General features: G+C 44.0%; 106 protein-coding genes, 5 tRNA genes and 3 pseudogenes (1 of these 114 running past the window's edge). 57 read left to right on the top strand and 57 right to left on the bottom strand.

Going from position 1 to position 115343, the window contains the following annotated elements:
* Together BUC01_RS14045 and BUC01_RS14040 are read left to right on the top strand one after the other, a co-directional pair.
* On the top strand, positions 1 to 2607 hold the 3' portion of the coding sequence (locus BUC01_RS14045; protein ID WP_073314009.1) for an outer membrane beta-barrel protein. The gene continues 141 nt to the left of window position 1, outside the view; only the last 2607 of its 2748 coding nucleotides appear in the window; the start codon falls outside the window, past its left edge; its stop codon occupies positions 2605 to 2607.
* A 77-nt stretch (positions 2608 to 2684) separates the two neighbouring features.
* Positions 2685 to 4259 (top strand): ClC family H(+)/Cl(-) exchange transporter, encoded by a 1575-nt coding sequence (locus BUC01_RS14040; protein WP_025831954.1) that lies wholly within the window; start codon positions 2685 to 2687, stop codon positions 4257 to 4259.
* 12 nt (positions 4260 to 4271) lie between these two features.
* On the opposite strand, the gene BUC01_RS14035 is transcribed toward BUC01_RS14040, so the two are convergent.
* The gene (locus BUC01_RS14035) at positions 4272 to 5639 is read right to left on the bottom strand and encodes a TrpB-like pyridoxal phosphate-dependent enzyme (protein WP_025831956.1); all 1368 of its coding nucleotides are present in this window, start codon (positions 5637 to 5639) and stop codon (positions 4272 to 4274) included.
* 134 nt (positions 5640 to 5773) lie between these two features.
* On the opposite strand from BUC01_RS14035, the gene BUC01_RS14030 reads away from it, so the two are divergent.
* Positions 5774 to 7603 (top strand): TrkH family potassium uptake protein, encoded by a 1830-nt coding sequence (locus tag BUC01_RS14030; RefSeq protein ID WP_025831957.1) that lies wholly within the window; start codon positions 5774 to 5776, stop codon positions 7601 to 7603.
* 70 nt (positions 7604 to 7673) lie between these two features.
* Positions 7674 to 8360, top strand: coding sequence for a potassium channel family protein (locus BUC01_RS14025; protein ID WP_025831958.1), 687 nt, complete (start codon positions 7674 to 7676; stop codon positions 8358 to 8360).
* 124 nt (positions 8361 to 8484) lie between these two features.
* Here the strand turns inward: BUC01_RS14025 and BUC01_RS14020 are convergent, their stop codons facing one another.
* From BUC01_RS14020 to BUC01_RS14000, 5 genes are all read right to left on the bottom strand, one after another.
* Complete coding sequence (locus tag BUC01_RS14020; protein WP_025831959.1) at positions 8485 to 8868, bottom strand: winged helix-turn-helix transcriptional regulator; 384 nt, start codon at positions 8866 to 8868, stop codon at positions 8485 to 8487.
* Between the two features lie 116 nt (positions 8869 to 8984).
* The gene (locus tag BUC01_RS14015) at positions 8985 to 9605 is read right to left on the bottom strand and encodes an energy transducer TonB (protein ID WP_051568778.1); all 621 of its coding nucleotides are present in this window, start codon (positions 9603 to 9605) and stop codon (positions 8985 to 8987) included.
* A 69-nt stretch (positions 9606 to 9674) separates the two neighbouring features.
* Entirely contained in the window at positions 9675 to 10112 is a 438-nt protein-coding gene (locus BUC01_RS14010; protein WP_025831963.1) for a LytR/AlgR family response regulator transcription factor, read from the bottom strand.
* 127 nt (positions 10113 to 10239) lie between these two features.
* The gene (locus tag BUC01_RS14005; RefSeq protein WP_073314007.1) at positions 10240 to 11001 is read right to left on the bottom strand and encodes a LytR/AlgR family response regulator transcription factor; all 762 of its coding nucleotides are present in this window, start codon (positions 10999 to 11001) and stop codon (positions 10240 to 10242) included.
* Complete coding sequence (locus BUC01_RS14000) at positions 10982 to 12202, bottom strand: sensor histidine kinase (protein ID WP_025831965.1); 1221 nt, start codon at positions 12200 to 12202, stop codon at positions 10982 to 10984. Before BUC01_RS14000 ends, BUC01_RS14005 begins: the two co-directional genes overlap by 20 nt.
* 387 nt (positions 12203 to 12589) lie before the next feature.
* Between BUC01_RS14000 and BUC01_RS13995 the strand changes: the two genes are divergently transcribed.
* Both BUC01_RS13995 and BUC01_RS13990 read left to right on the top strand, forming a co-directional pair.
* Entirely contained in the window at positions 12590 to 12907 is a 318-nt protein-coding gene (locus BUC01_RS13995) for a nucleotidyltransferase family protein (protein ID WP_394363908.1), read from the top strand.
* A complete protein-coding gene (locus tag BUC01_RS13990; protein WP_025831968.1) occupies positions 12900 to 13250 on the top strand; it encodes a HepT-like ribonuclease domain-containing protein in 351 nt (116 codons plus the stop codon). Before BUC01_RS13995 ends, BUC01_RS13990 begins: the two co-directional genes overlap by 8 nt.
* Before the next feature lie 85 nt (positions 13251 to 13335).
* On the opposite strand, the gene BUC01_RS13985 is transcribed toward BUC01_RS13990, so the two are convergent.
* A complete protein-coding gene (locus BUC01_RS13985) occupies positions 13336 to 14178 on the bottom strand; it encodes an aldo/keto reductase (protein WP_025831970.1) in 843 nt (280 codons plus the stop codon).
* Positions 14179 to 14245: 67 nt separating this feature from the next.
* Positions 14246 to 14809 carry a flavodoxin gene (locus tag BUC01_RS13980; RefSeq protein WP_034524299.1) on the bottom strand — a complete coding sequence of 188 codons (564 nt, stop codon included), beginning with the start codon at positions 14807 to 14809 and terminating at the stop codon, positions 14246 to 14248.
* 279 nt (positions 14810 to 15088) lie between these two features.
* On the opposite strand from BUC01_RS13980, the gene BUC01_RS13975 reads away from it, so the two are divergent.
* Positions 15089 to 15979: a helix-turn-helix domain-containing protein gene (locus BUC01_RS13975; RefSeq protein WP_025831973.1), complete on the top strand. Its 891-nt coding sequence runs from the start codon at positions 15089 to 15091 to the stop codon at positions 15977 to 15979.
* 25 nt (positions 15980 to 16004) lie between these two features.
* Here the strand turns inward: BUC01_RS13975 and BUC01_RS13970 are convergent, their stop codons facing one another.
* Both BUC01_RS13970 and BUC01_RS13965 read right to left on the bottom strand, forming a co-directional pair.
* Positions 16005 to 16550: a Crp/Fnr family transcriptional regulator gene (locus tag BUC01_RS13970; RefSeq protein WP_025831976.1), complete on the bottom strand. Its 546-nt coding sequence runs from the start codon at positions 16548 to 16550 to the stop codon at positions 16005 to 16007.
* A gap of 19 nt (positions 16551 to 16569) precedes the next feature.
* Positions 16570 to 17907 carry an MATE family efflux transporter gene (locus BUC01_RS13965; protein WP_025831977.1) on the bottom strand — a complete coding sequence of 446 codons (1338 nt, stop codon included), beginning with the start codon at positions 17905 to 17907 and terminating at the stop codon, positions 16570 to 16572.
* An 894-nt stretch (positions 17908 to 18801) separates the two neighbouring features.
* On the opposite strand from BUC01_RS13965, the gene BUC01_RS13960 reads away from it, so the two are divergent.
* The 18 genes and pseudogenes from BUC01_RS13960 (at position 18802) to BUC01_RS13870 (ending at position 35922) form a co-directional block, all read left to right on the top strand.
* Positions 18802 to 19158 (top strand): type II toxin-antitoxin system RelE/ParE family toxin, encoded by a 357-nt coding sequence (locus BUC01_RS13960; protein WP_025831978.1) that lies wholly within the window; start codon positions 18802 to 18804, stop codon positions 19156 to 19158.
* Positions 19155 to 19472 carry a helix-turn-helix domain-containing protein gene (locus tag BUC01_RS13955; protein WP_073314005.1) on the top strand — a complete coding sequence of 106 codons (318 nt, stop codon included), beginning with the start codon at positions 19155 to 19157 and terminating at the stop codon, positions 19470 to 19472. The genes BUC01_RS13960 and BUC01_RS13955 overlap by 4 nt, the downstream gene beginning before the upstream one ends.
* Positions 19473 to 19717: 245 nt before the next feature.
* Positions 19718 to 20734 (top strand): sensor histidine kinase, encoded by a 1017-nt coding sequence (locus BUC01_RS13950; RefSeq protein ID WP_025831980.1) that lies wholly within the window; start codon positions 19718 to 19720, stop codon positions 20732 to 20734.
* A 35-nt stretch (positions 20735 to 20769) separates the two neighbouring features.
* Positions 20770 to 21528 (top strand): LytR/AlgR family response regulator transcription factor, encoded by a 759-nt coding sequence (locus BUC01_RS13945; RefSeq protein WP_073314003.1) that lies wholly within the window; start codon positions 20770 to 20772, stop codon positions 21526 to 21528.
* 123 nt (positions 21529 to 21651) lie between these two features.
* On the top strand, positions 21652 to 23562 hold the full coding sequence (locus BUC01_RS13940) for a TonB-dependent receptor plug domain-containing protein (RefSeq protein WP_025831982.1): 1911 nt from the start codon (positions 21652 to 21654) through the stop codon (positions 23560 to 23562).
* A gap of 14 nt (positions 23563 to 23576) precedes the next feature.
* Positions 23577 to 24089 (top strand): hypothetical protein, encoded by a 513-nt coding sequence (locus tag BUC01_RS13935; protein ID WP_025831984.1) that lies wholly within the window; start codon positions 23577 to 23579, stop codon positions 24087 to 24089.
* A 19-nt stretch (positions 24090 to 24108) separates the two neighbouring features.
* Positions 24109 to 25614, top strand: coding sequence for a 4Fe-4S binding protein (locus BUC01_RS13930; protein WP_073314001.1), 1506 nt, complete (start codon positions 24109 to 24111; stop codon positions 25612 to 25614).
* A gap of 31 nt (positions 25615 to 25645) precedes the next feature.
* Positions 25646 to 27034, top strand: a complete 1389-nt coding sequence (locus BUC01_RS13925) for an aldo/keto reductase (protein ID WP_025831987.1) — start codon at positions 25646 to 25648, stop codon at positions 27032 to 27034.
* 18 nt (positions 27035 to 27052) lie between these two features.
* Positions 27053 to 28129 (top strand): MBL fold metallo-hydrolase, encoded by a 1077-nt coding sequence (locus BUC01_RS13920; RefSeq protein WP_034524301.1) that lies wholly within the window; start codon positions 27053 to 27055, stop codon positions 28127 to 28129.
* A 258-nt stretch (positions 28130 to 28387) separates the two neighbouring features.
* A pseudogene (locus tag BUC01_RS13915) lies at positions 28388 to 29326 on the top strand (EFR1 family ferrodoxin).
* Between the two features lie 85 nt (positions 29327 to 29411).
* Positions 29412 to 30005, top strand: a complete 594-nt coding sequence (locus tag BUC01_RS13910; RefSeq protein ID WP_025831991.1) for a type 1 glutamine amidotransferase family protein — start codon at positions 29412 to 29414, stop codon at positions 30003 to 30005.
* Positions 30006 to 30222: 217 nt separating this feature from the next.
* Positions 30223 to 30348, top strand: coding sequence for a hypothetical protein (locus tag BUC01_RS26100; RefSeq protein ID WP_262484421.1), 126 nt, complete (start codon positions 30223 to 30225; stop codon positions 30346 to 30348).
* Between the two features lie 608 nt (positions 30349 to 30956).
* Complete coding sequence (locus tag BUC01_RS13900; protein ID WP_073313999.1) at positions 30957 to 32042, top strand: metallophosphoesterase; 1086 nt, start codon at positions 30957 to 30959, stop codon at positions 32040 to 32042.
* 259 nt (positions 32043 to 32301) lie between these two features.
* On the top strand, positions 32302 to 32853 hold the full coding sequence (locus tag BUC01_RS13890; RefSeq protein ID WP_025831995.1) for a DUF4738 domain-containing protein: 552 nt from the start codon (positions 32302 to 32304) through the stop codon (positions 32851 to 32853).
* Positions 32854 to 32907: 54 nt separating this feature from the next.
* Complete coding sequence (locus tag BUC01_RS13885) at positions 32908 to 33585, top strand: response regulator transcription factor (RefSeq protein ID WP_025831997.1); 678 nt, start codon at positions 32908 to 32910, stop codon at positions 33583 to 33585.
* Positions 33582 to 34871 (top strand): sensor histidine kinase, encoded by a 1290-nt coding sequence (locus tag BUC01_RS13880; protein WP_025831999.1) that lies wholly within the window; start codon positions 33582 to 33584, stop codon positions 34869 to 34871. The genes BUC01_RS13885 and BUC01_RS13880 overlap by 4 nt, the downstream gene beginning before the upstream one ends.
* Positions 34872 to 34969: 98 nt before the next feature.
* A complete protein-coding gene (locus BUC01_RS13875; RefSeq protein WP_025832001.1) occupies positions 34970 to 35407 on the top strand; it encodes a PepSY-like domain-containing protein in 438 nt (145 codons plus the stop codon).
* An 11-nt stretch (positions 35408 to 35418) separates the two neighbouring features.
* Entirely contained in the window at positions 35419 to 35922 is a 504-nt protein-coding gene (locus BUC01_RS13870) for a PepSY-like domain-containing protein (protein WP_073314018.1), read from the top strand.
* A gap of 80 nt (positions 35923 to 36002) precedes the next feature.
* Here the strand turns inward: BUC01_RS13870 and BUC01_RS13865 are convergent, their stop codons facing one another.
* Positions 36003 to 37220 (bottom strand): L-serine ammonia-lyase, encoded by a 1218-nt coding sequence (locus tag BUC01_RS13865; RefSeq protein WP_025832003.1) that lies wholly within the window; start codon positions 37218 to 37220, stop codon positions 36003 to 36005.
* Between the two features lie 11 nt (positions 37221 to 37231).
* Positions 37232 to 39757 carry an endonuclease MutS2 gene (locus BUC01_RS13860; protein WP_073313997.1) on the bottom strand — a complete coding sequence of 842 codons (2526 nt, stop codon included), beginning with the start codon at positions 39755 to 39757 and terminating at the stop codon, positions 37232 to 37234.
* Positions 39758 to 39871: 114 nt separating this feature from the next.
* Here BUC01_RS13860 and BUC01_RS13855 point away from each other — a divergent pair.
* Positions 39872 to 39956 (top strand) — tRNA-Ser (locus BUC01_RS13855).
* Between the two features lie 81 nt (positions 39957 to 40037).
* Here the strand turns inward: BUC01_RS13855 and BUC01_RS13850 are convergent.
* Positions 40038 to 41099: a winged helix DNA-binding domain-containing protein gene (locus tag BUC01_RS13850; RefSeq protein ID WP_073313994.1), complete on the bottom strand. Its 1062-nt coding sequence runs from the start codon at positions 41097 to 41099 to the stop codon at positions 40038 to 40040.
* 196 nt (positions 41100 to 41295) lie between these two features.
* Here BUC01_RS13850 and BUC01_RS13845 point away from each other — a divergent pair.
* Positions 41296 to 41383, top strand: a tRNA-Ser gene (locus BUC01_RS13845).
* Between the two features lie 225 nt (positions 41384 to 41608).
* On the opposite strand, the gene BUC01_RS13840 is transcribed toward BUC01_RS13845, so the two are convergent.
* Positions 41609 to 42310, bottom strand: coding sequence for a NigD1/NigD2 family lipoprotein (locus BUC01_RS13840; RefSeq protein ID WP_025834419.1), 702 nt, complete (start codon positions 42308 to 42310; stop codon positions 41609 to 41611).
* Positions 42311 to 42486: 176 nt separating this feature from the next.
* Between BUC01_RS13840 and BUC01_RS13835 the strand changes: the two genes are divergently transcribed.
* Together BUC01_RS13835 and BUC01_RS13830 are read left to right on the top strand one after the other, a co-directional pair.
* Positions 42487 to 43035 carry an RNA polymerase sigma factor gene (locus BUC01_RS13835; protein ID WP_025834418.1) on the top strand — a complete coding sequence of 183 codons (549 nt, stop codon included), beginning with the start codon at positions 42487 to 42489 and terminating at the stop codon, positions 43033 to 43035.
* Positions 43036 to 43047: 12 nt separating this feature from the next.
* Positions 43048 to 44385: an outer membrane beta-barrel protein gene (locus tag BUC01_RS13830; RefSeq protein WP_025834416.1), complete on the top strand. Its 1338-nt coding sequence runs from the start codon at positions 43048 to 43050 to the stop codon at positions 44383 to 44385.
* Between the two features lie 115 nt (positions 44386 to 44500).
* On the opposite strand, the gene pflA is transcribed toward BUC01_RS13830, so the two are convergent.
* Both pflA and pflB read right to left on the bottom strand, forming a co-directional pair.
* A complete protein-coding gene (pflA, locus tag BUC01_RS13825) occupies positions 44501 to 45226 on the bottom strand; it encodes a pyruvate formate-lyase-activating protein (RefSeq protein WP_025834414.1) in 726 nt (241 codons plus the stop codon).
* 1 nt (position 45227) lies between these two features.
* The gene (pflB, locus tag BUC01_RS13820) at positions 45228 to 47456 is read right to left on the bottom strand and encodes a formate C-acetyltransferase (RefSeq protein WP_073314017.1); all 2229 of its coding nucleotides are present in this window, start codon (positions 47454 to 47456) and stop codon (positions 45228 to 45230) included.
* A 418-nt stretch (positions 47457 to 47874) separates the two neighbouring features.
* Here pflB and BUC01_RS13815 point away from each other — a divergent pair, with 418 nt between their 5' ends.
* Positions 47875 to 48312, top strand: coding sequence for a DUF6078 family protein (locus tag BUC01_RS13815; protein ID WP_073313992.1), 438 nt, complete (start codon positions 47875 to 47877; stop codon positions 48310 to 48312).
* A 465-nt stretch (positions 48313 to 48777) separates the two neighbouring features.
* Positions 48778 to 48862: transfer RNA gene (locus tag BUC01_RS13810), tRNA-Ser, on the top strand.
* Positions 48863 to 49138: 276 nt separating this feature from the next.
* Here the strand turns inward: BUC01_RS13810 and BUC01_RS13805 are convergent.
* On the bottom strand, positions 49139 to 49768 hold the full coding sequence (locus BUC01_RS13805) for a nitroreductase family protein (protein WP_025834412.1): 630 nt from the start codon (positions 49766 to 49768) through the stop codon (positions 49139 to 49141).
* 128 nt (positions 49769 to 49896) lie between these two features.
* Here BUC01_RS13805 and BUC01_RS13800 point away from each other — a divergent pair, with 128 nt between their 5' ends.
* Positions 49897 to 50751: an AraC family transcriptional regulator gene (locus BUC01_RS13800; RefSeq protein ID WP_025834410.1), complete on the top strand. Its 855-nt coding sequence runs from the start codon at positions 49897 to 49899 to the stop codon at positions 50749 to 50751.
* 292 nt (positions 50752 to 51043) lie between these two features.
* Here the strand turns inward: BUC01_RS13800 and arsM are convergent, their stop codons facing one another.
* The 3 genes from arsM to BUC01_RS13785 form a co-directional block, all read right to left on the bottom strand.
* Positions 51044 to 51853 (bottom strand): arsenite methyltransferase, encoded by an 810-nt coding sequence (arsM, locus tag BUC01_RS13795; protein WP_073313990.1) that lies wholly within the window; start codon positions 51851 to 51853, stop codon positions 51044 to 51046.
* A gap of 76 nt (positions 51854 to 51929) precedes the next feature.
* Positions 51930 to 52256 (bottom strand): ArsR/SmtB family transcription factor, encoded by a 327-nt coding sequence (locus tag BUC01_RS13790; protein WP_025834408.1) that lies wholly within the window; start codon positions 52254 to 52256, stop codon positions 51930 to 51932.
* A gap of 90 nt (positions 52257 to 52346) precedes the next feature.
* Complete coding sequence (locus BUC01_RS13785) at positions 52347 to 52826, bottom strand: GNAT family N-acetyltransferase (protein ID WP_025834406.1); 480 nt, start codon at positions 52824 to 52826, stop codon at positions 52347 to 52349.
* Between the two features lie 129 nt (positions 52827 to 52955).
* Here BUC01_RS13785 and BUC01_RS13780 point away from each other — a divergent pair, with 129 nt between their 5' ends.
* Positions 52956 to 54008, top strand: a complete 1053-nt coding sequence (locus BUC01_RS13780) for a class I fructose-bisphosphate aldolase (protein ID WP_025834404.1) — start codon at positions 52956 to 52958, stop codon at positions 54006 to 54008.
* 94 nt (positions 54009 to 54102) lie between these two features.
* Here BUC01_RS13780 and BUC01_RS13775 read toward each other — a convergent pair whose 3' ends face one another.
* Complete coding sequence (locus BUC01_RS13775) at positions 54103 to 54750, bottom strand: CatB-related O-acetyltransferase (RefSeq protein ID WP_025834403.1); 648 nt, start codon at positions 54748 to 54750, stop codon at positions 54103 to 54105.
* A 188-nt stretch (positions 54751 to 54938) separates the two neighbouring features.
* Between BUC01_RS13775 and BUC01_RS13770 the strand changes: the two genes are divergently transcribed.
* Together BUC01_RS13770 and BUC01_RS13765 are read left to right on the top strand one after the other, a co-directional pair.
* Positions 54939 to 55586 (top strand): flavin reductase family protein, encoded by a 648-nt coding sequence (locus BUC01_RS13770; RefSeq protein WP_025834402.1) that lies wholly within the window; start codon positions 54939 to 54941, stop codon positions 55584 to 55586.
* 162 nt (positions 55587 to 55748) lie between these two features.
* Positions 55749 to 56792: a beta-ketoacyl-ACP synthase III gene (locus tag BUC01_RS13765; protein WP_025834401.1), complete on the top strand. Its 1044-nt coding sequence runs from the start codon at positions 55749 to 55751 to the stop codon at positions 56790 to 56792.
* On the opposite strand, the gene BUC01_RS13760 is transcribed toward BUC01_RS13765, so the two are convergent.
* Entirely contained in the window at positions 56722 to 57000 is a 279-nt protein-coding gene (locus BUC01_RS13760; protein WP_073313988.1) for a DUF202 domain-containing protein, read from the bottom strand. The two genes, BUC01_RS13765 and BUC01_RS13760, sit on opposite strands and share 71 nt — an antisense overlap.
* A gap of 148 nt (positions 57001 to 57148) precedes the next feature.
* Between BUC01_RS13760 and BUC01_RS13755 the strand changes: the two genes are divergently transcribed.
* Positions 57149 to 58651 carry a glutamine synthetase family protein gene (locus tag BUC01_RS13755; RefSeq protein ID WP_025834400.1) on the top strand — a complete coding sequence of 501 codons (1503 nt, stop codon included), beginning with the start codon at positions 57149 to 57151 and terminating at the stop codon, positions 58649 to 58651.
* A 74-nt stretch (positions 58652 to 58725) separates the two neighbouring features.
* On the opposite strand, the gene BUC01_RS13750 is transcribed toward BUC01_RS13755, so the two are convergent.
* Complete coding sequence (locus tag BUC01_RS13750; protein WP_073313986.1) at positions 58726 to 60339, bottom strand: serine hydrolase; 1614 nt, start codon at positions 60337 to 60339, stop codon at positions 58726 to 58728.
* 323 nt (positions 60340 to 60662) lie between these two features.
* Between BUC01_RS13750 and BUC01_RS13745 the strand changes: the two genes are divergently transcribed.
* Together BUC01_RS13745 and BUC01_RS13740 are read left to right on the top strand one after the other, a co-directional pair.
* Entirely contained in the window at positions 60663 to 61106 is a 444-nt protein-coding gene (locus BUC01_RS13745; RefSeq protein WP_025834399.1) for a VOC family protein, read from the top strand.
* A gap of 137 nt (positions 61107 to 61243) precedes the next feature.
* The gene (locus BUC01_RS13740; RefSeq protein WP_025834398.1) at positions 61244 to 62770 is read left to right on the top strand and encodes a MutS-related protein; all 1527 of its coding nucleotides are present in this window, start codon (positions 61244 to 61246) and stop codon (positions 62768 to 62770) included.
* Here BUC01_RS13740 and BUC01_RS13735 read toward each other — a convergent pair.
* From BUC01_RS13735 to BUC01_RS13715, 5 genes are all read right to left on the bottom strand, one after another.
* Positions 62725 to 64479, bottom strand: coding sequence for an ATP-binding protein (locus BUC01_RS13735; RefSeq protein WP_073313984.1), 1755 nt, complete (start codon positions 64477 to 64479; stop codon positions 62725 to 62727). The genes BUC01_RS13740 and BUC01_RS13735 overlap by 46 nt on opposite strands.
* 155 nt (positions 64480 to 64634) lie before the next feature.
* Complete coding sequence (locus tag BUC01_RS13730; protein WP_025834397.1) at positions 64635 to 64931, bottom strand: YtxH domain-containing protein; 297 nt, start codon at positions 64929 to 64931, stop codon at positions 64635 to 64637.
* A 246-nt stretch (positions 64932 to 65177) separates the two neighbouring features.
* Positions 65178 to 66077 carry an arginase family protein gene (locus BUC01_RS13725; RefSeq protein WP_394363909.1) on the bottom strand — a complete coding sequence of 300 codons (900 nt, stop codon included), beginning with the start codon at positions 66075 to 66077 and terminating at the stop codon, positions 65178 to 65180.
* A 251-nt stretch (positions 66078 to 66328) separates the two neighbouring features.
* A complete protein-coding gene (locus BUC01_RS13720; RefSeq protein ID WP_025834395.1) occupies positions 66329 to 66742 on the bottom strand; it encodes a type II toxin-antitoxin system VapC family toxin in 414 nt (137 codons plus the stop codon).
* Complete coding sequence (locus BUC01_RS13715; protein WP_025834394.1) at positions 66742 to 67005, bottom strand: hypothetical protein; 264 nt, start codon at positions 67003 to 67005, stop codon at positions 66742 to 66744. The genes BUC01_RS13720 and BUC01_RS13715 overlap by 1 nt, the downstream gene beginning before the upstream one ends.
* 209 nt (positions 67006 to 67214) lie before the next feature.
* Here BUC01_RS13715 and BUC01_RS13710 point away from each other — a divergent pair, with 209 nt between their 5' ends.
* Positions 67215 to 67565 (top strand): winged helix-turn-helix transcriptional regulator, encoded by a 351-nt coding sequence (locus tag BUC01_RS13710; protein ID WP_025834393.1) that lies wholly within the window; start codon positions 67215 to 67217, stop codon positions 67563 to 67565.
* 32 nt (positions 67566 to 67597) lie between these two features.
* Here the strand turns inward: BUC01_RS13710 and BUC01_RS13705 are convergent, their stop codons facing one another.
* The 4 genes from BUC01_RS13705 to BUC01_RS13690 all read right to left on the bottom strand — a co-directional run bounded on the left by BUC01_RS13705 (position 67598) and on the right by BUC01_RS13690 (position 70335).
* Entirely contained in the window at positions 67598 to 68224 is a 627-nt protein-coding gene (locus BUC01_RS13705; RefSeq protein ID WP_025834392.1) for an NUDIX hydrolase N-terminal domain-containing protein, read from the bottom strand.
* The gene (bla, locus tag BUC01_RS13700; RefSeq protein ID WP_025834390.1) at positions 68221 to 69129 is read right to left on the bottom strand and encodes a class A beta-lactamase, subclass A2; all 909 of its coding nucleotides are present in this window, start codon (positions 69127 to 69129) and stop codon (positions 68221 to 68223) included. The genes BUC01_RS13705 and bla overlap by 4 nt, the downstream gene beginning before the upstream one ends.
* Positions 69130 to 69143: 14 nt before the next feature.
* The gene (locus BUC01_RS13695; RefSeq protein ID WP_025834388.1) at positions 69144 to 69482 is read right to left on the bottom strand and encodes a DsrE family protein; all 339 of its coding nucleotides are present in this window, start codon (positions 69480 to 69482) and stop codon (positions 69144 to 69146) included.
* Between the two features lie 94 nt (positions 69483 to 69576).
* Complete coding sequence (locus BUC01_RS13690) at positions 69577 to 70335, bottom strand: response regulator transcription factor (protein ID WP_025834386.1); 759 nt, start codon at positions 70333 to 70335, stop codon at positions 69577 to 69579.
* A 114-nt stretch (positions 70336 to 70449) separates the two neighbouring features.
* On the opposite strand from BUC01_RS13690, the gene BUC01_RS13685 reads away from it, so the two are divergent.
* Together BUC01_RS13685 and BUC01_RS13680 are read left to right on the top strand one after the other, a co-directional pair.
* The gene (locus BUC01_RS13685) at positions 70450 to 71040 is read left to right on the top strand and encodes a sugar O-acetyltransferase (protein WP_025834385.1); all 591 of its coding nucleotides are present in this window, start codon (positions 70450 to 70452) and stop codon (positions 71038 to 71040) included.
* A gap of 34 nt (positions 71041 to 71074) precedes the next feature.
* Positions 71075 to 71725, top strand: coding sequence for a DUF1349 domain-containing protein (locus BUC01_RS13680; RefSeq protein WP_025834384.1), 651 nt, complete (start codon positions 71075 to 71077; stop codon positions 71723 to 71725).
* Between the two features lie 61 nt (positions 71726 to 71786).
* Here the strand turns inward: BUC01_RS13680 and BUC01_RS13675 are convergent, their stop codons facing one another.
* Together BUC01_RS13675 and BUC01_RS13670 are read right to left on the bottom strand one after the other, a co-directional pair.
* Positions 71787 to 72212, bottom strand: coding sequence for a DUF3795 domain-containing protein (locus BUC01_RS13675; RefSeq protein ID WP_025834382.1), 426 nt, complete (start codon positions 72210 to 72212; stop codon positions 71787 to 71789).
* Between the two features lie 107 nt (positions 72213 to 72319).
* Entirely contained in the window at positions 72320 to 72970 is a 651-nt protein-coding gene (locus BUC01_RS13670) for an NAD(P)-dependent oxidoreductase (protein WP_025834380.1), read from the bottom strand.
* Between the two features lie 230 nt (positions 72971 to 73200).
* Between BUC01_RS13670 and BUC01_RS13665 the strand changes: the two genes are divergently transcribed.
* The 6 genes from BUC01_RS13665 (at position 73201) to BUC01_RS13640 (ending at position 81060) form a co-directional block, all read left to right on the top strand.
* Positions 73201 to 73719 (top strand): methylated-DNA--[protein]-cysteine S-methyltransferase, encoded by a 519-nt coding sequence (locus BUC01_RS13665; protein WP_025834378.1) that lies wholly within the window; start codon positions 73201 to 73203, stop codon positions 73717 to 73719.
* 41 nt (positions 73720 to 73760) lie between these two features.
* Positions 73761 to 74609 (top strand): methylated-DNA--[protein]-cysteine S-methyltransferase, encoded by an 849-nt coding sequence (locus BUC01_RS13660; RefSeq protein WP_073313981.1) that lies wholly within the window; start codon positions 73761 to 73763, stop codon positions 74607 to 74609.
* A gap of 566 nt (positions 74610 to 75175) precedes the next feature.
* Positions 75176 to 77125 carry a heavy metal translocating P-type ATPase gene (locus BUC01_RS13655; protein WP_073313979.1) on the top strand — a complete coding sequence of 650 codons (1950 nt, stop codon included), beginning with the start codon at positions 75176 to 75178 and terminating at the stop codon, positions 77123 to 77125.
* 5 nt (positions 77126 to 77130) lie between these two features.
* Positions 77131 to 77568, top strand: a complete 438-nt coding sequence (locus tag BUC01_RS13650) for a Fur family transcriptional regulator (protein WP_025835936.1) — start codon at positions 77131 to 77133, stop codon at positions 77566 to 77568.
* Positions 77569 to 77572: 4 nt separating this feature from the next.
* On the top strand, positions 77573 to 79309 hold the full coding sequence (locus tag BUC01_RS13645; RefSeq protein ID WP_073313977.1) for a helix-turn-helix domain-containing protein: 1737 nt from the start codon (positions 77573 to 77575) through the stop codon (positions 79307 to 79309).
* Between the two features lie 254 nt (positions 79310 to 79563).
* The gene (locus BUC01_RS13640; protein ID WP_025835934.1) at positions 79564 to 81060 is read left to right on the top strand and encodes a PAS domain-containing sensor histidine kinase; all 1497 of its coding nucleotides are present in this window, start codon (positions 79564 to 79566) and stop codon (positions 81058 to 81060) included.
* Here the strand turns inward: BUC01_RS13640 and BUC01_RS13635 are convergent.
* Together BUC01_RS13635 and BUC01_RS13630 are read right to left on the bottom strand one after the other, a co-directional pair.
* Complete coding sequence (locus tag BUC01_RS13635; protein ID WP_025835932.1) at positions 81037 to 81594, bottom strand: pentapeptide repeat-containing protein; 558 nt, start codon at positions 81592 to 81594, stop codon at positions 81037 to 81039. The genes BUC01_RS13640 and BUC01_RS13635 overlap by 24 nt on opposite strands.
* Before the next feature lie 44 nt (positions 81595 to 81638).
* On the bottom strand, positions 81639 to 82055 hold the full coding sequence (locus BUC01_RS13630) for an HU family DNA-binding protein (protein ID WP_025835930.1): 417 nt from the start codon (positions 82053 to 82055) through the stop codon (positions 81639 to 81641).
* A gap of 399 nt (positions 82056 to 82454) precedes the next feature.
* On the opposite strand from BUC01_RS13630, the gene BUC01_RS13625 reads away from it, so the two are divergent.
* Positions 82455 to 83321 carry an Rpn family recombination-promoting nuclease/putative transposase gene (locus BUC01_RS13625; protein WP_025834448.1) on the top strand — a complete coding sequence of 289 codons (867 nt, stop codon included), beginning with the start codon at positions 82455 to 82457 and terminating at the stop codon, positions 83319 to 83321.
* Between the two features lie 34 nt (positions 83322 to 83355).
* Here the strand turns inward: BUC01_RS13625 and BUC01_RS13620 are convergent, their stop codons facing one another.
* Both BUC01_RS13620 and BUC01_RS13615 read right to left on the bottom strand, forming a co-directional pair.
* Positions 83356 to 84993: a B12-binding domain-containing radical SAM protein gene (locus BUC01_RS13620; protein ID WP_073313967.1), complete on the bottom strand. Its 1638-nt coding sequence runs from the start codon at positions 84991 to 84993 to the stop codon at positions 83356 to 83358.
* A gap of 113 nt (positions 84994 to 85106) precedes the next feature.
* A complete protein-coding gene (locus BUC01_RS13615) occupies positions 85107 to 85403 on the bottom strand; it encodes a hypothetical protein (protein ID WP_243462670.1) in 297 nt (98 codons plus the stop codon).
* 369 nt (positions 85404 to 85772) lie between these two features.
* Between BUC01_RS13615 and BUC01_RS13610 the strand changes: the two genes are divergently transcribed.
* From BUC01_RS13610 to BUC01_RS13595, 4 genes are read left to right on the top strand one after another with little or no spacing between them, the layout of a single operon-like run.
* Complete coding sequence (locus tag BUC01_RS13610; RefSeq protein WP_025834453.1) at positions 85773 to 87098, top strand: TolC family protein; 1326 nt, start codon at positions 85773 to 85775, stop codon at positions 87096 to 87098.
* A 24-nt stretch (positions 87099 to 87122) separates the two neighbouring features.
* Entirely contained in the window at positions 87123 to 88214 is a 1092-nt protein-coding gene (locus tag BUC01_RS13605; protein WP_025834455.1) for an HlyD family secretion protein, read from the top strand.
* A 4-nt stretch (positions 88215 to 88218) separates the two neighbouring features.
* Positions 88219 to 89859, top strand: coding sequence for an MFS transporter (locus BUC01_RS13600; protein WP_073313965.1), 1641 nt, complete (start codon positions 88219 to 88221; stop codon positions 89857 to 89859).
* A 29-nt stretch (positions 89860 to 89888) separates the two neighbouring features.
* Complete coding sequence (locus BUC01_RS13595) at positions 89889 to 90758, top strand: helix-turn-helix domain-containing protein (protein WP_025834457.1); 870 nt, start codon at positions 89889 to 89891, stop codon at positions 90756 to 90758.
* A gap of 71 nt (positions 90759 to 90829) precedes the next feature.
* On the opposite strand, the gene BUC01_RS13590 is transcribed toward BUC01_RS13595, so the two are convergent.
* The 8 genes and pseudogenes from BUC01_RS13590 to rho form a co-directional block, all read right to left on the bottom strand.
* A tRNA-His gene (locus BUC01_RS13590) sits at positions 90830 to 90903 on the bottom strand.
* Positions 90904 to 90995: 92 nt separating this feature from the next.
* Entirely contained in the window at positions 90996 to 92132 is a 1137-nt protein-coding gene (locus tag BUC01_RS13585; RefSeq protein ID WP_073314016.1) for a CapA family protein, read from the bottom strand.
* Between the two features lie 72 nt (positions 92133 to 92204).
* Positions 92205 to 93086 carry a bifunctional methylenetetrahydrofolate dehydrogenase/methenyltetrahydrofolate cyclohydrolase FolD gene (gene folD / locus BUC01_RS13580; protein ID WP_025834459.1) on the bottom strand — a complete coding sequence of 294 codons (882 nt, stop codon included), beginning with the start codon at positions 93084 to 93086 and terminating at the stop codon, positions 92205 to 92207.
* A 174-nt stretch (positions 93087 to 93260) separates the two neighbouring features.
* Positions 93261 to 94580: a signal recognition particle protein gene (gene ffh / locus BUC01_RS13575; protein WP_025834460.1), complete on the bottom strand. Its 1320-nt coding sequence runs from the start codon at positions 94578 to 94580 to the stop codon at positions 93261 to 93263.
* A gap of 95 nt (positions 94581 to 94675) precedes the next feature.
* The gene (locus tag BUC01_RS13570) at positions 94676 to 96631 is read right to left on the bottom strand and encodes an ATP-binding protein (RefSeq protein WP_025834462.1); all 1956 of its coding nucleotides are present in this window, start codon (positions 96629 to 96631) and stop codon (positions 94676 to 94678) included.
* Positions 96628 to 98439, bottom strand: coding sequence for a tetratricopeptide repeat-containing sensor histidine kinase (locus BUC01_RS13565; protein WP_073313963.1), 1812 nt, complete (start codon positions 98437 to 98439; stop codon positions 96628 to 96630). Before BUC01_RS13565 ends, BUC01_RS13570 begins: the two co-directional genes overlap by 4 nt.
* Before the next feature lie 133 nt (positions 98440 to 98572).
* Positions 98573 to 98873, bottom strand: a pseudogene (locus BUC01_RS25870) (sulfatase family protein); the annotation flags it as partial.
* 86 nt (positions 98874 to 98959) lie between these two features.
* Positions 98960 to 101008 (bottom strand): transcription termination factor Rho, encoded by a 2049-nt coding sequence (gene rho, locus BUC01_RS13560; RefSeq protein ID WP_073313961.1) that lies wholly within the window; start codon positions 101006 to 101008, stop codon positions 98960 to 98962.
* A gap of 291 nt (positions 101009 to 101299) precedes the next feature.
* On the opposite strand from rho, the gene BUC01_RS13555 reads away from it, so the two are divergent.
* On the top strand, positions 101300 to 102130 hold the full coding sequence (locus BUC01_RS13555) for a 4Fe-4S binding protein (protein WP_025834464.1): 831 nt from the start codon (positions 101300 to 101302) through the stop codon (positions 102128 to 102130).
* Positions 102131 to 102267: 137 nt separating this feature from the next.
* Here BUC01_RS13555 and tilS read toward each other — a convergent pair whose 3' ends face one another.
* The gene (gene tilS, locus BUC01_RS13550) at positions 102268 to 103575 is read right to left on the bottom strand and encodes a tRNA lysidine(34) synthetase TilS (protein ID WP_025834466.1); all 1308 of its coding nucleotides are present in this window, start codon (positions 103573 to 103575) and stop codon (positions 102268 to 102270) included.
* A 152-nt stretch (positions 103576 to 103727) separates the two neighbouring features.
* Here tilS and feoB point away from each other — a divergent pair, with 152 nt between their 5' ends.
* The 3 genes from feoB to BUC01_RS13535 all read left to right on the top strand — a co-directional run bounded on the left by feoB (position 103728) and on the right by BUC01_RS13535 (position 106534).
* Complete coding sequence (feoB, locus tag BUC01_RS13545; protein ID WP_073314015.1) at positions 103728 to 106199, top strand: ferrous iron transport protein B; 2472 nt, start codon at positions 103728 to 103730, stop codon at positions 106197 to 106199.
* Positions 106196 to 106411 carry a hypothetical protein gene (locus BUC01_RS25865; protein WP_073313959.1) on the top strand — a complete coding sequence of 72 codons (216 nt, stop codon included), beginning with the start codon at positions 106196 to 106198 and terminating at the stop codon, positions 106409 to 106411. The genes feoB and BUC01_RS25865 overlap by 4 nt, the downstream gene beginning before the upstream one ends.
* Before the next feature lie 51 nt (positions 106412 to 106462).
* Positions 106463 to 106534: transfer RNA gene (locus BUC01_RS13535), tRNA-Cys, on the top strand.
* A 298-nt stretch (positions 106535 to 106832) separates the two neighbouring features.
* On the opposite strand, the gene BUC01_RS13530 is transcribed toward BUC01_RS13535, so the two are convergent.
* From BUC01_RS13530 to BUC01_RS13510, 5 genes and pseudogenes are all read right to left on the bottom strand, one after another.
* Positions 106833 to 107150 carry a hypothetical protein gene (locus tag BUC01_RS13530; protein WP_025834468.1) on the bottom strand — a complete coding sequence of 106 codons (318 nt, stop codon included), beginning with the start codon at positions 107148 to 107150 and terminating at the stop codon, positions 106833 to 106835.
* Positions 107151 to 107169: 19 nt separating this feature from the next.
* Positions 107170 to 107982, bottom strand: a pseudogene (locus BUC01_RS13525) (DnaB-like helicase C-terminal domain-containing protein); the annotation flags it as partial.
* Positions 107983 to 108192: 210 nt separating this feature from the next.
* The gene (locus BUC01_RS13520) at positions 108193 to 109701 is read right to left on the bottom strand and encodes a toxin-antitoxin system YwqK family antitoxin (protein WP_073313957.1); all 1509 of its coding nucleotides are present in this window, start codon (positions 109699 to 109701) and stop codon (positions 108193 to 108195) included.
* A 40-nt stretch (positions 109702 to 109741) separates the two neighbouring features.
* A complete protein-coding gene (locus tag BUC01_RS13515) occupies positions 109742 to 111016 on the bottom strand; it encodes a hypothetical protein (protein WP_022011110.1) in 1275 nt (424 codons plus the stop codon).
* Positions 111017 to 111020: 4 nt separating this feature from the next.
* The gene (locus BUC01_RS13510; RefSeq protein WP_016267068.1) at positions 111021 to 111662 is read right to left on the bottom strand and encodes a DUF1643 domain-containing protein; all 642 of its coding nucleotides are present in this window, start codon (positions 111660 to 111662) and stop codon (positions 111021 to 111023) included.
* An 85-nt stretch (positions 111663 to 111747) separates the two neighbouring features.
* Here BUC01_RS13510 and BUC01_RS13505 point away from each other — a divergent pair, with 85 nt between their 5' ends.
* A complete protein-coding gene (locus BUC01_RS13505; protein ID WP_016267069.1) occupies positions 111748 to 111981 on the top strand; it encodes a helix-turn-helix domain-containing protein in 234 nt (77 codons plus the stop codon).
* 139 nt (positions 111982 to 112120) lie between these two features.
* On the opposite strand, the gene BUC01_RS13500 is transcribed toward BUC01_RS13505, so the two are convergent.
* From BUC01_RS13500 to BUC01_RS13480, 5 genes are all read right to left on the bottom strand, one after another.
* Positions 112121 to 112816: a metallophosphoesterase gene (locus BUC01_RS13500; RefSeq protein WP_025834478.1), complete on the bottom strand. Its 696-nt coding sequence runs from the start codon at positions 112814 to 112816 to the stop codon at positions 112121 to 112123.
* Positions 112817 to 112821: 5 nt separating this feature from the next.
* Positions 112822 to 113631 carry a helix-turn-helix transcriptional regulator gene (locus BUC01_RS13495; protein WP_229091449.1) on the bottom strand — a complete coding sequence of 270 codons (810 nt, stop codon included), beginning with the start codon at positions 113629 to 113631 and terminating at the stop codon, positions 112822 to 112824.
* Positions 113632 to 113780: 149 nt separating this feature from the next.
* Positions 113781 to 114341: a metallophosphoesterase family protein gene (locus BUC01_RS13490; RefSeq protein WP_073313955.1), complete on the bottom strand. Its 561-nt coding sequence runs from the start codon at positions 114339 to 114341 to the stop codon at positions 113781 to 113783.
* A gap of 147 nt (positions 114342 to 114488) precedes the next feature.
* Positions 114489 to 114800: an HU family DNA-binding protein gene (locus tag BUC01_RS13485; RefSeq protein ID WP_021936435.1), complete on the bottom strand. Its 312-nt coding sequence runs from the start codon at positions 114798 to 114800 to the stop codon at positions 114489 to 114491.
* A 48-nt stretch (positions 114801 to 114848) separates the two neighbouring features.
* On the bottom strand, positions 114849 to 115148 hold the full coding sequence (locus tag BUC01_RS13480; RefSeq protein WP_025834480.1) for a DUF4406 domain-containing protein: 300 nt from the start codon (positions 115146 to 115148) through the stop codon (positions 114849 to 114851).
* Positions 115149 to 115343 lie beyond the last annotated feature (195 nt).

Genomic DNA, 115343 nt, shown 5'->3' with positions numbered 1-115343 from the left:
CCGGTAGGGTATGCGGCAGTGCGTTTACTGACTTTGCCGGACAGTGTTTTCGTTGCAGGCGTAGCGACAACGGATGATGGCAAATTTAAGATACCGGTTGTCTGGCCGAAAGATAAGAAACTGTTGTTGGAGATTTCTTTCATCGGTTACACTACTTTTTCAAAACCTATTCCTTCTTCATTCAGAGGTACTTCACAGAATCTGGGGGATATTGCACTATTTTCCGATGGCTTCTTATTGAGTGAGACGGTAGTGGTGGGTAAAGCCCCCTTGGCAGTCACAGAACAGGATACGACGGTCTTTAATGCTTCGGCCTATCGTACCCCCGAAGGCTCTATGCTGGAAGATCTTGTGAAACAGTTGCCCGGTGGTGAGATTGACGGAGATGGCAAACTGCTGATTCATGGCAAAGAAGTCAGAAAAATACTGGTAGATGGCAAAGAGTTTTTCTCTGATGACCCGAAAGCCGCTTTGAAAAATCTCCCTGTGGAAATGGTGGAAAAACTGAAGGCTTATGAACGTAAGTCCGATTTGGCACGTTTGACGGGAATTGACGACGGGGACGAAGAAATGATACTTGACCTGTCGGTAAAAAAGGATATGAAAACAGGGTGGATGAATAACTTTATGGCGGGTGCAGGCAGCAAAGAACGCTACGAACTTGCCAACACTTTGAACCGTTTCCGGGATAATTCCCAACTTACCATTATCGGCAATCTGAATAATACCAACAATCAAGGGTTCTCGGAGTTGCAACGGGAGTCGTCTGCTGCCAGTGGAAATATTCTGAATAGAGTGGGGCTGGTTACCTCACGTTCTTTGGGCATGAATTTGAGCCATGACTGGGATAGAGTGAAACTTCGCTCGAATATACAATATACGGGTATAGACCGTTCGGAGGATAGCCGTGCTACGGTGGATAACTTCTTGAAACAGGATAAATCGATTACCCGCAGTTCCAACAATAATCGTACGAAAAACCACAATCTGACGGCCAATGCTTACCTGGAGTGGAAGATAGATTCGGTGACCAATCTGGTATTCCGCCCGCAATACCGTTATAGTGCGAGTGACAGAAAGAACGGTGGATATCAGCAAAGTTGGTCGGACGAGACGTTGCTGAATGAGAGGACTGCTTCCAATCTTTACGATAATTCTCAGTATAATCTGACATTTATGTTGCAGGTTAACCGTAAGTTCAGCCGGAAGGGAAGAAACCTGGCTCTGAAGGTGGATTATGGAACAAACGCCTCTTCTGCTGACAGGAAAAACTTTTCCACTACCCATTACTTCAAAAATGATACCGAGAAAGTTGTGAATCAGCGGATGGATGATGAAGGAGACGGTTATAATTACCGTTTGCAACTGGTGTATGTAGAACCTTTGCCTAACCGTTATTTCCTCCAGTTCCGCTACAGCTATCAGTATCGGGTGACCGGCTCTGACCGTTTTGTCTATAACTGGGACGCTGGCATGGATGATTTTGTCGCTGATTATGATACATTGGCAAGCAATAGTTTTGAGAGCCAATACAGTACGCATCTCTTCAATATGGCTATCCGTTCTTCCCGAAAGAAGTATAACTATAATGTGGGTGTCGATTTGGAGCCTCAGAAGCTGGACAGCCGCTCTTTTCTGGATGAGGTAGCCAAGCACCGGATGAGAAAAACCGTCCTTAACTTTTCGCCGACGCTGAACTTCCGTTATAAGTTTTCTAAACGCACGCAGTTGCAGGCCATATACAGGGGAAGGGGACGTCAACCCGGTGTCCGTGATTTGCAACCGGTGGCTGACAGGTCCAATCCGTTGAATGTCCGCATTGGTAACCCTGCTTTGAAACCTTCATATACAAATACGTTTACGCTGAATTATAATTCGTATAATGCGAAACGTCAGCGCAATATGGTTGTGTCGCTTTATGTGGAGAATGTGCTCAACAGTGTGACGAATCAGGTCACTTACGACAGTGAAACGGGAGGCAGAACTACGATGCCCGTTAATATGAATGGGAATTGGAGGGCATCGGGGGCTTTTTCATTGAACGGACCTTTTAAGAATCCCAACTGGCTGTTCCGTACTTATTCTTATTTACAATTCAGAAATCAGAACGGATATACCACCCAGAATAAGGAAGAGCCCATGAAAAGTTCCGTGCAACACCTGACCGCGCGTGAACGTCTGCAACTGACTTTCCGCACCCGGCAGCTTGAATTGAGCGCACGGGGTGAAGTACTGTATAATAACTCGTACAATAATGTGAAAGATATGCGAACGGAGACATTCGATTATCAGCTTGGAGGAGACTTGCAGTATTATCTCCCCTGGGGATTTGAGTACAGTAGTGATATCACTTATTTTCTTCGTACGGGATATGGATATGACAGTAACAGCCGGAAGAATCTGATATGGAATTGTCAGTTGTCGAAGTCTTTCTTGAAAAAGAAACAATTACTGCTCCGTTTTAAACTTTATGATATCCTCCATCAGGAAATTTCTATGGTGCGTACCATCTCAGCCACTGCTATACGTGATACGGACTATAACGTGTTGGGCCGTTATTTTATGGTGCATGCTATTCTACGATTGAATATGATGGGGAAAAAGTAAAAAACGTAAAGCCTCAAAACTTCAACAGGGTTAAATTGTTGTAGATACCTGAATTGATAAAAAGAAAACCCTGGGGAATGTTTCAAAGGCTCAAAGACTTGAAAAAACTAAGGACATGGTATGTCGTCAAACTGAAATTGGTTGACGCACGCCTGTACTTCGTCAGTATCTTCGTAGGACTGCTGACGGGGCTTGTCGCCGTTCCTTACCATTATTGCCTATACTATTTCTTTCATCTCCGCAGTGAGTTTTTTTCTTCCCGTCCGGCGTGGTACTGGCATATTCCGCTTTTCTTATTGTTTTGGGGCATATTGATATTCGTATCATGGCTGGTGATGAAGATGCCTCTTATCACGGGTGGAGGTATTCCTCAAACACGTGCTGCCATAAACGGACGTATCTCTTATAAACACCCCTTCATAGAGATGATATCCAAATTCACAGGCGGCATCCTCTCTTTTGCCGCAGGCTTGTCGCTGGGACGTGAAGGGCCTTCTGTGCAGATCGGTTCGTATGTGGGTTGCCTCGTTGCCCGTTGGACACGCATTCTGCGGGGTGAAAGAAAGCAATTGCTTGCTGCCGGTGCAGGTGCCGGACTTGCCGCCGCATTTGCCGCACCGCTTGCGTCTTCGCTCCTTGTTATAGAATCTATCGAGCGTTTTGATGCTCCGAAAACCGCAATCACTACATTACTGGCCGGTGTGGTGGCGGGAGCCGTGGCAAGCATGGTTTTTCCGATCAATTCATACCATCTGATACAAGTGACGGAACCTGTCTTTTCATTTCTGATTCAGATAAAGTATTTCTTATTGCTGGCTGTGGTCATATCCGTTTGTGGAAAGATTTATTCTCTGATAATGGTTTCTTTTAAGCGGGTATATGCCACGGTGAAGTCTCCTGTGTACGTTAAGATGTCCTATCTGTTATTGGTCGCTTACATCATTTCCTTTATGCAGGTGGATCTGACGGGTGGGGGAGAGAACTTCCTTCTGCAACAGGCACAGTCCGGTGCCCATTCGCAAATCATGTGGATAGTGGCGATGATGTTGTTGCACTTCGGCTTTACGGTTATTTCTGTTTCATCCGGTCTGCCGGGCGGAAACTTCATTCCTACTTTGGTGACCGGTGGTTTGCTGGGGCAGATTGTTGGTCTGTTGGGGGTGAGATATGGTGTCATTGCTCCGGAAAATATCAGCTATGTGATGCTGATCTCCATGTCTTCTTTCCTGGTGGCGGTGATTCGTACACCACTGACTGCTATTGTATTGATTACTGAGATAACGGGACATTTCGAAGTGTTCTATCCGTCGGTAGTGGTGGGCGGATTGACTTATTATTTCACAGAACTTCTTCAGATGAAGCCTTTCAATGTGACCCTTTATGAGGATATGATTAATACCCCCGCTTTTCAGGAACAGAAGCGTTATAAACTTTCGGTGGAAGTAATGACGGGTTCGTATATGGATGGCAAGGTGGTGGATGAACTGTTATTGCCGGAGAATTGCGCTATCATCAATGTACACCGGGATGGTAAAGACAACAAGCCCCCCGGAATGCGATTGATTCCGGGGGACCAGGTTGATATTGAAATGGATGCACAAGACATAGAAAAACTCTATGAACCGCTGGTCAGTATGGCAAATATATACTGATGCGGCGATGACTTATGCCAGATTGCCTATTTCATCCAGATTCTTCTGAATGTCCTGGTCAGTCAGTTCGTAGTTCACCAGGTCGCCTGAGAGATACTTGTCGTAAGAAGCCATATCAATCAGTCCATGACCGGAAAGGTTGAACAGGATGACCTTCTCTTCGCCTGTCTCCTTGCATTTGTTTGCCTCGCGAATGGCGGCGGCAATAGCGTGGCAAGATTCCGGAGCGGGAATGATACCTTCTGCCTGGGCAAATAAACATCCGGCTTCGAATGATTCCAATTGCTTGATGTCCACAGCTTCCATCAGACCGTCCTTCAGCAGTTGGGAAACGATGACACCTGCACCGTGATAGCGCAAACCGCCCGCATGGATGTTGGCAGGAGCAAAGTTATGTCCCAGTGTGTACATCGGCAGTAACGGAGTGTAACCGGCCTCGTCACCGAAGTCGTATTGGAACTTACCGCGCGTCAGTTTGGGACAGGAAGCCGGTTCGGCAGCAATGAAACGGGTTTGCTTGCCTTCCAGAATCTTATGGCGCATGAAGGGGAATGCGATACCGCCGAAATTGGAACCGCCGCCGAAGCAGGCGATAACCATGTCGGGATATTCTCCGGCCATTTCCATCTGCTTTTCAGCTTCAAGACCGATAACCGTCTGGTGCAGGGCCACGTGGCTCAGTACAGAGCCTAGTGTGTACTTGCAATTCGGGGTGGTCTGTGCCAGTTCTATGGCTTCGGAAATGGCTGTGCCCAGTGAACCTTGATAATTGGGGTGCGCTGTCAGAATATCTTTTCCTGCACGGGTGGACATGGATGGAGACGGGGTGACTTGTGCGCCGAACGTCTGCATGATGCTGCGGCGGTAAGGCTTTTGTTCGTAGCTGATTTTCACTTGGTAAACGGCAGCTTCCAGGCCAAACAGGCGGGCTGCGTAAGCCAGTGAAGCGCCCCATTGTCCGGCACCGGTTTCGGTAGTAACGTTGGTTACTCCTTCCTTTTTACAATAATATGCCTGGGGAATGGCAGAGTTCAGTTTGTGAGAACCCATCGGGCTGACACTTTCATTTTTGAAATAAATATGTGCCGGAGTGCCCAATGCCTTTTCCAGTCCGTAAGCGCGAACCAGCGGAGTACTGCGGTAGTATTTGTACATTTCCCGTACTTCTTCAGGGATTTCAATCCATTTGTCGGTCTGGTTAAGTTCCTGCTTGCACAGTTCTTGTGCGAAGATGGGATATAAATCTTCTGCTTTCAGCGGTTGTTTAGTGCCCGGGTGAAGAGGCGGCATAGGTTTGTTTACCATATCTGCCTGTATATTATACCAGTAATGTGGAATTTCTTCTTCCGGAAGGAAGAATCTTTTTGTCTTGTTGCTCATGGTGGTTACTTGAATTTAAATTTTTACGAGGCCAAATGTAACTATTATTTTTAAAACAATTTCTTTTTTCTTTTGTTTTTTGTCTATAAGCATTGTTTTGCTTATGTTTGCCCGATTTTTAAATTGATGTCTCCATGAAGATTTATCACAAATTCTTTTTGTATCAGAATAAATGGATTCATCCGTACATCCGGATTTTTCTTGCAGGGATGACTTACATAGCCTACCTGGCTTCTATTCTGCTGATTGTGGGAGTGGTATATGAACACGGCTTTACTATTTCCGAACACGAGTCTCAACAATTGCAGCACTTGTATCAGTTGGTATGGGGCGTTTTTCTGACGGAAATCACTCTGCGCATCCTGCTGGAATATCAGGATACGAAGCGTAAGTTCAACAGGCTGACGTGGGTACTGACCATATTGCTCTATCTGACTCTTATTCCCGTCATTTTCCATCGGCCGGAAGAAGAAGGGGCTATCCTGCATTTCTGGGAGTTTCTGGACGGAAAGCTTTATCACATAGTACTTCTGCTGATATTTTCGTTCCTCAATCTTTCCAATGGCCTGGTCCGGCTGTTGGGGCGTCGTACGAACCCTTCATTGATTCTGGCTGTCAGCTTTCTGATTATCATTCTCATAGGAACAGGGTTGTTGATGCTGCCGCGATGCACCATGAACGGTATTTCGTGGGTAGATTCACTGTTCATCTCCACCAGTGCGGTGTGTGTCACGGGATTGACTTCGGTGGATGTGGCGTCCACATTCACCACGTCCGGTTTTGTAGTGATTATCCTGCTGATACAGATTGGAGGTTTGGGGGTAATGACACTGACCAGTTTCTTTGCTATGTTCTTCATGGGTAATACTTCGTTCTACAATCAGTTGGTGGTTCGTGATATGGTCAGTTCTAATTCATTGAACTCGCTGCTTTCCACTTTGCTGTATATATTGGGCTTTACGTTGGCCATCGAGGGGGCGGGGATGCTTGCCATCTGGAGCGACATTCACGGCACGATGGGGATGACATTTGAAGAAGAAGTGGCTTTTTCGGCTTTCCATGCTATCTCGGCGTTCTGTAATGCAGGGTTCTCCACACTGCCGGGCAATCTGGGTAATCCGCTGGTGATGACAGGGCATAATCCATTCCTTATCTATATATCGCTGCTGATTATCCTGGGTGGTATCGGTTTTCCGATATTGGTGAACTTGAAAGACATTGTGCTTCATCATTTGCGTCGGATATGGAGATTTCTGCATACGTGGGAGTGGGACAGGCATCGTTTTTATCATCTGTATAATCTCAATACGAGGATTGTGCTTATTATGACTTTCCTGTTGTTGGTGCTTGGCACGGTACTCATTGCCCTCTTTGAGTGGAATGGCGCTTTTGCCGGAATGTCCGTGGCTGATAAATGGACACAAGCATTCTTCAATGCAACCTGTCCCCGTACAGCTGGATTTACCAGTGTGGATCTGACTTCGTTGGGAGTGCAGAGCGTTCTTATTTATATTTTCCTGATGTGGGTTGGTGGTGCGGCACAATCCACGGCGGGCGGTATCAAGGTGAATGCATTTGCGGTTGTGGTGTTGAATCTGGTTGCTGTACTTCGCGGTACGGAGAAAGTAGAGGTCTTCGGACGCGAGTTGTCTTACGATTCAATCCGTCGTTCCAATGCAACGGTAGTGATGTCTATCGGTGTTTTGTTTGTATTTGTTTTTACGTTGACGATATGGGAACCCCAGGCATCTGTCATGGCACTTCTGTTTGAATGTGTATCGGCGTTGAGCACGGTAGGTTCCAGTTTGAATCTTACACCTACATTGGGTGATAACAGTAAATTGCTTGTTGCCTTTCTGATGTTCATCGGTCGTGTAGGATTGATAACGCTGATGCTGGGTATCATCAAGCAAAAGAAGCATACGAAATATCAATATCCGAGCGGGCAGATTATTATTAATTAGAGTAGTAAGTAGTTAGTAGTAAGTAGGAGATACTCATTTTTCAATTTTCAACTTTCAATTTTCAATTTATATGAAATATATCATTATTGGTTTAGGAAATTACGGGCACATGCTTGCCGAAGAACTTTCGGCATTGGGACACGAGGTGATTGGTGCGGATGTCAGTGCAGGCCGTGTAGATAGTATAAAAGAGAAAATCGCTACGGCTTTTGTGCTGGACGCAACGGACGAGCAGGCACTTTCTGTCCTGCCTCTGAATGGGGTGGATGTAGTGATAGTGGCTATCGGTGAGAACTTTGGTGCTTCTATCCGTGTAGTGGCTTTGCTGAAACAACAGAAGGTGAAACATATCTATGCAAGGGCTATTGATGGTGTTCATCGCTCCGTGCTCGAAGCCTTTGAACTGGAACGGATACTGACTCCTGAAGAGGATGCTGCCCGTGGACTGGTGCATCTTTTGGAATTCGGTTCCAATATGGAAACGTTCCGGGTAGATACGGATTATTATGTGGTAAAGTTCACCGTGCCGGAAAAAATGGTAGGATATTATGCCAATGAACTGAATCTGGACAAGGAATTCGGATTAAAACTGTTGGCATTGAAACGTGCCAAGACGCTGAAAAATTGTTTGGGCATTTCTTTTACAGAGCATGACGTGATGAATGAATTGCCTGAAAATGACCAGGTACAGGCTGGCGACGAGTTGGTTTGCTACGGACGGTATAAGGACTTTCAGAAGTTCTGGAAAGCGATATAAAGGAAGTTATATATCGGACATATGAATTTGTAGGAATTTCATTGTGTATCTTGGGCGAATGATTATTCGCCCTTACATGCATTATGGCGATACTTGTAGGGGCAAATAATCATTCACCCGACTTTTATGTAGCACTCTTGACATTTTGATTGCGTATTTTCCTGTCATTGATAATATCATTCATGTTTTCTTGTGCCCATGAAATCAGAGAGTTAATATGTGGCAACAGAGACATTGCCCTGTTTGTCAATGAATACTCCACTTTAGGCGGTACTTGTGCATAGATTTGTCTTTTTACAAGTCCGTCCTCTTCTAATGTGCGAAGCGTAACGGTCAGCATCTTTTGTGAAATATCCGGTATTGTTTTCTGTAACTCATTAAACCGCATTACGGGTGCTTGCGTCAAGGTAAACAGAGTCAGTATAGACCATTTATCACTGATGCGCGCCAGTATCATCCGTATAGGGCAATCGGCATAAGAGCCATTTTGTATATCTGTTCTATTCATATATTGCTTTGATTTCTAAAACACTCTACAAAAGTAACTAATATGCCGATTGTATGCAAATAATCTTTTAAATTGTTGGACAGTTAGCTTCTTAAATCAGTTTAGGTGTTCTTATCTCATTCATCGCTAACCGTTGTAATCACCGTTTTCGTTAGAATTGTATCATCTTTTACAGATGAATCGTAAGTAGCTATAGTAGCATTGTTTACTCCATCCTTTTTTTCGCCTCTCATCAGAGTCATCTTCAGATCTTCCGTTTCCACTTCCACAATCGATACGTCAGGTTCTGTGAGTGATGTATCGTCTGGCAAAGCAAACTTTATGGTGATTTTATAATCCATGTCGACTTTTTGCCCTTTCTTTTCCACAAATTCCGATGCAGGCATTCTTTTTACAGTTTCAAGTACCTCTATGTCTAAAGCAGGGTAGAGCTTCTTGGTTATTCTACTATTTGTTATAGCGCCTTCTTTAGTCACTGTGAAACCTACTGTCACATCTCCCTGCATTTTCGCTTCAATTGCTTTTGAAGGATATCCAATATTTTCCCTGAGAAAAGCAAACATAGCCCGCATGCCATTGTGAGAATCGGTAGCGCTGCATATATGGGAAGTAGAAACCTTTATTTTGTTATTGGAACCTTGTGCTCTGACAGAAGTTGCAGTTTCACAGATTAAGGTAAGAGTTGAGAGCACTAACAATGCTAATCTGCTCATTTTAAAATTCTTTTTGTCAATCATGATAATTCTTTTTTAGAATGTGATACATTAAAAATATTTATAATTTGTGCTATAGCCGGTAGAGTCAACTTATATTTGCATGTGCAGTTTGCTCATTAATATAGGCATATAAGAATCACTGATCGGAATGGTGGCTCCTTCAATGCGGATTCTTTTATGCTCGATGTAATTGATATGGGATAGTGAAACGATATAAGAGCGGTGCACGCGACAAAAAACTCCTTCAAGGCATTCTTCGAAGTGTTTTAAAGTTAATTGCGAAAGTATAGGCTTTCCTTCTGTGCGATGTACTTTGACGTAATCTCCATATCCTTCCAAATATAGAATATCTTCCTGATTGATGCGCACAATTCGATTTCCGTCACGGAGGAAAATAGACTGATTGCTAAACTTATTGGCGGTAAACAGTGAATTTACTTCCGTTAGGGAGCGGTTAACCTTTTCCAGATATTCCATCAGTTCATTGAGAGTGGCAATATCCCCGTCGAGAATTATACATTTCAGCATAATGTTTCGTTTAATTTATTCTCATCATTTGCTGCAAATTAAAGGAAAATATCAGCTAACAAAAGTTAAGTACCGGCAAACGGGGATTCTTTGCAGGTGAAGCAAACAACAGAGCGGGGTAATGTTTTTAATCCTCTTCCTGCATAATCCATTTTTTGAATATCGGAGTTTTCACCTTACTTATAACAATGCGTTCGGGAACGGGTATAAACAAGTTGACGGAAAGCCGGTTACCTGACCAGAGGTCTACGTCTTTGACAGACTTCCGTGAAATAATGAATTGACGGTTGGCGCGAAAGAAATTCTGTTGGTTCAATTGCTCATAAAGTGTGTCGAGCGTGCGGTCTACCGGATGTTTTTTGCCGTCAAAAGTATGGGCCGTAACTTTTTCCCGGGCAGTATAGAAATAGCAGATATCATCTACCGGGAGCGGATAAAACTTATCAGCAAGCATAACCAACAGTTTTTTCACTTCTTTCCGGTTCTCAATCATGGCATTGGTTCGTAGGATATGTTCTCTTCGTTCCGTTGGATTGAAAAGAAGGAATTTGTTCAATGCATGCTCCAATGAATTCAGCGTGATAGGTTTCAGGAGATAGTCAATGCTACTCACTTGAAAAGCCTGTAAAGCATACTCATCATAAGCGGTAGTAAACACTACGGGAGCTGCAACTTCTACCTGTTCGAAAATAGTAAAAGCCAAACCGTCTGCCAGATGAATATCCATGAAAATGATATCCGGTGGTGATGAACTTTGAAACCATTCAATACTGTCTTCGATGCTTTCTAATTCGGCAACCACTTCAATGTCGGCCACTGAATTTTGCTGTAAAATAGCTTTCAGGCTGTTTACTGCTGCTGTTTCATCTTCAATGATTATTGCTTTCATACATTTCCAATATATCAGACAATGGAAGAGATACTACAAAATATCCGTTGGAATTGTTTATCCGTATGCTTTTTCCGGTCAGCATTTGATAGCGCCCCTGAAGATTCTTTAGTCCTATCTTGTTGCAGACGCACTCTTCCATTTTGGGGCGGATAGGATTGGATACGGCTAATAAATCTTCGGATGTTGTATAAACCTCAACCTGCAGGGGGTGTTGCATGCTGATGATGTTGTGTTTCACGGCATTCTCAATAAGCGGGAGCAGACTAAGAATAGGCAGCCTCTTCTGTCGGCAGCTTTCTGCAATCCGGATTGAGAAGAACAGCTTGTTTTCATAACGTACACTGAGCAGATAAGTATAGGCTCTTGCAAACTGTAGTTCTTCATCAAGGGGAACTAATGTTTTGTGATTGCTTTGCAAGATATAGCGGAAAACATTGGATAATTCTTCCAGGTATTCAAGTGTCTTGTTTTGTTCGTTCATGCGGATTAACGAATTGAGTCCGTTTAATGAGTTGAAGAAGAAATGCGGGTTAATTTGTCCCATCAGTGCATTGTATGAGTTTTGTAGTTTTTCGACTTTTATTTTTTCATATTCCAGTGTCATTTCTTGCTTTTTATCAAGCAGATGGAGCAAAAGCATGCTTAGCATGATAGTCAGTAGGACAAAAATATGCTCTACCAGCAGAGGGTATGAATTGGTGCTTGAAAAAACGGCACTTACTCCCATCTGTGCCTTATTGGGGGAGGTTATGGAATCTGGAGCCACGTCTAATGTTTTTTTTGAGACTTCCGTTATAAAAACTGCGTGTTCCGTGAAATTATAGGAGGTAATGGCATCATGTTTCTTTTCCATGATGATTATCTTCTTCAATGCAGGATGTGCCTGATATAGCCCGAAAGCCACGAATATAATAATTCCCATTGCAAACCCTATTGTTTTCACTTCCTTGCGCCGGAATATTATGTTTCCCCATTTATACATCCACCTGTAGAGGATAAATAAAATGAAAGAAAAGAGCCAGAACCATACTATGGAAAACCAGAAATCATATTTCTCTATTTCCCAAGTGATGCCGGCTCCTTTTGAGTCCATTATTAAATCATAGCGTCGCATTAACAATGCAAAATTGGCAAAAAGAGTCAGAATCACAGATATGGTGAGTCCAATCAATAATTCATTCTTTGTCAAATGCCATATAATAAAATCACTGTCAGTTTTATTACTCCGTTTTTGGGGGAATGTAATATTCATGAGACGCTGCGTTATTTGCGGGACAAAAATAATCAATCCATCCGTTTTATTTCAAATAAGACGGTGAAACGGACAAAATAGGCTGTGAATCGTCTCTACAATACTGCATTTTTCAGTATTGAGATATCATGTATTCAGATAGAGTAATCGGCATAAAAGTCGTTTTGTATACCTGTTCAATTTCTAAAACACTCTATAAAAGTATAGATTGTATGCAAATTATCTTTTAATGGGGAGGAAAATATCACTTTCAGGTATATCGTCGTTTAAAGGATTGTCACTCACTTTAAAAAATAGCTTGTTGTTTCCGTTTCTCCGATTAATCATTTATCTTTGCATCAGCTAAAGAAGATGATTATGAATAAAATAACGGTGCTTCGTAAGTTATCGCAATTAAAATCTGAATTATCCAAGTATGGGGTAATTAAGTTGGGGCTGTTTGGTTCTACGGTAAGGGGAGAGAATACGAAACATAGCGATATTGATATCTTAATTGATTTTCAACCGGAAAAAGAAACTTATCAGAATTTTATGTCTGTTTGTGATAAATTGGAAAGTGTATTTAAACAGTGTAAATTGGATATTGTGACTTTTAAAGGGCTTAGTCCATACATTGGAAATCACATTCTTAATGAGGTAGAATATGTGTAAGTCTTACATTCCATATTTGCAACATATATTGCAAGAATGTAATTATATACGTTCGGTTGTGCCGGATAATGCTGTTATGCATCAATTTCTCTCTGATGAAACATTGAAGCGTGCTGTGACACGTAGCCTTGAGATTATAGGCGAAGCTACCAAAAAGATTCCTGCAGATATAAAATATCAGTGGCAGGGAATTTCGTGGCGTGAAATGGCAGGGATGAGGGATAAATTGATTCATGACTATATGGGAGTAAACTATCTGATTGTTTGGGATGTTGCTAAGAATATAATTCCAACATTGATTCCTCAAATAGAGATGATTATTGCAAGGAGTAAGACTGAATGAAGAGTATTTGAGAATAGTTAAAACTAAAGAGGACTGCTTTGATTTTTGAAATAGCCCTCTTTAGTTTTATGAGTTTTTTTTATTATCAGTGCAATCCGCCCAACCATTCCACCATCTTCGGGTCACGGTGGGAGAAGAAGCAACTTGTCTTGGTATCCAATGCGGCTATTCTTTCCATATCTTCCTTTGCCAGTTCAAAATCGAATACATTGAAATTCTCAACAATGCGTTCTTTGCGGATGGACTTCGGAATAACCACTACATTTCTCTGTATCAGCCAGCGTAACACAACTTGGGCGATAGATTTGTGATACTTGCCTGCAATTGCCGCCAGCGTTTCATTCCGGAATAAATCGTTCTTTCCTTCGGCAAACGGTGCCCACGATTCAATCTGAATACCTTTTTCTTTCATGAATGCTTCTGCTTCAATCTGTTGATAGAATGGATTAGTCTCCACCTGATTGACGGCAGGAACGATTTCATTGAAGAGAATCAGATCCGCAAGACGGTCAGGCATGAAGTTGCTGACGCCGATGGCGCGGATGCGCCCTTCTTTATACAATTCTTCCATTGCACGCCATGAACCGTAATAGTCATTGAATGGCTGGTGAATGAGGTATAAATCCAGGTAATCGAGTTGCAGGCGCTTCATGGATGCTTCAAAGGCTTTCTTAGCTTTGTCATAACCAGCATCCGATATCCAGAGTTTGGTAGTGATAAACAAATCTTCACGGGGAACTCCGCTACGTTTGATAGCCCTTCCCACAGCCTCTTCGTTGTAATAGGCGGCGGCTGTATCTATGGAGCGGTAGCCGGCCTCGATGGCATCATATACACATTGTTCGCAGAGGGCTTGGTCTTCAATCTGATAGACGCCAAAGCCCAGAATAGGCATTTCTATGCCATTATTTAATTTTACAGTTTGCATACTATATCTTTTTATTGGTTTATTATAAAAACAATTGATAGGGCTGTTAATCCTCGGACATTGCAGATTATTGTATTAATTTAAGTCCTTTCAACCAGCTTTCTACTTGCGGACGGGCGGATGAGGCTTGTCCACCACCGATAAGGAAGCCTTGCTTGCTGTCTGCCTTGCCGATGTGCTTCACGAAATCCTTGAAACAGTTTTGTTCGCCGCCTCCGCCATGTGTGCAAAAGGGGATTACTACTTTTCCGTTAAGGTCATAGCTTTCCAGGAAGGTGAGGATGGGCATTGGCATCGTTCCCCACCAGTTGGGATAACCGACAAAGATGACGTCATAGGATGTCATGTTCTCAACCTTGGTTTTGAGGGCTGGTCTTGCATTGTCCTCTTTTTCTTTCTTGGCTACTTCCGTGCAGGCATGGTATTCCTCCGGATACGGCTTGGCCACCTGAATTTCGAACATATCTCCTCCGGTGAGGCTTTTGATGTGGTCGGCTACCGCGCGTGTGTTTCCCGAACGGGAAAAATAGGCTACCAATACTTTCTTGTCCGTAGAGGAGCTCTGTGCTTGTACATTCATACCTAATGTTGTCATTGCAATTACGATTAGTGAAATAATTCTTGTTCTCATACTATGCTAATTTTAAAGTTTGACTCTATCAAGAGATAGGGGATTATTCTTTATGTTTTTGATGTTGCAAAGGTAGGCCGTGGGACAGTGTTTGTAAATAGACAGATTACTGCTTTGCAAACCATAATTACGGTTTCAGAATCTTTCTTGAATGCTTGAAAATGAGGTGCATGCACAGATTACAGTTTCTCATACCAATATTACAGATTTAATGATGCGGATGTTTGGAAGCTAAGAGAAAACCTTTATTTTTGTCATTGGATAAAATCAAAGAAGAATATGGGAGCAATCGTAAAGTTGAATACAATTCATGAGTATAATATGGCGGTGGGAGTGGAGACATTACATCCGCTCGTCAGTGTGGTCGACTTTTCAACGCTGAAATCATTAAAGCACGGGCGCAAGAATTTCGGCTTTTATTGTATCTTCCTGAAACAGCTTAAATGTGGTGAGTTGTCTTATGGACGCAGCACCTACGATTATCAGGAAGGTACGCTGGTTTTTGTCGCTCCGGGACAGGTGGCGGGTGTCGATGACGACAAAGAAACATTGAACCCGCAAGGATGGGCGTTACTATTCCATCCTGATTTATTGCGGGGCACATCATTGGGACGCAAGATGAAGGACTACAGTTTCTTCTCTTATGAAGCAAATGAAGCTTTGCACATGTCCGAGCGTGAGCGTCAGATTATCCTTAACTGTTATCTGGAGATACAGGAAGAACTGGAACGGGCCATAGATAAGCATAGTAAAAGCATTATCGCTTCTACCATTGAACTTTTGCTGAACCATTGCCAGCGTTTCTATGACCGCCAATTCATTACGCGTGAAAGCCTGAATAAAGATATCCTGGTTCGCTTTGAGAATCTGCTCAGTGACTACTTTGAATCAGACCAGCCGCAAACTGTCGGTTTGCCGTCTGTGCAATATGCCGCGGACAAACTGCATCTTTCTGCCAATTATTTTGGTGATTTGATTAAGAAAGAAACCGGAAAGTCTGCTCAGGAGTCCATTCAGCTCTTTGTGATAGAGAAAGCAAAGGAACGGCTCTATGATGAGAATAAAACCGTCAGCGAAGTTGCCTATGAACTGGGCTTCAAGTATCCGCACCATCTGAGCCGTTTGTTTAAGAAGGTAGTAGGAGTAAGCCCGAATGAGTATCGGGCATAACTCCTAAAAGTAGGGAAAATGCATATCAGTATCTTCCTGCCACATATCCCAGACTGGTGACTTCCGTTCCTAAATAAGAAGTGATATACTCTAAAGGAACCCTGTGCAGGATGTCGGGGATGTGGGTAAACAGTGACAAGTATCTCTCTTTCACCGTCTGCTTATGCGCATTTACATACATCTCCTCTCTGAAGTGGAGCTGATGCTCTGTCAGTTGGCGGATTAAATTGGCGAACGACGTTGAGGCTGCGCATAACTCTTCAACTTCGTCTCCACCGATATAGTAGACTATGCTTTTGGTCAGGGATTTTACGGAACACTCGTCTGTGTGATAACAAAACAAAGTGTCTCCCGCCGACAAGAACTCAATCGTCTTGTCCACTCCTTCACATGAGGTGAATGCATGGAGAATGCCGGAGGCAATGATATACAGACCCGATTCATCGGCTGCTTCCGGAGCCAGCATTGTTCCTTTGTCCAAATGCATCATTTTCATGCGAGCCAACAACTTTTTCATTTCCTGTTCGGTAACCTGGTTTTCCGAACAGAGCTTTTTCAAATAAGCTTCCATAACAACTTGATTTTTGGGGTTAATGTACGTTCGTTTTTTTTCTGCTATATCTCAAATACCAAATACATATCAGCAACGAAACCACTGTCGAGATGGGCGGAGCGAACCCCATAATGAACAGTGATGAACTGTCTATCTGGCTGAACCAGTACGACAACGGAATACGGAACAAGAAAGTCGCTATCAGACTGTGAATCATCGGGAACAGTGAATTTCCCTGTCCGCTGAAGTAGGAATTTATACAGAACACGAAACTGACAATGACGCAGTCGATGCTGTATCCCCGCAGATATTCCGCCGCCATAGCCACCACAGCCGGGTCTTTAGTGAAAAAAGCCGTAAGCGTTTCGGGCAGGAATTGCGAATAGAGGCAAACCGACAATCCGAAAACGAGAGCAAACCCTATTCCGGAAAGTAGGCACTTGTTCATCCGCTGTATCAATCCTGCACCATAATTCTGTGCTGTCATGGTTGCCACGGCCGATGATATGGCCATCGGAGGCAACATGGCGAATACGATGATTTTCTCCACTACACCCAGTGAAGCCGATGCAATCACTCCCATCTGGTTCACGATAACGGTGATTATCAGAAACGAGACATTAATCAGTGCATCCTGCAAGGCTATGGGAGCGCCCAGTGTCAGCACTCTTTTGGACAGAACTCTGTTCAGCCGGATGTCCCGCTTCGTGAACTCAAAGTGAAATCCTCGCCGATGCAGAAACCAAAGCGCTATCGCAAAACTGACACTCTGTGCTGTAACCGTGGCAATGGCGGCCCCGATAGGCCCGAGATGAATATATCCCACCAATACGAAATCGAGAACGATATTGATCACGCAGGCCAGTCCCACAAAATAGAGGGGAGTTTTCGAGTCACCCAGCCCACGCAGGATGCCGCACACCACGTTGTAGCCCACAATAAATAGGATACCCACGGAACACACCAGGATATAACTCTTCGTATCTGCCATAGCCTCTTCCGGAGTATGCATCAGGCTGGCAATCCGGCTATGGAAAAGAACCATCACCAGCGTAAGCACCACGCCGATAATTGAAAACAACCACACGGACGAACCGATTGTGGAAGCCACCTGTCGGTCGTTTTTGGCTCCGGTTGCAATGGCAATCAATACGGTGGTTCCCGTGGTAATTCCGAGAATGATACCCGTAATGGTCTGCATCACCTGGCTGCCGATGGCAACGGCTGCCACGCTTGCAGAATCATCATATTGCCCCACAACAAAGAGGTCGGCACCCCCGTAGAATGCCTGAAGTGCATTCGCTATCAGGAAGGGTACTGCAAACTGCAACAGTACTTTCGGAACGCTGCCTTGTGTCAAATCTAACTCTTTCATTGAACTTGTTCTTTCGTCAATTTGGCTAAAGCTGTTATTATTAGTATAAAAAAAAGTGCCGGACAGGATGAATGATTTGCACCATTCATCTTATCCGGCATCCTAATTATTGATTATTATGCCCTCCGATGAGGATTTTAATTTCCTGTCTTCGTTTTCGGGGTGCAAATGTGGGCAATGTTTTTATAACCACCAAATTATATCCGGAATTTATATAAAAAGAAATTTCAAAGACATATCTTTGCTGTGTTGTCATAACAAAAAGATAGGTCTTTCTCTACATAGGTATGAAAAGATAAACTAATCACCGATTTCCCTTACAATGCTGTTTTACAAAAAGGAAGAAATAGAAATGGTAATCCGCTTAATATGCATATATATACTATTTCTTTATGCGTCAAGCCCTGCTTATACAGATTTTATACGTTGGATATCTATATCGGACACGTTGCATCTATACTTCTGACGCGTCACATCTATAGTTCCGACGGCTGACATCTATAGTTCCGACGCCTAACATCTATAGTTCCGGCATCCAACACTTGTACAACCGTCACCTCGCACTGCCGTATCCGTCATTTCAGCCCCTATTTCCTGCTATTTTAAATGTATATATTTATGTATCTTGCTGCTTGTCTTGTTCTTACATCTTTTTACTGCTGTGTTTTCATTCACACAGGCATCCGGACAAAAACAACGCATTCTCAGCCGTTCAAATATGCAAAGTGTCAATTAGCCAGTTGTATCGGCACACGATAAATCAGGTGAAAGTGCTATTCCCGCTTATTTATTCTGAGATGGAGAGGGAATGGAAGAATAAGATGATGTTAAATGTGCAGGAATGGATTGCGTAAGTTAATTATATAGTTAACTTTGCGGTAAAATAAAACAGTAATGGAATATAAAAGAGAAATAATCGTGCATGGGGATTATTTTGCAGAGTTTTATGATAAACAAGTATCTTCTGTGAGACAAAAAATAAATTATGTACTCAATCTCCTGCGTGTAGAAGAACATATTCCTTCCAGATTCTTTCGAAATATAGAGAATGTCAGAGGACTATTTGAGATAAGAATAGAAATGGAAAGCAATATCTTTCGCATATTCTGTTGCTTTGATGAAGGAAAACTGGTTGTGCTCTTTAATGGTTTTCAAAAGAAAACACAAAAGACACCTCTAAAAGAAATAGAAAAGGCAACCTCAATTATGAAAGAATATTTTGATTTAAAGAAGAAAGGAAATAGACTATGAGTGAAACAAATGCTAAAGCAAAATCAGTCAAAGGATGCCATACCTTTGATGAAATATTGGATGTGGAATACGGGCAGAAAGGCACACCGGAACGCAATGAATTTGAACGGGGTGCAGAAGCCTTTATTCTTGCAGAACGTCTGAAAGAAGAACGTCTGAAAGCCGGTCTTACCCAAGAGCAGCTTGCCGCGAAAATAGGTACAAAGAAAACCTATATCTCACGTATCGAAAATGGAAAAGCAGATGTACAACTTTCCACTCTCTTCCGCATTTTCGAAGGGTTGGGGAAAAGGGTCAGTCTGACTATTCTTTAAAGAAAGTCTTTTTAACCACAGATTTCACAGATTTCCACAGATTATCTATTTTGATAATCAATTTTTTAATTTTAATCTGTGTCAATCCGTGTAATCTGTGGTGAGTTCTGCCTCTTTCATCTTTAATGCACTCTCTTTCCTTTTAAGTTAAATTCGCTTTTACCCCCTGTTTTTTCGTTTTGCCTCTTTTGCCGCTACCGCGTCTCGATAATTTTGTTTTTCTTTGCAGAAAAGAAGAAAACCGTATGTCCTCATTCGATACCTACATAAGCCGTAAACTGCCGCTGGTCAGCCTGATTAGTGCGGTTTTCATTATATATCCCAACATAGCCTGCCTCCCCTGGGATATACAATTCTGGGGAGTTTGCGCAGGGTTTTATTGGTATTTCGCCTACCGTTTCTTTTTCTTCTGGGCACTGATTAGCCTGTTGATACGCTATAATCTGCGCCGGCTACCGGATGCACAGTTTAAGGAACGCTTTGCCCGCAACTTCGGCTATTCGTTGCTTGCCTACGCGGGGTTTGCATCCGTTTCCTACTGGATTGCCTCGTATGGCATCCGCACCGACTTTCTGGGCAGCACCTTGCTTTCCCAATTCTTCATCCTGTGTTCCCTCTGCACGCTTATCGGTCACATCTCCATGCTCTACTCCAAACAACGGGAGAAGGAACACGAGATTGAGCGCCTGCGCATAGAGAACTTGCAAAGCCGTTGCGATGCATTGGCCAACCAGATAAACCCGCATTTCTTTTTTAACTCACTGAACGGAGTGCAATCGCTCATCCGCAAGAAGGATGACGAGAAAACACTGATGTACGTGCATGAGTTGTCCGACATCTTCCGCTACATTCTTCAGAGTGACAAGAAGGGGCTCGTCACGCTGAGGGAGGAACTGGAATTCATCCAGTCTTTCCGCTACGTGATGGAGGTGCGCTTTGCCAATAAGCTGGTGTTCTCCATCCGGGTAGACGAGGCTGTGCAGGATGAACTGACATTGCCGGTGCTTTCATTGCTCCCACTAGTGGAGAACGTGACCGTTCATAATATGATAGACAGTGAACATAAGATGGAAATCTCCATCCGGCTGAACGAGCGGAACGAGTTGGTGGTGTCCAATCCTGTTTACCCCAAACTCTCTCCGCCCGATACCAACGGAACCGGATTGAAGAATCTGGAAAGCCGTTTCGCTTTGCTGATGAACAAGCAAATCCGGGTGGAGTGCGATGAAGAAACATTCCGGGTGTATCTCCCTTTAAAATAAAAATAGAATCAATATCAAAACAAAAGAGTAGCGATATGAGAGTGCTTATTGTAGAAGACGAGACTGCCGCTTATGAGAATCTGGTAGATATTCTTAAGGAAGTCTCCTATGATATTCAGATTTCCGGTAATACGGAAAGTGTGACCCAGACTATCCATTGGCTGCAATCCAATCCGGCTCCGGATTTGATATTCATGGATATACATTTGTCGGACGGCTCGGCATTTACCATCTTCGACAAGATGGAACTGGAAACCCCCATTGTTTTTACGACGGCATACGACCGTTATGCGATAGAAGCCTTTAAGGTGAACAGCGTGGACTACCTGCTGAAACCGGTGAAGGTGGAGGATGTGAAGCATGCACTGGATAAGTATAGCAAGCTGACCCGTCAGGATATTCTGCAATACTTGTCTCAGTTGAACCTGTTGGCACCGGCGCCCAGATATAAAGACAAGCTATTGATTCCCTATAAAGATAAATTGCTGCCTGTCAGTCTGAGGGATGTTTCGTGTTTTTATACGGCGGATAAGAATACGTGTGTGTATCTGAAAGACGGGACCCTGTATCCGTACTCCAAGACGTTGGAACAGATAATGTCCTCTCTGAATCCCGCCGACTTTATCCGGGCGAATAAGCAATTCATCATAGCCAGGAACAGCGTGACGGATATAACCATCTGGTTCGATAGCCGCCTGTTGGTGACGCTCGATGTGGAGGTTCCCGAACGTGTCTATATCAGTAAGAATAAAGCGTCTGAGTTCAAGTCGTGGCTGGTGAGTAATAACGGTTAGGTTACAGGACGTTAATCAGTAATTTAGGTATATACTACTGTAATTTGTCTACGGTTTCTGTTGACAACAGTCCCTATATTTGCAATCGAAAACTATTATAGAATAAAAAGAGTGTTTTTAAAGATGAAAAAAGAGAGAACGATACTTGCATTATGTACAGGCTGCTTGATAAGTGCGGCAAGCCTGCAAGCACAAACCGGCAAGGACAGCACACAGGTAGCGAGAAGCTACGCTATTAATGAAGTGGTGGTGACGGGCACACGCAGCGAAACGGATGTACGCCATCTGCCCATGACCGTATCAGTGGTGGGACGTCCGCAACTTGAAGCGAGCCAACAGGCTTCCGTACTTCCGGTGCTGAACTCCCAGGTGCCCGGTTTCTTCTCCACTTCACGCGGTGTGATGGGGTATGGTGTGGCCACAGGTGCATCAGGACAGATGTCGCTGCGTGGAATCGGAGGTCCTGCACAGGCGGGGTTACCCACTACCGGACTGTTGGTTTTGATTGACGGACATCCTCAATATATGGGTTTGATGGGACATCCCATCGCCGATGCTTACCAAACGATGATGGCGGAGCGAGTGGAAGTGCTTCGTGGTCCGGCATCGGTGCTTTACGGTTCCAATGCCATGGGTGGCGTCATCAACATCGTCACCCGCAAGATGCAGGAAGACGGTGTGAATACAAGCATCAACATCGGTGCCGGTTCTTATGGAACCTTGCAGACCGAAGCTACCAACCGCATCCGGAAAGGACGTTTCAGCAGTACGGTGACGGCTTCTTATAATCGTACGGACGGGCATCGGGCCGATATGGGCTTTGAACAATACGGCGGTTATGCCAAGTTGGGTTATGACTTCACGGACAACTGGAAGCTGTGGGGAGATGTGAATATCACCCGTTTCAATGCCACCAATCCGGGGTCGGTAAGTCGCCCTTATATCGACAACGACCAGCGCATCACTCGCGGTATGACCTCTTTTGCTCTGGAGAATCATTACGAAAAGACCTCGGGAGCATTGAGTTTCTTCTATAACTGGGGAGACCACTGGATAAACGACGGCTACCAGCCCGGCGGAAAACCGCTTGACTACCGCTTCAACTCCAACGACCAGATGCTCGGTGTATCATGGTATCAGAGCTTGCAACTTTTCAAAGGGAACCGGGTGACTGTAGGAGCCGATTATTTTCATTTCGGCGGTGAAGCATGGAACAAATTCTCTGACGGACATCGTGAAACTTCGGCGGATAAATCCCTGAATGAAGTAGCCGGATATGTAGACTTCCGGCAGGACATCGTCACCTGGCTCACACTGAATGCCGGTGCACGCGTAGACCATCATTCGCAGACAGGGACGGAGTTTATTCCACAAGTCGGTCTGGCCTTCCACCTCCCGAAAGATGCGGAAATCAAGGCAATGGCAAGTAAGGGATTTCGCAATCCCACCATTCGCGAAATGTATATGTTCCCTCCGCAAAATCCTGATTTGAAGCCCGAGAAACTGTGGAATTATGAACTTTCCTTCTCGCAGCGCCTTATGGAAAACCGTTTGTCATACGGCGTAAATGTGTTCTATATCAATGGTGAAAACCTGATTCTGCGTCTTCCCAACCCGGCCGGAAGCGGTATGCTGAACCAGAACTCCGGTGAGATTGAGAACTGGGGAGCGGAAGCCAACATAGGATACCGGTTCAATTCAACATGGGGTGTCACGGCAAATTATAGCTGGCTTCATATGGAGAATCCTGTGCTGGCATCTCCCGAACATAAACTTTACGGAGGTGTGAACTTCAGGAAAGGACGTTGGAGCGCATCTACGGGCATCCAATATGTGAAAGGACTTTATACCGACCTGGATGCGGAAACCAAGGAGAACTTTGTGCTGTGGGATATGCAGGGGAGCTTCAAAGCGACCCATTACCTGTCGTTCTATGTGCGTGGCGAGAACCTGCTGGCACAACGTTACGAAATAATAGCCGGCTATCCGATGCCGAAAGCTACTTTTATGGGTGGAGTAAACATCAATTTTTAATAAGTATATAGATTATGAAAACAACAACTATCAGACTGTATTCTCTGGATTACGGCAATGTGAAAACGTATTTTGCCGCTGCTCTTTTCATTCTGGGCAACCTGGCTCTGCCTCAGCTTTGCCATCTTATCCCGCAAGGCGGCCTCACGCTGCTTCCCATTTATTTCTTTACGCTTATCGCAGCTTATAAATATGGTTGGAAAGTAGGGTTACTGACTGCTGTCTTTTCTCCGGTTTTGAATCATCTGCTTTTCGGTATGCCTGCTGCGGGCATGCTTCCGGCTATACTACTGAAATCGGCCTTGCTGGCTATGGCTGCCGGAACTGTTGCCAACCGCTTCAAGCGTGTTTCTGTCCCGATGCTGGCATTGGTGGTTCTGGCTTATCAGCTTGCGGGCACACTGGGCGAGTGGGCCATGCTGGGTAACTTCACTCTTGCCTTTCAGGATTTCCGTATCGGTATTCCGGGAATGGTATTGCAGGTGCTGGGTGGCTATCTGTTCATTAAGTATTTGGTTTATAAATGATATTCCATAAAATAGAAGTATGTTACGAAAAATCAGACTAACGGTTGCCATTTTCTTCTTTGTGCTGATTACGCTGCTGTTCCTCGACTTCACGGGGACACTGCATGGTTGGTTCGACTGGATGGCTAAAATTCAATTCTTGCCTGCGTTGTTAGCCTTGAATGTAGGGGTTGTGATAGCCCTGATTGTGCTGACGTTGCTTTTGGGACGTGTGTATTGTTCGGTAATATGTCCGCTGGGTGTCTTTCAGGACGTGGTTTCATGGCTGGGCAAAAAGCGGAAGAAGAACCGCTACTCTTATTCGCCTGCACTCAATTGGTTGCGCTATGGAGTATTGGGCGTGTTTATATTGGCTTTGATAGGGGGCGTCGGCTCTCTGGTGGCGCTGCTTGCACCTTACAGTTCGTATGGTCGGATTGCCTCCAATCTCTTTGCCCCGGTATATCAGTGGGGAAATAACCTGCTTGCCTATCTGGCGGAACGTGCGGACAGCTATATGTTTTATTCCGTGGACGTGTGGATGAAGGCTGTGGGGACTTTTGCGATAGCTGCCCTGACGTTTGTCATTCTGGCTGTGCTGGCTTGGCGCAACGGACGTACATATTGTAATACGATTTGTCCGGTGGGCACGGTGCTGGGATTCCTGTCACGTTTTTCTTTGCTGAAACCGGTGATTGATACCAGTAAATGCAATGGCTGTGGACTGTGTGCACGCAACTGTAAAGCGGCCTGCATCGACCCGAAAGCCCATAAAATAGATTATAGCCGTTGTGTGGCTTGCATGGATTGCATTGGAAAATGCAAGAAGGGAGCCATCCGCTATGAACGTCCGCGTAAAGAAACACTGCAACCGGTGGCTGCCGGAAAGGTGAATAGCGTGTCACCGGAACAGGTGGATAATGCACGCCGTGCCTTCTTCTCTGCCGGAGCCATATTTGCCACAAGCACCTTGCTGAAAGCGCAAGAGAAAAAGGTGGATGGCGGACTGGCGGTTATCGAAGATAAAAAGATTCCCAAGCGCACGACGCCTATTTTCCCGGCAGGTTCATTGGGAGCGCGCAACTTTACGGAGCATTGTACGGCTTGCCAGCTTTGTGTGTCGGTGTGTCCTAATCAGGTATTGCGTCCTTCCGGCAATCTGATGACATTGATGCAGCCGGAGATGTCTTATGAACGTGGTTATTGCCGTCCGGAATGTGCCAAGTGTGCCGAGGTGTGTCCCACGGATGCTATTCATCTCACCAGTCTGGCCGATAAATCGTCTATTCAGATAGGCCACGCCGTGTGGATTAAGAAGAACTGCGTGCCCCTGACGGACGGGGTGAATTGTGGAAACTGTGCCCGTCATTGTCCGGCTGCTGCCATTACGATGGTGCCTTCTGATGCGAATGATGACAAGTCCCCGAAAATCCCGGCCGTCAACGTGGAGCGTTGCATCGGTTGCGGAGCCTGTGAGAATCTTTGTCCGGCACGTCCGTTCAGTGCTATTTATGTGGAAGGGCATGAGAGACATAGGGTGATATAAGATGATAATGTGATAAATGTTAGAAACATATATGGAAGAACATAATAAAAATATAAACCGCAGGGATTTCCTGAAAATAGTGGGTATCAGTGCTGCCACTACTACGGCTGCCGCCACTCTTTATAGCTGCAAGCAAAAAGACGGGGTGACGCCCGGAGGTACTGCATCTACGCCGGTGCCTACGGATAAAATGACTTACCGCACCTCTGTGGCTCAGAAAGATCGTGTTTCACTTCTCGGCTATGGCTGTATGCGCTGGCCTACTGTTCCTTCACCGGACGGGAAAGGGGATATGATTGACCAGGATGCCGTAAACGAATTGGTGGATTATGCCATCGCACACGGGGTGAATTATTTCGATACATCCCCGGTTTATGTGCAGGGATGGTCGGAGAAGTCAACAGGCATTGCGCTGAAACGTCATCCGCGTGAGAAACTGTTCATTGCTACCAAACTCTCTAATTTCAGTAATTATAGCCGTGAGAATTCCATTGCCATGTATCGCAAGTCGTTCGAGGATTTGCAGACGGATTATATCGATTATTATCTGCTCCACTCCATCGGTGGTGGCGGAACGGAGGCTTTCAAGGCACGGTATATTGATAACGGAATGATGGAATTTCTGTTGAAAGAGCGGGAGGCGGGGCGTATCCGCAATCTGGGATTCTCTTTTCATGGTTCGGTAGATACATATGATTATGCGCTCTCCCTGCACGATGAAGTGAAATGGGATTTTGTGCAGATACAGCTTAATTATGTGGATTGGAAACATGCTTCGGGACGCAATGTGAATGCGGATTATCTGTATGATGAATTGGTGAAGCGCAATATTCCGGCGGTCATTATGGAACCGCTGTTGGGAGGACGCCTCTCCAATGTGCCCACTCATATCATGACGCGTCTTAAACAACGTCGCCCGGAAGATAGTGTGGCGTCGTGGGCATTCCGCTTTGCCGGTTCCCCGGAACTGGTGTTGACGGTGTTGAGTGGTATGACGTATATGGAGCATCTGCAAGATAATATCCGTACATACTCCCCGCTGATTCCTCTGACCGAGGATGATAAGGAGTTTCTGGAAGAAACGGCGCAGTTGATGCTGAAATATCCTACGGTGCCTTGCAATGACTGCAAATATTGCATGCCTTGCCCGTATGGTATTGATATTCCTGCTGTGCTTATCCATTATAATAAATGTGTGAATGAAGGCAATGTGCCGAAGAGCCAGCAGGATGAGAATTACAGGCAGGCGCGTCGTGCTTTCCTTGTAGGATACGACCGCAGTGTGCCACGCCTGCGCCAGGCAAGCCATTGCATCGGTTGCGACCAATGCTCGCCCCACTGTCCGCAGAGTATCAATATTCCTAAGGAACTGAGACGCATTGATGCGTTTGTGGAACAGTTGAAACAGGAAACGTTGTAGCTCGTAAACTAATTTAGAATGAGAAAAACAAAAGTACGTATGTGGTTTGGAATACTAATAGCGGTCATAGCAGTAATATGCATTTCCGTATTCGCTTTTATCAATCAGCCGAGCTTCGGCAGGTTGCCCCAAGGTGAGCGCTTGGAGAGAATCAAACGTTCGCCCCATTACCGTGACGGTCAGTTCAGCAATCTGCACCAGACACCGGTGATGGCGTCGGATAAGGGGCGTTTTGGAGCGATGCTTTCCTTCCTGTTCCGCAAGCCGGAAGGATTGAGACCGGAGAATGCAGTTCCGACCATTAAAACGGACTTGCATAAATTGGAGCGTGATAAAGATGTACTCATCTGGTTCGGGCATTCCTCTTACTTTATCCAGATAGACGGAAAACGTATTCTGGTTGACCCTGTATTCTGCATGGCTTCCCCTGTGTCCTTTGTCAATAAACCATTCAAGGGAACCGATATTTATAAGCCGGAGGATATGCCGGACATTGATTATCTGGTAATCAGCCACGATCATTGGGACCACTTGGACTATCGCACTGTGAAAAGTCTGAAAGACCGGGTGGGCAAGGTGATTTGCGGATTGGGTGTCGGCGAACATCTGGAACATTGGGGATACAGAAAAGAACAGCTTGTGGAATTGGATTGGCAGGAAAATGCCGCACTGGATAACGGCTTTACCGCTTATTGTCTCCCGACACGGCATTTCTCCGGGCGTGGTCTGAAAGCCAACCAGACCTTGTGGGCGTCCTTCCTGTTGGAAACTCCGTCTCAGAAGCTATATATGGCAGGAGACGGTGGATATGATTCTCATTTTGAAGAAATCGGAAAACGCTTTCCCGATATAGACCTTGCCATTCTGGAGAACGGCCAATATAATGAAGACTGGAAGTACATCCATCTGATGCCTTCGGATATGGGAAAGGCTGCCAGAGAACTGAAAGCGAAAAGAATATTGACGGTACATCATTCCAAATATGCTCTGGCAAGGCATCCTTGGGATGAACCTCTGATGAACGAAAAGAATATGCAGAAACAAGATTCGCTGAATATGCTGGTTCCCGTGATTGGGGAGGTCGTACCTTTATAGAAAACTTTCATCTCTGTAATAAATAGTGGATCACGCTGATATTGTTGTCATATAAAGACAATGATATCAGCGTTTTTTATAGTGCTCACCTCATTGTTTTTATTCAGTTGTAAGGTGGTTGCTTTCATATACAGTAAGATTGGTGCTTGAAACTGTAATACGTCTATGGATGCGCCCTTATTTATCGTGTAACTTTGCATTATTGAAAGTGAGTTTTGTCAATAACGAAAGTATAAATACCTCAAATTAGAATCTGATATGGGAACAGATAAAGGAATCAGCCGTAGAGAAGCTTTGGCGAGAATCGGTATGATTGTCGCAGGAGTAGCCACCTCGTCAATAGGATTATCAGTTTTGACTTCTTGTGCAGAAAAAACACAGAAGAAGCGTATTGTTTTGTATTTCACTGCTACGGGAAACTGTTTGTATGTCGCCCGCCAATTGGCAGGGGAGGAAGGACAGCTATTGAGTATTCCGCAAATGGTGAAACAAAACCAGTACGAGTTCGAGGCGGATGAAATAGGTATTGTCTATCCGATATATGGCCATATGCCGCCCAATATGGTGCGGAACTTCATCAGGAAAGCTAAGCTGAAAGCAGGATATAAGTTCGCAGTTCTCACTTATGGAGCGAGAAAATGCGACGCGATAGAGATATGAGATGGTATATCGCGCGAGGCGGGTAACCCATTTGATTATATTGCCACGCTCATCATGGTGGATAATTGGTTGCCGAACTTCGACATGAACGAACAGATTAAAATAGAGAAGCATATTCCGGAGAACTTGCAGCGAATCACCGGGGACATCTCCCGCAGGCGAGAGTGGCACGAACCGGTAAGTGAAGAGGAGCGGCAGATGCATGCAGGATTCATGACGCTTTCGGGACTTGATCCTGAAGTAGGTTTTCTCAAGAAAAGTGAACGGTATTTTGTCGTTACGGAGAATTGCATCGGTTGCGGAGCCTGCACGGAGGTCTGTCCGCGTGGAAACTATGAATTTACTTCAAATGGGATTACCATGCAGGGAGATTGCGATTTCTGTTTCGCCTGCATTCAAAACTGTCCGCAGAAAGCCATTCAGTTCAAAAAGAATGATGAAGATCCTTTATTGGCAAGAGGCGAACGAAATCCGAATGCCCGATACCGGAATGAAAACATTTCACTGATGGATATCAAGAGGGCCAACAGACAATAAGTTAAGTAGACTGCGCTGTATTTTTGTTTCTAGCATATTAGTGTATCTTTGCAGATCGATTATGAAACTCTAAAAACTGAAAACAATGAAACAGGAAGTCTTATTTCTCCTATTGAATGATTATGCCGATTGGGAAGGCGCGTTCCTCGCTATTTCTTTAAATGCCGGGGTGATACCGGGTAGCGAAGTGAAATATACACCAAAGACAGTTGCTCCGACACTGGATGAAGTCCGTTCCATAGGCGGATTCCGTACAGTGCCGGATTATAGTTTTCAGACTATGCCTGCCGATTATGCAGCATTGATTCTGATAGGCGGCATGCAGTGGCAATCACCCGAATCGGAATTGGTGGTGCCTATCGTGCAAGATGCCTTGCGACGTGGCAAAATAGTAGGAGCTATCTGCAATGCGTCCGCATTTATGGGTGCACATGGCTTTCTGAACGATGTGAAGCATACCAGTAACACGCTTCCATATCTGAAACAGTTTGCCGGTGAACGATATACCAATGAAGCCGGATATCAGGAAAAACAAGCTGTCAGTGATAAGAATATTGTGACCGCTAATGGTACGGGGCATTTGGAGTTCACTCGCGAACTGCTGTTGCTTTTAAAGGCTGATACTCCGGAAAATATAGAATCTTCTTATGATTTCTATAAGAATGGTTTCTTGAAATAAGATAAACTCGCGGCTTTTGAGATTCTTTGAGAAGACGAAGGATTTTTGATGACATGGTTTCGCAGAGCAATAGGAGAATTTAGTACCTTTGCCTGCGAATACTAATGCGTTCCACCATAGAGAACACTACTAAAACAATTTGCATTGGCAGTTGTATGTCTCTTTTGATGAAGATGCAGGCAGAAAAACCGGAAATGCGGCACAAAACGTTTCACTTATGAATAAAATAGCACTGATGGTTATTAAGAAAAATGAAAGAAAAGGAAGCATAAAAGGGAAAAGAAAGGCAGTAGGATGGGATAATAAACTACTTTGTGAACTTTTATCCATGAAATATTTTTAATGCGTCAGCCCTGAGTTGTGAAGTACGTGATTCACAGCTGTAAACACTGCAAAAATATTGCTTATCAACACAAGAAACATAGGCAACCAACGGAAGAAACATAGGAGATTAACATAACCAATCCCTACTCTGGACATCACAGAAATGGGCGGGAATGCGAAAAAGTAAAAGAACGAATGACAAAAATACTGCTATCCGACATATTCGGCGTCTTAGTGACGAAGGAAAGCTGAAAAGTAGAGGGTTGTAGAAACTAACGATTTATGTGCTGAAAAGACATAATCCTAAGATTATGAATGGGATATGCTTAAATGTATGAGGTGTAGGTAAAATTGCCTACACCTCATACATCTTTGCTTACACCACGCTGTATTGCCGATGAATAAAGAGATGCAGAGCGAGGGTGTAAGTGTGTAGGTAAAAGTGATGATAAACTCTGTGTAGAGCTTGGACGCTGAACTTGGGTTCTTGAGTCGTCCGGATAAACCTTGAAACTTAAATAGTCAGGTATGTTATTAAATCATAATTAAGAATAAAGCCAACTGAGCCAATGGAGCTTAGTTGGCTTTTTGACGATATTTTTGCGGCTATATAAACTGATAAAAATTATGCGGATGTTTTTCCTGATATTTATACTTGGCTATATAGGTGGCAATGTTTACGTATTTATTCGTGCATTGCAGATGCTGTCCGGTGCATCGTTGCCTCTGAGGATTCTGCTGTCTGTCTTTTTCTGGCTGGCGGCGTTCTCGTTGGTAATTGCTCTGTTGACCCGCCACATGGAGATACCTGCCACCTTGTCGAAAACAATGTTTAATGTCGGTTCGGCATGGCTGGTGCTTACGTTATATATGGTAATGGCTCTGTTGCTGACGGATGTGACAAGACTGTTTGTACCGACAATGAAATATGGTTTTTGTTATGCTTTAGGTTTCACCTGCTGCCTGCTTCTGTATGGTTACTATAACTATCTTCATCCGCAGATAAACAATATTAATATTCCGATTGATAAGCCTATAGATGGCAAGGGGATGAAGATTGTAGCCGTAAGTGACCTGCATTTAGGAAATGGGACAGGAAAAGCTATGTTGAAACGCTATGTGGATATGATAAACGCCCAAAGTCCCGATTTGATACTTATCGGCGGCGATCTGATAGACAACAGCCTTATACCGTTGTATAAAGAGAATATGGCGGAAGAACTGGCGGAACTGAAAGCTCCGATGGGTATTTATATGGTTCCGGGCAATCACGAATATATCAGCGGCATTGATGACTGTGTGAGTTTCTTAAAGACTACTCCGATACAGTTGTTACGTGATTCCGTGGTGACATTACCCAATGGAGTGCAGCTGATAGGGCGTGACGACCGTTCCAACCGTTCGCGCCGTTCTTTGCCTGAACTATTGAAACGAACTGAAAATAGCAAGCCTATGATTGTTCTGGATCATCAGCCCTATAATCTGAAGAAAACAGATTCTTTAGGAATAGACCTGCAATTCAGCGGACATACACACCACGGGCAGGTATGGCCTATCAGTTGGCTGACAGACAGACTGTATGAGCAAAGCCATGGCTATCGTAAATGGAGTAAAGCACACATCTATGTGTCCAGCGGGTTATCCCTTTGGGGGCCTCCTTTCCGAATCGGAACAAATAGTGATATGGCGGTATTGAATTTGTCAGGTATGTGATTGATTGATAGCGGGGAAAAAGAATATAAATGTCTTTAAATCTTGTTTTTTGTTAAAGCGAAGAGTGTGATTAAACTTTTCGCTTTTTTGTTTGTCCTATAAATATTGTAATTCAATAGGTATGATAAAATATAAGCAGGTATTAGTTTAGAACGGGCGGATGATGAATTCGCCCGTTTTTCATTTATTTTGCCTTTCCCTTGTATTTTTGCCTCTCTTTTTGTTCCTTTGTTCCCGTTAATTGTAAACAAATGGTAGAATGAAAAACGTATTTTATTTCTGTATATGTATAGCGGTGTGGCTGTTATCAGCTTGTTCTTCACAGAAAAAGGGAGATGGGGTTGACATACAGGTGTTGATGAAAGACAGTGTGGATGCCAGCGGTTTGCAACGTATGCAGGTGTCTGATATTAAGACGACATTTACTTATAAGGGTAAGGATTATCAGTCGAACGTGGTTCGCCGACCCGATGACAGCCTGCCGATTGTGATAAATGAGCAGGGAGAAAAATTCGTGGACAATCGCATCACGTTACGTATAACTTCCGGTGGTAAATCCGTTGTGGATAAGGTGTTCACAAAGGAGAATTTTGCTTCGCTGGTGGACGCAAAATTCCTGAAACACTCCATCCTCGAAGGACTCGTGTATGATAAAACCACCCCGAAAGGTATTGTATATGCGGCAAGCATCTGCTATCCGCAGACTGACCTCTATATTCCGTTGTCGCTGACGGTTACGCCCGACGGAAAAATATCCATGGCGAAAGAAGAATTGCTGGAAGATTTGTATCAAACGGACAGCATTAGGTAAGTTGAGATTGAGAATTCCAGAAAGTTTCCTGATTTATGAGTTTTCTTTGCCGGTATGAAAATCCTGATTGTAGAAGATGAACCGGATTTGCGGGAAACGATCCGCATCTCCCTTTTGAAAGAGAACTTCGTGGTAGAAACTGCAGCCGACTATTATTCGGCATTGGAGAAAGTGAACGACTACGATTATGACTGTATCTTGCTGGACATCATGTTGCCCGGTGGGAGTGGTCTGGATTTGTTGCGTGAACTCAAACGTCTGCGTCGTAGCGACAGTGTGCTGATCATCTCAGCCAAGGACTCACTGGATGATAAAGTGGAGGGATTGGAACTGGGTGCCGACGATTATCTGACGAAACCTTTTCATCTGGCGGAACTCAACGCACGGGTGAAGTCTGTAATCCGCCGTCGGCAAGCTAAAGGAGATGTATCCGTCACAGTGGGAAATCTGCTGCTATATCCTGATAAGCGCCAGGTGGAGGTTGGGGGAGTCCCTTTACAACTCAATCGTAAAGAGTTTGATTTGCTCTATTATTTCGTAGTCAATCCCAACCGTGTCATCAATAAGATGAGTCTTGCGGAGTCTGTTTGGGGGGATAATATCGACCAGGCGGATTCATTGGATTTCATTTACTCGCAAGTGAAAAATCTTCGCCGGAAACTGAAACAGGCCGAAGCCACCGTGGAGTTGAAAGCGGTGTATGGTTTTGGTTATAAACTCTCTGAGGTATGAAACTGCTTCACTATACTTACGGAAAGCTTTCGCTGCTGCTGTTTTTGTTGATGGCGGTATGGGGTATGCTGTTTTATTATGCCATTGTCGATGAAGTGGTGGATGAAACGGATGACACACTTGAAAACTATGGTAAGATATTGATTAGTAACGCTCTTATGGATCCTTCCATTCTTGACACGGAAGGTTCGCTGATGTCTTTTTATAAATTCCGCCCTATCTCTGAAGAAGAGGCGGAAGATTATGATGAAGTGTATTATGACTCTACCGTCTATATAGAGAGTGAAGACGAGGACGAGCCGGTGCGGGTGATGAAAACCGCTTTCCGTATGCCGGACGGTCAATATTATGAGTTGGAACTGATGATTTCCATTCTGGAGCGTGACGATATGGTGGAAGCGATGCTCTGGTATTTGGGGGCGTTATTCCTGTTGTTTTTGATTTGTACGTCCATCGGAACACGTCTGATATTGCAAAGTGTGTTTCGTCCGTTGCATCATTTGTTGGAGTGGTTGAAGCAAATTCAACCGGGAAAAGAGGTTCCGGTACTTGATAATCCTACGAAAATCCGGGAATTCCGCCAGTTGGGTGATGCGGCTGTGGATATGGGAAACCGTAGCTATAAGGCGTATGAAGAGCAGAAACAGTTCATCGAGAATGCTTCGCATGAGTTGCAGACACCGCTTGCCATTGTGCGCGGTAAGGTGGAATTGCTTGCCGAGAATGAGGCGATGACGGAAGAGCAGTTGAAAGAGTTGGATGAGATATATGCTACGTTGGGCAGGGCGGTGCGACTGAATAAATCCTTGCTACTGCTGTCTCGTATTGAGAACGGGCAATATACCGAGACGGAGGATGTTTCTGTAGATGACGTGCTGGATGAACTGTTGCCCGACCTGATGGATATATATGAAGGAAAACATATTCATCTGATGCGTACCAAAGGGGAGACGCCTTTCGTAATCCGTTGCAATCTTTCTCTGGCGCAGATTCTGGTTTCCAACCTGGTGAAGAACTCTTTACTGCATAATCAGGAAGGTGGTGAATTGCACATCGTTACTACATCTTCGTCGCTAAGTATCAAAAACAGCGGTGAACATCCCCTGGATGGAGAAAAATTGTTCCGGCGTTTCTATCGCAGCATTGATGGTAAGAAGGATTCTACCGGACTGGGACTTGCCATTGCCCGTTCCATCGCTACTTCCGCTTCCCTCCGTCTGACTTATAAATGGGAGGAAGGAATGCATGTATTCTTGCTCGTTAAAGAACCTAAAAAGAAAAGCTAAAGGCGGGTATTCCCAAATCTTTCCCAGTTCTGTGTCGTTATTTGCAGTGTGAACAAAAACAGGAAATAAATTAGTAACACTTAAAAAGAATAACGATTATGAAGAAGATTTTATCTATTCTCGTATTGGCTATCGTAGCCGTTCAGTTCGCTTTTGCAGGTGATGTCATTACCAAAGACGCAAAGGAACTCCCATTGACTGCGCGTAACTTTATCAATCAGTATTTCAGTAAACCGCAGATTTCATACATCAAGATAGACAGTGAACTCTTATCCAAGAAGTATGAAGTGCTGCTGACTGACCGTACGGAGATCGAGTTCGACAAGAAAGGTAACTGGACTGAAATAGACTGTAAGAAGAATGCTGTGCCTGCCGCCCTTATCCCGGTTTCCATTAAGGATTATGTAAAGGCTAATTTCCCCAATGAGATTATTACTAAGATAGAGCGTAAGGGAGTAGGCATAGAAGTGGAACTTGCGAATGATTTCTCTTTGAAGTTTAATAAGAAAGGACAGTTTGTCAGTATGGATGACTAATGGGGGAAAAAATGATGAAAACAAGATTTTTGATGTTAGCGATGATGATGTGCATAGCTGCTATGACCTTCAGCGCATGTAGTGATGATGACAATGATGATAAAGGCATTAATGTGCCGGAATCTGTGGCACAGGCTCTGAAACAGAGATATCCGAGTGCGACAGGGATAGAGTGGAAACAGAAGAAATCGTATTACGTTGCCGACTGTTGGCTGGATGGAAAAGAATCGAATATATGGTTTGACGCCAGCGCCAATTGGCAGATGACGGAATCGGAATTGTATTGGAATGACGTTCCGGCTGCCGTACAAACTGCATTTGCTAATGGTGAATACGCCAACTGGGTGCAAGATGATTATTATTTCTTGTTCTATCCGTTGCAGCCTATGCAGTATGTGATTGAAGTGGAGCAGGGAAAACTGAAATATCAGTTGTTCTACTCTGAAGATGGAGGATTGATGAATACGGTGGATGTGTCAGGTAAGGATGATACGATTTATCCGCCGGAGGTGTAAGATAGTGACGGGCTACGGGCGCAAGTTACAAGTTGCTGCGCTGTAGCCCGTCACTTAAATTAGTACTATGTGCTAAATTATCACTCTCCCATAGGGCGATAATCTTTAGCCAGCCCGCCTTCACTGGTTTCTTTGTAAAGCGACGGCAGGTCATTTCCGGTTTCTTTCATCACTTCCACTACTTTGTCGAAAGATACACGATGCATACCATCAGTAAAGGAAGAATAAAGATTGGCATCCAGAGCACGGGCGGCAGCATACGCATTTCGTTCGATACAAGGAATCTGTACTAATCCGCAAACCGGGTCACACGTCATGCCCAAATGATGTTCCAATCCCATTTCAGCAGCATATTCTATCTGCGCCGGACTGCCGCCGAACAATTGATTGGCAGCGGCTGAAGCCATAGAACAAGCTACGCCGACTTCTGCCTGGCATCCTGCTTCAGCTCCTGAAATAGAAGCGTTGGTTTTCACGATATTTCCTACAAGACCTGCCGTGGCAAGAGCACGCAGAATACGGATATCACTGAAATCCCGACTCTTGGCAAGGTGATAAAGCACTGCCGGCATCACACCGCAGGAGCCACAGGTGGGTGCGGTAACTATGGTTCCGCCCGAAGCATTCTCTTCACTTACGGCCAGAGCGTAGGCAAATACTAGTCCGCGTGATTGCAGGGATTGTTTGTATCCGCTGGCACGTATATAATAGGTGGAGGCTTTGCGGCGCAGATTCAACGGACCGGGTAATACCCCTTCCTGTTCCAGTCCGCGGCGGACAGCTGCCTGCATGGTTTTCCACACTTCGTTCAGATAATCCCAGATATCCTCTTCCTCACATTCCTTGACGTACTCCCAATAACTTCTTCCGGTTTTCTCGCACCATTGCAGAATTTCGGTCATGTGGTTCATGGTGTAGATATCCGATGTGTTGACCGAAGATGCACCATTGTTTTCTTCGGCCAGAGCGCCTCCTCCGACACTGAAGACCGTCCAGGAATCCGTTTCTTTACCTTCTGCATCCAAAGACACGAATTTCATACCGTTGGGGTGGAAGGGGAGGAATATTTTCGGTTCCCATACTATCTCTACCGGAGCGGCAGGTTGCAGCGTCTCGGTAATGGCTATATTGGTCATATGCCCTTTACCTGTAGCGGCAAGGCTACCGTATAAGGTCACTTTAAAAGAGGAAGCTTCCGGATGTTTCTCCAGAAAAAGCTCGGCAGCCTTGCGTGGTCCCATTGTATGGCTGCTTGAGGGACCTGTACCGATACGGTAGAGTTCTTTGATTGATTTCATGGTTATATTGTTTATAGGTCAACGACTGTGATTCCTGCGCCGCCGAATTGCACATGCTCGTCAGCAAAGTGCCTGATGCCGGGAACTGTCTGCAGATATTGGCGGATAAGTGTGCGCAAAATGCCTGTACCTGTTCCGTGAAGAATACGTACACGCGCCATGCCGACAAGGATGGCATCATCAATGAAGTAGGTCACTGCCTGTAGGGCTTCATCACCACGCATACCTCGTACATCAATATCTTGTTTGAAGTTCAGTTTCTTCTCATACATGCTGTCCTGCGTCTGATTGCTGACAAATGTACTTTTGGTAGAACTGTCCACCTTTTGCGGAACAGTGTTGGTACGTTCCAAGCGTTCCACTTTCACGGTGGTCTTTATACTGCCGAAAGCGATGACGGCATTCTTTCCGTTCACTTCCATTACTTCGCCCACCGAACTCTGCCCTTTTATCTTCACCATAGCACCGGGGACGATACTTGCCAGGCGTTCTGCCTCTTGTTTGGCTTTTAGTGCCTCCTGTTCCTGTGCTGAAAGTCCGTTTCCTGCATCTTTGGCTTTTTTATCTTTCTTCCGGTTTTGCCTTTCCTGCAATTTCTGCATCTTGCGGGCTATCTTTTCCTCTTGTTCTTTGGAGGCGAGAGCTTCCATTGATTCGCGGAATTCAGTCAGCTCTTGACGTGCCTGGCGGGTCTTTTCTTTTTCCGCCTGCGCTTCTTTGATGGTACGGATGGTATTCTCAATCCGGGCGTTGGCTTCCTGTACCAGCTGTTCGGCTTCTTCTTTGGCTTTTCGGATAATCTCTTTGCGGGATTTCTGCAAGTCTTCCATTTCGGCCTGGTAGCGGGAGATAGTTTCTTCCATGTGCTTCTCGCGTTGGCGGATGGTCTGGCGTTTTCCTTCCCAATAACGCTTGTCGCGTACAATGTCCTGCAAATATTTATCGGCATTGATGTATTCACTGCCTACAATTTCGGATGCATCGGCAATGACATCTTCCGGAAGACCGATCTTCCGGGCTATTTCTACGGCAAACGAACTTCCGGGATTACCTATCTGGAGTTGGAAGAGTGCCTGCATCAAGTGGCGGTCGTACAACATAGCTCCGTTCACTACACCTTCATGGTCTTCGGCAAAATGCTTCAGATTCTGGTAGTGTGTAGTGATAACACCGAACGTTAGTTTTTGGTTGAAGCGTTTCAGTACGGCTTCGGCTATGGCTCCACCAATCTGCGGTTCCGTGCCGCCACCGAATTCATCGATGAGGATGAGGCTGCGCTCATTGCAATTCTTCATCATCATTTTCATGTTGGTCAGATGTGAAGAGTAGGTACTCAGGTCATCTTCGATGGACTGTTCATCACCTATATCTATGAAGATGCTGCTGAAAATGCCCGCATGACTACGTTCGTGCATGGGGATGGGCATACCGCATTGCAACATATATTGCAATAAACCTACGGTTTTGAGGCAGACGGATTTACCGCCGGCATTCGGACCGGAGATGATAAGAATGCGTTGCTGTTTGTTCAACTCGATTTCCAGGGGGACTACCTTCTTGCCGTGTTTGGCAAGGGAGAGTTGGAGTAACGGATGTACAGCCATAGTCCAGTCCAGTATCTGCGTATTTTCCAATGCGGGTTTTATGCCTGATATTTGCAGGGCAAACAGGCTTTTGGCACGGATGAAGTCTATTTCGGCAAGGAATTCGTAGGACTGCAACACATCGGGGATGGAGGGACGCAGCAGATTGGAGAATTCTACCAGGATGCGGATTATCTCTCTGCGTTCGTCTGCTTCGAGTTCGCGGATGCGGTTGTTGGCTTCCACCACTTCGGCGGGTTCAATGAAGACTGTCTTTCCACTTGCCGACTCGTCATGTACGATACCTTTGATTTTACGTTTCAGTCCCGGTGCTACGGGAATTACCAGACGACCGTCGCGCATGGTGGGGGTGACGTCTTTATCTACCACACCTTCCGATTGGGCATTGCGCAGGATGCTGTTCAGCGAACGGGAAATACTGTTCATGGTATTTGCCAGTTCACGGCGGATACGTGCCAGTTCGGAGGAGGCATTATCCTTTATTTTCCCGTAAGGTGACAATATGTTGTTTATCTTCTGGATAAGCTGTGGAAATGCCAGGATGTCTTTGGCGAGATGCCGCAGGCAAGGGTAGGGGGAATCTCCCTCTTCCGTATCGTCCTTTTCGAGGAATCGCACGATGTCGCGTATTGTTTCCAGCGAGCGGCGCAGGTCGAACAGCTCCTGCTCGTCCAGGTACATTCCTTCTACACGTATTCGTTTTAGCGACGGGCGTACGTCGAAAAAGTATTGGGCGGGGAAATTATCTTCCTCTTCTATAATACGGATAAATTCGGTGACGAGGTTCAGACGTTCTTCCACTTCTTCATAGTGGTCAGAGAATGCCATGTCCGTCACCCGTTCTACGCCTAATGTACTAAGGCATTTTTCGCTTAGCAATTGGCGTATCTGGTCGAAACCTATCTTATGTTCAAAGTTCTGTGGGTATATCATGATGCAAAAGTAGTATTTATTCGCGAAAAAAATGGCAGGAAGTTTGTAGAATTAAAAATGATTTGTACCTTTGCACCGCTTTAAGAGAAAAGCACTTCTTGAAAGAGGAGTTTTGGAGAGGTGGCAGAGTGGTCGATTGCGGCGGTCTTGAAAACCGTTGTACTGCGAGGTACCCGGGGTTCGAATCCCTGTCTCTCCGCTGGATAAGCTAATAAAAGCCTGCAAGTCAATAACTTGCAGGCTTTTTTGTTGCGTATGATTTTCTTTCTGAATATATCTGTTATGGAGTACACAGTGTAAACTGCATATATTTCCGTTTGGCTTGACTCAGAACTTCTTCGTCAACGCAAGCACCGTTCCGGAAAAATGAATGTTCCGGGTAACTTCCTTTTTTCTTTATTGTTCTGTCCCAATTGCCTATGATTTGTCCGTCATGAGCGATCACAGGGTAGAACAATCCGTTATTAGTGAAAGCTTTTGAGTAATATTCTTTAGGCAGAGCGTCCGTGCGGTCTTTGTATCCGATAAGATATTCATCATACGGAGGAAGCAGTAACAGACTGCCGGATGTCTTTCCACGGGTACGGCAAGTATTATGGATATACCAGGTCTGATCCCTCCATTGTTCAGAGGTCATTTCAGACTTTATCAGATAAATGGCTTGTCGGGCTTCTGTTATCGGGAGACCGGACCACCAGATGAAATCCTGCAAAGTGGCGGGGGCATGGCTGCGAAAATAGCTTCTTGCCAAGCGTGCCAAAGCTTCATCCTTTGTAGGGTCGGGCATCGGCGGAACCCGTTCCTCCAGAAGTGCATAGGTGTGTTGTCTGCCTCTGCATTCGCCGCTACACAGAATGCCCTCTGTCTCTGCGCGTGCCATAAACCGGCTTATGTGATAATTGGTGGCGGGAAGTCCTGAATGTCCGAACTGTTCGGCAATCTCCTGTTTTGTCATACTTTTCTTTCCGCAAAGAATATTTTCGAGCAGCCGGTTGCTCTTCGTGAAAGTACTTTCCGTTATTTCCAACTCATGCCCTTTGGCAAATGAATCGTTGGCCGATTTAATACGTTGGGCAGACAACTTCAGCATCCAGCGAATATCCTCTGCCGCTACAAGATGCCATGTAGGGCGCATCACGTGAATTCTTAGAATTTCTCCCTGATGCAGCGCTTCCTCTACCATCCGGAGAGAGGGTGACTTCAAACGCATTCCTACAGCCCATCTGACCATCGTGTAATCTTGCGCCTGTATAGCTCCCATCCAGGATACTAATTCTTTGGGCTGACGAAACTGCGGAGCCGATAATTGTTGGTTCAGTAGGCGGATGTTGGGGACTTTCATATTGATAATATTGTTTTTGGAGTTAATTTCACAAAGATAGAAAAAAGAAGGAACCTTGCATATATCTTATATGAAATCATAGAATATATTTATGAATAGAAAGACCGTATCAAGTAGCAGAACTGTAATCTTTAAATAAAGTTGGTTTGAAATTTTGTTATTCCGAAAACTTCCCCTATCTTCGCGCCCCGAACAAGGAGAGGTGCTCGAGTGGTTGAAGAGGCACGCCTGGAAAGCGTGTATACCCCTAAAGGGTATCCGGGGTTCGAATCCCCGTCTCTCCGCAAAGTGTATATGTAATAATAGATGAAGTCTCGCAAATTATTGAGTTTGCGAGACTTTTATGTTTTTCTAGCTTTCCGAGACCTTTCTTTTCCTGATTGCTTTTTGTTTATCTATAATAGATGATCGGTAGCGATAAGTAGCAAGATCAGTTTTGCAGAAAAGGAAAAGAGGATGCATTCACTTAGCGGAATGCACCCTCTTTTTTCAATCGGTCAGTTTAGGTTTTATTTCTTCTTGTTTACTTCTACAGTATAAGTACGTTTCCCGTCATAGATACTGTTGACGAGTATTTTCAATCCTTTTTTTCCTTCCAGTTGCTTTTCTATTTCATCCAGTTTGAATGATACTACCCCCCAACCCGGTTTGCGCTGCTCATCATTGTAAGCATTGTGGCGGAACTCCAGATTGATGTAATCCTCGTCCGGCTCCGGTGCTTCGGAGGTTTGGTTAATTACCAGGTTCAGCATATGTTTCTTGTCCGGATTATCGCTGTGAAAGAACTGGTGCTCGATATTTAGATAGTTTCCCGTAATCCAAAGTTCGGCGACATTGATGCGGTCGTTACCGATACTGTCGGCAGTCTCTTCGGTGAGAGGAATGATATCTTTCGTCAGTATATTTTCAAGTTGTATCAGCTTCACATTATATTCATAGCCCGGTTTGTCTTCTTCCAGCGGAAGAAAATGGATGAAAACACGTTGTCCGTTCACCAATTCGTAATTATGTATATAGGCCGTATCACTGGGATACATCTTATCACCGTCATCCAGATTAAAAAAATAATCTTTGCCGTCAATTATCTCCAGGGTACCGATCGTGAAAAGGGTATTGCGATAATCGTTATCATCATCCAGGCAAGACTGTAACATTGGCATTGTTAAAACCGTAAGTATAACTGCTACCAAATAAAATCTTAACTTCTTCATCAATTGTGGGGTTTTGGTGTTAATCTAAAAAAATCCGTTTGCTTAGAAAATACAATAGACCGGGAAATACTGCATAAGTGAGTGTTAAAGAAACAAAAGAACTATTTTCTTGTCCGCTCCGCGCAGTATTTCTATCTTTGCTGCATTTATAAGATAAACGCGTGTCAAAAGAAGGAATGGAAGAACAGGAACTGGCAGGACGGTGCAGGCAAGGAGACAATCTTGCCAGAAAGGAGCTGTACGAGCGCTATGCAGGGCGGATGCTCAGCGTATGCCTCCGTTATACGGGCGACCGTGAAACAGCAGAAGACCTGATGCACGATGGCTTCCTGAAACTCTTCGATTCTTTTGATAAATTCACTTGGCGGGGTGATGGTTCCTTGCGGGCGTGGATGGAGCGTGTTATGGTGAATACGGCGTTGCAATACTTGCGCAAGAATGATGTAATCAACCAGTCGGAGGCACTGGACAACATACCCGAAACGTATGAAGAGCCAGATGTTTCGACAGTGGAAACTATTCCTCAGAAGGTGCTGATGCAATTCATCAGTGAATTGCCTGCCGGTTATCGCACCGTATTCAACTTATATATATTTGAAGAAAAATCTCATAGGGAGATTGCCCAGATGCTGGGTATCAATGAGAAGTCATCAGCTTCGCAGCTGACACGTGCCAAGGCTGCTTTGGCTACGAAAGTGAAGGAGTGGATGAGAAACAATGCTTAAAGGAAAGGACGTATGATGAAAGATGATGAATTGTGGTTGAAAAAGATAAAGGAACGGTTGGACGATTATTCCGAACCGTTGCCTGATACCGGCTGGGAACGGCTGGAGAAGGCTTTGCCGGCTTCTCCGTCCATGTCGGTCGGGACGAAAAAGAATATTCTGTTCCGGCGTTGGGCGATGACGGCTGCGGCTGTCGTACTGGTAGCGGTGTCATCGGTCAGCCTGTGGCTGATGCAAAGTCCGGTGATGGACGATGTGCGCCGCTCGGCAGGGCCGGCTCTGGCAATAATACCCGATGCTCTGCCGGAACAGGCGAAACCGGCTACTCAGGGAGAACAACCGGAACCTGTAATCAGACGGGTGGTGGAACAAGGAAGTGATTCTCACCATCAATCTCTTGTTGCACAACGTCTGGAGACGGAAGGAACTAACGTGAGGACAGGTGAAGAACTGCCGGGTGAGGGTGCAGGCACACGTATGACTGAAGTTAACGAAGGACTTCCGGTTTCAGAAGGAACGGAGAAGGTGGCGGAAGAAAACGTGACTTCTGGACAGGCAATGGAAAATACATCTTCGAAACAGGAGAAAGATGACCGGAGAGTGTACCGTCCTTCAGGGAAGGATAAGTTGCATTTGCCTTCTGAAAAGAAATCATCCAGAGAAGAAAAAGGCTGGGCGGTAGGCTTGTCTGTAGGAAATACGGGTGGTCTTGTTTCACTGGATAATGCCGGTGATATGCAGACTCCTCAGAACAGCGGCCCGTTGTTTAGTGATAAACTGGATTTGACGAATGTCTCTAATGGCATCCTGAGCATTCCTGAAGGGCAGGAACTGGTGTTTGACGGCGGAGTACCTTATTTGCGGAAGAGTACGCGTGTTGTCCGGGACATCAAACATAAGCAACCTATCAGCTTTGGCGTTTCTGTAAGAAAGTCATTACCTAAAAACTTCTCTGTGGAGACCGGAGTGACTTATACAATGCTGGCATCCGAAATAACGTATGAAGGAAGTTCGGAGAAGATAGACCAGAAGTTGCATTACATCGGTATTCCGGTGCGTGCAAACTGGAACTTTATAAATAACAAGAACTTTACGATGTATGTATCTGCCGGTGGTGCGGTAGAAAAGTGCGTTTACGGTAAGGTAGGAGGTGAAAAGGAAACGGTGAAGCCCGTGCAGCTTTCGGTAATGGGAGCGGTGGGCGCTCAGTATAATATAAGTAATAGAGTAGGTATCTATGTAGAGCCGGGTGTTTCTTACTTCTTTGATGACGGTTCTGCGATAGAGACGATACGTAAAGAAAATCCAACCAACTTTACGTTGCAGGCAGGTATCCGTCTGACTTACTAAGAGAATATCTGTTTCCCGGCAAGGGAAATGCTTGTATATGCAACGGGTGATAACAATGTATGTAATGAAACGTTACATACATTGTTATCACCCGTCCCTTTTTTCCTTCTTGTATTTAGTTGACTATGACAGTCTCAAAGTATTGTTTGAACAGTCTTTCAGCACGTTCCAGTTGTTCGGGAGTATTCTCCTTTACTTCTTTCAGTTTGTATTCCCATCCCATAGCTTCGTACTTGTGCACGCCCAGTCGGTGATAGGGGAGAATTTCTACCCGCTGTATACCTTTATATTTTCCGAGATATTCACCCAGACCGCGGATGTCTTCTTCAAAATCACTGTATCCCGGAACTAACACGTAGCGCAACCAGAAAGGACGTTCGTGTTCGTCCAGCCAGGCGGCTGTCTGCAAGGTCTTGATATTATTACATCCGGTCAGACTCTTATGGCGCTCGGGATTAAATTCTTTGATATCCAGTAATACTAAATCCGTCAGGCTTAAGAGTTCTTCCACTTTTTCATTCCAAATACCTCCGTTAGTATCCAGGCATATATGGATACCGTTAGCTTTCAGTTCCTTGAATAAAGGGATAAGAGCTTCTGCCTGCAACGTTGGTTCGCCACCGGAAAAAGTGATACCTCCTTTCTTCCCGAAGAATGCTTTCTGGCTGATTGCCATTTGCAGGATTTCTTCTGGTGGGGTAGGTGTACCCCCTTTTGCATCTATTGTATCCGGGTTGGCACAATACAAACAACGGAACGGACAACCTTGCAGGAAAACGACGAGCCGGAGACCCGGCCCGTCGAATGTTCCCATACTTTCGTAGGAGTGTACGTTTATCATATTACATTCTTTCGTGGAAGCTGCGGCTGATAACCTCTAACTGATGTTCGCGGCTCAGCTTCACAAAGTTCACAGCATAGCCCGAAACACGGATTGTCAGTTGCGGATACTTCTCCGGATGCTCCATGGCATCTTCCAGCATTTCACGGTTCAGTACATTTACGTTCAGGTGGTGTGCACCTTTGGTAAAGTAACCGTCCATCATTGTTACCAGGTTTTCAACACGGTCTTCCGCAGTCGGGCCGAGAGATTTCGGAACAATTGAGAACGTATTGCTGATACCGTCCTGTGAGTCACGATAACGCAACTTGGCTACGGAACTCAACGATGCGATGGCACCGTTCTTGTCGCGTCCGTGCATCGGGTTGGCACCCGGAGCGAAAGCCACACCTTTGGCACGTCCGTCGGGAGTGGCACCCGTCTTCTTACCGTACATCACATTAGAAGTGATGGTCAGCAATGAAAGGGTAGGACGGGCATTCTTGTAAACGGGCAACTTCTTCAGTTCTTCGCTGAAGTAGTACACCAAGTCCACACCGAGGTGGTCCACGCGGTCATCATTATTACCAAAGCAAGGAAATGCTCCTTCAATATCGAAACCTTCCGTCAGGCCGATTTCATTGCGGCGTGCCGTAACCTTTGCGTTCTTGATGGCGGACAGTGAGTCGATGGCAATGGAAAGACCTGCTACGCCATAAGCCAGATTAATGCGCGGATTTGTATCGATAAACGCCATCTGCGCTTTTTCATAATAATACTTATCGTGCATGTAGTGGATAATGTTCATCGCTTCGTTGTAAACGCGGGCAATTTCCGTCAGCACCTTTTTATAATTCGCCATCACTTCCTCGAATTTCAACACATCACTGGTTAGTACGGGGATGCCTTTTACCATAACCGTACCCGTGTTTTCGCAACGGCCGCCATTGATGGCAAGCAACAAGGCTTTTGCCAGGTTGGCACGTGCGCCGAAGAACTGGATTTGCTTACCGATAGCCTGATAAGATACGCAGCACGCAATACCGTAATCATCGCAGTTGCGCACTTCGCGCATCAGATTATCGTTTTCATATTGGATAGAGCTGGTATCTACTGATACTTTTGCGCAGAATTCCTTGAAACCTTCGGGCAGCTCAGGTCCCCACAATATCGTCAGATTCGGTTCGGGAGAAGGGCCAAGATTGTACAGCGTTTGCAGGAAGCGGAAAGAAGTCTTTGTCACTTTCACACGTCCGTCGTTGAAGCGTCCGCCGATGGCTTCGGTCACCCAAGTCGGGTCACCCGCAAAGATATCGTTGTACGACTGCATACGCAGATGGCGCACCATGCGGAGTTTGATTACGAACTGGTCAATCAGTTCCTGAGCAAACGTTTCGTTGATGTTTCCATGTGCCAGGTCGTACTCGATAAAGATATCGAGGAACGAGGAAACATTACCCAGTGACATGGCAGCACCGTCTTGTTCCTTCACAGCAGCCAGATAAGCCATGTACACCCATTGCACAGCTTCCTGTGCCGAAGTTGCCGGGCGACTGAGGTCGAGACCATAGTATTCGCCCATTACTTTAATATCCTTCAAAGCCTTGATTTGCTCTGCCACTTCTTCGCGCAAGCGGATGCGGTCGTCAGTCATCGGGCCGGTCAGATTGTGCAAATCTTCTTGTTTGGCTTCGATGAGGCGGTCGATGCCGTAGAGTGCCAGACGGCGGTAATCGCCGATGATACGTCCGCGGGCATAGTTATCGGGCAGTCCGGTGAGGAAGCCCAGTGAGCGGAATGAGCGGATCTCTTCGGTATATACGTCGAACACCCCGTCGTTGTGCGTCTTGCGGTAGTGGGTGAAGATTTCTTTTACTTTATCATCTATTTCCACGCCATTTTCACGGCAAGCCTTCATCACTACGTTGATGCCGCCGAAGGGTTTGATGGCACGTTTCAGCAATTCATCCGTTTGTAAGCCGACGATAAGCTCGCTTTCCTTATCTATATAGCCTGCCTGGTGTGAAGTAATGGTAGATACGGTATGGGGATCGAGAGAGCGGACGCCGTTGTTGGCTCTTTCCTCTTCGAGTGCTTTCAGACAAAGTTCCCAGATTTTTTTCGTGCGCTCGGTAGGTCCTTGCAGGAAGGATGCGTCTCCAGTGTAAGGCGCGATGTTTTTACTAACGAAATCACTGACATTGATTTCTTTGCTCCAAAGCCCGTCAATAAAGGTTTTGTTCAATTCCATAATATTCATTTTGTTAGTGGGTAAATGTAATGTTATCCTTTTGGGGCTGCAAAATTACGGAAATATTTCCGTAATAGTATGGATATATATGCCTTTTTTATGTTGAACAGCATAAAATAACTATTGTTAGGTATGCCACTTTCATCACTCACTGGAAAGTTTGTTTTTATGGCGGTTGTCGTCACTTTCATATTATCTTGTTGATAGATAGGATGTTATTAGTGTAGACAAAATGTTTTACCGTCACTCGTGTGGTGTATCTGCTTGATTATTAGCTATGTTCTTAGTGCTGACAAAAGTGACGGCAAATCACTTGCCGTCACTATCACCTTTTGTTCCTCTTAAATCTTTTCAATCTTTTCCTCTTTTTCCCGATTTATTCTGTTTACCTTTGCCGTCAATTATTAATAAACACGATATGGAAACATTCGATTACTCGCAGGTGCCTTATGGTTTTGGCTTATGTGCATCTGCCGATTGCCCTAAGGCTTCTACTTGTCTGCGCCACATAGCTTTGGAGCATGCTCCCGTAAAATATCCGTTCCTGCCCACCCTGACTCCTCAAAAACTGCAAGCCATGAAGGGAAAATGCGAATATTATCGTCCGAACAAGACAGTGCGTTATGCTAAAGGATTCACGCAGTTACTGAATTCCCTGACGGTCAGTGTTTCCGATACTTTCAGGTGCCGGCTTATTTCACACTTCGGACGCAAGAACTACTATCTTGCCCGTAAAGGCGACTGGTTGATAAAGCCTGCTGACCAGCAGTATATCATTCGTTTGGCCAAAGAGTGCGGACTCCAGTTGGATGACTACTTTGACGATTATGTGGATAGATATAATTGGGGAGACTAAAGGGCTCATTTCTGATTTCGTATAAGAACGACAGTTTCCTCTAATGGAAACTGCAGTTTCTCCTAATGGGAACTGTCGTTTCCCTTAATGGGAACTATCGTTTCTCTTCGTGGGAACGCTCGTTTCTCTTCATGGGAACGAGTGTGCCCTTGCATTGTCCTGATAATGGTCTGACTTATACTAAAATGGTTGTCACTATCAGTTGTTAGTTACTAAATGAGTTGTCACATACTATTGTTCTTTCCTGCTTTAGTTTACATTCTATTGAAACTATTCCTACTTTGCTTTACAGTGATTTTGTTTACTTGTGATGCTATAGGATTCGTAGCATCGGCTAATCTTCTTGTATGTATATTATTTTAGGTATAGAAGCTGTTTTTTTGCGCAGAAATGTTTGCGTTATCAAAAAAGAATAGTAACTTTGCACCGCTTTAAGAGAAAAGCACTTCTTGAAAGAGAAGTTTTGGAGAGGTGGCAGAGTGGTCGATTGCGGCGGTCTTGAAAACCGTTGTACTGCGAGGTACCCGGGGTTCGAATCCCTGTCTCTCCGCTGAATTAACCGGACAAAGCCGGATAATGAATAGTAAAGTCCCACAAATTCAATGATTTGTGGGACTTTTTTATCCCCTTATGTCTGCCCTACCGGACATCATTTAGCCTTTAAAAGACAAAGTTAGTAACCTAACTCGTACCCCCGACAACAGAAAGCGTAAAAGGGGTACACTTAGTCTGAAATTGGCGAACTTCTGGTACTATTGGGCACTAATTTTTGATTTCGTTTTTTCATTTCTTGCTCTGTGTAACTAAGAACCTTTCATTTTTGAGATTACCAAATATTACGATGTATTCTATCCTCTATCCAAATTTCTTTCTGTTTGCAGATATGTGCATTTTCCGCTGCATAGCCGATGGCAAGAAAACAAGTAAACTCGTATTCTTCGGGAGCATTAACGAGGTGTCTTACATATTCCGGTTCGTTACCGATGGGAATACGGAACGCACACGCCAGTCCCTCTGCGGTTGCTGCCAGTAAGATATTTTCTACTGCCGCCCATGCCGAAGCGAAATAATTGAGTGAACTTTGGTCTGTCGGGTGACACAGAGGACAATCCTTTTGTCGGAAAAACGGTAGAACAAGGCAATTACTCTGCATTAGCATACGTTGTTGTTTGGGTAACGCATCAACAAACATGGCATATCCGTCTTTGTCCATTACATCTGCGGCGGCTTCAAGTCCGGTCTGTTGAATGTTTTTGGTGTTTTCTGCCACTGGCGATATAAGTCGGGCAATGTTTTCTTGCCCTCTCACCACAATGAACTCAAACTGTCGCAAATGGTCGTTGGTCGGAGCTTTAAAGGCTGCCGATAATACTTTTTCCAGCACTTTATCCGTTACTTCCTTATCGGAAAAGTCGCGGATGGTTCTTCTTTTCTCTAATACTTGATAGAAATCCATAACAATACATTTTAATAGTTATACTTATTGTTTTCGGCAGCAAAGTTACGGCTGTTTATTGTTGCATATTTGTGGTATTGTTTTGTATAATTGTCGTATATTTGCATAGAACTAATTTATATGCAATTATGGAAGAAGTAATTATCCCTTATGAATTGCCCGAAGTGGAAAATCATTCGTTCTTCTTTATAGACCAACGAGTTGATACTCATATAGAAGCCAAATTGCATCAGCATGATGCATGGGAGTTATATTATGTGTTACATGGATATGGAACTCGGATGGCAGGTGATACGTTACAATCTTTTTCGGCAGGAGATGTGGCATTGATACCACCATCCATGCATCATTATTGGGAATATATACCTTCATCGGCAGACAGTGACGGGTGTATTCACTACTTGATGGTTGCTTTCAGTCACTCTTTTGTAACGAGGTGCATGGAGGTATTTCCCGAATTGCGAAATCGTTTAGCAAGTCTTACATTTCCTGTTAATGCATTAAAGTTTGGACTGGAAAGTTCTCGTATCATTCGCAAAATATTATCTCAGATGAACGAAATGGACGAATTAGGTCGATTGTGCGAAATGTTCCGCTTACTACCTATTATTTTCAATACTTCCGACCATATTTTTGCAGGTAAACCTATGAACATTGAACGTGATGTAAGACGTATGCAACAAATTTGTACTTATGTGATGGCTCATTATGTTCATACTATCTCTTTAGATGAAATTGCCGCCGAAGTGGGCATGAACCGTTCTGCGTTTTGCTCTTATTTCAAGCGATGCAAAGGGATGACATTCTCACAATTTGTTACCCAGTATCGCTTGAATACTGCTTGTGAACTTCTGAAACACTCACAAAAACAAGTTTCGGAAATCTGTTTTGCGGTAGGCTTTAATGATGTTCCACATTTTAACAGAGTTTTCAAAGAATTGAAAGGAGTATCACCAAAGGACTATAGGAAGGTAAATACCTAAATGCTAAATGTTTATATTCAAAGACTTACATAAATCGGAACAGTGTTGTGTCATTGAGCCATGAAACCTGTATCTACCTAAAGGGTACTTGCCAATAGTAAGTAAAACAATGTCATTTTTATAATTTTCATGTTTTGCACTGTTGCTATCAATGGCTAAGCAGAGAACGCTGTAAGCGTTAGTCTGCTTCGTTAGTAACTTCGTTATTCCGCAAGTTCAAACTTTCTCAGCGACTGACATATCAGATTTGTATAGGAAATAGATTTTACACGCTATACCTTATTTATATCATTTATGGTTTCCAGCCTGTTACTGTTATTGAGTAAATCCCGACATTGCCTGATTTATACTTCCGAATTGTGTCTTCATCCAAATGTTCATATAGTACTTCATCAGGAATAAGAACTGTTTTGGTTCTTTCAACGCGAATATCCATGAAATCAGCTTTTTCTATTTCTTTCAGATAATCTTCCCTTTGAATGGCACTTGCGATACATCCCGCATACATGGCAGCATTATCTGTAAACTCTTTGGGGAATATTCCGTTAAGTACGACATCTGATATGCAGAAATGTCCTCCCGGTTTTAGTACGCGGTAAATCTCCTTGAAGATCATATTTTTCTGGGGAAGTAGGTTTAGCACGCAGTTGCTTACAATCACATCTGCAGTATTGTCATGCAGAGGCATCTCTTCTATGTCTCCTTCCAGGAACTCCACATTAGTATATCCCCGCTTGAGTGCATTCTTGCGAGCCTTTAATATCATTTTGGGGGAGAAATCAATGCCAATGACTCTGCCACTCTCACCCACTTCTGCACGGGCAATAAAGCAATCATTTCCTGCCCCGGAACCTAAATCAACAACTGTATCACCTTTATTTATGTCAGCATATTGAGTCGGCAGTCCGCATCCCACTCCTAAATCCGCATCGGGTTCATACCCTTTTAAGTTTGTATAATCTTCACTCATGATAGTGAATACTTTCTTGGATGGGCTTGCCGGGTTTCTGCCACAGCAGCATCCTTTGGGTTCATCGGCATTTAAAGCAAGTTCACTATAGCGTTGCTTCACTAATTCTTTCAGATTCTGATTATTTTCCATTTCTAGCCTGTATTAAAGTTTATACTATAATCGTAATTCGTAGAACAGCGAACGTTCTTTTCAAAAAAAAGTGCTGTTATCCACAGCACGATGTTTCCGTACATTGGTAGTCACCAAAGAATGTGGCAAATAATTTGCGGGCGAGTTCCCAATTTTGTCGGTTGATACAATACCGGACTTTGGGAGTTTCTATTTCTCCCTGAATTAAACCAGCTTCTTTCAACTCTTTCAAATGCTGCGAAACGGTTGCTTTAGCAATAGGTAATTCTTCGTGGATATCACCGAAGAAGCAGCTTTCCTGGTTTGCCAAAAAAGCAAGAATAGCCATCCGTGCCGGATGTCCCATTGCTTTGGCAAAGCGAGCAATTTGTTCCTGTTCTGCTGTATACTGTTTCTCTTTCACTTCAGCTCTTCTATTTGTTTGTTCGCAAAACTACGAACAATATTTTGAATGGCAAAATAAAACAGTTTTTTTCGGTTAAGTGCAAGACGGTTACAGTTCTTTTTTCATCCAATAATTTGTGAGAAACAATACATTTGCTTTTCGTTTTTGTTCACGCATTACCTTATAACCTTTACTTTCAAAGAAGGGTTTTGCCGTGATGCAGACTTCAGAGGTTATTATGGGGATTTGTCGTTCTATTGCATATTCTTCGGCCATTGATAAAAGAAAACTTGCAACTCCTCTGCCTTGATAGTCCTTATGCACAAACATGGATTGCAAATAACCATCTTGTTGTATAGATGTAAATCCGATAATCTGGTTTTCTTCATTCAGTGCAACAATGAAATATAGATTGGTGATTAAATCGGTCAGGTGTTGTATATCATCCCCACATGAAGCCCAATCCTCTATTTCTTCTGGCGTATAGTCAGCTTTGTTGATAGCGCGTAAAGTTGCTTTGTACATCTCCTTTAGCTCCGGGATATCAGCGAGAGTTGCTTTCCTGAATCGGTAGTTTCTATTTTCCATAATAAATCTGTTTTCCGCAAAAATACGAAAAGTTTTCATAAAGAGAAGCAATCATTTATTCTATGAAACAGCGAAACAATAAACAAAGGAAAACTGTTTCTTATCATATAACTTAAAACGGATATAATTATGAATAAAACAGTTGATTTGTTGGGACAACAGGCAGAATATTACCTGAACCATACATGTAAGACAATAGATAAGAAATTAATTCATGTTCCGGGGCCTGATATGATTGATAAAGTCTGGATGGACTCTGACAGGAATGTCCGTACGCTTAATAGTTTGCAAACCTTGTACGGGCATGGACGCCTTGCAAATACCGGGTATGTATCTATTTTGCCGGTCGACCAGGATATAGAACATACAGCCGGAGCGTCATTTGCTCCGAATCCAATCTATTTTGATCCTGAAAATATAGTAAAATTGGCTATTGAAGGAGGGTGTAACGCAGTTGCATCTACATTCGGCATATTGGGAGCCGTGGCTCGCAAATATGCACACAAAATACCTTTTGTTGTGAAACTGAACCATAATGAATTGCTGACTTACCCGAACTCTTACGACCAGGTAATGTTTGGAACAGTAAAAGAGGCCTGGAATATGGGTGCGGTGGCAGTTGGTGCCACTATTTATTTCGGGTCGGAACAGAGTCGTCGCCAGATTGTTGAAATATCGCAGGCTTTCGAGTATGCGCATGAATTAGGTATGGCTACTATTTTATGGTGCTATCTGAGAAATAATGATTTTAAGAAAGAGGGTACGGATTATCATGCGGCAGCCGACCTAACCGGACAAGCTAACCACATCGGAGTGACCATTAAGGCTGATATCGTAAAACAAAAACTTCCTTCCAATAACGGAGGATTCACAGCCATCCATTTTGGTAAAACAGATGAAAGAATGTACTCTGAACTTGCAACTTCACATCCTATCGACCTGTGCCGTTATCAGGTTGCTAACGGCTATATGGGCCGTGTAGGTCTGATTAATTCGGGTGGTGAATCTCATGGAGAATCGGATTTGCGCGATGCTGTTGTTACGGCGGTTATCAATAAACGTGCCGGTGGAATGGGATTGATTAGCGGAAGAAAGGCATTTCAGAAACCGATAGGAGAGGGTGTTCAGTTGTTGAATGCGATTCAGGATGTTTATCTGGATTCTTCGATAACTATTGCATAAATTAGTAAAGTTTATCATGGGGCGGAAAAATGCTATCTCGAATATGAACGTTTCCGGGAAATCCGCCTCATGTATAACCCTTGAATGGTTGTCACTAAGACCGATTTCCTGTGAAAGAGGAATATTTGAGTTTATCAATCTCTCCATTCATTATTAACGGTAAATTACTGCGTATTTTTTCAATAGGCCAGTTCCACCATTGTAATTCTTGTAATCGGGCAATCGTGTCCGCATCAAAGCGCAATCGTATTTCTTTAGCCGGGGTTCCACCTACTATAGTGTAGGGAGGAACATCTTTAGTTACTACTGCCCGTGACGCTATAATTGCCCCATCGCCTATATGTACTCCACTCATAATTACAGCCTCATAACCTATCCATACATCATTACCAATAGTAATATCACCTTTGTTGTCCCATGCTGAGGCTACATCTTTTTTATCTAACCCCCATTCTTCGAAGAATAATGGAAATGTATAATTTGCCAAGGACTTCAGAGTATGATTTGCGCTATTGAAAAGAAATTTGGAACCGCAGGCGATAGAGCAGAACTTCCCGATTATCAGCCGGTCTTTATTGATGGGATAATGATATAATACATTGTTCTTTTCAAACAGTGTGGGGTCGTTTACAAAATCATTGTATATCGTGTAGTCACCTACAATAATATTGGGGTTTTTAATAACTGTATTCAGGTAAATAGTCTGAAAATCATTTGTACGGGGATATGTTTGAGCATTCATGATGATTAATCTTTTTTGATTGCAATCGGTTTTGGGTTGTTGCAATATGCAAATATAGAAAGATATTATTTCTAAAACCGTAGTGTAGGCCTCATTTTTATTTCTCTTTCTCATTAACATCGGAGTTATGAGCAATTTGATTATCTTTGGGCACTGTTAAATGATCAATCAATTATTATCCTATAGCCATGAAGACAAAGATTTTATTACCGGTAATCAGTTTTTTCTTATTAGTTGCATCTTGTACAAACAGTAGTGATAAAAAAGCAGGTAATCAAGATACTAAAAGTAATGTCACTTCTACTGATTGGCAATCCCGCTATGATAAGATTGAGGCATCTGATCTGCCTGATAATGTAATTCAACTTATCGGTAAAGAATGGATGCTTGTTACGGCAGGAAATAAAGGCTCCTACAATACGATGACCGCCAGTTGGGGAGGTGTCGGATATATTTGGGAGCGTCCCTCTACTTTTATCTTCATTCGCGATACCCGCTATACCTATCAATTCTTGCAACAGGAGGAAAGTTTCACCCTCAGTTTCTTTGACGAGAAATACCGCAATGCCCTGCGTATATGCGGAACAAGGTCGGGAAGAGATACAAACAAGATAGAGGAAGCCGGACTTACTCCTTTGGAAACACCATCCGGGTTAATGAGCTTTGGAGAAGCCAGAATGATTATTGAATGTAAGAAGATGTTTGTTCAGGAATTGGACTATGCCAATCTGACTGAGCCCTACAAAACTAAGGTCATGGAAGAATCATATAAAAACGAATCCTCCAAGCATCAAATGTTTATTTCCGAAATAACCAATATTTGGGTTAAGAAATAATTTTCAACTAAAATTTGGTCAAAATTTCCTTTTCATTGGTAAAAGGACAACTGTTTTTCGGTCAATTCTTGGAATTCATCCTCTTTTCTGTATATTTGCGCCCGCATTTTACCAGTGCCACTATTAACCACCTAATTCAGAATGTACTAAACTATAACACTAATGGAGCAAATAAATGCGGTGATTACAGGAGTCGGGGGATATGTACCCGACTATATCCTGACCAATGATGAAATTTCTAAAATGGTCGATACCTCTGACGAATGGATCATGGGACGTATCGGTATAAAGGAAAGACGTATTCTGAATGAAGAGGGGCGCGGCACTTCATATATGGCTCGTAAAGCTGCAAAACAATTGATGCAACGCACAAAATCCAATCCGGAAGATATTGACCTGGTGATTGTAGCCACTACTACTCCTGATTATCGTTTACCTTCAACTGCTTCCATCCTCTGCGAAAGACTGGGCTTAACGCGTGCTTTCGCTTTTGATATGCAAGCTGTTTGCAGTGGCTTTCTGTATGCGCTGGAGACAGGAGCGAATTTCATCCGCTCAGGAAACTATAAGAAGATTATCGTGGTGGGAGCCGATAAAATGTCATCAATAATAGATTATACCGACCGTGCCACCTGTCCGATTTTTGGCGATGGGGCGGCAGCTTTCATGCTGGAGCCTACCACGGAAGATTATGGTGTGATGGATGCCGTTTTGAGAACGGATGGTAAGGGATTGCCTTTCCTGCATATCAAAGCCGGTGGTTCTGTATGCGCCCCTTCCTATTATACAATGGATAATCACATGCACTATATTTATCAGGAGGGCCGCACGGTATTCAAGTATGCTGTAGCCAATATGTCGTCGGCTTGCGAATCTATTATTGAGAGAAATCACTTGAGCAAAGACGAACTTGCCTGGGTGATACCTCATCAGGCTAACCAGCGCATAATCAGTGCTGTAACACAACGCTTGGAAGTGCCGTCTGAAAAAGTGATGGTTAACATCGAGCGTTATGGCAACACAAGCGCCGCCACGCTTCCGCTTTGTATCTGGGATTTTGAAAGCAAGTTGAAGAAAGGCGATAAACTGATTTTCACAGCCTTTGGGGCAGGGTTTGCCTGGGGAGCTGTTTACGTCAAGTGGGGATATGATTCAGATACTTCTTCATCCGCCAAAAGCGGACAAAGCCCCCCAAAAACAGAATAACTCCGGAGACTATGCATATCCATGCAAGTCTGTCCAGACGTGAAATACTATCAATCTGTAATATTCCAATCCCTGCGGTTAGGAGGTAAAGCGACGTACGGATATACGAAAACAATGTTCTTTCGTTAGCAAGTTTGGTACGTTCGAGCGCCAGATGGTCACGGAGTATCAATTCATTGTTTTCGGGTTTGTCGGTAGTTTTTTGCATAACCTTGTTTTTTTAATGTAACTCTTCTTATTATAAACAGTGCGAAAACGCAAATAGTTTATTAGATATATATTATCTTTGTGGGGAATCATTACATGACAATATTTTGTTGACCGTAACAATAAACTTAAAAAACAACCAACGTATTATGAATCAAGAACTATCAATGAGCGCCAATCAACTGGTGGCCGCTCTTCAAAAGCCAGCTTCCGAATTTACGAAAGCCGACATCATTTCTTATATCAAAGAAAACGATATCCGCATGGTGAACTTCATGTATCCTGCTGCAGACGGGCGACTGAAAACACTGAATTTTGTTATTAACGATGCTGCCTATCTCGATGCAATACTTACTTGCGGAGAACGTGTAGACGGATCGAGCCTGTTCTCATTCATCGAGGCGGGTAGCAGTGACTTATATGTGGTGCCTCGTTTCAGTACCGCTTTCATTGATCCTTTTGCTGAGACAACTACGCTTTCCATGCTTTGCTCTTACTTCAATAAAGACGGCGAACTGTTGGAAAGCTCTCCGGAATACACGTTGCGGAAAGCCTGCCAGGCATTTACCGATGTGACGGGGATGGAATTTCAGGCTATGGGCGAATTGGAATACTATGTAATAGCAGAGGATGACGGACTTTTTCCGGCTACCGACCAGCGTGGTTATCATGAATCGGCTCCTTATGCCAAGTTCAATGATTTCCGCACGGACTGCATGTTGCATATCGCGCGAGCCGGTGGACAAATCAAGTACGGTCATTCCGAAGTGGGTAACTTCACGCTCGATGGCAAAGTCTATGAGCAAAATGAAATCGAATTCCTGCCGGTACGTGCCGACCGTGCTGCCGACCAACTGATGATAGCTAAATGGGTTATCCGTAACCTGGCTTATCAGTACGGATACGACATAACCTTCGCACCCAAAATCACAACAGGAAAAGCTGGCTCCGGTCTGCATATTCATATGCGTATTATGAAGGACGGACAGAATCAGATGTTGAAAGACGGTATACTTTCTGAGACAGCCCGCAAAGCTATTGCAGGAATGATGGAGCTGGCACCCTCTATTACTGCTTTCGGCAATACCAATCCTACTTCTTATTTCCGTCTTGTTCCGCACCAGGAGGCACCGACGAATATTTGTTGGGGCGACCGCAACCGTTCTGTATTGGTACGTGTACCGTTGGGCTGGTCGGCAAAGACGGATATGTGTATGTTGGCCAATCCGCTGGAAGCCCCGAGTCACTATGACACTACGCAAAAGCAGACTGTAGAAATGCGCTCTCCCGACGGTTCGGCAGATTTATATCAGTTGATAGCCGGGCTGGCGGTGGCTTGTCGTCATGGCTTTGAGATGGAAAATGCTTTGGATATTGCAGAAAAGACGTATGTAAACGTGAATATCCATAAGAAAGAGAATGAAGACAAGTTGAAGCAACTGGCGCAACTGCCCGATAGCTGTGTCGCTTCTGCTGATTGTCTGGAAAAGCAACGTGCTTCTTTTGAACAGTACGGAGTGTTCAGCCCTGCAATGATTGACGGAATTATCAGTAAACTGCGCTCTTATGATGACAAGACATTGCGTAGTGATATACAGAACAATCCGGATGCAATGTTGGCATTGGTGAGGAAGTACTTCCATTGCGGATAAAGGATTGGGTTGAGATAAACAAGGAGGGTAAAAATCTTTTTTACCCTCCTTATCTTGATTTTTGTGTTTCTGTCTTAATATACACTTGCCGATTGAATAACTATCTTTTCTAACAACTCCTGCATCTTTCCAATTACCGGCTCTCCTGTAAGCCCATATTCTGCTGCCATCACTTTCATTTGCGGGAATGTGGCCCATACGCTTCCGTTCTTATCTTCCCATACCGATATCTTTAACGGTAATTCAATGGAAATACTTGGATTATCCTGCATCAGTTTGGTTCCTACTTTGGGTGAACCGAAAACAATCACCTGGTTCGGACGGAGTTCAAGACCTACCTCTTCGGCATTCTTTCCGTGGTCGAATATGGCAAATACAGGGATACCCATTGTTTTCAATGTCTGCTCGATGCGTGTCACGGTTTCGGCTACACAGAACTGGCTTTCGTAAGTATAAAGCAGATTGTCATTGGCTCCTGTGCCCATTTTACTGCTATCAAAGGCAGCAGCAATCTTGCGTCCCAGATTGGTCATGTCTACGCCTTCCTTATTGGCAAGAAGGGTGACGCATACCAACTCCGAAGCATCTGTAAAGCGGCTCAGGAAAGCTGAATGTCCTGATACGTTTCCCTTGATATCCATCAGTCCTTTGTGATTGTAGAACTGCCATCCGGCTATGGCGGGAATCATTTTTCCATTGGCAAGCCTGGTAGGTTTATAGATGATGTCCCGGTTTTCCGGTTTGGCAATCAGCACACCTCCGGCAAGGCCGATATCCCAATGGCTGATGTTTTCGGCTGATGCCCATATATCGGAAAAACCTTTCATGGCCGTCGGGCTAACAGTAGGGGCGGCTACCAACTTGCCATCCTTTTCTATATACCCCGTGGTCGTCTCCGATGGATTGATATAATCTTTATCTTTCTTGAAAGTCTGGTGCACATTGGCGGTAGTGATTACGTCTTCCTGCTTTACTTTCGCAAGGTCTTCTCCAAAGTAAGTCTGTTGAAGTCCGAGATAGTCTATCTGATACTTCTTTACGAAATCGTGGTAGGACATTTTACTAACCTTTTCAATCACAGACGTCAGCAGAAGGAAGTTAGTGGCACTTTGCTTCACATCCGTACCTGGTTCAAAAGCCAACGGAATAGCCTTTACGGTTTCTATCAGTTGCACGGGCTGATAATCGGCGGATACGTCGAAGCCCTTTTGTGAACGATAATCGGCAATGCCCGAACTATGTTGCATCAGTTGGAGTATGCTGATGTTCTGCCAGCTTTCCGGGATATCTTTGAGATACTTTCCGACAGGCTCGTTCAGATCCAATTTCCCTTTTTCGTATAATTGCATGATTGCTACGGCCGCAAATCCCTGAGAGATAGGTCCGACAGGCCAGAGGGTTTTAGCTGCCGCCAGATTTCCTTTTTCAAAATCCGTGACTCCGTAGCCTACGACACGGGGGATGTAGGGAGCCTGCACGATGGCGAGCGTCATGCCCGGTATTCCCTGTTCTTCCATGAATTCATAAATCATTTGGTCGATAGCTTTTCCCTGATAAGCTACGTGCACATTTCCCCTGCCTTCCTGTGGCAATTGATTTTCATACTTCTTCATAATTGTTCCTCCGTCTTGTGCCAAAATCGTTCCCGATATCAGCAAACCTGCTAATGTTAATAATTTCTTTTTCATACTATTTTTATCAGAGTTTTATTGTTGATTTCCGATGTTGCAAAGGTAGGCGGTTTGGGGCTGCGAGAAAATGACGATACAACATATAAACTATGCAATTGTTCCCGATTGCAGTAAAAAGGGCTTCCGCTATACTAATTGTTTATGTAATGTATAGGATTTATATATTAATAAGGTAAGTACTGATATGCGTGTCTCATAACAAGTAGGTTATGAATCATTTTTGAGGTAAATACGGATTTTTGAAATTCCATCCAATAGAATGATTATATTTGCATCTTAACTATTTAAGAAACAAATTATAAACCCTTAATCTGTAAGCAATGAGATTTAACAACGTAAGATTATTAGTAAAAGACTTCGCTAAATGCTTTAAATTCTACACCGAACAACTCGGATTAGAACCAGCCTGGGGAGATGAAAACAGCGGATACGCCAGTTTTAAAGTGGCCGACGGAATAGAAGGCTTCACCCTTTTTGTATCCGACTGGATGGCACCTTCAGTGGGCAATGCAGATAAACAGCAGCCCGTTGCGATGCGTGAAAAGTTAATGGTCTCATTCAGTGTAGATAATTTAGACGAAACCTTTGCCGCTCTGAAAGCAAAAGGCGTGATGTTTATCAATGAACCTACGGATATGCCCGATTGGGGGATGCGTTGCCTGTACCTGCGCGATCCCGAAGAAAATCTTATAGAACTCTTTACCCCTCTGTCGCCGGAGCAATTTAGTCAGGAACTCCTCGAAGAAGATAAGAAATTTCAATAAGAGTTGGATTATGATTGCTTTTTCACTTGATTTTCATAGATTTTCAGAACCTCAAGAACTATGATTGACCCGGCAGGACATCCTTTCTGTCTTGATACGGAAGAAGCCGAATAAAATTCTATCAAAAGCTATTGTTTATGTCAGAAATCGCTAATTATTTCCTTTATAGAACCGAAGAGAGTGAAACGGGACTGCCCGCTAATTGTGTTGCTGATTTAAATCTGGATGATCTATTTGCAGAAATAGATTATTGCAATTCATCCATCGGTCGGCAATACCTGTATTACCTCTTGTTGTCGGACAAAGTTTCGGGCGTTGGAAAGCAGGAGGCTTTGCTCGGTTCACTGTCTGCAAATACGGAATTGCGCGATTTCTTGTCTAAGACCTTGAAGGAACTGAATAAGCCGGACGCTTACTCCATTGTATCCATCATTGAGGGGAACAATGTGGAGATTTCCCGTAAGGAGATGAAGATTATCAGCATTTGCCGTTTCCTGCCGTTCCTGTTTCTTGCTTTGACTTTGATTGCCCATTCAGGATATTTCCTGGCTCTGTTTGTCGTTGCTTTCATCACTAACGTCGTGTTGCACTATCGCTGCAAGCCGAAGATACAGGGATACTTTTTCTCAATTCCCCAATTGTTTAAAATGATAAGGCAGGCTGAACGGTTGGCGCAGAAGCGGGAGTTTGCGTCTGTGATCCCAGGTATATCTGATGATTTGAAGGAGGTGGAAGGGCTGAAAAAGTATATTTCCTACTTCCGTTTCAATATGACGCTGGATAATGATATGGCTATTCTGTTCTATATTGTAGCCGAACTTGCCCGGATATTCTTTCTTCATGAAGCTTATGCAGTGGGGAAAACTTTCAAACTATTCAAAGAGAAGTCTGCTGCCATTCATGGCATCTACCAGTTTATTGGCTTTTTAGATACCCTCTTTTCAGTCTCCATATTGAGGGAGAATTTACCTTATTATTGTCTGCCGGGAGAGAACAAGGCGGGTGAGAGGCTGCGTATCCGGTCTGTTTATCATCCTCTGATAGAGAATTGTGTTTCGAACGACCTTGTCCTGCACGGAAAGTCGGCACTGATAACCGGTTCGAATATGGCAGGAAAAACCTGTTTCATGCGGACAATAGGAGTGAACCTGTTGGCTGCAAAAGCACTCCATACCTGTTTTGCAGAGACTTTTGAAGCGGACCTGCAAATGTCATTGCTGTCTTCCATCCATCAGGGAGATAACCTGATGGAAAATAAGAGCTATTTTATGCAGGAAGTGACGACCATCAAAGAATTCATAGATAAAAGCGACAATGGTAACCATTTGTTCCTGCTCGATGAACTTTTTCGTGGAACAAACACTAAAGAGCGGATAGCCATAGCCAAGTCTGTACTGTCATGGCTGGTGAAAAACGGTAATTTAGTCTTTGTCTCCACACACGACCTTGAACTGGCGGATATGCTGGAACAGGAGTATGAATTGTATTATTTCAGCGAGTCTGTGAAAGAGGGTGTCTTGTCCTTCGACTATAAATTGAAGAAAGGCATAGCGACCGAACATAATGCGATTAAGATATTGGAACTTTGTGAGTATCCTGCCGGACTGATTCGGGAGGCTCACTCACTAATCTCCTCACATACCTCCATCTTCATTCCCCGATAAACGACTACTATTTTGTGCAGGGTCGTCGTACCTATTGCTTTTTGTACCGTTTCACTGGCAGCATAGCGTTCGGCTTGTGTGATAGCTTCCCGACGGAGTTGCTCCACTTTTTCATTGCTATCCTTCCCTTTGGCATATTTCAGTTCGATGATATAGGAATGAAGCATGTCTTTGTAGATTTCCAGCAAAGGGAACATGAAGATGTCGGCATACCCCTCTTGATTGTCCTGCTCGGAAATGGGGCGGTAGAAGCGGTTTTGTGCGGTCATGGCGAGGGTGAATCCATGCACGTATGCTTCCCCCTTTTGCCTGTCTCGCTGAGAAGAGTAGCGGTGCAGGCATTCGGCGATATAGTCGAAATAGGCTTTCCAGTCGCCACGATAGGCCATTGCGGAAGCGAGTTTTCCTTTCTCCCAGTTGTCAAAACGAAGATTGGCTTCATTGTAGGTATCGAGCAGGTAGCTGTACAGTTGTTCACGCACTACTTGATTCGGAATAGTCAGCAGTGTCTCTCCTTGTTTAGTTCCGCTGATGGTCAACATGCCAAAATAGAACAGCAGGCTGACGAAGTTGTCCGGTTCTGCAATCGCTTCGGCTGGGAAGCCTGTTTTCAGCTCACCAGTGACGTATCCTTGTTGTACCAATGTCTGGATGGTAGAGGCATCGTGGGCAAATTCTTTGTCTTTACGGATAAGCATCCGTAGCTTGTTATAATCTACACGGATATTTTCTTCTATCATATTGCGGGGCATATTTCCCTCGTTGCGGATGTAATTGTCTACAAAGTAAAGCACCATATTGGAGTTGTACATTGTAGTGCTTCCATAGCTTTTTTCGGCAAAGCAGTAATTATCATACCAAGGCTTCATCGCTTCTATCAGTTCGTCGGTGGAGTGGTGGAACTCGCAGGTAGTGGCATAATAATCCAACATCGCCCGCACTTCCTCTTCGGTGAATCCGGTCATTTCATTAAATTCCGGAGAAAGCGAATAGTTGGTGCCGATGTTGAAACCACTGGTCAGGTCGTCCATCGTGACGGGGCTGACACCTGTCACAAAGCAACGTTTGATAGTGGAATAGGTGCCAGCCTTTACCGTATCGAAGAAACTGCGTAGATAACCTGTTCCGTGTGTCTCGCTCTTATAGTCTTCCAGGCAGGAAGGTTCAGACAATATCTTGTTTGTAAAGTGATCGTACTCATCGATGAACAGATAAATCTGCTGATTGGTCTTGACGCATTCTTTGTATAGATAGTCCAATTGCTCTACAGCTCCCTTCTTCTTATTCATTTCTTCTTTTATTCCTTCAGGCAGATATTGGGCATAAATGTCGCAGAAGAAGTTGAATTCAGTGTTGCAGTGTGCGTCCAATGATTGTCGGTAGCTTTTCAATTCAGCGTTTACCACAGCGAAGTTCAGATAAATAATGAGATATGAATTCCGTTCGGAAGTGGGATGCTTGCCTATATAAAGGTCGCCATACCATTTTTCAAACTTGTCCGCTTCCAGAATATTATAGTAATGGTGGAGCATGGAAATAGTCAGACTCTTGCCGAATCTGCGTGGACGGATATAAAAGAAATACTTGTTCGCATTCTCTATAAGGGGGATATAATGCGTCTTGTCCACATAGTAACAATCGTCTTCACGGACATCAATAAAGTTCATCATTCCGTAAGGAATGCGTTTACGCTTTGCTGGCTGGATCATAACTCTTTTATTTTCTCACAAAAATAAGAATAAAAAACGAACCTTGATGGATGGAAGCCATATAAATGATATTTGGCGTGACCGAAAAAAGTAAAGGCAGGGAAAAGCGGATATTTATCCGTCTTTCTCTGCCTTTACAGTTAGAATCGGTTCGTTTACTTCTTTGCTTCGTCGGCCAGTGAGTGCACTTTGCCTTTGAGGTCATTTGCTTTTCCGGCAATGGCGGAAGTTTCGTCGGCTACTCTGTCCGCTACTCTTTCTCCGGCATACAATGCCTTTTCTTTAGCAGCTTCCAGCAAGTCTTCGGTATGTCCTTCAATTCTGTGCAGGGCATCGCATACTTCTGCTTTCATTTTTTTAGCTCTTGAACTGCGGGCAAAACCGTATGCCAGCGCTCCTAAGATTGAACCTACTCCCAGTCCAATCAGAAAATGAGAATCTTTACAAGTCATAATTTAAAAGGTTTAATGGTTAAAAACTAAATTACTTTCTATTATTGCACAGACAACAGAAGGCGCGGGGCATTGGTTCAACGGCGGAGAAGAGAATTACTACTATTTCACACTTCGTAAATTCTGATAAAGAGCGCTCTTTTACCAGCTCTACGATGAATGCTTGGTTCCCCGTAGAGTTTCCCCCTGTTTTTCTACGATGAACGCCCCATTCATCGTAGAGGAAAAACAGAGGTGTTTTTCTTGTTATTTAAATAAAGGTAAGCGGTTCAGCATATTTCTGATTTTGATTGCAATGCGGGGCATGGGCTCGGCTACGGTCAGGCCGACTAAATCATACTTGGCGGCTATATCATTAATCACCCGTATCACTTCCTCGGTCTTCATCCCGTCAGGTTCAACGCCTACTCCTGCAATCATGTCGGCAGGATCTATCACGTCCAGGTCGAAGTGGATGACGACTTTGGAAACTCTTGTTCCTTTCAGCCACTCCATGATGGCGGTGCTATGTTCCGCCACGTATTTGGGAGCCAGACCTTTTATGCCTAATTCCTTTTGCCTTGCTTGCATACCTTCGTCCCACGAACGTAAACCTACAATCAATGTTTTGGACACATCGAATTTACCGGGTAGCATATTGATAATCTCTTCATCACCCATACCCAGACAGGCTGTGAGGGCCATTGCGTGATAACCTTTGTATGCATCGTAAGGCAGGTTGATGTCAGGATGTGCATCTATCCAGACTACGGCTATATCGTCAGGATATTTAGCCGCCAGGTAAGTGAACGGGACAACGCTCACCGAGCATTCCCCGCCGAGGGTGATAATCCGGTCCGGATTGTTTTCATTAAGTATATCGAGTGCTGCTTTGCTTTGTTTTACGATGACATTGCGGGCGCTGATGCCTTTCTCTATGGCCCGGTCGTTTATGTCCAGTGAAACCGGAACTTCCACAGTCTTCTGGTTGCTTTCGGGAGCCAGCAGGTTTAAGAGTTGTGCGCCTAAATAATAGCCTCTGGAAGAGTCTTCCGCAGGAATATCAGGCATCCAGTGATCTACAATTCCACCTTGCCATTGCGGGTAAATCAGGCGGAGAGGAGTCGTTTCATTCTTCATATCTTTACTGTTTTTTTGTGCATACATTGAAGTGGCTCCAATGATTAATGCGATGGATGCTAAAAAGCTTCTCATTTTTTTAGGTACAAAAATAGGAAGCCCTTCGGTTTTATACAAGTACGGCTAAATTATTCATATAGTGATAAATTTATCCCTATGGATGAGTTGTTACATGAGATATAGAGTATGAGGGTACAATATAATAAAGAAACACCCCATTACATCTATGATAATGTAGTGGGGCGATTTGGCTATATATTACCAGAATAAATCCAAGTTTAAATGGAGCGGTTCGTCCTGTTCTCAACAATGATACCAGGCAGCCTGCCTAAATGTTTTATATTATCTGTGACTATTGTTAAATGATTAAGGATGGCTGCACAACCTATTAATATATCAAAATCATCAATTAGTTTTCCTTCTCTCCTTAAATCCGCTTTAATATCTCCGAATAAAGGTAATGTTTCGGAAACAGGAATTACTTTAAAGTGGTCAACCACAAAAGCAACGTCTTTTAAACGTTCTTCTTTATTGTTACTGAAGGATGCACCGAAATAAAGTTCTCCAAGCGTTATTTCGGATACATAACAGTTTTCCGGTTTTACTTTCAATATTGCTTCACGAACACCATGTTGGTTTTTAAGCATGGAGATACAAATATTAGTATCTAATAAATAGCCTTTGGTCTTCATCAGAAATTATTCATTTTTCTGGTTTTATTGCTAGTCCTGCTTTCTCTGATGTATTTCATTTCCTCTTCTACCGAAATACTATCTTCCCATGCACCAGACAATGCACTAAAGAAGTTTTCGGAATTAGGTGTCTTTTTTGCAGGATGAGCTACCTTTTCTTTTAAAGACTCAGACAATTTGCTGATTAAATCCAATTTAATATCCGGGCTTAGCGGAGCTAATAACTTCATATACCACTCCGTGGGATTTAATGACAGTTCCATAATATGTTCTCCTTTCTTTATGCAAAAGTACTGTATTTCATGTAATAAACAAGGGCGAACTGAAAATAGTTTGCTGTCTTTTTCAAGTAATAAAACGAATATAACATTTAGTCATGAAGACAGGGTGATTTTGAAGATAATGACGAAATGTATCATTATGGTTTTTATCTTTCTTCCAATATTCCTATTTTTGTGCAAAACTTGAGTATATGTATAAGAAGAAAATTCCTTTTGATATTGATTGTGGCATCAAGATTACCATGGAGGTGATTGGCGGGAAGTGGAAATCCTGCATCATTCAGGAACTGGTTACAGGTCCTAAGCGTCCCAGTGAACTACATCGTTTGTTTACCGATGCAAGTCCGCGGGTGATAAACCAGCAATTAAAGGAATTGGAAATGCATGGAATGATACAGAAGAAAATATTTACGGAACTTCCGCCCCATTCGGAGTACTCCATCACTGAGACCGGAAGAACTTTAATTCCCATAATTGAACTGCTTGAAGCATGGGGAGATGATTTCCGACCGAGGATGAAGGAGATTCTGGAGATAGAATAGGGGAGGCTTGCTGAAAGGCTGTAGAAGATGCCTCAATCAAACTGCACCTCCCAGTTCTCGTCCTGATAAGCAGCGAAGCACATGGCAATCTGTTCTTTGCTGTTCTTTTCTTCCGCTAACTCCGGTATCTCATCCAGAGAGAAATATCTGCTTTCAGTCGTTTCGATGTTACTTTGAAAACTTCCGCCTGTTACTTCACACAGTACAAAAGCCTTGCAAACATTATATGCGTATGGCGGTATGTTGTGCAGATTCCTGTCCTGCACAGCAATCAGGCGGACTGCTTTCACATCTAATCCCGCTTCCTCCTTTACTTCTTTCTCTGTATTGGTCCTGATGGTCTGGTTCACATCCACCCAACCACCCGGCAAAGACCATACACCGGCCTTTTCTTTTACCAGGAGAATTTTATCATCTTTGAAGATGGCAGCCCGTGTGTCCAGTTTGGGTGTCTGAAAGCCTGTTTCGTTGCAGAACAAGCCTTTCACTTTTTCTACTGGCAGGTCGCTCTGGTGGCTCATTATCTCTGCTGATATTTCGCGGATACGTTCGAAACGTTCAAGGTCGAAAGGGTCTTTGGAATAGGTCAGTCCGGCTTGAGCTATGAACTGGAGTTCTTTGGCCCATTCGAGCCAGAGAGGGGCGTTGTTCTCTTTCATTGGATATTGGGATTTAAAGAATCATATACTATCTTGGATATACGGGCGATGATGGCTGCATTTTCCCGGTCGGTTTCCTGCGATTCCATGACGAGGACGGTGATATAATATTTCCGTCCGTCCGGAAGGATAATGAAGCCTGCATCGTTGTCGGCGGTTTTCACGCCTTCGGGTGTTCTGTCGGAAGAACCGGTTTTGTGTCCGACGATAACATCAGGAGGCAATTGTCCTTTCAGTTTGTCCGTACCTGTGGAAGTCTCTTTCAGGATTTGCCATAAGAAATCTTTGTATCCGGCGGCAAACAGTGTTTGCTTGTCGGCTATATTCAGTAATCTGACTACTGCCTCCGGAGTGCTCCAGTTTTGATACTGGGTTGCCACATCCTGGTGCATAAGGTCTTCATTAGCTGCCAGATTAAAGTCTTTCAAACCTAATGATTTTATGTAGCTATTTACTTTATCTATACCACCGACGTAGTCAATGAGTACATCGCAGGCATTGTTATCGCTCAATGATATACTGTATTTTAACAGCTCTCCCAGGGATATGCCGAAATTCCGGTCGGGGAATTTCTGTCTCAACGGGCTGTACGTGTTGGGTAGCATCTGGGCTGCTTTTATTTCCATGATGCTGTCTAAACTTACGTGCCCCTTATCCATTTTGTCTAAAACGGCCAGTGCCACATGGAACTTGAAGACGCTGAACAGGGGGAAATGAATCTGATTGTTATGGAGTGCAATGATTGTATCATTAGCTAATACGGCAACGCCGACAGTTGCCTTTTTATCTTTCAGGACTTGCCCGATTTGCTGTTCCAGTTCTTTCTGTTGGTTCCGTTTGGTGGCATTACAGGCACTGAATAAAGAGGTCAGTAACATGCAGACTAAAAAGGTGCTCACTTTCATGGTTAATATAAATCTTAAATTGTAATTATCTTCTCGTTAGCTTTTAGGTATTGGGTAAGAGGCTCTCCCATATATCGTACGGATACTCCAAGCTTAGTTAAGGTTTCTGTTACTCCAAAGCGGTCGCAACAGTCTTTACAGGCTTCAACGGTTACTCCTGTATGTAGCATTTCTAATATTTCGGTTTGCACTTGCGTGTCATTTCCCGCCAGTTTGGCTGCAGCTCCCCAAATTATGACATTCACTTTATCCCACCATTTTCTATTTAAGGAATTGATGGCATACATTGATAACATATTGAAGACTGTGTCTTTGTTATCCGTTGTCCAAAGGATGTTAAGTTTATCGTTCATGGATTATTATAATATGAATGTGAAATAGATTTTTATCTTATCGCTCAAAGGTACGATAATTTTGAGACTTTTTTATAGCACAACTCGATTCTTATCAGGCGTGCAGCAAATTCAACTCCTTTGCTACCCGGCAGGCTTCAATGGAGTTACTCACTTGCAGCTTTTCCAGAATATTCTGCCGGTGCCGGTTCACGGTGTTTATGCTGATTGATAATATACGGGCGATGTCTTTACTCATTTTCCCTTTATCAATTAGTTGCAGGACTTCTTTTTCCCTGTCGGACAGCAGGTCGTTGCAGCTTTGCTTTTCCAATTCCAAGACTTGCCCGTTGGTGGAGTTGATGATGATGCAGTTCAGAGAGGTATCTATGGAAAAGTTGTAGAGGCAGAGGGCCAGCCATACACTGCCGTTTGAGTCGTTGGCTATGTAGAATATCCGGTGCAGAATGTGCACATACCTGCCGGAATTATCCCGCATACGCATGTTGTGCGTGAGGTAATAGTCCCGGCGTTTCCGGCTTGGGATGCTTTTCAGGAAATGGAAGAAGCGGAGTTCCTGCAAATGCTTTTCCAGTAAATCGTCCGGGTGCATCAGGCCGAATATTTCTTCTTCCCATATCGAATGAACCGTCTTGCTGGTGTCCCGTTCTGCCAGTCCGAGTTTTTCCGCTACCCCGCCATAATAGATGTAGCTGGTGTTTGTTTTCATATCGCTCAATACGGCTATGGCATTCTCGGTGCGCGCATACATGGAGGCGATGTGCTTATACTCATCCAGATGTTCCGTCAGTTTCCGTTCTTTCGCGAACGTTTGTTTCAGCAATTCTTCATTCAGTTTATCTATGATATCCATGGTGCGTGAGGGGGCGAAAAATGGTTATTAATCAGTATTGCCTGTTTGCCTGCAAGCCTTTACCTTTGCAAAGGTAAGGAAAACAGATTGTTATTTCATCAAAATAAGGAAATTATGGAGACTGAAAAGGAAAAGGCGAAGGCCGGAAAGTTGTATGATGCCAATAGTGATGCGGAACTTTTGGCGGAGAGAGACGTCTGCAAGGAGAGATGCTATGAGCTGAACCGCCTGCGTCCTTCGCAGAAGAAGGAACGGGAAGACATAATCCGCGCATTGTTTGGCAGGACGGGAAAGTCTTTTCTGATAGAACAGCCGTTCTATTGTGATTACGGTTACAATATCGAAATAGGAGAGAACTTTTACTCAAATGTGAATTGCGTCATTCTGGATGGTGCGAAGGTGACATTCGGTGATAACGTGTTTGTTGCGCCGAACTGCGGTTTCTATACGGCCGGTCATGCGCTGGATGCGGAACAAAGAACCCGGGGGCTTGAATATGCTTATCCCATTACGGTGGGGAATAATGTGTGGATTGGTGCACAGGTATGTGTGCTGCCGGGAGTGACAATCGGTGATAATACGATTATCGGTGCAGGAAGCGTCGTCACCAAGAGCATTCCTGCCAATGTGCTGGCGGTTGGAAATCCCTGCCGGGTGGTTCGTCAGATAACGGAGGCGGACAAGATGAAGTATGGTGCCGAATAGACAAGAATAACGATTAATTAAAATAACACGGAAAATGAAGAAATTACTTTTTGGCCTGTTGATGGCTATTGTGGCGCAAACTTCTTTTGCGCAGACGTTAGAGAAAATGCAATGGTTTAATGAACCCGAACAGTGGGAGATAAAAGATAAAACCCTTTCGATGTTTGTCACTCCGCAAAGCGATTACTGGCGCATCTCCCATTATGGTTTTACGGTAGATGACGCTCCTTTCTATTATTCGGTTTATGGTGGCGAGTTCGAGGCGAAGGTGAAGATAACAGGTGATTATAAAGCGCGTTTCGACCAGGCGGGACTAATGCTCCGCATCGACCATGAGAACTATATCAAAGCAGGTATAGAGTTTGTGGACGGAAAGTTTAATCTGAGTACAGTAGTCACCCATAAGACAAGTGATTGGAGTGTGATTACTCTGGATAAGCCGGTTCCATATATCTGGATTAAGGCAGTCCGTCGTCTGGATGCGGTTGAAATCTTCTATTCCTTTGATGATAAGACGTATATAATGATGCGCAATGCATGGTTACAAGACAATATTTCCGTTAAGGTAGGGTTGATGGCAGCCTGCCCGGACGGAGACGGATTTAAGGTTAAGTTTGAGAATTTTAAGGTGAAGCATCTGCCTGATATGCGCAGGTTGGATTGGTTGAAGAAGAATGCGGAATAACACGCTGTGTTTATGCCACTTCAGGTAATAGAACATAGAGTGGCTGTCCGGTCAGGAACAGCTACTCTTTGTGTTTTCTGATGGTATACTCCTTTCCGCAACCGGAACAGATGCCTGTGTGCACACAAATAGTTCCTCCGCACGGGCATCCCCATCGTTCTGCTTCCAATTGCAGGAACTTTTCCATACCTTCTTTTCGTATGAGGGCTAAATTTCCCATCAGCGACTCCACCATGGGATAAGTGTTGGCATACCAGATTTCTTTATCCGTCATTTCGCTACAAGGGAATTGTGGGCACTGGTCGCAAAAGCGGTCGGGTAGTGTTTGGCGAATATTGCAAACGGAGATTTTACAGTGATTGGCGCAATAGTCGGATTTTGTTTCGTTGGGACCCAGACAACCGGTGCAGGGATTCTCTTTTCGTAAGGTTTCGTGGCAGATGCCGCAATTAAGTCCGCAGGGGGCAATCATATTTTCCTTGAACATAGTACCAGGTGTTTGTTAATGTTGCAAAGATACGGAAAAATAGAGTGTAACGAAGAATCTTTCTTTATTTAAGTAAAAAGAAAGATTCTTCGTTACACTCTATTTTTTTAATATCCTATGGTAAACCGTTCCTTATGATGTTTTTCCTGTTCCAGCTCGTCCACCATCGCTACGGCAAAGTCTTCGACAGATATGTTGCTGTCTCCGTTGGCATCCACCACCAGGTCGTCTTTTCCGATGCGGAACCTTGCGGTGCGCTGGCCGGGTGTCATGTTGGCGGCGGGGGAGAGGAATATCCAGTCGATGTCTTTTTCCTTGCGGAGCGTGTTCAGGTAGAATTCGCCTAAGGACTTAATACCGGGCAGAAGCTGTGCGGGCACATCATCAGCATCCATCACCATCTTGCCGGGGGCATAGAACAGGGTTCCGGCACCTCCTACAATGAGCAGACGCTTCACGCTGGCTTGTTTCGCGCTTTCCACTATCAGGGGATAGTTCTTCAAGGTGTCTTCGTATATATGGGGATTCTTCCAGCCGGGGTTATAGGCGCTGATTACGGCGTCTTTTCCTTTGCCGGCCTCTTTCAGGGCATCCGTGTCGGTGACGTCGGCTTCGACGATTGTCAGGTTCGGGTTGCTGACGGTCATTTTCTTGGCATCGCGCACGATGGCGGTTACTTTATGGCCTCTGTTCAGCAATTCGTTCAGGATGGCGGTTCCAACGAAACCACTTGCTCCTATCAATACTACATTCTTCATGTTGTTCGTTTTTTTAGGGTTTATATGATAACAACCGTCTTTCCGTGAAAGAAGTTTTACGAACGACGTTCTTTTAGGGAATGTTTAATCTTCTAAGTACTGATACTTGTCGAAAAAGGAAAAATAGGAGCGTGGAAGTGATTTTCGCATATTTCGGGTCGGTTATCAGCCGTAAAGTCCGTATGTTTGCATGCTGAACAAGAATAAATCGAAAAACGTGTATGACGGTGATGGACAGGATTCTGATACAACATTATCAATCCCCGTGTGGAGAGTTGATACTTGGTTCTTTCGGAGATAAGCTCTGTATGTGCGACTGGGTGGATGAGAAGCGCAGAGGCATCATTGACAAGAGGATGCAGGATGGACTGCATGCCGGTTATGAAACAGGTAGTTCGGAAGTGACGGCGCAAGCCGTTACCCAACTGGATGAATACTTTGCGGGCAAACGGACTACGTTCAGTGTGCCGCTACTCTTTGTAGGGACGGAGTTTCAGAAGTCTGTGTGGTATGAGCTGTTGAATATTCCCTATGGGACGACGGTATCGTATGGAGAACTGTCCCGGAAGTTGGGGAATCCCAAGGCTGTCCGTGCCGTGGCGGCATCGAATGGGGCGAATCCTATTTCCATATTTGTGCCTTGCCACCGTGTCATCGGCAGTAATCGCAAGTTGACGGGATATGGCGGGGGGCTTCCTGCCAAACAGTTCTTGCTGGAACTGGAGATATCGGCGGTGTCTTTGCTGTGATTCTTTTATTAATAAGGCTTTGCCATAATCCCTTTTGCTAAATGAAACAACAACAAGAATTGAATTACGAACGCATTGCTGCTGCCATCCGCTTTATCAAAGAGAACAGGCAGGAACAGCCCCGGTTGGAGACGATAGCCGGGCATGTGAATATGAGTCCGGCTCATTTCCAACGGATGTTTCAGGAGTGGGCGGGGATAAGTCCGAAGAGTTTCCTGCAATATCTGAATGTGGAATATGCCAAGCGTATTCTGAAACAGACGCATGCTTCACTTTTCGATACTGCCTGTGAGGTTGGTTTGTCGGGGACGGGACGTCTGTATGATTTGTTTGTTAACATCGAGGGGATGACGCCGGGGGAATATAAAAACGGTGGTCAGGCGCTTCGTATCAATTATTCTTTTGCCGAAACTCCGTTCGGCTGGGTGATGGTTGCTTCTACTGATAAGGGTATTTGCCATCTCGCTTTTGTGGATGAAGGGGAGGAGGAGGCGCTCGGTTCTTTGAAACAGCTTTTTCCAAATGCTGCCTATACGCAGTGCCTCGACCGGAAACAGGAGGATGCTCTCTCTGTCTTTTATCGGGACTGGAGTAAACCGGACGAAATAAAACTGCACTTAAAAGGCACTTCCTTCCAGTTGAAAGTATGGGAGACGTTATTGAAAATTCCGGCGGGCGGTTTGACTACTTATGCCGACCTGGCAACAAAATCGGGACACGAAGGAGCTTGCAGAGCCGTAGGGACGGCTATCGGGAGGAATCCGGTTGCGTTTCTGATACCTTGCCATCGCGTGATAAAAGCTACAGGGGACATAGGGAATTACCATTGGGGGGAGGTACGGAAGGAGGCGATTATCGGTTGGGAGGCGGCGTACTTTCTTTTGCCTTGATGCAAAAGAAAGATACCAAAGAAAAAATCAAGGCTGCACTTCCGGTGCTACTCCGACACTGCCATGCACAGACGGGGCTCGAACTCGCTACGCTCAGACAATCGCCCCTTACCTGCGCCTGACAGTGCCTCCGCTGACGCCCCTACAGTGAGGCCGGGAGACCTGCGGCGTGGGGGCAAGATGTGTACATTGGGTACAAGATGTGAGTATTAAATATGAAGTGTAAGTATTGGGTATGAGATGCGTGCATGAAGTGCGGTATATAGAAATAGAATATGATATGCATACCTATCATAATTATTGCGCAGCCACCTGCATCGCGCAGCCTTCGGGCATAGACGTAGGTGCTATCAGGCGCAGGTAAGGGGCGATTGTCTGAGCGTAGCGAGTTCGAGCCCCGTCTGTGCATGGCAGTGCCGGAGTAGCACCGGAGACTCAGCCCGGGCCCTTTCTTTTTTATACTTTTTCTTTCGGGCAAGCGAAAGAAAAAGTATAAGCCTTTTGCAACCCGGTTGCACCCTCCATCCCTTACCTTTGCACCGGACAAAATAATAAGATATAAGATTATGGAAACAAAATGTCAGTGTGGTTGTGCACATACACATACTTCTCCGCAGAGCAAAGAGAAAGAGCAATCTATGATTCGTAAGATAGGAGCTCCGGTGCTATCAGGTATATTCCTTATCACGGGTATCATCTTCCAGCATCAGGCGTGGACATGGTTCAGCCATCCGGTGGTTGAATTCTGCTGGTTCCTGCTGGGCTTCCTGCCCGTGGGACTTCCTGTGATGCGCGAAGCATGGGAGGGCATCTTGCGGAAAGACTGGTTCAATGAATTCTCCCTGATGGCCTTAGCTTCCCTCGGAGCATTCTATATCGGAGAATATCCGGAAGCGCTTGCCGTGATGCTACTCTATACCCTGGGAGAGATGTTGCAGGATAAAGCCGTGAACCAGGCTACCCGTAATATCCGCGGCCTGCTCGATGTGCGCCCCGAACGGGTGGATGTATATCGTGAAAACACGCTCCGCACAGTCTCTCCCCGTGACGTTAATGTGGGAGAAACCATTGAAGTAAAACCCGGCGAACGTGTCCCTCTGGACGGAACTCTGCAAAACCCGCAGGCCGTTTTCGATACTTCAGCGCTGACCGGGGAGAGCATGCCCCGCAATGTTTCCGCAGGCGGTGATGTCCTTGCCGGTATGATTGTCAGCGGACAGGCAGTGCGCATACTGGTGACGAAACCTTACGACCACAGTACGCTGGCACGCATCCTCAACCTTGTGCAGGACGCAGCAGAGCGCAAAGCGCCTGCCGAACTGTTTATCCGCCGGTTTGCCCGCATCTATACACCGATAGTCGTGCTTCTGGCTGTCCTGATAGTAGCCCTTCCCGCACTTGTTGCGGCGGTGCATCCGGGCTTCGACTATGTGTTCAACGATTGGCTCTATCGTGGGCTGGTGTTCCTCGTAATATCCTGCCCGTGCGCACTGATTATCAGCATCCCGTTGGGCTATTTCGGAGGCATCGGGGCGGCTTCCCGTATGGGTATCCTGTTTAAGGGAAGCAATTATCTGGATGCCATCACCCGCGTGAATGCCATCGTCTTCGACAAAACAGGTACGCTGACCACCGGCAGTTTCCGCGTGACGTCCATACAGGCGGCCGGTCTGCCGGAAGATGAATTGCTGCGCCTGGTACTGTCCGTAGAAAGGAAGAGCACCCATCCTGTGGCACAAGCCGTTGTCCGCTTCGCAGCCGAACGGGGTGTGGAACCTCTGGAAGTAACTACATTGAATGAACTGGCAGGCTATGGTCTGGAGGCCGAAGTAGGAAGCCGCAAAGTCCTTGTCGGCAACATCCGCCTATTGAAGGACCGCAAGATATCCGTACCCGGAGAACTGACGGACTGTGTAGCCACTGTCGTAGTCTGTGCCGTCGACGGGCGGTATGCCGGTTGCCTGCTGCTTTCGGACACTCTGAAGGAGGATGCCACGGATGCTATAAAAAAATTAAAGGCTTTAAAAATAGATAATATTCAAATGTTATCTGGTGATAAACAGGAGATTGTTGATATCTTTGCCGCAGAATTGGGCATTGACAAGGCTTACGGTGACCTGCTTCCCGAAGATAAAGCCGTCCATCTGGAACAGCTCAATTCTGCCCCGGACGTGTCCGTAGCCTTTGTGGGCGATGGTATGAATGACGCTCCCGTACTGGCTCTCAGTGATGTGGGGATTGCGATGGGAGGGCTGGGTTCGGATGCCGCCATCGAAAGTGCGGATGTGGTTATCCAGACCGACCAACCGTCGCGGGTGGCGACAGCCATTTCCATCGGACGGGCCACAAGACGGATTGTGATGCAAAATATTATCGGTGCCATCACCGTGAAAATATTGGTTCTGATTGCGGGTGCCTTTGGCTTTGCCACGCTATGGGCGGCGGTGTTTGCCGATGTCGGAGTGGCTTTGCTGGTTGTTCTCAATTCGGTCCGCATATTAGGTAAGAAGTTCTGAGTAGTATGAAAGACGTATATCTACATAAATTGTCCCTTCGGGATATCAAACCTACAGCGATGAGGCTGTTGATTCTCCGCACCATGATGGAGATGAGGCGGGCTGTGTCCATGGCAGATTTGGAAGAGAAACTCGATACGGTTGATAAATCCACTATTTTCCGGACACTGACCCTGTTCCTTTCCCACCACCTGATACATGGTGTGGACGATGGAAGCGGTTCGTTGAAGTATGCCGTTTGCGAAGACTGCTGCATGTGTACGGTAGAAGACCAGCACATGCACTTCTATTGCGAGCGTTGCCATAAGACCTATTGCATCCGGAGTGTGCACGCCCCGTCAGTCACGCTTCCGGAGGGATTCATGCAGACGGGAATTAATTATGTAATCAAAGGGATTTGCGCCGACTGCGCAGTCCATAAGAAAATAGACACAGACGATTGAGCGTATGAGACATTTCTATATATGTCTCCTCTTGTTAGGCTTTCTGTCAGCATCTGCCCTGGCAAGCGGAGATAAAGGAACAAAGGATATATATACGGAACAGTATATCACGGACATCTATATGGATGAGCCGAAACGCGCGTTGCAACTGCTGGACGAAGCTGAAACAAAGCAGGCGTTGCCCATATACATGGTGGATGATTTGCGTAGCATGGTCTACTCATACCTGTATCAGGACAAATCGGCATTCCACTATGCCCGCCGGGCCTATGTACATGATTCTATCTCCGGGAACCACCCTGACCACTTGTTGAAGATGACCATAACCCTGGCCGACATCTCCCATACCCTGAGCGAATATAAGGAGAGCAACCGTTACGCGGTTGAAGGGCTGGAATTGGCACGCAGGCTCGACGACCGGCAGTCGGAATGTAAGTTACTCTTCTGTATGGGCGAGAACAAATGGATGCTGTCATTGAAAGAGGAAGGGTATGAGCTTTTCGATAAGGCAATCGCCCTGCTGGATGGCAGGAAAGATAAACTGAGCAAGTCGATGCTTTCCTATTTCTATGGGGTGAAGATGGGATACCTGATTAACGACAACCGGCTGGAAGACGCCTTGCAGGTAGGTTTGCAGCGTGAGAAGCTGTTGGACGGAATGAAAGGCAATCCGGAAGTGCGTGAGGCTTTCCTCGACCAGCAATACGGATATGTCTATTCCAAATTGTCCCGCATCTGCCATTTGCTGGGAGATGTGGAACGTGGGAAGGAGTATCATAAAAAATACCAGTCCACTCATGCCTATAACACTCCTGCCGGTAAGCGCGATGCCACCCCGTACCTGCTCGTAACCAAGCAGTACCAGGCCGTACTCGACCATTGCCGCGACTTCAAGGAGCTGATGCGCCGGCAAGATACCTTGAATATCCAGTACGTCGGCGTTCTGCAACGGGAGATAGACGCTTATCTTGCCTTGAAAGACTATGAGAAAGTCGCCGCACTGCGTGCTTCCATCCTGTCTATAACGGACAGCATCTACCGGCGTGATAAAACCAATGTCGCGCTGGAACTGGACAACCTTTACGAAGTGAACGAGAAGGAAGCCCGCATTGCGGAACAGGCTTTCCAGCTTACCATACGTACCATTACGTTAGTCTTCATCCTCTGCATTTCGTTGTTATCACTGTTCTTCCTGTGGCGTATGTGGGTGCAGAACCGCAAAATCAAGCGTAAGAACCAGGTGCTGGTGGAGCGCATCAACGAGCAGATGTCCATGCAGACGGAGATGAACCGCTTGCGGGCTGATGCCGAGAGAGTGTCGGAAGACCAGCCTTTCCCGGAGACGGAGCAGACAGAACCGGAAGCATCCGACGGCAATGAAGAGGAAGCCCAGATGAACAAGATAATCTTTGGCAAGCTGGATTATATTATCAAACGGGATAACCTGTATTTGTCCGCCGACATATCGAGAGAAGAACTTGCCCGGATGGTCAAGATGAACAATACCCGTTTTGCCCGGATGATAAAAGAGAATACGGACACCAATCTGAACGGGTATCTCAATAATCTCCGCTTGAATTATGCCATGCATTTATTGAAGGAACATCCTGAATATACATTGCGTGCCATTGCCGAAGCGTCAGGCATCAACAGTATGCCTACTTTCCACCAATTGTTCAAGGCAAGGACGGGAATGACTCCTTCCGAGTTTAAGAATGCAGAGAAAGAATTGGAAAGGTAATACTTTGTATATCAATGATATATTACTTTTTTTAATACATTTGGAGACAATTCTTTATATGTATGACATACTGTATATCAGTTATTTTTGCGATATTTTATTCCTTTGCAAAATAATAACGGCAAAAATCTGTATATACAATGTTTATATTGTGTCTAACCATTCAAATTGCTTTTGTTGTTTCAATTGTAGCGATAGTCTATTATTTCCGATTGTATAAACTTCATGGCATATCAGTAAAAGAGTGGGAAGAAATGAAGGAAGACAATTTCCTGATGCGGGAGTTGCTGAATAATCTTCCTATTCCGACTACGGTGAAGGACATCAAGGATAACTGTAACTATCTCTTTTGGAACAAGAAATCTGAAGATTTATATAGTGTCTCTCAGGACGACCTGATCGGGAAGAACGCAAGTGTTCTGCCTCCCGAAATTTGTTCTGCCTTTCAACAGACAGACCGGGAAACGATACGTTCCGGCCAATCGAACACCTTTCAGCATCTGATATTGGCTGATGGGTGCGAACATGTATTGAATATGTATAAGCAGTTGTTGTACTACAAGGGCGAGCCCCGCTGGCTGATTAGTGCGGCGGTGGACGTTACGGAAGCAACAGAAAAGCGGTGCCAGTTGGAACAATTGGATATTCAGCATCGCTTGCTGTTGAAAGCTACCGGTATGAAGCTGTGGACATGGGATTTGCGGCGCAAAGAGATTACCTGGAAAAGAGGCGGTGAAGGTGGAACGGATAGAATAGTCGATGCCGACGAACATCTGCAGTTTATCCTGCCGGAACACAGGGAGAACATCCACCGGGCATTGGACAGACTTAAACGAAAGGAAACGGACTTCTTTGACGAGGAATTCTTGCTTCGGGATGAAGACGGCACTCTTTCGTGGAGAGAAATCTATGGCGCCGTATATCAGTATGATGAAGATGGCGAACCGGTTGTCCTGGTGGGGGGAACTCTGATGATTGACAAGAGAAAGGCACTGGAGCAGGACTTGCGGGAAGCAAAAGAGAAAGCGGAAGAAGCCAACAGGTTGAAGTCTGCCTTTATTGCCAATATGAGCCACGAGATACGTACTCCGTTGAATTCTATCGTCGGTTTCTCAAGCGTACTGACTATGACGGACGACATGGAAGAGAAAAAGGAATATAATCAGTTGATACAGCATAACAATGCACTCTTGTTGAAGGTGGTGGACGATGTTCTGGAGCTTTCGAAGTTGGAGGCGGGAGACTTTAAACTGTATCCTGCATGGTTCTGTCTGTCGGACCTCGTTGTGGAAAGTGCTGCCAAGTGCAGGATGAAGGCCGACGGAAAGCTGGATGTCCGGGTGGATAAACCGGAGCAGGATTATATGGTGGAACTTGACGCTCAGTATGTCAAACGGATATTGAGTAACTTCCTGTCGAACGCTCTGAAAAACACTCAAAGCGGCCATATTGATATAGCGTACAGCATGGTAGATGAGGGTGTCAAGATTAGTGTGAAAGATACAGGCTGCGGTATTCCGCAAGATAAACTTCCGTTGGTTTTCGACCGTTTCGAGAAAGTAGACTCTTTTGTGCAAGGGGTCGGGTTAGGGTTGCCCATTTGCAAGTCTATAGCAGAGAACATGGGCGGAACCATCGGGGTGATTTCGGAAGTGGGTGTCGGTACTACGTTTTGGGTTACATTGCCTTGTGCTACGGCACCCACTCCTCAATTACAAAGTGAAGTGTTAGTCGACAACCTCTATTCCTAACCCCGTCAGCAGTCCTTCCAGCCCGTAGCGGGAGAACCGGGCTTTCTTCAGGCGGTTGGCGGCAGGGTTCAGGGCGTAGTTGCGGGCGGTGCTGAAATCGGCTTTTTCCAGGTTGGTGTGGTGGAAGGAGGCGTAGCAGAGGTCACACTCGGTGAACTTGGCTTCGGGGAGTTGCGTCTCCATGAAGTCGGCATTTTGCAGGTCGCAGCGGATGAAGCGGGTGCCTTTCAGCTTCATTTCGGTGAAAAGGGCATAGGAGAGGAGGCAGTTGCGGAACTCCACGGACAGGCCGAAGCGGTTGCTGAGGGTGAAGTTGATGCCTGTCATCTTGCAGTCGGTGAAGAGGACGTCCAGCCAGGAGGTGTTGCTGGCTTTCACCAGTGACAGGTTGCATTCTTTGAAGGTGCATCTCTCAAAGATAACTCTGCCGATGCTCTGGCCGGAGAAGTTGCATTTGTCGAAGGTACATTCGTAGTAGTTGGGTTCCAGTTCGTCGATGGCGAAATCGACTTTTTCGATGATTTGGTTTTCCATATGGTGGGGTTGAAATTGGTCTTGTTCAGCCTCTTGAAGAGGGGTTATTTGTTGCTGTTGTTGCCTATTTCGTCAAAGTCTACCCATTCCAGATAAGGGTCGATGAGGGTGCGGTCGGTCACCCGGTTGTTTTGCTCACGACTGTATTCGGGGATGAAGCGCACTTTTGTATCAGTGATTTGCTGGGGACTGACTTCTTCGGGAGTGTCTACTCCCTGATTCTCCGATTGACAAGTGAGATAAAATGTTCCTACACCTTTCAACCGTACCGACCGACCTGCACTCATCAGTTCGCCCAACACTTCACCCAGATTTACGAGTACCGCATAGGTATCTCCCGGACTTACCGTTGACATAAGCGACAGTCGTTTTGCCACATCATCTGTTGTAGCAGGGCGACCTTTGGTTATTGCTCTCGGATACCACTTTCCATGTATTTTTTGTTTTTTGTAGAAAGCCATGTTGATTTCTCCTTTCTTTATGGTTTAATAGCCTTGATGCTACGACTGAGCGAGACTTATCTATATCTTTAATATATCATCAATACGGATGATGCCTACCATCAATACGGATGATGCCTATCATCAATACGGATGATGACTATCATCAATGCGGATGATGCCTATCATCAATACGGATGATGCCTACCATCAATGCGGATGATGATATGCCAAGTCGCAAAGATAGCATAACTAATCCGTAACCTTTGCATGGCAAAGGCATAATCTCAAATGAGCATGAAAAAAATATCATATTCGTCCTTCTCCTGTTTTTTTGATGGTTTATTGTATAAATCTATCTCTTATTCAAGCTATTTGTTTATCTTTGCAGGGGTAGATTAAGAAACAGAAAACAACGACATGGGAAGATTTATCAATCCGTTTACCGATTACGGCTTTAAGAAAATATTCGGTCAGGAGATATCAAAGGACTTACTGATAGATTTCTTAAATGACTTATTGAAGGGCGAGCGGGTGATTACTGACCTGACCTTTCTGAACAACGAACAACTGCCGGAGTGGGAGGATGCCCGTGCGCTGATTTATGATATTCATTGCACCACAGACACGGGAGAGAAGATCATTGTTGAGATGCAGAATAAGTCTCAGGCCTATTTCAGGGAACGCGCCTTGTTTTACCTGTCGCATGCTGTTACCCGTCAGGGGCAGAGAGGTGACTGGATGTTCGACATCAAGGCTGTATATGGTGTGTTCTTCATGAACTTTTTGCTCAAGGATAATGTTAAGTTACGTACCGACATCATTCTTGCCGACCGTGAAACAGGCCAGTTATTCAGCGACAAGATGCGCCCCATTTTTATCGCTCTGCCGGTGTTTGATAAAGAAGAAGAGAAATGTGAAAATGATTTTGAACGTTGGATTTATGTGCTGAAGAATATGGAGACACTAAAACGAATGCCTTTTAAGGCCCGCAAGGCAGTCTTCGAGAAGCTTGAAGAAATTGCCGATGTATCTTCTCTAAACGAAGAGGAGAATGAACTTTATTGGCGAAGCGTAAACGCGTATCGCACGCATTTGTCAGTATTGGAAGCGTCAAGACTGGAAGGACGTGAAGAAGGACGAGAAGAGGGACGTGCTGAAGGACGTGAGGAAGGTAGTATAGAAAAATGTTTTTCTATAGCTCGTAATTTAAAGCAACTTGGCACTTCTGCCGATTTAATATCAAAGGCTACCGGTTTGACTCCCGAAGAGATTGCGGGCTTATGATCTTTGTGAAACCGATAGCAGTAGTCTTGTATATTTAATTTCTTGCCTTGAACACCGGCTCTATTTTCTGTATCTCCGACTCAAAGCCGAACCAATATCCCCGGTTTTCTTCCTCGCCGATCGGCAGGAAACAAAGCCGGAGGTTCTCCCTGTATTCTCCATACAGCACTTCCCAATGTCCGGGAGGAACTTGCCGCTTGGTCTTTACCCGTTCTGCCGGGAGCTTCTTCAGCGACATGCCCGCCTCTATCCAGGCGATGCTTGCTTCCGACTGATATTCGGGATAATGCCGCTTGCAGAACTCATACAGGATGAGGCCCCGTTTTTCCAGACTCATCGGCTGGTCTATCAATCCTATCCGTATCAGATGTTCCAGAAAATCGTGCAGGAACGTTTCGTTATCCAAAATTAGTCTTCGGGTTATACCTTGCCAGGCAGGAGCATTATAAAATCCATCCAGCAGGCGCGAAAGTTGCCGCGCGGTTTGCAGTTCGTCCACATTGATTTCGCGGGTTTGCAGCACCTCGTAGGGTGGGAACGGGGAATATTGTATGCCCAGTTCTTCCGCCCTGCGGCGCATTTCCGTGCCGGGAAGCAGTTTCAGGGACTCCAGTTGTATTTCTCCGGCGCCATATTCCGCCAATACGCGGATGTCCTCGAATATCTCCGAAAGGTGATAGAGCGGGAGTCCGGCAATCAGGTCGGCATGCGTTTCCATGTTGGGGAGGGCACACAGGAATTTCAGTCCTTCCAGCGCATCCGACAGTCGGCCCATCCGTCGGCTTTGCACAAGCACCGGCTCGCGCAGGCTTTGTATGCCGGCTTCCAGATGCAGCAACCCTTCGGGCAGGCGCTTTAACTCCTCTTTCACCTCTTCGGAAAGTAGGGCAGGGTGCATTTCCAGGTGGAAACGTATATCGGGGGCGAATTCAAGGAACAGTTCCAACAGCTCCTTTGCCCGGCGGGTATTATAATTGAAAGTACGGTCGAGCACACGCACGTTCTTTATTCCGTGTCGGTGGATGATTTGCAGCCGTTCGCGGATTGCCTCGATGGACAGGGTGCGCACGGGTTTTTCTCCACCACTGACGCAGAAGGCGCAGGTGTTGAAGCAGCCCCGTGTGGTTTCCAGTTGCACGAAAGGCTTGCTCCAGTTGAAGAAACGGCTTTTCTCGGGGGGAATGAGGTGATGGAAGTCCAGCACGCGGGCGATGCCGTTGTCGATGTAATTTCCGTGGGAGTCGAGGTAGCAGAGTCCGAGGATATTCTTCCATTCCGCCGGATTGTTGCGGTGGGTTATCCATTGCGGGAACACCTCTTCGCCTTCTCCCCTGAACACGCAACTGACAAACGGATTACTGCGCAGGAAGAATTCGTTGTCCCCCAGAAATTCCGGTCCGCCCAATACGATGCAGCATTGGGGCAGTAGGGCTTTTACTCTTGAAATGATGTGCAACAGTTGCTCGTGGTTGAACAACCAGACGGTGGCGGCAAGCAGGTCGGGACGGCGGCGGTAGACTTCGCCCGCTACCATGCCCACATTCTCGTTGATGGTGGCGGATACGATGTCCCATTCGATGGCGTCGTCGTCGGCTATCTGTGCATGCAGTGCGGGAAGTGCCAGTGAGGAGTGGGCGTATGAACTGTTCAGGTCGAGCCAGAGTAACTTCATTTTATATAGGGTTGGGTTTACAAAAACGATTGCAAAGATAGTGAATGTATTTCTATTTGCTCTCTTTCTGTGCCCCCAATCCTTCGTCCCACCTGTATCCGGTGTACTTCTTTTTATTCTTCTTTACCTTCCGCAATCTTTATCCTGACACATTCGCTGGGAATCAGTGTCAGCAATTCATCCAGAAACTCACGACTGCATTCCAGCAAAGTTTCATGCGTCATTTCTTCTTTTGAAGCGGCAAAGAAGCGGAACAGGTTATCAGAGTCGGGAAGTTTCACCACTGTATAAACTATATCCGTTGACTTTCCATTGTATTGCTGTGCCAGGTCGTCGGCTCTTGCCCAGAATTGAACTGCTTTGTCACCACCAATTTCTACGACTGCGATTAGTTTTTTGTTTGTTTCCATAATCATTTATTTTAGTTATACATGTTGTCATGCTATCTTTTAAGTAACAATTGAAACGTTTTTATGGTTTCCTGCATTTACCTTTTTTTACATAAGTAGATGTTCTTGATTAGCTTGCATTATGAATGATAATTTAGCGGGCGAATGCCCGCTAAAAATTGACAATTGACAATTAGGCTGCGCTATATGGAGCTTAAGCAATTGTCACGAATGGTAATTGTTCCGAATGGTAATTGTCAATTGTCAATTGTCAATTGCGAAGCCCATCTCCCTATAAAAAGGGAAAATGTGAACATAAACAGTCGATATATAGACAGCATCCTTTTGCACTAACCCGCTAACTTTGCTTCCAAATATCAAATAATTGTTATGAGAAGGTTACTGTTCATTTTTTCCTTTTTCTGCCTGCCCGTTGCGAGTGCAGGCGCACAAGATACCCTGGCATTGGAAGACTGTCTGAAGATAGGCATCGAGAACAACCTGTCCCTGCAAAGTAAACGGAAAGAGATACAAAAGGGAAGGTATGGCATCTCCGAGAACCGGGCACGATTGTTGCCCCAAATCAATGGTTTTGCCAATTATAATGATAACATCGACCCGCCTGTCTCCGTTACCGACGGCTCAGCTTACGGCAATCCCTACAATGTGACTCATACCCTGCAATACAGTGCCAACGCAGGATTGCAGCTCCAAATGCCACTCTATAACCAAACCCTCTACACCAGCATCTCCATTGCGCGGACGATGGACGAGATGAACCGCCTCACCTACGAAAAGGCGAGGGAAGACCTCATCCTGCAAGTCTGCAAAATGTATTATCTGGGGCAGGTCACCGCCGAGCAAATTGCACTGATAAAAGCCAATATCACCCGTCTTGAAGAATTGCAGAACATCACGCAGGCCTTCTATGACAACGGAATGGCAATGGAAGTCGATGTGAAACGGGTGAACATCAATCTCGAAAACCTGAAAGTACAGTATGACAATGCACAGGCCATGCTGGAACAGCAACTGAACCTGCTGAAATACATCATCGATTATCCCGCAGAAAAGCAAATAGCCTTAGTGCCGGTGAATACCGAAACTATCACCCCCGTAGCATTGACCGGACTCTCGGAGAGCCTATACGAACTCCAACTGCTGGAATCGCAACGGCAACTGGCCGAGCAGCAAAAGAAGATGATTGGTTACGGATACATCCCTTCCCTGAATCTGACGGGCAACTGGATGTTTTCCGCTTACACCGATAAGGCTTACCACTGGTTTCATTCCGGTCCTTCCGGTCATTGGTACCGTTCCTATGGCCTGGGCCTCTCGCTGCGTGTTCCCATTTTCGATGGTCTGGACAAACGCTATAAAACCCGCAAGGCCGTCATTGATATCGAAAACATCAAACTGGCACAGGAGAACACCCGCAAGAATTTGCAGACCCAATACCTGAATGCCACCAACGACCTGATGAACAACCAACGGAATTTCAAAAAGCAGAAAGATAATTATTTGCTCGCCGAAGATGTGTATACCGTCACTATGGACCGATACCGCGAAGGCATCACCTCGATGACCGAAGTGCTGCAAGACGAAATGCGGATGAGCGAAGCCCAGAACAACTACATCAGCGCCCACTATAACTATCGGGTGACCAACCTTATGTTGCTGAAACTGACCGGGCAAATAGAATCATTAGTCAAATAACAAGTTAATCAATAACATCCGAATATGGAAACAGTAGAAAACAATAGCGCATCCAGTACGCATCAGGAGAAAGCAAAGAAGTTGAGAAAATTACGCCGTTGGCAAGTCGTAATCAGCCTGTTGGGAATAGGTGTCATGATTTGGGGAGTCATACAGGTGGTCTGTCTCTTTCTAGATTACAAGCAGACCGAAACCAGCAACGATGCCCAAATAGAACAGTATATATCTCCTGTCAACCTGCGTGCCTCGGGTTATATCAGGAAGATTTATTTCACCGAACACCAGGAAGTTCGCAAGGGAGACACCTTGCTTGTATTGGACGACCGTGAATATAAAATCCGCGTTATGGAAGCCGAAGCCGCCCTGAAGGATGCACAGGCAGGCGCCACCGTCATTGGAGCCACCTTGCAGACTACGCAAACCACCGCATCCGTCTACGATGCTTCCATCTCTGAAATAGAAATCCGTTTGGCCAAACTGGAGAAAGACCGCCAACGTTATGAAAATCTGGTGAAACGGAATGCTGCAACTCCCATTCAGTTAGAGCAGATAGAAACGGAATATGAAGCCACACACAAGAAACTGGAAGCCGTGAGGCGTCAACGGAAGGCGGCTCTCTCGGGAGTGAACGAAGTGTCTCATCGCCGTGAGAGTACCGAGGCTGCTATCCAACGGGCAACGGCTGCCTTGGAAATGGCTAAGCTGAACCTGTCTTATACAGTGGTCGTAGCCCCTTGTGACGGAAAGTTGGGACGCCGTGCCTTGGAGGAAGGTCAATTCATCTCGGCAGGGCAGACCATCACTTACATCTTGCCCGATACGCAGAAGTGGATTGTTGCCAATTATAAAGAAACCCAGATTGAGAATCTGCATCTTGGGCAGGAGGTGACTATCACGGTGGATGCCATCAGCGATAGAGAATTCACAGGAACTGTTACAGCTATTTCGGGGGCTACGGGTTCTAAATATTCGTTGGTTCCCACCGATAATTCTGCCGGAAACTTCGTGAAGATACAGCAACGTATACCGGTTCGTATCGATTTCACCAATCTCTCCAAAGAAGATAATGGGAAACTGGCGGCAGGTATGATGGTAGTTGTGAAAGCTAAACTCTGATGCCATGCCCTCGTACCCTAAAAACTATCCCTTCTACAACTGGGTGCCTAAACCGGTAGGCATCATCATCATGTTGTTGCTCTTTATCCCCATCCTTACGGTGGGTGGCGTTTACTCTGTCAACAGCACCGAGATGATGAGTGGACTGGGCATCATCTCCGAGCATATTCAGTTCACTAATTTCGTCACTTCCATCGGAATGGCGGCTTTCGCTCCTTTCCTGTATCGCTTGATGTGTATTCGCCGGGAGAAGATGATGTGTCTGGCGGGGTTCTCGCTCATGTATGTCTTTAGCTATATTTGTGCGGAGACGGACAGTATATTTATTCTGGCGCTTTGCAGTCTGCTCATGGGCTTCCTGCGGATGGTGTTGATGATGGTCAATCTGTTTACGCTTATCAAGTACGCTGCCGGAATGGAAGCTACCCGTAACATCACTCCGGGACTGGAACCTGATGATGATAAGGGTTGGAATAAACTGGATATTGACCGATGCGTCAGCCAACCGGGTATTTACCTGTTCTTTATGATTTTAGGGCAATTGGGCACATCGCTAACGGCATGGCTGGCTTTTGAGTATGAATGGCAGTATGTGTATTATTTTATGATGGGTACTGTGTTGCTTTCCATTTTGGTTATCTTTATCACAATGCCTTATCATAAGTTTGCTACGCGCCGTTTTCCTATCAACTTCAGGCAGTTCGGCAATGTGGCGGTGTTCTGCATTACATTGGTGTGCATCACTTATGTGCTGGTTTATGGCAAGGTCTTGGATTGGTATGATGATGAGTCCATCCGCACTGCCACATTGGTTGCGGCTATATCTGCCTGTATCTTTTTCTATATGGAGAAGAACCGCCATTCACATTACTTCCTGTTGGATGTCTTTAAGTTACGTACCATTCGTATGGGAATTTTGCTTTATCTGTTACTGATGATATTCAATTCGAGTGCCATGTTTGTCAATGTGTTTACGGGTGTCGGAATGAAACTGGATAATTACCAGAATGCGACATTGGGTAACTGGTGCATGGCAGGGTATGCGATTGGTGCTATCTCTTCTATGATATTGGGCTCTAAAGGAGTGCATTTCAAGTATCTGTTTGCAGCCGGTTTCCTGTTTCTCGGATTGTCGGCAGTATTCATGTACTTCGAAGTGCAGAGTGCCGGATTATACGAGCGGATGAAGTATCCGGTTATTATCCGTGCCACCGGCATGATGTTCCTTTATGCCTTGACGGCTGCCTATGCTACGCAACGCATGCCCTATAAGTACCTTTCTACTTGGATTTGCGTCATGCTTACCGTGCGTATGGTGTTGGGACCCGGCATCGGAGGTGCTCTTTACTCGAATATATTGCAGGAGCGTCAGCAGCATTATGTCACCCGCTATGCACAAAATGTGGATATGCTTCATCCCGAGGCTTCCGCTTCGTTTATCCAGACTGTTCAAGGCATGCAATATCAGGGAAAGAGTAAGCAGGATGCAATCAATATGGCGGCAATGTCTACCAAAGGGCGGATTCAGGTGCAGGCTACCCTGTCTGCCGTAAAGGAAATGGCGGGCTGGACTGTATACGGCTGCCTTATTTGTATGATATTTGTACTGATTATTCCTTATCCTAAGCGGAAATTATTAACTTAGCACTGTTTTTCAATATAGCTTGTGATATTATGGATACTCATCAGGAACGTTTGTCTCGTCTTAACCATGCATTGTTAAGTGGAAAGGATGTTTGTAGTTCGGAAGGTATGCTTCGTGATTTCCCTGAGTCATTGAAGAAACCGTTTCAAGTGAATGGAGTGGGGTTGGTGGTTTGCCGTCAGGGAAGTTTTATGTTTACTCTGAATCAGAAGGATTTTTCGGCCAAAGCGAATGAGACTCTTTTTATTCCCGGTGGTTCTGTCTTTCAGGTATGCCGTCAGTCGGAAGATGCGGAAGTATTTATTCTTGTCTACCAGACAGAGCCGATACGTGATATTATAGGCAATTGTGTGACTTCCATGCATCTTTATTCGCAACTTGCTACGGAGCCGTGCTACGTATGGAGCACAGGTGAAGAGAATGAAGTCCTGAAATATATGTCTCTTCTGGACAACACTTTACGGATAGAGGAAAATACATTCAATCACTATGAACAGAAGTTGTTATTGTTGGGACTGACGTATCGGCTTTGTTCCATTTATAATCGTAAACTTATCACTCAAAGAGCCTCGGTAGGACATAAGCACGATATTTTCATACGGTTGATTCAGCTGATTGAAATGCATTATATGGAGCAGCGTGGCGTGGAGTTTTATGCAGATAAACTTTGTTTGTCGCCTAAGTATCTCTCTGTACTGTCCAAGTCGATTTGTGGATATACGGTGCAGGAGCTGGTGTTCAAAGCCATTATCCGTAAGAGCATTTCATTGCTTAAGAACACGCAGAAGAGCATACAGGAAATATCTGATTACTTCAACTTTCCTAATGCTTCCTACTTTGGTACGTTTTTCAGGAAACAGACAGGGACATCTCCGCAGCAGTATCGGAGGAAATCTTGATTTGCAACTAAAGAGTGAATATAAATAAAAGAAAATCCTCATAAGGTAAATACTTATGAGGATATCTTTTGGGTGACTGATGGGATTCGAACCCACGACATTCAGAACCACAATCTGACGCTCTAACCAGCTGAACTACAGTCACCATGTTTGCGTCATTTCTCAAACGCGGTGCAAAGATAGGTATTATCTTTGATACTGCAAATATTTAGAGGAATATTTTTGTAGATATTTGCATCATTTTTTATCTTCCCTAATGCCTGCATTGTGTTGCTGGAGGAGCTTTCGAGAGTTCTTAACGAAGATATTCAGAGAGTTACGTGCTACTTCCGGAAGCTTTGAAATAGATGTAGAATCAACTGGATAGATAATATAATTTTTTTCTTTGGTGAGAGTAGGTCGTGCTGTCCATACCAAATTGTATCCGCAATGGCGAATGCGAATATTGGGAATAGCTGAAGTAACTGTGTCTTTTTCCAATTCTAATGTGAATACGAGACCACCGTCAGTATTTACCTTACTCATATTAGAAATGAAGTTCCCTAGAGAATAGACTACGGCATGTTGTGTTCCAGCAAGAGTATCGGTGCGTAACTCCATTGGCTGTATGACATGTGGATGTGAACCGACGATATGCGTTACCCCCTGTTCCAATAACCAATCTGCCAACTGCCGTTGTTCCTGACTGGGAAGAGACTGATACTCATTTCCCCAATGCATACAGGCTATGATAGCATCGGGTTGCCATGTTCGGGCGGTATCAATATCCTGCTGCATGACCGTCTTGTCTATGTAGTTCACGATGTTGGGAGAGGTGGGTTTGATTCCGTTAGTGTCATAGGTATAATTAAGGAAGGCAATGCGAAATCCATTTTTATGAATAAGTAACGGATAACGTTGCTGTCGTTCTTCTTTGTTCCTATAAGTGCCTGTGTATGCGATATGTAGAGAATCCAACATTAGGATAGTGCGTTCCAGTCCTTTCTTTCCTCGATCCAGACAATGATTGTTTGCGGTTAATAGAATATCGAAACCGGCATCCCGGATGGTATATAAAAACTCATCTGGTGCAGAGAAAGCCGGGTAGCCTGCATAGGGCTTTCCACCTAAAGGAACTTCGAGATTGGCAATGGCAATATCAGCTTTACTTATTTGTTCTTTTACGAGAGAAAAACATGGAGAATAATCATAGTTCCCTTGGCTTGTACGCGCAGCTTCAAGTTGTGCCTTATGTTGCATCAAGTCACCGACAAATAATAATGTGATTTTGGCAGGAGGAATTGTGTCAGAAGCTTCGGACATTGTTTGTTCTTGTGCCACACTATTGCATGATACAAAAAAGAAAAGTAAAGCGAAGGGGAGTGTTCTTCTCATAACCATTAGTAGGTTAAAATAAATACCGGAAGAAGCCAAATAGGCATAATCGTCTTCTTCCGGTATTCGGGATTATTGGTAAATTGCTTTCTTACCAGCCAGCAGTGTATTCTTCATTAAAGAAACGATAGTCATCGGCCCTACGCCACCCGGTACGGGAGTGATGAATGAACATTTAGGAGCTACTTCGTCGAACTTTACGTCACCAGTCAGTTTGAATCCTGATTTCTTTGTGGCATCCGGCACACGCGTAGTACCTACATCAATAACTACGGCACCTTCTTTTACCATTTCAGCTTTTACAAAGTTGGGTTGTCCCAATGCAGCGATGATGATATCGGCTTCCTGACACTCTTTTACCAAGTCTTTACTGCGGCTATGGCATACGGTTACGGTTGCGTCTCCCGGATAAGCTTTCTGCATCATCAGTGCTGCCATCGGTTTGCCGACGATATTACTACGTCCCAATACTACGCACTTCTTTCCGGAAGTCTCTATCTGATAGCGTTTCAATAATTCAAGGATACCGTTCGGAGTTGCCGATACATAGCAGGGTAGCCCAATAGACATACGTCCCACATTGATGGGGTGAAATCCATCTACGTCTTTCCGATAATCGATGGTTTCTATTACTTTCTGCTCAGAGATATGCTTGGGTAATGGCAGTTGTACAATAAATCCGTCTACGTCTGCATCTTCGTTCAACTCGCGTACTTTAGCCAGAAGTTCGTCTTCCGTTACATCCGCTTCGTAACGGATAAGGCTGGACTTGAATCCGCAAACTTCACATGCTTTTACCTTGGCAGCAACGTATGTTTCACTGCCACCATCGTGACCTACAAGAATTGCAGCAAGGTGAGGGCGTTTACCGCCTTTCGCCACAATTTCCGCTACTTCAGCAGCAATCTCCTGCTTCACTTGTTCCGAGATTGCTTTTCCGTCAATTAATGTCATATCAATATTTTTGTTTTAGTTATAATTTATCTTATACTATTTCCGTCATTTACTATTCTTTCAGAAACTCATGCATCGCAAATATAGAGCAAATAACCGAATATAACAACAATCCCGCTGACTTCATTTGAAATATGAAATTAGCGGGATTGGTATGCTTGCAGTTTATCTTTATTATTTCATCTTTGGCATCATCTTGCCCATTTTGCTGCCTGTCACCATTTTCATCATCTTGCGAGTCTGGTCAAATTGCTTCAACAGGCGATTTACCTCCTGAATATTTGTACCACTACCTTTGGCAATGCGTTGACGGCGCGAACCATTCAGAAGAGCCGGGTTGCTGCGTTCTGCCGGAGTCATGGAATAAATAATAGCTTCGATGCTTTTGAATGCATTGTCATCAATATCGATATCTTTGATAGCCTTACCCACACCCGGTATCATGGAAGCCAAGTCTTTCAGGTTACCCATCTTCTTGATTTGAGCAATCTGACTCAGGAAGTCGTTGAAGTCGAATTGGTTCTTGGCAATCTTCTTTTGCAGACGTTTTGCTTCTTCTTCATCATATTGTTCCTGCGCGCGTTCTACCAGTGAAACGATGTCACCCATACCGAGGATACGGTCTGTCATACGTGAGGGGTGGAATTGGTCGATAGCATCCAACTTTTCACCGGTACCGACAAACTTAATCGGCTTGTTCACTACCGAACGGATAGAAAGAGCGGCACCACCGCGAGTATCACCATCCAACTTCGTCAGTACCACACCGTTGAAGTCAAGGCGTTCGTTAAATTCTTTGGCTGTATTCACGGCATCCTGACCAGTCATGGAGTCTACCACGAAAAGAATCTCATTCGGATTAATCGCTTTCTTGATAGCAGCGATTTCGTTCATCATCTCTTCGTCTACAGCCAGTCGTCCGGCAGTATCGACAATAACTACATCATATCCTTTTGCTTTAGCTTCCTGAATTGCATTTTCCGCAATTTTCACCGGATTTTTACTATCCGGTTCTGAATACATCGGAACTCCAATCTGTTCTGCCAGTACACGTAGCTGCTCGATAGCGGCAGGGCGGTACACGTCACAAGCCACCAGCAACGGTTTTTTGTTCTTTTTTGTTTTCAGCATCCGTGCCAGTTTACCTGAGAACGTCGTCTTACCTGAACCTTGTAGACCGGACATCAAAATAACCGCCGGCTTTCCTTCCAAGTCAACCTCAGCCGTTTCACCACCCATCAACTGGGTCAGTTCATCGTGCACGATTTTTACCATTAATTGGCTGGGTTTCACGGCTGTCAGCACGTTTTGTCCCAATGCCTTTTCCTTAACGGTATCTGTAAATGTTTTGGCTACTTTGTAGTTTACGTCGGCGTCCAACAGTGCCTTGCGCACATCTTTCAGGGTTTCCGCAACGTTGATTTCGGTGATTTTTCCTTCACCTTTCAGAATTTTAAACGACCTTTCCAGTCTTTCGCTTAAATTATCGAACATGATGCTATAATTCTATTTATAAATTACAAATTACTCTTATTGAGGCGCAAAAGTACAAAAAATCCCTGTATCTACCTCCTTTTGAGACAAGAATATTATTCTGCCTGAGCTGCGGGATAAGTGAAAAGAATTGTCGGACCCTCTTTGCTGTCGGGGATTACCTGATAGGTGCCACTAAAGTGTTTCAACAACAGATGGTTGACATCATTGCGCAAAGCAGAGTCTTGATTGGCATATTTTAGGTCTGCCAGCGGACAGTTGGTTACTTTGAAACAGAGTATCTCGCCATTTTTGTCTAAAGTGAATTGAAGGTCACGTTCCTCCTTGAAAGAGGCAAGGGGGCAGATAAGAAGACTGACAATGAGTTGCATTATCCGGTTGGTGTCTGTATGGATAATATACTCATCAATATTACTATGGAAATGAGTGTGTAAGGTGGGGTTTTGCATTTGTGCCATTCCTACAGCATCCTTACAGAGTTGTACAATATCATAGTCGCTCATCTGAAACTTCATCATACCGGCCTCCAGACGTGATAGGTCAAGGACGTTGTTGACTAAACGCATTAATTGTTCTGTGTTTTGCTGGATGATGCCCGAATACTCTTTGCGGGTGGGTTCGTCCATTTCTATTTCGTTGTTGGCTATGATTTGTGAGAATCCCAATACTCCGTTCAGGGGTACCCGGATGGCATGACTCATATTAGACAGGAAACGGTTTTTCATTTCATTGGCTTCTTCTGTCTGCCGGGTGGCTTTCTGTGTTTCTTTTTCCGATATTTTCAGGGCTTTTCTTATCCGGTTGATTCGGAGCATATAAGCGATACATAGAATAAGTATGATTGAGAGACTGAGGAGAATTGTCACCTGTACGCGGCTTCTTAATTTTCCCTGCTCCCATACCAATTGATTGAGGTGGTACATATCTTTAATTTCTTCGAGCTGCTTGGCTGATATCGCTACAGTCAATGAATCCTGGATGTGATTGGACTTTTCGTAGAGTGGCAGGGCTTCCTGATGTCTGCCCATTTCTTGCAGGATGTCAGCTTTACGGGCCAGTTGTTTGGCGTAATCAATCTGACCAGGGGCAAATTCCTGCATCTTCATTAAGACGGAATCTGCATAAGAAAGTGCGTTCTTGTAATCCTTTATATAGCGATAATACTCTGAATGGGCGTTATAATACATAGCAATGTATGGAAGATAACTTTGCGGTGTTATGTATTTTTGCGCTTTCTCCATATGTATTTTTGCGGAGTCTGTTTTCTCTATACCTATATAATAACAAGTATGGAATATCTCTGAAAATAATAATAAGTTGAAATAAGACTCGTACATGTCGGGGGCCTGTTTAAGTAACCCGTCTATTAACCGGGTATTCTGGTCTAAATAGGTTTTCAGGCTTTTGTAATCATTCTGATTGTTGCTGTAAAGGATGAGTTGCCCCAGTACATTTATTTGGATACTGGAGTGTATAGGGGCAGAGAATAGTTCATGTGCTTTTTGCAGTACTTCTCCTTCTTCTTGTTTACGGTTCGTTTCGTGGTACGCATTTGCCAAGCAAAGGTAGGCGGCTACTCGTCCGCCGGCGTTGTTCAATGTTTCTGCCTTTTCCTGCATCTTTAGTGCTTCATTGATTGCATACTCATACTTCTCCTTATAAATATAGGTATAGATAAGCAATTTCTGTGCGTTGAAATACATCTGCCAATATTGCATACGCTCAGCTATGGGTAATAGATAGTTTACCAGTTTGCTGACGCTGTCAGCTTCGTTCTGGTTATAATAATACAGTAATTTGTAATAAGAACCACTGGCTCTGTATTTGTCGCTTTTTTGAAATTGCGCTTCTTCGAACATCTCCTTTGCATATTCTATATAATGCGGGGAATTTTGTTCTGTGAGTACCAGTTTCTCCAGTAACTTTAATCGGGTGGAATCGTGGGGGAGTGCCCGCAACTCATTCAACAAACTATCCGCAACAGTCGAATGTGTAGCAGAAACAAATGCGCATTGCAGTGCGACGGCAAGTATGAATAAGATGCGTTTCATGCTATGTCCTCCTTTCTGTCTGCCGGATGAATAGGATGAGTGAATTGGAAACGGGAACCATCTTTATATTCGGGGTCAATCCTGATTTTTCCACCGAAACGTTCCACGATCAATTGGCAGATAGAAAGCCCCAGTCCGCTGCCCTGTGCGTTTTCATTCAGCTTTTCAAAGCGGTTGAATATCTGTCCCTGTTTTTCTGGCGCTATTCCGCAACCTGTATCGGTTACGGTAAACAAGGCTGTTTCTTCCGATTGCTTTTCAAGTGACAGGATAATGCTACCTTCTGTGGTGAACTTGGTTGCATTGATAAGCAGATTGATAAGTAATTGTTGGAGGCGTGCCTCATCCGTATATATTTCCAGTTTCTCTAAAGAAGTTTCAAACAGTACGGAAGCGGCTGTCTGCTTAATCTTTTCTACGGTATCCACCACATTGCGGCAAACAAACACAGCGTCGTTGTTGGCGAAATGGAATTGCATCTTACCTATTTCCAGGCTGGAAAGGTCGACAACGTCATCTATCAGTTTCAATAATAAATCTGAGTTCTGCTGGATAATTTCATTGCATTGCTGGCGGGTGGCAACATCGATATTGGCATCTGTCAGAATACCGGAGAATCCCGACAAGGCATTCAGCGGGGTTCGTATCTCATGGCTCATATTCGACAGGAAAAGACTTTTGGTACGTATGGAATTTTCTGCGCTTTGCCGTGCTTTTCCCAATTTGAGCTGGGAATTGGCCAGACGCTTGTTGATTTTACGAATATAAAATACCGATACGGCAGATATGGCTAAGATAAGAATACAACCTATGATGGAATAGGAGAGCAGGCGGTTACGCTGGTTTTGGTTATTCATTTCAAGGCGATCCACCTGGTATATGGTTCGTAAAAGATTGATTTGGGAAGAGTAATTGCGGGCATTGATAGAATCGCGGGCGGCATTGATGTCCTGATATGCCGTACATGCCTCTTGGGCTTGTCCTTGCTTGGTATATAGGTATGCCAAAGCATTTTTCATTTTTAGGTATTTGTTGTAAGTGTTGGCGCCGTTGCTGTGGTCTGTCAGTTCGTTGTATAACTCTATAGCTTGTTCATCATTGCCTGTATTTTTTGCATATTCAGCCTGTATGTATTTCAGGATAGAACTGTGAAAATAGAATGGATAATATTCATACCATTCTTCGGTTTCCTGAATATATTTCCGAACCTTATCCAGATCGTTTGCATAGAGATAATAGTAAGCTTGAAAAATATTCTCCATAAAACGGCTGTGGTGATCGTCGTTCACCTGCTCCATCCGGTCCAGATAGGCTTGGGCTTCAGGCATACGTTTCAGCCTGATGAGGGTAGGGGCCAACTGTATTAACACCCTTTCTTGAAGTTTGCCGGAATCGGGGATTTTATATAGCTTATTCATGGCTACCTCATATTCTTCGACAGCCTCATTAGCCATATTGGCACAGAGATAGGTATCTCCGATTGCATAGTGGGCTATGGCTATTCCGATATCGTTTTTCATCTGTGTGGCCTGCCTCAATATGCTGTTTGCTTTCTCTAATGCTTCGTTGATTTGCCCGTCGGCTGCAAGGGCATAGGAGGCCATTTGCCGTACGAGGAACATGCGCTTATAATCTTTTTTTCTCCGGTACATTTCCGCCAGTTCGTCTTCCCACCGGAGAATATCGCTTAACTTTGCTTCCAGAGAATAACCTAAGTTATTATCCATTAAGTGTTCGACAAGGTGTATGCGCTTATCTTCCGAATCCTGGTTTGCAGAGAGGATGTAGGAAGTACCGTAAAATAACATCAACAACAATATTATTATCGTTTTACTGATTCTCACCTTGCTTATTCCGATATTTATTTGATTATTTGCGACAAAAGTAACTAAAAAGGGCGAGATATCCGAAAAACTCTCGCCCTTTTTGCATTTTGATGCTTTATTTGCGATTGATGATATCCCGTGAACAGGAACCTTCGTGGTGGGGATATCCGGGAGAGTGGTTTCTCTATCTGAGTGTATTTGTAGTGGGGGCTTCGTATCATGCGTCCCGGACTGACGATTACTTCGTATTCGCTGTGCCATTCAGACACGACGTATGGATGTTTTTGTGTCTGCTATTTTTCTGTCAGTAGCGGAGCAAAGCTGATTCCTGGCTTGTCTGCCGGATTAGGTAGGCTGGTTAATTCACAAAGGGTAGGTAGCAGGTCAAGGGTGGACTGTACCAGCGAGTCATCTAAGAGAAAAGGGGAAAATTTAAAAAAGCTTCCGATTGCACTTTTAGATGTAATTGGAAGCTTTTGTACGATATTGTAAAGAGGTAACTTTAGCTGTTCATGCTCAACAAGAACTCGTCGTTGTCTTTGGTTTTTTCCAGACGGTCTTTTACGAAGTCCATAGCTTCTATCGGGTTCATATCGGCTAGATATTTGCGAAGTATCCACATGCGGTCCAGTGTCTGTTTTTCCTGCAGCAGGTCGTCGCGGCGAGTGCTGGAAGCAACGATGTTGACAGCAGGGAAGATACGCTTGTTGGACAAGTTGCGGTCGAGTTGCAACTCCATATTACCTGTACCTTTAAATTCTTCGAAGATAACTTCGTCCATTTTAGAACCGGTATCAATCAGAGCAGTAGCCAGAATGGTGAGCGAACCGCCATTTTCAATATTACGGGCTGCACCGAAGAAGCGTTTGGGTTTGTGTAGTGCATTGGCGTCCACACCACCGGAAAGGACTTTACCGGAAGCAGGAGAAACCGTATTGTAAGCACGTGCCAGACGGGTGATGGAATCGAGGAAGATAACTACGTCATGACCACATTCTACCAGTCTTTTTGCTTTTTCCAATACGATGCCGGCAATCTTCACGTGGCGTTCGGCAGGCTCGTCAAAGGTTGAGGCGATAACTTCGGCATTTACGGTGCGTGCCATGTCGGTTACTTCTTCCGGGCGTTCATCAATCAACAACATAATCATGTAAACTTCCGGATGATTTGCTGCAATGGCGTTGGCGATGTCTTTCATCAAAATCGTTTTACCGGTCTTGGGCTGTGCCACAATCAGAGCACGCTGTCCTTTACCGATAGGAGCGAAAAGATCGACTACGCGGGCAGACATGGAATCGGAATAGCTACCTTTGCACAATCTGAACTTTTCGTCGGGGAATAACGGGGTGAGATGTTCAAAAGGTACGCGGTCGCGCACGAAAGCCGGGTCGCGTCCGTTGATTTTCTCTACTTTCACCAGCGGGAAATATTTTTCTCCTTCTTTCGGCGGACGGATAACACCTTCCACAACGTCGCCGGTTTTCAGACCGAAGAGTTTGATTTGAGACTGTGATACGTAAATGTCGTCCGGTGAAGAAAGATAATTGTAATCGGAAGAACGAAGGAAACCGTAGCCATCCTGCATGATTTCCAGCACGCCTGTACCGGTCAGGATATCATCGAATTCGTATACTTTTTCGCGTTCAACCGCAGGTCTGCGTTCAGGAACAGGAGCATAATTGTCACCGCTATTCTGGGGTTGGGCGGGACGCTGCTGTTGTACAGGGCGCTGGTTGTTGTTACGATTGTTATTATTGTTGTAAGGAGTATTGCTGTTGTCGCGAGGACGAAGGCGTGGTCGTTGTGGCATTGCGGGTGCGGGTTCCACGGCAGGTGTCACTACAGGAGTTTCCGTCTTGGTTGCTTCAAATTTTCCGAGAAGTTCAGAGGGGAGTTCTACTTTTTCAGTCGGAAGGTCTTCGATAGGAATAAAGTCATCTTCGGGTTCTGACAGAATGGGACTGTCTTCCACTACGGCTTTTTTGATTACTTGCGGTGCTGCTATTTTGGGCGCTGCCACTTTTGGTGCTTCAACCTCAAAACTCAGTTCCGGTTCTGCTTTTTGGGACTCTTCCTTTACAACTGGTACGGGAGTTTTTTCTTCTGCCTTAGTTTTACGGGGACGGCCCGGCTTGCGTTTCGGAGCTGTTTTTTCTTCAGCTTTTTCAGGAGTGGCAGTTGCGGTTACTTCAGGAGCCTTTTCTGCTACCGGTGTTTTCACTGGTTCCACCGGACGTACTTTGGCAGATGCAGCTGTTGCTTCAGCTTTTGCCTTGGTGAGGTCGCCATTCTTATTGGCGGTGAAAACTTTGTCAGTACTCTCTTTTTTTACGGTCACGCGGGTACGTTTCTCTTGTCTTTCTACTTTACGCTCTTCTTTCAGCTTTTCAGCAGCAACCTTTTTGGTAGCACCTGCGATGGCTTGTTCATCAAGTATCTTGTAAACAAGTTCTTCTTTTTTTAGTGAGTCTGTCTTTTTGATACCCAGTTCTTGGGCAATAGTTTGAAGTTCCGACAAATTTTTGTCGTTCAATTGAATGATATTATACATACAGTATATATGTGAATGATTTAATATTTCTTTTGTTATTGGACAGATATGTTCACACTGCTGCGGTTGTCGTTACAAGCAACGTGGCAAATATACCTATTTTAAAATACTATGATTATGGGATATTTATTATTGAACCGGAAATCTGGTTAACTTCCCGCACTTAGGAGTCGCAGATTGTTTCAACGGCACAAAGGTAATAAATATTTTTGGTTTCATAAACAATTCGTCTTTTTTTTAATTTTAAAACTTTATCTTTGCTAGATAAACTAAGAAAAAGTACATAAAATTATGGATATAAACGAAGTTCATCTCATCTGTTTCTCACCCACTCGTACCTCTAAACAAGTTGGAGAGGCAATTGTTCGCGGAACAGGACTAACAAATATTATTACGACGGATTTAACATTGCAGGCTGCCGAAGTGGATGTTGCGGAGAATGCGTTGACCGTGATTGCGGTGCCTGTTTATGGCGGTAAAGTAGCTCCTTTGGCTATGGAACGCTTGCGGGGAATTCGTGCATCGGGGACTCCGGTAGTATTAGTGGTGGTCTATGGTAATCGCGCTTATGAGAAGGCTTTGATAGAATTGGATGCATTTGCCTCTACCCGAGGTTTTAAAGTGATTGCGGGAGCTACGTTTATAGGAGAACATTCTTATAGTACGGAGAGACATCCGGTTGCTGCAGGGCGTCCGGATGCATACGATTTGCAGTATGCTGAGGAATTTGGTGCGAAACTACGTACAAAAATTAATGCGGCTGTGGATATGGAACATTTATGCCCGGTAGATGTGAACCGCATTCAGCGTCCCCGTCAACCTTTTTTGCCTTTATTCAAATTTCTGCGCCGGGTGATAAAATTGCGGAAAAGTGGTATGCCTCTGCCACGTGTGCCGGAAGTGAATGCGGAACTGTGTACACATTGTGGTATTTGCGCGGCTCATTGCCCCTCGGGTGCTATTATAAAGGGTGATGAATGTAATACGATTGCGGAAAAGTGCATCAAGTGCTGTGCTTGTGTCAAAGGCTGTCCGTTTAAGGCACGAACGTATGACACTCCGTTTGCGGCATTGCTTGCAGATTGTTTTGTACGGCAGAAGGAGCCACGAATTATCATTTAAACAATTAATGGATTTTCTATCAAAGGTTATTTTCCGTTCGTGCAGGAAGTAACCTTTTTTTGTTCGCAATCAAAGATGCTGTATTTCGTAGCTTTGAGGCTCAACTATTGCAGGAAGAAGGATTAGTGCTGACTGTTTTACGGGATAAACTTAATGATGAGTACCCGGCGGGTGTTTTCATCTATTCTGAAACGGTTGTCTGTCCGTTCACCAATCAACCATATAATATGTTTGCCACTGCAAAGTACCCATTGTTGCTCTTTGCGGGGAAGGGAGAATTTCCGGTTGGTGAGGTAATCGCTCACTTTCTTCCGTCCGGTCATGCCGAAGGGGATAAAACTGTCTCCTTGCTGGCAGAGCCTTACGGTGAGAGGCTGTTTTAGTTTGTTTGCATCGAAGCAGGCAATAGTCCGGTCGCGGGGAATTACGAAATTGTCCGTAACTTCCTGTTCTTCCATTATTAAGCGGAAGGGTAGGGAAAGATCGTCCGGAAATGATGCGGTTGGAGCTTTGGAAAAGTTGGCAGGAGTCACTAGTAATAAATCCCGATCCTTGACGACACGCCAGTCTTTGCTAAGGAATATTTTTCCCGGCTGGCCACTCAGAGAGGTGAAAATGTCTTTGATTTGCGTGCCGTTAAATCCTAATGGAAATAAGATTTCAAACAATAAGGTTTCCGGTGCAGGCTCTTCTAACAAAGTGGCTATCCGGATGCTTTGTCCAGTCTGCACCTTCTGTTTTCCTTCTTCTATACCTTTATTATACAATAGCGCTGCGTCATTCAGATGCTCTGCAGTACGGAGAAGACTTTCTTTTACCGAAGGATTGATTTCCTGCATGAGGGGCAAGAGATTGAGTCTTATTTTGTTACGTGTATACTCATCTTGCAGGTTGGTGCTGTCAGTTACGTAAGTCTGTCCGATTCCTTGCAGATATTCTGTTATTTCTTTCCGGTCGAGGCACAGCAAAGGGCGAACGATTTTCCCGTTTTTGGGGTGAATACCTAACAGGCCATTGATGCCTGTTCCGCGAATCAGGTTAAGTAAGAGGGTTTCCACGTTATCATCCTTATGGTGGGCTACGGCAATGACGTCAGCCCCCTGTTGCAGGCGGAGTTCTTCAAACCAGGCATAACGCAGTTCTCGTGCAGCCATTTCAATGGAAATGTGTCGTTTTGCAGCTTCTTCTGTGGTTTGAAAGTGCCGGATGTGTAACGGAATTTCCAGTTGCAGGCATAGCTTGCGGACGAACATTTCGTCCCGGTCCGATTCGTCGCCTCGCAGGTGAAAATTGCAGTGGGCCGCTTCGCAAGTATATCCCATGTCAAGAAGCAGGCGCAACAATGCCACCGAGTCAGCCCCGCCGCTCAGAGTTACCAAGACTTTGTCTTTCAGACTGAAAAGTTTCTCTTGCTCGATATATTGTGCTATCTTCTTCTTATCCATGTTGCAAAGATACGTTTTATTCGATTATTTCCGGTAATTATCATTTGGAAACATATCCTTTTTTGCTCCTTATTTAAAAACAATCTAAATAATTTGTGTGCTACATGCAAAACTTTTATCTTTGCGCCAAAATTAATGAAAGAGAGAAGACTATGCGTTTGTCCGAATTAAAAACTGGAGAAAAAGGTGTAATCGTTAAAGTACTGGGACATGGCGGTTTCCGTAAACGAATTGTAGAAATGGGTTTCATTAAAGGTAAAACCGTAGAAGTTTTGCTGAATGCTCCGTTGAAAGACCCTATCAAGTATAAGGTAATGGGCTATGAAATTTCCTTGCGCCGTCAGGAAGCGGGGATGATTGAAATTATCAGCGAACAGGAGGCGAAAGAACAAGCTACGAAACAGGATTATCATCCCGGAATGAGTGAAGATATTTATCCGGGTGACGAAGTGCTGAAACGCATCGCCCTTGGCAAACGCCGCACTATCAATGTTGCTTTGGTAGGTAATCCTAATTGCGGAAAAACTTCTCTGTTCAACATTGCTTCCGGTTCGCATGAACATGTAGGTAACTACAGTGGCGTTACGGTGGATGCCAAGGAGGGGTACTTTAATTTTCAAGGTTATCAGTTCCGTATTGTCGACTTGCCCGGTACGTATTCGTTGTCGGCTTATAGCCCCGAAGAAATGTATGTTCGCAATCATATCATTAATGAGACACCGGATGTCGTGATCAATGTGGTAGATTCGTCCAATCTGGAACGTAATCTTTATCTCACAACCCAGTTGATTGACATGAACGTGCGCATGGTGATGGCACTTAATATGTATGATGAACTGGAAGCCAGTGGTAATACGCTGGATTATATGACACTCAGTCAATTGTTCGGTGTTCCCATGGTGCCTACCGTTTCACGTACGGGGAAAGGTATTGAGGAACTGTTTCATGTCGTTATCAGCATTTACGAAGGTGCCGACTTTCTGGATCAGAAAGAGAATGTGCGTACTGAAGTAATGAAGGATTTACGGGAGTGGCACAAGGAATATGTACCCGGTTATAGTGCTGGTGCTCATAGGGAAGAGGAGGGACGTCATCATGGTTTCTATCGCCATATCCACATCAATCATGGGCCGGAACTGGAGCGCAGCATCGAAGAGGTAAAGCGTGTCATCAGTGAAAATGAAGATATCCGCCATAAATATTCTACCCGTTTTTTGGCTATCAAACTGTTGGAGAATGACCCCGATTTGGAGAAATTAGTCGATTCCTTGCCCAATGGAAAAGAAATTATGGCTGCCCGCGATCAGGAAAGCCGACGCATTCGCGAGGTACTGAATGAAGACTGCGATCAAGCAATCACTGATGCTAAATATGGCTTTATTTCCGGTGCTCTTAAAGAAACGTTTGTAGATAATCATTTGGATAAAGAACACACGACGCGTGTGATAGATTCTATTGTGACGCATCGTTTTTGGGGATTTCCTATTTTCTTTCTTTTCATGTACCTCATGTTCGAGGGGACATTTGTGCTCGGTGAATATCCGATGATGGGTATTGAATGGTTGGTAGAGGTTATTGGAAATCTGATACGTGATAATATGTCGGACGGGCCGCTGAAAGATCTCTTGGTGGATGGTATCGTAGGCGGTGTAGGGGGCGTTATTGTTTTCTTGCCGAATATCCTTATCCTTTACTTCTGTATTTCGTTGATGGAAGACTCCGGTTATATGGCACGTGCAGCGTTTATCATGGATAAGATTATGCATAAGATGGGATTGCACGGTAAATCCTTTATTCCTTTGATTATGGGTTTCGGATGTAATGTTCCTGCTATTATGGCTTCGCGTACCATTGAGAACCGTAAAAGTCGTCTGATTACTATGTTGGTCAATCCGTTGATGTCATGTAGTGCCCGCTTGCCTATTTATTTGTTGTTGGTGGGTGCTTTTTTCCCGAACAATGGTAGTTTGATATTGTTGCTTATATATTCGATAGGAATTCTGTTGGCGGTGTTGTTGGCACGTTTGTTCAGCCGTTTTCTGGTGAAGGGGGATGATACACCGTTCGTAATGGAACTTCCGCCTTACCGTCTGCCGACTGCAAAAGCTATTTTCCGGCATACGTGGGAGAAGGGGGCGCAATATCTCCGTAAGATGGGAGGTATTATCATGATAGCTTCTATCGTAATATGGGCGTTGGGGTATTATCCTGATCATAATGCATATGAGACGGTTGCCGAACAACAGGAGAATTCTTATATCGGGCAGATAGGGAAAGCAATGGAGCCGGTTATTGAGCCATTGGGCTTTGATTGGAAACTGGGTATCGGCATACTTTCGGGTGTAGGGGCCAAGGAATTGGTGGTAAGTACGCTGGGAGTACTTTATACGAATGATGCGGAAGCCGATGTGGTAAGTCTTGCTGAACGTATTCCTATTACGCCATTGGTGGCTTTCTGTTATATGGTGTTTGTATTGATATACTTTCCGTGTATTGCTACAATTGTAGCCATTAAGCAGGAGTCCGGCAGTTGGAAATGGGCGTTGTTTACGGCAGTGTATACTACATTGCTTGCATGGGTGATGGCTTTTGCTATATATAGAATAGGAGGATTATTTGTATGATGAATTGGCAACAATGGGTAGTCGCAATCCTTTTACTGTTGTGTATTGTCCGGATAGGGTGGGGCATTTATGCTTTTTTCCGTCGGACAAAAGAAAATGGTAATCCATGTGCAAACTGCGTAACCGGTTGTGACTTAAGGCGATTGATGGACGAAAAGCGTGCAGAGTGCTGTGTTATCAAAAAAGAAAAAAAGAAAAAATGCTGCGGATAGTTGGTATATTCAAAAAATGTACTACCTTTGCAACCGCAAACGGAAAAAGACGGTTCCTTGGATGAGTGGCTTAGTCAGCGGTCTGCAAAACCGTGTACGGCGGTTCGAATCCGCCAGGAACCTCAACTATCACTTTAAAGCCCTTGAAAGTCAAGCACTTTCGAGGGCTTATTTTTTACGGAGACCGTTTCGGGGACCACTTGAAAATTCGAGAATATTTTCCAATATATCTTTTGATTATTTTTAGGATTCAGTTTACAGCAGAAGCACAAATGATTTAAAGTGATTTGCCATTCAAGAATCTCGTAGTCCTTAAGTGCTCTTTCTATTATATGTGATTTATATGAAGAAATATAGATTGAGGGGATTGTGTACCCCCTCTTCTATGGAAGACCAGCTAAGAGACCATAACTAATGTGGTTTAATTTGGTGCTATAATTAAGTAGCCTGCCAAATCTTCCGGTTCATCATTCTTGGGTGTATCATTAATAATATCCCACACTAATGTTTTACCTACAATTGATTGTATAAAGCTAGCGAGGTTATATATATCCTCTAATTCTAATTTGCAGTCTATATTCCCAATAAATAGTAATTTACACTCTTTGTTTGCTTCCAGTTTGATAGAGTTACTAATTAATTGGCGAATAACCTCAATAGACAAATCAGAGAAGTTTAGTGACAAGATTATACTTTCACTATCTCTAATAACCTTAAACTTAAAAGACTTTACTCTCATTGTAGTTTTCTTTCTAATGGATTATGTTATCAGCTATGTTATCAAAACGTGCAAATTGACTGGAAAATTTTAATAAAGTATTTCCCGTCTTTCCATTACGATTTTTAGCAACTATGATTTCAGCCATACCGTGCAAATCATTTTCTTTTTCATCTTGGTATATTTTGTAATATTCGGGACGATGGATAAAGCAAATCATATCTGCATCTTGCTCAATAGTTCTAGATTCTCGTAGATCACTTAATTGAGGACGTTTTCCCTCAATGCCTTCACGTGATTCTTTACCACGATTTAACTGTGAGAAAGCTATAATAGGAATATTCAATTCCATAGCCAATGCTTTGAGCGAACGAGTAATTACGCTAACCTCTTCTTCACGATTGCTATAACTCATGCCACTTGTATTCATCAGTTGGAGATAGTCAATGATAATTAGCTTAACTTGATGTTCTCGTACAAGGCGAGATGCCTTAGTGCGAAGTTCTTGTATAGATAACGCTGGTGTATCATCCAGAAAGATAGGTGCATCTTCTATAATTTTTTCTGCATCATCCAATAAGGCTTGTTCTTTCTCACTATACAATTCTGCATGATTTATTTCCACGTTGCTTACATTTGATAAAAAACGATTCATGAATTGAACAGTGGACATTTCGAGGCTAAAGTAAGCAATAGGGGTTCTATTAAGGATGGCGATATTTCTCACCAAGGATATTGCCAATGCTGTTTTTCCCATTGCTGGGCGTCCACCAATCACAATTAATTCTCCTTTTTTCCATCCGAATGTAATTTTATCCAATTCAGTGAAACCGGATTGTATGGCTCTCTCACCTACATACTCATATTTGAATATACCCAATTTTTTCATATTCTTTTTCTTATTTAGTCTTAGTGTGAGCAAAGTAACTAAGACATATACGTCATTTTACGACGTAACTCTCGAAAAAAAGAAACCGCTACAACTTGACATTATAGCGGTTCTTGTTCGTAGTTAGTATGTAATACTTTGATTTATATTTCATTACATGAGAACAAATGTTTTTTATTCCACATCATTATTCAAGAAAATATCCAATTTAGCTTCGGAAGTCTCTGCTTTTTTGAATAATTTCTCAATAGGAGTAATTTTCTTGCTATACCATTTCCTCATTTTGGAACTAACAGTTGCATACTGTTGGAGTATAGCCAACGTCTCGCTCAAGTTTTTACCCTCCAAGCTTAAAGTAAGGTATTCAGTTGTTGCAAGATATGCATTGTAAGCATTCTTGTGTATTTTGGGCACATTATCTTTATACCCTTGTTGACCTCTATAATAAGTGTAAGAACATTCCACGCATTGTAAGTCGTCAGAAATCTGTTCTACCATTTTTTTCATCATAGATAAAGTATCATACTTCTGCATGAAGTCTCGACTGATTTTATCAATGTATTCACTTATCAATTTTACCGATTTATAATATTTTCCATCATTTTTTTTAATCCCTCTTTCCGTGTATTCATTGCGTAGACGAATAACATCATCTAATTCTTTTTTATGCGTTTCGACCGCAGTCTCTAAAGCCGAGGATTTTCCACTACTCTCATATGCTCCTTTTCTACAATATACTACGTCAGGACGAACAAACTCCATTTCTTTTATATTCATGGAAACTTTTGTAGGGAGAATTTCTTGCAGCTTGTTATATAAGGAATCATACTGAAGTTCTAATAGCTTTTCTTTTCTTAATTGCTCCACATCATTTCCATTTTGATCTACTATCTTCTTAGAATATACTTCGTTATCTTTATATAAAGATACCTTATAATATTCATTTCCTGCTTCTCTCAGAACTTTTATAGATTTGGTTAAAGCACCATTATCATAACATTCTATCACATCTGTGCTTAGGTTCTCTTTTTGTGTGATAGTTTTGCCATCTTCCGCATAAAACGAAATGATATTATCATCTAGTTTCTCAATTAATATGCCCGTTTCGCTATATCTGGTATACTGAATTGGAGTTGTTATATTTCCATAGTTTCCTGGTGTCACTTGAAGTATTCCTTTGTATTCTATTTGTCCGTTTTGAAACCAGTTTGTGTTATATTGTTTGTCATCTACTAATTTTGCATGGCTTTTCTTTTGCCCTCTATTTTTGGCATCCGTGTAGTAGGATGTTTTCTCTATCATTTCATCTTCCTTATATATACATTCTTCCAAAAGATAGTGCCCACTACTTCCCAAATTATAATTCTTTTCCACTCCGCTCTTTTTCCCATTTAGATAGTTTGTGGATTTAGAAATATATTTTTCGGGTGTTCCGAAATATTCGATACATAATCCATGTAAAGCTCCATGATTGTAGTTTGCGGAGATTAGTAACATTCCATTCCTGTCGTATTCCTTATAGGAACCATGTCTTGTTCCAGTACCCGCAATTACAGTAAAAGACTCATGTAAACGGGAATTCCCCCAATCCCAATAAGTTTTTTTAGTCACAAGATTCTGCGCACTAGCTATATCAACTGATGATATTATAATGCAAATAAAAAATAAAATTCTAAATTTCATATTTTCCTTGATATTAATTTCTTTTTTGTTGTATGCAATCTCAATTTATCTGTATGATGTTGGTAATAGGATTAGGCGTTGATTCCGTAATTTCCACATTACCGTCTATATCAATCGTTCCGATAACAGATTGGCTTGTACTATATTGAAAACCTGCAAAATATAACAAATCTGAACCCTCCATTGTATAAATGGAACGAAAATCTATGCCTTCGCTTGACAAGTCCAATTCCTTGATACTGTAGTTCTCCAATGCTATAATATCCAATTTATCCACAGATTTTCGTGCATATAAAGCATTTGTTGTGACATAAGTGGAACGATCGGTGGCAAAAAATCCATTCAAATTAGCTGAAACTTCTGTCAATGCCTTTGTAGCAAACTGATATTCATAAGTGCGACCATAATAATTTATCAGCATTGTAGCCCTGCGTTCATTCCATTTCACTTGTATATCATTGGGTTGTGGTCTTCCCCAATAATCAAGAGATTCCGTCTCTGCCATAATTTGACTTTGGAGTTCTTTATTCTCATTTAGCTTGCTAACTACAAGTTTGTAAGATTCATGTTCTCCACTAACAGCAGTGAGATATAAATCTTCGTTGTCGTGAGATACAAAAGCATTTCCATATTCTGTGTGGGGGATAAAATTAGAAATGATAAACTGCTGCGTACCATACGACGGACGGATATATCTGTAACCATAGAAACAAGTTCCCTTATTGTTGACAACAAAAGAAAGAGAATTATCTGCATACAATTCTAACTTTAAGTTAGAAATATCCTGTGTATGAATTTTATAAAGTCTTCCTCCACCCATATTGTTTTCCATGTTAGCCATGACATAGATATTTCCCTTATTGTCTGTTACGGCATTCTCTCCATTTAGTCCTGCACCTAAATCATATATCGCTTCTGTGGATTTATCGACAAGATAGGAATATCCGCCTATTCTCTCTTCGTTCGGTAGCAAGAAGCCATCTTCGTCATACGTTGGTCTGTAATTGATGTCCCCGCCTGTAAACATCAGATACTTTTTATTAATATCCCATATTGAAAATGAACCGCTTATTCTAATCGTATCACCCTTATTGTCAATCCACGATAATTCCATGTCTCTACCGTCTTTCTTAATCTGTCGATATTGGGCAGAAGAAGAACGGGTATTAGTTCCACTTGTATAGATATACTTTGCATCTTTGATATTCAACCCCACAATATCACCGTGCTGTGGCGGTTGGGACAGTTCATCATCATTACTGCAAGATACAAGAAAAAAGGCTGTACAAGCAGCCAATAAATACTTCAATTTCATAATACTATTTTTTTATTTTATTAGTAATTCTATCTGATAATCCTTTCAATCCTACTTCATTTAAGTTTTTCAACTTTGCTTCTTTTCCTATCAGAAGAGGGTGTTTAGGATAGCCTTTCGTGGTAGCTCCGTAGGCTTTGAAATGATAGCTTCCACTGAACAGGCTGATTATACCTTGTATGTTCTTATCTTCGTTTCCGAATAACAGATCAGACAAATATGTCCGTTTTGTATCGTCAATAACCGCACCCCAAGCGCACCACACATCTGCCTGTTCAATGGTAGACAACAATTCTTCTATGGCTGCAAGATTGCGCAAATGAATCTCTATGTCGTAAGTATGGTCCGTATCCATGTTGTTCGGATTGGTTGCTCTTTGAGGGTAAACATTCAGCATATACCATGCTCCGTATTCACCGCTTCTTTTTGCATAGTCTTGCACCCTTCTCAGTGTCGGGTCAAGGAAGTTAGGCAGTGCCATGCTAGGGTTGATACCAATGCAAACCAATACATTCTGTTTATCCGTATCGAATTGCTCACCTAATACATAACGCACGTCTGTAAGTTCACAGTCGTATTTTCTACGATATTCGTCCGACACATCATAGTTATACACCCAACCATTTTTTACTATTTTCTTACTCATAATCTCTAAAAGCCTTGTTGCTTAGTATTTCTAAGCACAAAGATAAATCTTTTTTTCAACTTTACAAATTCAAAAACATGGTTTTATGAAATCAGATATTGATCTATTTGTCATTAATAGAATTAGAGAAAAGCGAAAGGAATTGAAAGTGTCTCAGCGTGGTATGGCAGAGATACTTGGCTGTTCTGCTGGTTTTATCGGACAAGTAGAGAGTGAAAACTCTGATACTAAGTATAGTGTACATCAACTCTATCTTATCGCAAAGGATTTTGATTGTTCTCCAGCAGACTTTTTCCCTTCTCTTGATTCTGATTTTTAATCCAGTTTTGCTTGCAAAGCTAAGACTATGGGTACGACAATTTCAGTCGGTGCTCGGATGTTTTTTTCATATTACATTTATCTGGAGAAAAATAACCGCTACATTGCTGTAACGGTTATAATATTATTTTCTTAATTTCTCAATTCTGCTTTATCTCTTCAATTTCGTTATCAGTGTCGATAATTAGATACTGTTGTAGTTGAGTGTCTGTAAATATCAACTTACTTTCTTCCTGTGTTATAATGCTAATCTCCTTTATTCTGGTATGTCCGACTACATGATGGTAGTTAGGGAGTGCGGATTTACTTAAAGAGTCTGGTCTAATCCATAATGGACTTTGATAGACATTATTTCCGGCAGCATCGCTGTTTATTTTATTGACGAAATCTAATACTAATGGATATGTTTGAAACAGATTGTTTATATCTGTATAATGTTGCATTCCTTTTTCTTTCATCCATATACGGCTTACACCTGCATGGGAAAACAGATAATTGTCATAGCAAACACACGCTTGAATTGTCTTTTCCCGAATCAGGACTATAAGTTCATCTTGTATAAGATCGGATAACCGTTGAGTGAAGCGGTTGCTTCTCACACCTCCGATATACTGTAAGTCATGGTTGCCTATTAGCAAATCAACGTTAGTATATTCTTCTTTAAAGTCAAGTATAGAGTGTAGATTTTCTAACTGTTCTTCTGGAGAAATAAGACTATGTTTGTCATCTACATAATCCCCAAGAAAGATAAATCTGTCCACATTCCCTCTTTCCTTATTGATAATATTCTTCCATTCTGTCAGTCCATGAATATCACTAATTATACATATTTTCATAAGCGTTAGTATTGGGATATAGCTTTTTGTAAGCGTTTTATAATTCTTTCTCTGAGCGATAATGGGTATAAGACTTCTACTTGTTCTCCGTAACTGATTATCTTATTTTCTAATTCCGGATTGATAATTAGGTGTAAAGTGACAATGTTTTCATCTATAGTTTGAGACTGGTGTAGTGGTAGAGCTTTCAGATAATGTAACATAGTATCGGAAAATCTTAGTTCCACTTTTTCTATTGGGGCATTTGGATTGTTATCCGGTTCATAGATTATCCCATATATTTGATTGAATTTATCCGCAGTCAGCTCCAATACTTTCTCTCGTTGAAAATGATTATCGGTAATAATAAGGTCACTAATCCTGTCAAGCCCAAAAGTGCGAAAAGCTTTCAGTTCATCAACATAGGCAAACATATACCACATTCCTTCAAACTCTTTCAATAGATAAGGAAAGACTGTATATTCTTTTAATCTGCCTGTTTGATAGTTTCGATGTTCAAAGTGGATGCTCATTTGGCTCTGGATTGCTTGCAGTAAACGACCGATATTCTCAACTCCTTTTGCGTGAGGGGTAGGGCTAATAGATAAGTACTCTAGGAGTTTGTTTCTGTCTTTGACGGTGGAGAGAATAATATCAGAACTTTCAGCTAGTCCAATAAAATAGAGCAATTTATCGAAATCGAATGTACTATCTGTTTGAGCATAGTAACCATTCTTTTGTTCATCGTATATGATTTCTATATCGAAATTACTTCGTATATCAGCTAGATCTCTTTGAAATGTCCTCTCTCCAATCTCTACGTCATATCGTTTCATGTAGTCGAGCAGTGTACGCTTGCTGGGATAATCATTCTGTAGAATTCTACGAATGATTAGATAGTTTCTTCGTATGGTATTTTTGGTTGGCATAAATGTTTATATTTGTAGGTCAAAGCGATTACTGATATTCAATATCACTTATGGAATTAGAGTAGACTCTCGAAATAAGAAACGTTGTAATGAACAGTATTTGGACAAATTATCATTTGGCTACCACAAGAGTGAATATGCCCAAATACATGGTTACGAGGTTTGTATTTAGCAATCACATCTTTTAATAAAGAGCATCCAGTACCTTCATCCAGTACTCCTTTTGCTGGTCCATGGGTTATCAGAAAGTCTATGCTCGATGGAATTTCTTGTTTATGATGTAACCACGGGCGTGCTGTGATAGAATAGAAATGAATATTATCATACTTTATCCCAGAATCTTCCAGCAATGTAACACCTTTAGGGATTAGCAATTGTGCATCTTCTGGGCATAAATCGAACAAGAGTTCATGATTACCAGCCACAAATATACGTAATTGAGCGGGTTGGGCAGCATACCAGTTGAGGAAATCGGATAATTCCTGTTCTTCTATACCTGCTACTCCGTCTCCAGCGCAAATCAAGATGTCAGCTTCTGACGGTATTCTTAGTTGAGAGTGCATCCCATGAGTATCAGAGAATGCGAATATTTTATGATTCTTATATGGTATAATCATATTCTTTGTATTTTTAGGCTGTAAATTTACGAGATTGCCAAATAGGAACAAACAATATCAAGTATAATCTATTCATAATCTTGAAATCTATGTTACACTACATATCCTAAAGGCTTGTTTATGATTATATCGGCGTTGTATTGTAAATTACTCCCTCTCTTCTTTCTTTTTTCTTCCTCTTTTCTTTCTATTCAATAGGAAATTCAGATAGATACTTGGCTTGAAACTGGCAATCTTTTTAGCCGGAATATCAATCGGAGCAAATGTACTAGGGTTCATTCCTTTTCTCGCAGCTTTTTGTTTCACTGAGAACGTTCCAAAACCAATCAAAAGCAGCCTTCCATTTCTTACCATTTCTTCGGTAATGATTTCTATTACTGCATTTAGCACTTTTCTTGATTCAAACTTGCTTAACCCTGTTCTTTCCGCAATAGCATTTGTTAATTCTTTCTTATTCATGTATTTACAGTTTAAATATTACTCAATATATTATAGTTCTTATACAATTTATTGTTCTGCTTCCATAAGGATTGTCATTCCTATTTCTTTGGCTATTAAGTATTCTATTCTTGCTCCTTTGGAGGCTTGCCAGTTGTTAAGCAAGCAGATAGCTTCGCAGTCAAATAGGAGTTTTATATCATCCAGCATATACTCTTTCCATGTCTTTCCCTCAATCGGTGTATTAACTTTTATAGGGTTAATAGGGATATATCCTTGTACAGTCAGTGCTTTTTCTGCTTTATCAAATTTAGCTTTGGCTTCCTCTACTCCTAATCCTGTAATTTGTCCTGAAATGTATATTTTCATTAGATTCTGTTTATAATTTTACATTCATTGTCTAATAAACATTTTCAAGAATTGTTCCGTTTTTGTATATTATGACGAGGCGTCATATCTTGTCAATACAGGGCACTGTCCACAATTTTGTGTAAATAGAAAACTTCAGGATTCGGGTTTTATACTTGAATCCTGTTTTCAAATATAGTAATAAATTGGTTAAAT

Source organism: Bacteroides stercorirosoris, from assembly GCF_900142015.1.
In the GTDB taxonomy this organism is placed as follows: Bacteria; Bacteroidota; Bacteroidia; order Bacteroidales; family Bacteroidaceae; genus Bacteroides; species Bacteroides stercorirosoris.
Note: the sequence above shows the minus strand (reverse complement) of the source record. Positions and strands in the feature narration are given on the sequence as shown.

What these genes read in the sequence shown, in the direction of transcription:
- BUC01_RS13480 (WP_025834480.1), bottom strand. Translation starts at nt 115,148, where the DNA reads ATGAAAATATACATTTCAGGACAAATTACAGGATTAGGAGTAGAGGAA.
- bla (WP_025834390.1), bottom strand. Translation starts at nt 69,129, where the DNA reads ATGAAAGTGAGCACCTTTTTAGTCTGCATGTTACTGACCTCTTTATTC.
- BUC01_RS13740 (WP_025834398.1), top strand. Translation starts at nt 61,244, where the DNA reads ATGTCAGAAATCGCTAATTATTTCCTTTATAGAACCGAAGAGAGTGAA.
- BUC01_RS13955 (WP_073314005.1), top strand. Translation starts at nt 19,155, where the DNA reads ATGAGTGAAACAAATGCTAAAGCAAAATCAGTCAAAGGATGCCATACC.
- BUC01_RS13800 (WP_025834410.1), top strand. Translation starts at nt 49,897, where the DNA reads ATGGAAGAAGTAATTATCCCTTATGAATTGCCCGAAGTGGAAAATCAT.
- folD (WP_025834459.1), bottom strand. Translation starts at nt 93,086, where the DNA reads ATGACATTAATTGACGGAAAAGCAATCTCGGAACAAGTGAAGCAGGAG.
- BUC01_RS13650 (WP_025835936.1), top strand. Translation starts at nt 77,131, where the DNA reads ATGAAAGACGTATATCTACATAAATTGTCCCTTCGGGATATCAAACCT.
- BUC01_RS13715 (WP_025834394.1), bottom strand. Translation starts at nt 67,005, where the DNA reads ATGGAACTGTCATTAAATCCCACGGAGTGGTATATGAAGTTATTAGCT.
- BUC01_RS14005 (WP_073314007.1), bottom strand. Translation starts at nt 11,001, where the DNA reads ATGAAAGCAATAATCATTGAAGATGAAACAGCAGCAGTAAACAGCCTG.
- BUC01_RS13965 (WP_025831977.1), bottom strand. Translation starts at nt 17,907, where the DNA reads ATGAAAGAGTTAGATTTGACACAAGGCAGCGTTCCGAAAGTACTGTTG.
- BUC01_RS13735 (WP_073313984.1), bottom strand. Translation starts at nt 64,479, where the DNA reads ATGATCCAGCCAGCAAAGCGTAAACGCATTCCTTACGGAATGATGAAC.
- BUC01_RS14015 (WP_051568778.1), bottom strand. Translation starts at nt 9,605, where the DNA reads ATGATTGACAAAAAGAATTTTAAAATGAGCAGATTAGCATTGTTAGTG.
- BUC01_RS13945 (WP_073314003.1), top strand. Translation starts at nt 20,770, where the DNA reads ATGAGAGTGCTTATTGTAGAAGACGAGACTGCCGCTTATGAGAATCTG.
- BUC01_RS13765 (WP_025834401.1), top strand. Translation starts at nt 55,749, where the DNA reads ATGGAGCAAATAAATGCGGTGATTACAGGAGTCGGGGGATATGTACCC.
- BUC01_RS13645 (WP_073313977.1), top strand. Translation starts at nt 77,573, where the DNA reads ATGAGACATTTCTATATATGTCTCCTCTTGTTAGGCTTTCTGTCAGCA.
- BUC01_RS26100 (WP_262484421.1), top strand. Translation starts at nt 30,223, where the DNA reads ATGAATAAAATAGCACTGATGGTTATTAAGAAAAATGAAAGAAAAGGA.
- BUC01_RS13910 (WP_025831991.1), top strand. Translation starts at nt 29,412, where the DNA reads ATGAAACAGGAAGTCTTATTTCTCCTATTGAATGATTATGCCGATTGG.
- BUC01_RS13635 (WP_025835932.1), bottom strand. Translation starts at nt 81,594, where the DNA reads ATGGAAAACCAAATCATCGAAAAAGTCGATTTCGCCATCGACGAACTG.
- BUC01_RS13595 (WP_025834457.1), top strand. Translation starts at nt 89,889, where the DNA reads ATGGATACTCATCAGGAACGTTTGTCTCGTCTTAACCATGCATTGTTA.
- BUC01_RS13625 (WP_025834448.1), top strand. Translation starts at nt 82,455, where the DNA reads ATGGGAAGATTTATCAATCCGTTTACCGATTACGGCTTTAAGAAAATA.
- BUC01_RS13840 (WP_025834419.1), bottom strand. Translation starts at nt 42,310, where the DNA reads ATGAAGAAGTTAAGATTTTATTTGGTAGCAGTTATACTTACGGTTTTA.
- BUC01_RS13680 (WP_025834384.1), top strand. Translation starts at nt 71,075, where the DNA reads ATGAAGAAATTACTTTTTGGCCTGTTGATGGCTATTGTGGCGCAAACT.
- BUC01_RS13705 (WP_025834392.1), bottom strand. Translation starts at nt 68,224, where the DNA reads ATGAAAGAGAACAACGCCCCTCTCTGGCTCGAATGGGCCAAAGAACTC.
- BUC01_RS13815 (WP_073313992.1), top strand. Translation starts at nt 47,875, where the DNA reads ATGGAAACATTCGATTACTCGCAGGTGCCTTATGGTTTTGGCTTATGT.
- BUC01_RS13925 (WP_025831987.1), top strand. Translation starts at nt 25,646, where the DNA reads ATGGAAGAACATAATAAAAATATAAACCGCAGGGATTTCCTGAAAATA.
- BUC01_RS13530 (WP_025834468.1), bottom strand. Translation starts at nt 107,150, where the DNA reads ATGAGAGTAAAGTCTTTTAAGTTTAAGGTTATTAGAGATAGTGAAAGT.
- BUC01_RS25865 (WP_073313959.1), top strand. Translation starts at nt 106,196, where the DNA reads ATGATGAATTGGCAACAATGGGTAGTCGCAATCCTTTTACTGTTGTGT.
- BUC01_RS13980 (WP_034524299.1), bottom strand. Translation starts at nt 14,809, where the DNA reads ATGAGAACAAGAATTATTTCACTAATCGTAATTGCAATGACAACATTA.
- BUC01_RS13570 (WP_025834462.1), bottom strand. Translation starts at nt 96,631, where the DNA reads ATGAAACGCATCTTATTCATACTTGCCGTCGCACTGCAATGCGCATTT.
- BUC01_RS13620 (WP_073313967.1), bottom strand. Translation starts at nt 84,993, where the DNA reads ATGAAGTTACTCTGGCTCGACCTGAACAGTTCATACGCCCACTCCTCA.
- BUC01_RS14030 (WP_025831957.1), top strand. Translation starts at nt 5,774, where the DNA reads ATGAAGATTTATCACAAATTCTTTTTGTATCAGAATAAATGGATTCAT.
- BUC01_RS13485 (WP_021936435.1), bottom strand. Translation starts at nt 114,800, where the DNA reads ATGAATAAGAAAGAATTAACAAATGCTATTGCGGAAAGAACAGGGTTA.
- BUC01_RS13720 (WP_025834395.1), bottom strand. Translation starts at nt 66,742, where the DNA reads ATGAAGACCAAAGGCTATTTATTAGATACTAATATTTGTATCTCCATG.
- BUC01_RS13555 (WP_025834464.1), top strand. Translation starts at nt 101,300, where the DNA reads ATGGATATAAACGAAGTTCATCTCATCTGTTTCTCACCCACTCGTACC.
- pflB (WP_073314017.1), bottom strand. Translation starts at nt 47,456, where the DNA reads ATGGAATTGAACAAAACCTTTATTGACGGGCTTTGGAGCAAAGAAATC.
- BUC01_RS13935 (WP_025831984.1), top strand. Translation starts at nt 23,577, where the DNA reads ATGAAAACAACAACTATCAGACTGTATTCTCTGGATTACGGCAATGTG.
- BUC01_RS13985 (WP_025831970.1), bottom strand. Translation starts at nt 14,178, where the DNA reads ATGCAAACTGTAAAATTAAATAATGGCATAGAAATGCCTATTCTGGGC.
- BUC01_RS13860 (WP_073313997.1), bottom strand. Translation starts at nt 39,757, where the DNA reads ATGATATACCCACAGAACTTTGAACATAAGATAGGTTTCGACCAGATA.
- BUC01_RS13920 (WP_034524301.1), top strand. Translation starts at nt 27,053, where the DNA reads ATGAGAAAAACAAAAGTACGTATGTGGTTTGGAATACTAATAGCGGTC.
- BUC01_RS13520 (WP_073313957.1), bottom strand. Translation starts at nt 109,701, where the DNA reads ATGAAATTTAGAATTTTATTTTTTATTTGCATTATAATATCATCAGTT.
- BUC01_RS13975 (WP_025831973.1), top strand. Translation starts at nt 15,089, where the DNA reads ATGGGAGCAATCGTAAAGTTGAATACAATTCATGAGTATAATATGGCG.
- BUC01_RS13745 (WP_025834399.1), top strand. Translation starts at nt 60,663, where the DNA reads ATGAGATTTAACAACGTAAGATTATTAGTAAAAGACTTCGCTAAATGC.
- BUC01_RS13875 (WP_025832001.1), top strand. Translation starts at nt 34,970, where the DNA reads ATGAAGAAGATTTTATCTATTCTCGTATTGGCTATCGTAGCCGTTCAG.
- BUC01_RS13900 (WP_073313999.1), top strand. Translation starts at nt 30,957, where the DNA reads ATGCGGATGTTTTTCCTGATATTTATACTTGGCTATATAGGTGGCAAT.
- BUC01_RS13885 (WP_025831997.1), top strand. Translation starts at nt 32,908, where the DNA reads ATGAAAATCCTGATTGTAGAAGATGAACCGGATTTGCGGGAAACGATC.
- BUC01_RS13835 (WP_025834418.1), top strand. Translation starts at nt 42,487, where the DNA reads ATGGAAGAACAGGAACTGGCAGGACGGTGCAGGCAAGGAGACAATCTT.
- BUC01_RS13490 (WP_073313955.1), bottom strand. Translation starts at nt 114,341, where the DNA reads ATGATTATACCATATAAGAATCATAAAATATTCGCATTCTCTGATACT.
- BUC01_RS13630 (WP_025835930.1), bottom strand. Translation starts at nt 82,055, where the DNA reads ATGGCTTTCTACAAAAAACAAAAAATACATGGAAAGTGGTATCCGAGA.
- BUC01_RS13615 (WP_243462670.1), bottom strand. Translation starts at nt 85,403, where the DNA reads ATGGAAACAAACAAAAAACTAATCGCAGTCGTAGAAATTGGTGGTGAC.
- BUC01_RS13770 (WP_025834402.1), top strand. Translation starts at nt 54,939, where the DNA reads ATGAAGACAAAGATTTTATTACCGGTAATCAGTTTTTTCTTATTAGTT.
- BUC01_RS14040 (WP_025831954.1), top strand. Translation starts at nt 2,685, where the DNA reads ATGTTTCAAAGGCTCAAAGACTTGAAAAAACTAAGGACATGGTATGTC.
- BUC01_RS13605 (WP_025834455.1), top strand. Translation starts at nt 87,123, where the DNA reads ATGGAAACAGTAGAAAACAATAGCGCATCCAGTACGCATCAGGAGAAA.
- BUC01_RS13805 (WP_025834412.1), bottom strand. Translation starts at nt 49,768, where the DNA reads ATGGATTTCTATCAAGTATTAGAGAAAAGAAGAACCATCCGCGACTTT.
- arsM (WP_073313990.1), bottom strand. Translation starts at nt 51,853, where the DNA reads ATGGAAAATAATCAGAATCTGAAAGAATTAGTGAAGCAACGCTATAGT.
- BUC01_RS13600 (WP_073313965.1), top strand. Translation starts at nt 88,219, where the DNA reads ATGCCCTCGTACCCTAAAAACTATCCCTTCTACAACTGGGTGCCTAAA.
- BUC01_RS13970 (WP_025831976.1), bottom strand. Translation starts at nt 16,550, where the DNA reads ATGGAAGCTTATTTGAAAAAGCTCTGTTCGGAAAACCAGGTTACCGAA.
- BUC01_RS14010 (WP_025831963.1), bottom strand. Translation starts at nt 10,112, where the DNA reads ATGCTGAAATGTATAATTCTCGACGGGGATATTGCCACTCTCAATGAA.
- BUC01_RS13695 (WP_025834388.1), bottom strand. Translation starts at nt 69,482, where the DNA reads ATGAACGATAAACTTAACATCCTTTGGACAACGGATAACAAAGACACA.
- tilS (WP_025834466.1), bottom strand. Translation starts at nt 103,575, where the DNA reads ATGGATAAGAAGAAGATAGCACAATATATCGAGCAAGAGAAACTTTTC.
- BUC01_RS14025 (WP_025831958.1), top strand. Translation starts at nt 7,674, where the DNA reads ATGAAATATATCATTATTGGTTTAGGAAATTACGGGCACATGCTTGCC.
- BUC01_RS13640 (WP_025835934.1), top strand. Translation starts at nt 79,564, where the DNA reads ATGAAGGAAGACAATTTCCTGATGCGGGAGTTGCTGAATAATCTTCCT.
- BUC01_RS13750 (WP_073313986.1), bottom strand. Translation starts at nt 60,339, where the DNA reads ATGAAAAAGAAATTATTAACATTAGCAGGTTTGCTGATATCGGGAACG.
- BUC01_RS13780 (WP_025834404.1), top strand. Translation starts at nt 52,956, where the DNA reads ATGAATAAAACAGTTGATTTGTTGGGACAACAGGCAGAATATTACCTG.
- BUC01_RS13960 (WP_025831978.1), top strand. Translation starts at nt 18,802, where the DNA reads ATGGAATATAAAAGAGAAATAATCGTGCATGGGGATTATTTTGCAGAG.
- BUC01_RS13755 (WP_025834400.1), top strand. Translation starts at nt 57,149, where the DNA reads ATGAATCAAGAACTATCAATGAGCGCCAATCAACTGGTGGCCGCTCTT.
- BUC01_RS13675 (WP_025834382.1), bottom strand. Translation starts at nt 72,212, where the DNA reads ATGTTCAAGGAAAATATGATTGCCCCCTGCGGACTTAATTGCGGCATC.
- BUC01_RS14020 (WP_025831959.1), bottom strand. Translation starts at nt 8,868, where the DNA reads ATGAATAGAACAGATATACAAAATGGCTCTTATGCCGATTGCCCTATA.
- BUC01_RS13565 (WP_073313963.1), bottom strand. Translation starts at nt 98,439, where the DNA reads ATGTTATTTTACGGTACTTCCTACATCCTCTCTGCAAACCAGGATTCG.
- BUC01_RS13785 (WP_025834406.1), bottom strand. Translation starts at nt 52,826, where the DNA reads ATGGAAAATAGAAACTACCGATTCAGGAAAGCAACTCTCGCTGATATC.
- BUC01_RS13830 (WP_025834416.1), top strand. Translation starts at nt 43,048, where the DNA reads ATGATGAAAGATGATGAATTGTGGTTGAAAAAGATAAAGGAACGGTTG.
- BUC01_RS13940 (WP_025831982.1), top strand. Translation starts at nt 21,652, where the DNA reads ATGAAAAAAGAGAGAACGATACTTGCATTATGTACAGGCTGCTTGATA.
- BUC01_RS13510 (WP_016267068.1), bottom strand. Translation starts at nt 111,662, where the DNA reads ATGAGTAAGAAAATAGTAAAAAATGGTTGGGTGTATAACTATGATGTG.
- BUC01_RS13865 (WP_025832003.1), bottom strand. Translation starts at nt 37,220, where the DNA reads ATGAAATCAATCAAAGAACTCTACCGTATCGGTACAGGTCCCTCAAGC.
- BUC01_RS13515 (WP_022011110.1), bottom strand. Translation starts at nt 111,016, where the DNA reads ATGAAATTGAAGTATTTATTGGCTGCTTGTACAGCCTTTTTTCTTGTA.
- BUC01_RS14035 (WP_025831956.1), bottom strand. Translation starts at nt 5,639, where the DNA reads ATGAGCAACAAGACAAAAAGATTCTTCCTTCCGGAAGAAGAAATTCCA.
- BUC01_RS13665 (WP_025834378.1), top strand. Translation starts at nt 73,201, where the DNA reads ATGGACAGGATTCTGATACAACATTATCAATCCCCGTGTGGAGAGTTG.
- BUC01_RS13890 (WP_025831995.1), top strand. Translation starts at nt 32,302, where the DNA reads ATGAAAAACGTATTTTATTTCTGTATATGTATAGCGGTGTGGCTGTTA.
- BUC01_RS13930 (WP_073314001.1), top strand. Translation starts at nt 24,109, where the DNA reads ATGTTACGAAAAATCAGACTAACGGTTGCCATTTTCTTCTTTGTGCTG.
- BUC01_RS13775 (WP_025834403.1), bottom strand. Translation starts at nt 54,750, where the DNA reads ATGAATGCTCAAACATATCCCCGTACAAATGATTTTCAGACTATTTAC.
- BUC01_RS13725 (WP_394363909.1), bottom strand. Translation starts at nt 66,077, where the DNA reads ATGTATGCACAAAAAAACAGTAAAGATATGAAGAATGAAACGACTCCT.
- BUC01_RS13685 (WP_025834385.1), top strand. Translation starts at nt 70,450, where the DNA reads ATGGAGACTGAAAAGGAAAAGGCGAAGGCCGGAAAGTTGTATGATGCC.
- BUC01_RS13870 (WP_073314018.1), top strand. Translation starts at nt 35,419, where the DNA reads ATGATGAAAACAAGATTTTTGATGTTAGCGATGATGATGTGCATAGCT.
- ffh (WP_025834460.1), bottom strand. Translation starts at nt 94,580, where the DNA reads ATGTTCGATAATTTAAGCGAAAGACTGGAAAGGTCGTTTAAAATTCTG.
- pflA (WP_025834414.1), bottom strand. Translation starts at nt 45,226, where the DNA reads ATGATAAACGTACACTCCTACGAAAGTATGGGAACATTCGACGGGCCG.
- BUC01_RS13505 (WP_016267069.1), top strand. Translation starts at nt 111,748, where the DNA reads ATGAAATCAGATATTGATCTATTTGTCATTAATAGAATTAGAGAAAAG.
- BUC01_RS13690 (WP_025834386.1), bottom strand. Translation starts at nt 70,335, where the DNA reads ATGGATATCATAGATAAACTGAATGAAGAATTGCTGAAACAAACGTTC.
- BUC01_RS13760 (WP_073313988.1), bottom strand. Translation starts at nt 57,000, where the DNA reads ATGCAAAAAACTACCGACAAACCCGAAAACAATGAATTGATACTCCGT.
- BUC01_RS13495 (WP_229091449.1), bottom strand. Translation starts at nt 113,631, where the DNA reads ATGAAACGATATGACGTAGAGATTGGAGAGAGGACATTTCAAAGAGAT.
- BUC01_RS13610 (WP_025834453.1), top strand. Translation starts at nt 85,773, where the DNA reads ATGAGAAGGTTACTGTTCATTTTTTCCTTTTTCTGCCTGCCCGTTGCG.
- BUC01_RS13950 (WP_025831980.1), top strand. Translation starts at nt 19,718, where the DNA reads ATGTCCTCATTCGATACCTACATAAGCCGTAAACTGCCGCTGGTCAGC.
- BUC01_RS13655 (WP_073313979.1), top strand. Translation starts at nt 75,176, where the DNA reads ATGGAAACAAAATGTCAGTGTGGTTGTGCACATACACATACTTCTCCG.
- BUC01_RS13730 (WP_025834397.1), bottom strand. Translation starts at nt 64,931, where the DNA reads ATGACTTGTAAAGATTCTCATTTTCTGATTGGACTGGGAGTAGGTTCA.
- BUC01_RS13880 (WP_025831999.1), top strand. Translation starts at nt 33,582, where the DNA reads ATGAAACTGCTTCACTATACTTACGGAAAGCTTTCGCTGCTGCTGTTT.
- BUC01_RS13660 (WP_073313981.1), top strand. Translation starts at nt 73,761, where the DNA reads ATGAAACAACAACAAGAATTGAATTACGAACGCATTGCTGCTGCCATC.
- BUC01_RS13670 (WP_025834380.1), bottom strand. Translation starts at nt 72,970, where the DNA reads ATGAAGAATGTAGTATTGATAGGAGCAAGTGGTTTCGTTGGAACCGCC.
- BUC01_RS13990 (WP_025831968.1), top strand. Translation starts at nt 12,900, where the DNA reads ATGTGTAAGTCTTACATTCCATATTTGCAACATATATTGCAAGAATGT.
- feoB (WP_073314015.1), top strand. Translation starts at nt 103,728, where the DNA reads ATGCGTTTGTCCGAATTAAAAACTGGAGAAAAAGGTGTAATCGTTAAA.
- BUC01_RS13850 (WP_073313994.1), bottom strand. Translation starts at nt 41,099, where the DNA reads ATGAAAGTCCCCAACATCCGCCTACTGAACCAACAATTATCGGCTCCG.
- BUC01_RS13710 (WP_025834393.1), top strand. Translation starts at nt 67,215, where the DNA reads ATGTATAAGAAGAAAATTCCTTTTGATATTGATTGTGGCATCAAGATT.
- BUC01_RS13585 (WP_073314016.1), bottom strand. Translation starts at nt 92,132, where the DNA reads ATGAGAAGAACACTCCCCTTCGCTTTACTTTTCTTTTTTGTATCATGC.
- rho (WP_073313961.1), bottom strand. Translation starts at nt 101,008, where the DNA reads ATGTATAATATCATTCAATTGAACGACAAAAATTTGTCGGAACTTCAA.
- BUC01_RS13500 (WP_025834478.1), bottom strand. Translation starts at nt 112,816, where the DNA reads ATGAAAATATGTATAATTAGTGATATTCATGGACTGACAGAATGGAAG.